The 115,343-nt window shown below is 33.4% G+C and carries 98 protein-coding genes, 4 tRNA genes and 1 other RNA gene (1 of these 103 running past the window's edge); 50 read left to right on the top strand and 53 right to left on the bottom strand.

Features of this window, described 5'->3' with window-relative positions:
• Positions 1 to 369: the 3' portion of an acyl-CoA thioesterase gene (locus NAT50_RS09105; protein WP_250592961.1), read on the top strand. 30 nt of this gene lie to the left of the window's left edge; 369 of the gene's 399 nt are visible here — the last part of the coding sequence; its start codon lies beyond the left edge, outside the window; its stop codon occupies positions 367 to 369.
• A gap of 97 nt (positions 370 to 466) precedes the next feature.
• On the opposite strand, the gene NAT50_RS09100 is transcribed toward NAT50_RS09105, so the two are convergent.
• Positions 467 to 1,729 (bottom strand): mechanosensitive ion channel family protein, encoded by a 1,263-nt coding sequence (locus NAT50_RS09100; RefSeq protein ID WP_250592960.1) that lies wholly within the window; start codon positions 1,727 to 1,729, stop codon positions 467 to 469.
• Entirely contained in the window at positions 1,722 to 2,006 is a 285-nt protein-coding gene (locus NAT50_RS09095; protein ID WP_250592959.1) for a DUF3817 domain-containing protein, read from the bottom strand. Before NAT50_RS09095 ends, NAT50_RS09100 begins: the two co-directional genes overlap by 8 nt.
• A 160-nt stretch (positions 2,007 to 2,166) precedes the next feature.
• Here NAT50_RS09095 and NAT50_RS09090 point away from each other — a divergent pair, with 160 nt between their 5' ends.
• The 3 genes from NAT50_RS09090 to NAT50_RS09080 all read left to right on the top strand — a co-directional run bounded on the left by NAT50_RS09090 (position 2,167) and on the right by NAT50_RS09080 (position 6,285).
• Complete coding sequence (locus NAT50_RS09090; RefSeq protein WP_250592958.1) at positions 2,167 to 3,705, top strand: DEAD/DEAH box helicase; 1,539 nt, start codon at positions 2,167 to 2,169, stop codon at positions 3,703 to 3,705.
• Between the two features lie 116 nt (positions 3,706 to 3,821).
• A complete protein-coding gene (locus NAT50_RS09085; RefSeq protein WP_250592957.1) occupies positions 3,822 to 5,720 on the top strand; it encodes a DUF294 nucleotidyltransferase-like domain-containing protein in 1,899 nt (632 codons plus the stop codon).
• Position 5,721: 1 nt separating this feature from the next.
• Complete coding sequence (locus tag NAT50_RS09080; RefSeq protein ID WP_250592956.1) at positions 5,722 to 6,285, top strand: 3'-5' exonuclease family protein; 564 nt, start codon at positions 5,722 to 5,724, stop codon at positions 6,283 to 6,285.
• A gap of 44 nt (positions 6,286 to 6,329) precedes the next feature.
• Here the strand turns inward: NAT50_RS09080 and acs are convergent, their stop codons facing one another.
• The 8 genes from acs to NAT50_RS09035 all read right to left on the bottom strand — a co-directional run bounded on the left by acs (position 6,330) and on the right by NAT50_RS09035 (position 17,223).
• The gene (gene acs, locus NAT50_RS09075; RefSeq protein ID WP_250592955.1) at positions 6,330 to 8,237 is read right to left on the bottom strand and encodes an acetate--CoA ligase; all 1,908 of its coding nucleotides are present in this window, start codon (positions 8,235 to 8,237) and stop codon (positions 6,330 to 6,332) included.
• A gap of 81 nt (positions 8,238 to 8,318) precedes the next feature.
• Positions 8,319 to 10,208, bottom strand: coding sequence for an acetate--CoA ligase (locus tag NAT50_RS09070; protein WP_250592954.1), 1,890 nt, complete (start codon positions 10,206 to 10,208; stop codon positions 8,319 to 8,321).
• 3 nt (positions 10,209 to 10,211) lie between these two features.
• Positions 10,212 to 10,577: a response regulator transcription factor gene (locus NAT50_RS09065; RefSeq protein ID WP_250592953.1), complete on the bottom strand. Its 366-nt coding sequence runs from the start codon at positions 10,575 to 10,577 to the stop codon at positions 10,212 to 10,214.
• A 5-nt stretch (positions 10,578 to 10,582) separates the two neighbouring features.
• On the bottom strand, positions 10,583 to 13,285 hold the full coding sequence (locus tag NAT50_RS09060; RefSeq protein WP_250592952.1) for an ATP-binding protein: 2,703 nt from the start codon (positions 13,283 to 13,285) through the stop codon (positions 10,583 to 10,585).
• Positions 13,286 to 13,546: 261 nt separating this feature from the next.
• Complete coding sequence (locus NAT50_RS09050) at positions 13,547 to 13,762, bottom strand: DUF6814 family protein (RefSeq protein ID WP_250592950.1); 216 nt, start codon at positions 13,760 to 13,762, stop codon at positions 13,547 to 13,549.
• An 11-nt stretch (positions 13,763 to 13,773) separates the two neighbouring features.
• On the bottom strand, positions 13,774 to 15,312 hold the full coding sequence (locus NAT50_RS09045) for an MFS transporter (protein WP_250592949.1): 1,539 nt from the start codon (positions 15,310 to 15,312) through the stop codon (positions 13,774 to 13,776).
• Positions 15,313 to 15,332: 20 nt separating this feature from the next.
• Complete coding sequence (locus tag NAT50_RS09040; RefSeq protein WP_250592948.1) at positions 15,333 to 16,712, bottom strand: porin; 1,380 nt, start codon at positions 16,710 to 16,712, stop codon at positions 15,333 to 15,335.
• Between the two features lie 91 nt (positions 16,713 to 16,803).
• Positions 16,804 to 17,223, bottom strand: a complete 420-nt coding sequence (locus tag NAT50_RS09035; RefSeq protein ID WP_250592947.1) for a transposase-like zinc-binding domain-containing protein — start codon at positions 17,221 to 17,223, stop codon at positions 16,804 to 16,806.
• 359 nt (positions 17,224 to 17,582) lie between these two features.
• Here NAT50_RS09035 and NAT50_RS09030 point away from each other — a divergent pair, with 359 nt between their 5' ends.
• Together NAT50_RS09030 and NAT50_RS09025 are read left to right on the top strand one after the other, a co-directional pair.
• Positions 17,583 to 18,428, top strand: coding sequence for a substrate-binding domain-containing protein (locus NAT50_RS09030; protein ID WP_250592946.1), 846 nt, complete (start codon positions 17,583 to 17,585; stop codon positions 18,426 to 18,428).
• 28 nt (positions 18,429 to 18,456) lie between these two features.
• Complete coding sequence (locus tag NAT50_RS09025) at positions 18,457 to 19,401, top strand: transglutaminase-like domain-containing protein (RefSeq protein WP_250592945.1); 945 nt, start codon at positions 18,457 to 18,459, stop codon at positions 19,399 to 19,401.
• Here the strand turns inward: NAT50_RS09025 and ung are convergent, their stop codons facing one another.
• Entirely contained in the window at positions 19,402 to 20,073 is a 672-nt protein-coding gene (gene ung / locus NAT50_RS09020) for a uracil-DNA glycosylase (RefSeq protein ID WP_250592944.1), read from the bottom strand.
• 81 nt (positions 20,074 to 20,154) lie between these two features.
• On the opposite strand from ung, the gene NAT50_RS09015 reads away from it, so the two are divergent.
• Together NAT50_RS09015 and NAT50_RS09010 are read left to right on the top strand one after the other, a co-directional pair.
• On the top strand, positions 20,155 to 22,323 hold the full coding sequence (locus tag NAT50_RS09015) for an endonuclease MutS2 (RefSeq protein ID WP_250592943.1): 2,169 nt from the start codon (positions 20,155 to 20,157) through the stop codon (positions 22,321 to 22,323).
• A gap of 1 nt (position 22,324) precedes the next feature.
• A complete protein-coding gene (locus NAT50_RS09010; RefSeq protein WP_250592942.1) occupies positions 22,325 to 22,741 on the top strand; it encodes a thiol-disulfide oxidoreductase DCC family protein in 417 nt (138 codons plus the stop codon).
• Positions 22,742 to 22,811: 70 nt separating this feature from the next.
• Here the strand turns inward: NAT50_RS09010 and NAT50_RS09005 are convergent, their stop codons facing one another.
• The 7 genes from NAT50_RS09005 to NAT50_RS08975 all read right to left on the bottom strand — a co-directional run bounded on the left by NAT50_RS09005 (position 22,812) and on the right by NAT50_RS08975 (position 32,460).
• Positions 22,812 to 24,938: a prolyl oligopeptidase family serine peptidase gene (locus NAT50_RS09005; protein WP_250592941.1), complete on the bottom strand. Its 2,127-nt coding sequence runs from the start codon at positions 24,936 to 24,938 to the stop codon at positions 22,812 to 22,814.
• Positions 24,939 to 25,069: 131 nt separating this feature from the next.
• On the bottom strand, positions 25,070 to 27,274 hold the full coding sequence (locus tag NAT50_RS09000; RefSeq protein WP_250592940.1) for a TonB-dependent receptor: 2,205 nt from the start codon (positions 27,272 to 27,274) through the stop codon (positions 25,070 to 25,072).
• Positions 27,275 to 27,402: 128 nt separating this feature from the next.
• Positions 27,403 to 27,753: a hypothetical protein gene (locus NAT50_RS08995; protein ID WP_250592939.1), complete on the bottom strand. Its 351-nt coding sequence runs from the start codon at positions 27,751 to 27,753 to the stop codon at positions 27,403 to 27,405.
• 69 nt (positions 27,754 to 27,822) lie between these two features.
• Complete coding sequence (locus NAT50_RS08990) at positions 27,823 to 28,812, bottom strand: aspartate-semialdehyde dehydrogenase (protein ID WP_250592938.1); 990 nt, start codon at positions 28,810 to 28,812, stop codon at positions 27,823 to 27,825.
• Between the two features lie 137 nt (positions 28,813 to 28,949).
• Positions 28,950 to 29,321 carry a large conductance mechanosensitive channel protein MscL gene (gene mscL / locus NAT50_RS08985; protein WP_250592937.1) on the bottom strand — a complete coding sequence of 124 codons (372 nt, stop codon included), beginning with the start codon at positions 29,319 to 29,321 and terminating at the stop codon, positions 28,950 to 28,952.
• Between the two features lie 59 nt (positions 29,322 to 29,380).
• Entirely contained in the window at positions 29,381 to 31,825 is a 2,445-nt protein-coding gene (locus NAT50_RS08980) for a bifunctional UDP-N-acetylmuramoyl-tripeptide:D-alanyl-D-alanine ligase/alanine racemase (RefSeq protein WP_250592936.1), read from the bottom strand.
• Between the two features lie 5 nt (positions 31,826 to 31,830).
• Positions 31,831 to 32,460 (bottom strand): thymidine kinase, encoded by a 630-nt coding sequence (locus NAT50_RS08975; RefSeq protein WP_250592935.1) that lies wholly within the window; start codon positions 32,458 to 32,460, stop codon positions 31,831 to 31,833.
• A 156-nt stretch (positions 32,461 to 32,616) separates the two neighbouring features.
• Here NAT50_RS08975 and NAT50_RS08970 point away from each other — a divergent pair, with 156 nt between their 5' ends.
• The 6 genes from NAT50_RS08970 (at position 32,617) to NAT50_RS08945 (ending at position 38,529) form a co-directional block, all read left to right on the top strand.
• The gene (locus tag NAT50_RS08970) at positions 32,617 to 33,513 is read left to right on the top strand and encodes a hypothetical protein (RefSeq protein WP_250592934.1); all 897 of its coding nucleotides are present in this window, start codon (positions 32,617 to 32,619) and stop codon (positions 33,511 to 33,513) included.
• Positions 33,514 to 34,185 (top strand): 16S rRNA (cytidine(1402)-2'-O)-methyltransferase, encoded by a 672-nt coding sequence (gene rsmI / locus NAT50_RS08965; protein WP_250592933.1) that lies wholly within the window; start codon positions 33,514 to 33,516, stop codon positions 34,183 to 34,185. It begins immediately after the preceding gene.
• Positions 34,186 to 34,247: 62 nt separating this feature from the next.
• Positions 34,248 to 35,132, top strand: a complete 885-nt coding sequence (locus NAT50_RS08960; protein ID WP_250592932.1) for a restriction endonuclease — start codon at positions 34,248 to 34,250, stop codon at positions 35,130 to 35,132.
• Positions 35,133 to 35,136: 4 nt separating this feature from the next.
• Positions 35,137 to 35,445 (top strand): HopJ type III effector protein, encoded by a 309-nt coding sequence (locus NAT50_RS08955; RefSeq protein ID WP_250592931.1) that lies wholly within the window; start codon positions 35,137 to 35,139, stop codon positions 35,443 to 35,445.
• Positions 35,446 to 35,557: 112 nt separating this feature from the next.
• Entirely contained in the window at positions 35,558 to 37,267 is a 1,710-nt protein-coding gene (recJ, locus tag NAT50_RS08950; RefSeq protein WP_250592930.1) for a single-stranded-DNA-specific exonuclease RecJ, read from the top strand.
• Positions 37,267 to 38,529, top strand: coding sequence for an MFS transporter (locus NAT50_RS08945; RefSeq protein WP_250592929.1), 1,263 nt, complete (start codon positions 37,267 to 37,269; stop codon positions 38,527 to 38,529). Before recJ ends, NAT50_RS08945 begins: the two co-directional genes overlap by 1 nt.
• Before the next feature lie 48 nt (positions 38,530 to 38,577).
• Here NAT50_RS08945 and NAT50_RS08940 read toward each other — a convergent pair.
• The 6 genes from NAT50_RS08940 to NAT50_RS08915 all read right to left on the bottom strand — a co-directional run bounded on the left by NAT50_RS08940 (position 38,578) and on the right by NAT50_RS08915 (position 42,231).
• Positions 38,578 to 38,652 (bottom strand) — tRNA-Val (locus tag NAT50_RS08940).
• A gap of 56 nt (positions 38,653 to 38,708) precedes the next feature.
• Positions 38,709 to 39,083 carry a DUF4258 domain-containing protein gene (locus NAT50_RS08935; RefSeq protein WP_250592928.1) on the bottom strand — a complete coding sequence of 125 codons (375 nt, stop codon included), beginning with the start codon at positions 39,081 to 39,083 and terminating at the stop codon, positions 38,709 to 38,711.
• 43 nt (positions 39,084 to 39,126) lie between these two features.
• Positions 39,127 to 39,639: a DinB family protein gene (locus tag NAT50_RS08930; RefSeq protein WP_250592927.1), complete on the bottom strand. Its 513-nt coding sequence runs from the start codon at positions 39,637 to 39,639 to the stop codon at positions 39,127 to 39,129.
• A gap of 47 nt (positions 39,640 to 39,686) precedes the next feature.
• A complete protein-coding gene (locus NAT50_RS08925) occupies positions 39,687 to 40,166 on the bottom strand; it encodes an Lrp/AsnC family transcriptional regulator (protein WP_073310450.1) in 480 nt (159 codons plus the stop codon).
• Between the two features lie 58 nt (positions 40,167 to 40,224).
• Positions 40,225 to 41,430 (bottom strand): M14 family metallopeptidase, encoded by a 1,206-nt coding sequence (locus tag NAT50_RS08920; RefSeq protein WP_317236679.1) that lies wholly within the window; start codon positions 41,428 to 41,430, stop codon positions 40,225 to 40,227.
• A 246-nt stretch (positions 41,431 to 41,676) separates the two neighbouring features.
• Positions 41,677 to 42,231 (bottom strand): 1-acyl-sn-glycerol-3-phosphate acyltransferase, encoded by a 555-nt coding sequence (locus tag NAT50_RS08915; RefSeq protein WP_250592926.1) that lies wholly within the window; start codon positions 42,229 to 42,231, stop codon positions 41,677 to 41,679.
• Between the two features lie 53 nt (positions 42,232 to 42,284).
• Here NAT50_RS08915 and NAT50_RS08910 point away from each other — a divergent pair, with 53 nt between their 5' ends.
• Positions 42,285 to 42,947 (top strand): spermidine synthase, encoded by a 663-nt coding sequence (locus NAT50_RS08910; protein WP_250592925.1) that lies wholly within the window; start codon positions 42,285 to 42,287, stop codon positions 42,945 to 42,947.
• The gene (locus NAT50_RS08905) at positions 42,938 to 43,657 is read left to right on the top strand and encodes a potassium channel family protein (protein ID WP_250592924.1); all 720 of its coding nucleotides are present in this window, start codon (positions 42,938 to 42,940) and stop codon (positions 43,655 to 43,657) included. The genes NAT50_RS08910 and NAT50_RS08905 overlap by 10 nt, the downstream gene beginning before the upstream one ends.
• Here the strand turns inward: NAT50_RS08905 and kdsB are convergent.
• The 3 genes from kdsB to NAT50_RS08890 are packed head-to-tail and all read right to left on the bottom strand — an operon-like array spanning position 43,652 to position 46,202.
• Positions 43,652 to 44,377 (bottom strand): 3-deoxy-manno-octulosonate cytidylyltransferase, encoded by a 726-nt coding sequence (gene kdsB / locus NAT50_RS08900; RefSeq protein WP_250592923.1) that lies wholly within the window; start codon positions 44,375 to 44,377, stop codon positions 43,652 to 43,654. The genes NAT50_RS08905 and kdsB overlap by 6 nt on opposite strands.
• Before the next feature lie 18 nt (positions 44,378 to 44,395).
• Positions 44,396 to 44,767, bottom strand: a complete 372-nt coding sequence (locus NAT50_RS08895; RefSeq protein WP_250592922.1) for a hypothetical protein — start codon at positions 44,765 to 44,767, stop codon at positions 44,396 to 44,398.
• Positions 44,768 to 44,777: 10 nt separating this feature from the next.
• Positions 44,778 to 46,202 carry an ATP-dependent DNA helicase gene (locus tag NAT50_RS08890; RefSeq protein WP_250592921.1) on the bottom strand — a complete coding sequence of 475 codons (1,425 nt, stop codon included), beginning with the start codon at positions 46,200 to 46,202 and terminating at the stop codon, positions 44,778 to 44,780.
• A gap of 150 nt (positions 46,203 to 46,352) precedes the next feature.
• Here NAT50_RS08890 and NAT50_RS08885 point away from each other — a divergent pair, with 150 nt between their 5' ends.
• Positions 46,353 to 47,177: a DUF3822 family protein gene (locus tag NAT50_RS08885; RefSeq protein WP_250592920.1), complete on the top strand. Its 825-nt coding sequence runs from the start codon at positions 46,353 to 46,355 to the stop codon at positions 47,175 to 47,177.
• Entirely contained in the window at positions 47,168 to 47,743 is a 576-nt protein-coding gene (gene rsmD / locus NAT50_RS08880; protein WP_250592919.1) for a 16S rRNA (guanine(966)-N(2))-methyltransferase RsmD, read from the top strand. The genes NAT50_RS08885 and rsmD overlap by 10 nt, the downstream gene beginning before the upstream one ends.
• A gap of 31 nt (positions 47,744 to 47,774) precedes the next feature.
• Here rsmD and NAT50_RS08875 read toward each other — a convergent pair whose 3' ends face one another.
• Together NAT50_RS08875 and rnpB are read right to left on the bottom strand one after the other, a co-directional pair.
• Positions 47,775 to 48,644, bottom strand: coding sequence for a cupin-like domain-containing protein (locus NAT50_RS08875; protein WP_250592918.1), 870 nt, complete (start codon positions 48,642 to 48,644; stop codon positions 47,775 to 47,777).
• Between the two features lie 30 nt (positions 48,645 to 48,674).
• An RNA gene (rnpB, locus tag NAT50_RS08870) (RNase P RNA component class A) lies at positions 48,675 to 48,986 on the bottom strand.
• A 225-nt stretch (positions 48,987 to 49,211) separates the two neighbouring features.
• Here rnpB and NAT50_RS08865 point away from each other — a divergent pair.
• A complete protein-coding gene (locus tag NAT50_RS08865) occupies positions 49,212 to 50,591 on the top strand; it encodes a S8 family peptidase (protein WP_250592917.1) in 1,380 nt (459 codons plus the stop codon).
• Between the two features lie 344 nt (positions 50,592 to 50,935).
• On the opposite strand, the gene NAT50_RS08860 is transcribed toward NAT50_RS08865, so the two are convergent.
• The 6 genes from NAT50_RS08860 to NAT50_RS08835 form a co-directional block, all read right to left on the bottom strand.
• On the bottom strand, positions 50,936 to 51,499 hold the full coding sequence (locus NAT50_RS08860) for a hypothetical protein (protein ID WP_250592916.1): 564 nt from the start codon (positions 51,497 to 51,499) through the stop codon (positions 50,936 to 50,938).
• Between the two features lie 79 nt (positions 51,500 to 51,578).
• Positions 51,579 to 51,947, bottom strand: coding sequence for a methylglyoxal synthase (locus NAT50_RS08855; protein ID WP_250592915.1), 369 nt, complete (start codon positions 51,945 to 51,947; stop codon positions 51,579 to 51,581).
• A gap of 2 nt (positions 51,948 to 51,949) precedes the next feature.
• Complete coding sequence (locus NAT50_RS08850; RefSeq protein WP_250592914.1) at positions 51,950 to 52,801, bottom strand: N-acetylglucosamine kinase; 852 nt, start codon at positions 52,799 to 52,801, stop codon at positions 51,950 to 51,952.
• 187 nt (positions 52,802 to 52,988) lie between these two features.
• A complete protein-coding gene (gene gap / locus NAT50_RS08845; protein WP_250592913.1) occupies positions 52,989 to 53,996 on the bottom strand; it encodes a type I glyceraldehyde-3-phosphate dehydrogenase in 1,008 nt (335 codons plus the stop codon).
• Positions 53,997 to 54,109: 113 nt separating this feature from the next.
• Positions 54,110 to 55,096 (bottom strand): 6-phosphofructokinase, encoded by a 987-nt coding sequence (gene pfkA, locus NAT50_RS08840; protein WP_250592912.1) that lies wholly within the window; start codon positions 55,094 to 55,096, stop codon positions 54,110 to 54,112.
• A 124-nt stretch (positions 55,097 to 55,220) separates the two neighbouring features.
• A complete protein-coding gene (locus NAT50_RS08835; protein WP_250592911.1) occupies positions 55,221 to 59,642 on the bottom strand; it encodes a translocation/assembly module TamB domain-containing protein in 4,422 nt (1,473 codons plus the stop codon).
• 235 nt (positions 59,643 to 59,877) lie between these two features.
• Between NAT50_RS08835 and tsaD the strand changes: the two genes are divergently transcribed.
• The 7 genes from tsaD to NAT50_RS08800 all read left to right on the top strand — a co-directional run bounded on the left by tsaD (position 59,878) and on the right by NAT50_RS08800 (position 66,971).
• Positions 59,878 to 60,897: a tRNA (adenosine(37)-N6)-threonylcarbamoyltransferase complex transferase subunit TsaD gene (gene tsaD / locus NAT50_RS08830; protein ID WP_250592910.1), complete on the top strand. Its 1,020-nt coding sequence runs from the start codon at positions 59,878 to 59,880 to the stop codon at positions 60,895 to 60,897.
• Between the two features lies 1 nt (position 60,898).
• Positions 60,899 to 61,603 (top strand): 16S rRNA (uracil(1498)-N(3))-methyltransferase, encoded by a 705-nt coding sequence (locus NAT50_RS08825; RefSeq protein ID WP_250592909.1) that lies wholly within the window; start codon positions 60,899 to 60,901, stop codon positions 61,601 to 61,603.
• 6 nt (positions 61,604 to 61,609) lie between these two features.
• On the top strand, positions 61,610 to 62,251 hold the full coding sequence (locus NAT50_RS08820) for a DUF4159 domain-containing protein (protein WP_408610665.1): 642 nt from the start codon (positions 61,610 to 61,612) through the stop codon (positions 62,249 to 62,251).
• A gap of 353 nt (positions 62,252 to 62,604) precedes the next feature.
• The gene (locus NAT50_RS08815; RefSeq protein ID WP_250592907.1) at positions 62,605 to 63,552 is read left to right on the top strand and encodes a zinc metalloprotease; all 948 of its coding nucleotides are present in this window, start codon (positions 62,605 to 62,607) and stop codon (positions 63,550 to 63,552) included.
• Between the two features lie 235 nt (positions 63,553 to 63,787).
• On the top strand, positions 63,788 to 64,738 hold the full coding sequence (locus tag NAT50_RS08810) for a zinc metalloprotease (protein ID WP_250592906.1): 951 nt from the start codon (positions 63,788 to 63,790) through the stop codon (positions 64,736 to 64,738).
• Positions 64,739 to 65,196: 458 nt separating this feature from the next.
• Entirely contained in the window at positions 65,197 to 66,387 is a 1,191-nt protein-coding gene (locus tag NAT50_RS08805) for a THUMP-like domain-containing protein (RefSeq protein WP_250592905.1), read from the top strand.
• Positions 66,384 to 66,971, top strand: coding sequence for a hypothetical protein (locus NAT50_RS08800; RefSeq protein WP_250592904.1), 588 nt, complete (start codon positions 66,384 to 66,386; stop codon positions 66,969 to 66,971). Before NAT50_RS08805 ends, NAT50_RS08800 begins: the two co-directional genes overlap by 4 nt.
• Here the strand turns inward: NAT50_RS08800 and NAT50_RS08795 are convergent.
• From NAT50_RS08795 to NAT50_RS08780, 4 genes are all read right to left on the bottom strand, one after another.
• Positions 66,949 to 67,563 (bottom strand): M15 family metallopeptidase, encoded by a 615-nt coding sequence (locus NAT50_RS08795; protein ID WP_250592903.1) that lies wholly within the window; start codon positions 67,561 to 67,563, stop codon positions 66,949 to 66,951. The genes NAT50_RS08800 and NAT50_RS08795 overlap by 23 nt on opposite strands.
• A gap of 65 nt (positions 67,564 to 67,628) precedes the next feature.
• A tRNA-Arg gene (locus NAT50_RS08790) sits at positions 67,629 to 67,702 on the bottom strand.
• A 29-nt stretch (positions 67,703 to 67,731) separates the two neighbouring features.
• Positions 67,732 to 67,806: transfer RNA gene (locus tag NAT50_RS08785), tRNA-Pro, on the bottom strand.
• A 13-nt stretch (positions 67,807 to 67,819) separates the two neighbouring features.
• A tRNA-Ser gene (locus tag NAT50_RS08780) sits at positions 67,820 to 67,903 on the bottom strand.
• Between the two features lie 229 nt (positions 67,904 to 68,132).
• On the opposite strand from NAT50_RS08780, the gene NAT50_RS08775 reads away from it, so the two are divergent.
• The 4 genes from NAT50_RS08775 to NAT50_RS08760 all read left to right on the top strand — a co-directional run bounded on the left by NAT50_RS08775 (position 68,133) and on the right by NAT50_RS08760 (position 73,901).
• Positions 68,133 to 69,308 (top strand): acetyl-CoA C-acyltransferase, encoded by a 1,176-nt coding sequence (locus NAT50_RS08775; protein ID WP_250592902.1) that lies wholly within the window; start codon positions 68,133 to 68,135, stop codon positions 69,306 to 69,308.
• Positions 69,309 to 69,391: 83 nt separating this feature from the next.
• A complete protein-coding gene (locus NAT50_RS08770; RefSeq protein ID WP_250592901.1) occupies positions 69,392 to 70,153 on the top strand; it encodes a C40 family peptidase in 762 nt (253 codons plus the stop codon).
• 64 nt (positions 70,154 to 70,217) lie between these two features.
• The gene (gene uvrA, locus NAT50_RS08765; protein WP_250592900.1) at positions 70,218 to 73,049 is read left to right on the top strand and encodes an excinuclease ABC subunit UvrA; all 2,832 of its coding nucleotides are present in this window, start codon (positions 70,218 to 70,220) and stop codon (positions 73,047 to 73,049) included.
• 126 nt (positions 73,050 to 73,175) lie between these two features.
• Positions 73,176 to 73,901: an LOG family protein gene (locus NAT50_RS08760; RefSeq protein ID WP_250592899.1), complete on the top strand. Its 726-nt coding sequence runs from the start codon at positions 73,176 to 73,178 to the stop codon at positions 73,899 to 73,901.
• A gap of 147 nt (positions 73,902 to 74,048) precedes the next feature.
• On the opposite strand, the gene sucD is transcribed toward NAT50_RS08760, so the two are convergent.
• The 7 genes from sucD to NAT50_RS08725 form a co-directional block, all read right to left on the bottom strand.
• A complete protein-coding gene (gene sucD, locus NAT50_RS08755; RefSeq protein ID WP_250592898.1) occupies positions 74,049 to 74,921 on the bottom strand; it encodes a succinate--CoA ligase subunit alpha in 873 nt (290 codons plus the stop codon).
• Positions 74,922 to 75,169: 248 nt separating this feature from the next.
• Positions 75,170 to 76,105 carry a UDP-3-O-(3-hydroxymyristoyl)glucosamine N-acyltransferase gene (locus tag NAT50_RS08750; RefSeq protein ID WP_250592897.1) on the bottom strand — a complete coding sequence of 312 codons (936 nt, stop codon included), beginning with the start codon at positions 76,103 to 76,105 and terminating at the stop codon, positions 75,170 to 75,172.
• 77 nt (positions 76,106 to 76,182) lie between these two features.
• Positions 76,183 to 76,743 carry an elongation factor P gene (gene efp, locus NAT50_RS08745; protein ID WP_250592896.1) on the bottom strand — a complete coding sequence of 187 codons (561 nt, stop codon included), beginning with the start codon at positions 76,741 to 76,743 and terminating at the stop codon, positions 76,183 to 76,185.
• A gap of 33 nt (positions 76,744 to 76,776) precedes the next feature.
• On the bottom strand, positions 76,777 to 77,559 hold the full coding sequence (gene lpxA, locus NAT50_RS08740; RefSeq protein ID WP_250592895.1) for an acyl-ACP--UDP-N-acetylglucosamine O-acyltransferase: 783 nt from the start codon (positions 77,557 to 77,559) through the stop codon (positions 76,777 to 76,779).
• A 4-nt stretch (positions 77,560 to 77,563) separates the two neighbouring features.
• Positions 77,564 to 78,952 carry a bifunctional UDP-3-O-[3-hydroxymyristoyl] N-acetylglucosamine deacetylase/3-hydroxyacyl-ACP dehydratase gene (locus NAT50_RS08735; RefSeq protein WP_250592894.1) on the bottom strand — a complete coding sequence of 463 codons (1,389 nt, stop codon included), beginning with the start codon at positions 78,950 to 78,952 and terminating at the stop codon, positions 77,564 to 77,566.
• 3 nt (positions 78,953 to 78,955) lie between these two features.
• Complete coding sequence (gene lpxD, locus NAT50_RS08730) at positions 78,956 to 79,975, bottom strand: UDP-3-O-(3-hydroxymyristoyl)glucosamine N-acyltransferase (RefSeq protein ID WP_250592893.1); 1,020 nt, start codon at positions 79,973 to 79,975, stop codon at positions 78,956 to 78,958.
• Positions 79,976 to 80,008: 33 nt separating this feature from the next.
• The gene (locus NAT50_RS08725; RefSeq protein WP_250592892.1) at positions 80,009 to 81,244 is read right to left on the bottom strand and encodes an HD domain-containing protein; all 1,236 of its coding nucleotides are present in this window, start codon (positions 81,242 to 81,244) and stop codon (positions 80,009 to 80,011) included.
• Between the two features lie 282 nt (positions 81,245 to 81,526).
• On the opposite strand from NAT50_RS08725, the gene porX reads away from it, so the two are divergent.
• The 3 genes from porX to NAT50_RS08710 all read left to right on the top strand — a co-directional run bounded on the left by porX (position 81,527) and on the right by NAT50_RS08710 (position 84,854).
• Complete coding sequence (gene porX, locus NAT50_RS08720) at positions 81,527 to 83,080, top strand: T9SS response regulator signal transducer PorX (RefSeq protein ID WP_250592991.1); 1,554 nt, start codon at positions 81,527 to 81,529, stop codon at positions 83,078 to 83,080.
• A gap of 131 nt (positions 83,081 to 83,211) precedes the next feature.
• The gene (gene tsaE, locus NAT50_RS08715) at positions 83,212 to 83,619 is read left to right on the top strand and encodes a tRNA (adenosine(37)-N6)-threonylcarbamoyltransferase complex ATPase subunit type 1 TsaE (RefSeq protein WP_250592990.1); all 408 of its coding nucleotides are present in this window, start codon (positions 83,212 to 83,214) and stop codon (positions 83,617 to 83,619) included.
• 41 nt (positions 83,620 to 83,660) lie between these two features.
• The gene (locus NAT50_RS08710) at positions 83,661 to 84,854 is read left to right on the top strand and encodes an alanine dehydrogenase (protein WP_250592891.1); all 1,194 of its coding nucleotides are present in this window, start codon (positions 83,661 to 83,663) and stop codon (positions 84,852 to 84,854) included.
• A 60-nt stretch (positions 84,855 to 84,914) separates the two neighbouring features.
• Here the strand turns inward: NAT50_RS08710 and NAT50_RS08705 are convergent, their stop codons facing one another.
• Positions 84,915 to 86,192, bottom strand: a complete 1,278-nt coding sequence (locus NAT50_RS08705; RefSeq protein ID WP_250592890.1) for a tetratricopeptide repeat protein — start codon at positions 86,190 to 86,192, stop codon at positions 84,915 to 84,917.
• 25 nt (positions 86,193 to 86,217) lie between these two features.
• Entirely contained in the window at positions 86,218 to 88,755 is a 2,538-nt protein-coding gene (gene gyrA / locus NAT50_RS08700) for a DNA gyrase subunit A (RefSeq protein ID WP_250592889.1), read from the bottom strand.
• Between the two features lie 259 nt (positions 88,756 to 89,014).
• On the opposite strand from gyrA, the gene NAT50_RS08695 reads away from it, so the two are divergent.
• The 3 genes from NAT50_RS08695 to NAT50_RS08685 are packed head-to-tail and all read left to right on the top strand — an operon-like array spanning position 89,015 to position 93,493.
• On the top strand, positions 89,015 to 91,561 hold the full coding sequence (locus tag NAT50_RS08695; RefSeq protein WP_250592888.1) for an ATP-dependent Clp protease ATP-binding subunit: 2,547 nt from the start codon (positions 89,015 to 89,017) through the stop codon (positions 91,559 to 91,561).
• 58 nt (positions 91,562 to 91,619) lie between these two features.
• Positions 91,620 to 92,990 (top strand): 30S ribosomal protein S6--L-glutamate ligase, encoded by a 1,371-nt coding sequence (gene rimK / locus NAT50_RS08690; RefSeq protein WP_250592887.1) that lies wholly within the window; start codon positions 91,620 to 91,622, stop codon positions 92,988 to 92,990.
• Positions 92,990 to 93,493, top strand: coding sequence for a DUF421 domain-containing protein (locus NAT50_RS08685; protein ID WP_250592886.1), 504 nt, complete (start codon positions 92,990 to 92,992; stop codon positions 93,491 to 93,493). Before rimK ends, NAT50_RS08685 begins: the two co-directional genes overlap by 1 nt.
• 122 nt (positions 93,494 to 93,615) lie before the next feature.
• On the opposite strand, the gene hutH is transcribed toward NAT50_RS08685, so the two are convergent.
• The gene (gene hutH, locus NAT50_RS08680) at positions 93,616 to 95,118 is read right to left on the bottom strand and encodes a histidine ammonia-lyase (protein ID WP_250592885.1); all 1,503 of its coding nucleotides are present in this window, start codon (positions 95,116 to 95,118) and stop codon (positions 93,616 to 93,618) included.
• Between the two features lie 127 nt (positions 95,119 to 95,245).
• Here hutH and NAT50_RS08675 point away from each other — a divergent pair, with 127 nt between their 5' ends.
• Positions 95,246 to 96,610: a TlpA family protein disulfide reductase gene (locus tag NAT50_RS08675; protein ID WP_250592884.1), complete on the top strand. Its 1,365-nt coding sequence runs from the start codon at positions 95,246 to 95,248 to the stop codon at positions 96,608 to 96,610.
• Positions 96,611 to 96,661: 51 nt separating this feature from the next.
• Here the strand turns inward: NAT50_RS08675 and NAT50_RS08670 are convergent, their stop codons facing one another.
• Positions 96,662 to 97,510 carry an NAD(P)H-hydrate dehydratase gene (locus NAT50_RS08670; protein WP_250592883.1) on the bottom strand — a complete coding sequence of 283 codons (849 nt, stop codon included), beginning with the start codon at positions 97,508 to 97,510 and terminating at the stop codon, positions 96,662 to 96,664.
• Between the two features lie 227 nt (positions 97,511 to 97,737).
• On the opposite strand from NAT50_RS08670, the gene gcvT reads away from it, so the two are divergent.
• Both gcvT and NAT50_RS08660 read left to right on the top strand, forming a co-directional pair.
• Complete coding sequence (gene gcvT, locus NAT50_RS08665) at positions 97,738 to 98,820, top strand: glycine cleavage system aminomethyltransferase GcvT (RefSeq protein ID WP_250592882.1); 1,083 nt, start codon at positions 97,738 to 97,740, stop codon at positions 98,818 to 98,820.
• 116 nt (positions 98,821 to 98,936) lie between these two features.
• On the top strand, positions 98,937 to 99,647 hold the full coding sequence (locus NAT50_RS08660) for a YebC/PmpR family DNA-binding transcriptional regulator (RefSeq protein ID WP_250592881.1): 711 nt from the start codon (positions 98,937 to 98,939) through the stop codon (positions 99,645 to 99,647).
• A gap of 87 nt (positions 99,648 to 99,734) precedes the next feature.
• Here the strand turns inward: NAT50_RS08660 and NAT50_RS08655 are convergent, their stop codons facing one another.
• Complete coding sequence (locus tag NAT50_RS08655) at positions 99,735 to 100,085, bottom strand: 4Fe-4S dicluster domain-containing protein (protein ID WP_250592880.1); 351 nt, start codon at positions 100,083 to 100,085, stop codon at positions 99,735 to 99,737.
• A 148-nt stretch (positions 100,086 to 100,233) separates the two neighbouring features.
• On the opposite strand from NAT50_RS08655, the gene NAT50_RS08650 reads away from it, so the two are divergent.
• From NAT50_RS08650 to NAT50_RS08625, 6 genes are all read left to right on the top strand, one after another.
• Positions 100,234 to 101,292: an acyl-CoA reductase gene (locus NAT50_RS08650; RefSeq protein WP_250592879.1), complete on the top strand. Its 1,059-nt coding sequence runs from the start codon at positions 100,234 to 100,236 to the stop codon at positions 101,290 to 101,292.
• Positions 101,293 to 101,407: 115 nt separating this feature from the next.
• On the top strand, positions 101,408 to 102,478 hold the full coding sequence (serC, locus tag NAT50_RS08645; RefSeq protein ID WP_250592878.1) for a 3-phosphoserine/phosphohydroxythreonine transaminase: 1,071 nt from the start codon (positions 101,408 to 101,410) through the stop codon (positions 102,476 to 102,478).
• Positions 102,479 to 102,574: 96 nt separating this feature from the next.
• On the top strand, positions 102,575 to 103,537 hold the full coding sequence (locus NAT50_RS08640; protein WP_250592877.1) for a D-2-hydroxyacid dehydrogenase: 963 nt from the start codon (positions 102,575 to 102,577) through the stop codon (positions 103,535 to 103,537).
• Between the two features lie 50 nt (positions 103,538 to 103,587).
• On the top strand, positions 103,588 to 104,214 hold the full coding sequence (locus NAT50_RS08635; RefSeq protein ID WP_250592876.1) for a DUF937 domain-containing protein: 627 nt from the start codon (positions 103,588 to 103,590) through the stop codon (positions 104,212 to 104,214).
• A 46-nt stretch (positions 104,215 to 104,260) separates the two neighbouring features.
• Positions 104,261 to 104,698, top strand: coding sequence for a DUF6146 family protein (locus tag NAT50_RS08630; protein ID WP_250592875.1), 438 nt, complete (start codon positions 104,261 to 104,263; stop codon positions 104,696 to 104,698).
• 17 nt (positions 104,699 to 104,715) lie between these two features.
• A complete protein-coding gene (locus tag NAT50_RS08625; RefSeq protein ID WP_250592874.1) occupies positions 104,716 to 105,021 on the top strand; it encodes a DUF6787 family protein in 306 nt (101 codons plus the stop codon).
• Between the two features lie 21 nt (positions 105,022 to 105,042).
• Here the strand turns inward: NAT50_RS08625 and NAT50_RS08620 are convergent, their stop codons facing one another.
• Both NAT50_RS08620 and msrA read right to left on the bottom strand, forming a co-directional pair.
• Complete coding sequence (locus NAT50_RS08620; RefSeq protein WP_250592873.1) at positions 105,043 to 105,354, bottom strand: hypothetical protein; 312 nt, start codon at positions 105,352 to 105,354, stop codon at positions 105,043 to 105,045.
• Positions 105,355 to 105,404: 50 nt separating this feature from the next.
• Positions 105,405 to 105,968 (bottom strand): peptide-methionine (S)-S-oxide reductase MsrA, encoded by a 564-nt coding sequence (gene msrA / locus NAT50_RS08615; RefSeq protein ID WP_250592989.1) that lies wholly within the window; start codon positions 105,966 to 105,968, stop codon positions 105,405 to 105,407.
• 217 nt (positions 105,969 to 106,185) lie between these two features.
• Between msrA and NAT50_RS08610 the strand changes: the two genes are divergently transcribed.
• The 5 genes from NAT50_RS08610 to NAT50_RS08590 all read left to right on the top strand — a co-directional run bounded on the left by NAT50_RS08610 (position 106,186) and on the right by NAT50_RS08590 (position 115,035).
• Positions 106,186 to 106,899, top strand: a complete 714-nt coding sequence (locus NAT50_RS08610) for an ABC transporter ATP-binding protein (RefSeq protein WP_250592872.1) — start codon at positions 106,186 to 106,188, stop codon at positions 106,897 to 106,899.
• Positions 106,900 to 107,658, top strand: a complete 759-nt coding sequence (locus tag NAT50_RS08605; RefSeq protein WP_250592871.1) for a TIGR02757 family protein — start codon at positions 106,900 to 106,902, stop codon at positions 107,656 to 107,658.
• A gap of 251 nt (positions 107,659 to 107,909) precedes the next feature.
• Positions 107,910 to 109,364 carry a tRNA uridine-5-carboxymethylaminomethyl(34) synthesis GTPase MnmE gene (gene mnmE, locus NAT50_RS08600; protein ID WP_250592870.1) on the top strand — a complete coding sequence of 485 codons (1,455 nt, stop codon included), beginning with the start codon at positions 107,910 to 107,912 and terminating at the stop codon, positions 109,362 to 109,364.
• Positions 109,365 to 110,613: 1,249 nt separating this feature from the next.
• Positions 110,614 to 111,246: a hypothetical protein gene (locus tag NAT50_RS08595; RefSeq protein ID WP_250592869.1), complete on the top strand. Its 633-nt coding sequence runs from the start codon at positions 110,614 to 110,616 to the stop codon at positions 111,244 to 111,246.
• A gap of 201 nt (positions 111,247 to 111,447) precedes the next feature.
• On the top strand, positions 111,448 to 115,035 hold the full coding sequence (locus NAT50_RS08590; protein ID WP_250592868.1) for a DUF7149 domain-containing protein: 3,588 nt from the start codon (positions 111,448 to 111,450) through the stop codon (positions 115,033 to 115,035).
• Positions 115,036 to 115,343: the final 308 nt, after the last annotated feature.

The following is a 115,343-nucleotide window of genomic DNA, read 5'->3' as shown; positions in this document are numbered from 1 at the left end:
CCAGAAGATTTAAATGCTAATCATTCCTTATTTGGAGGTCGATTATTAGCATGGATTGATGAAGAAGCGGCTTTGTATTCTATCGTGCAATTGGAAAATACCAGAGTGGTTACCAAGCACATGTCGGAAATTAATTTTATTAGTTCTGCCAAACAAGGAGACATTATTGAGATTGGGATAGAAGTGGTAAAATTCGGAAGTTCTTCATTGACCCTTCGATGTGAAGTTCGCAATATGATGACTCGCGAAACCATTATTACTATCGATTCTATTACGATGGTTAATCTTGACAAAGAAGGAAAACCGTTACCTCATGGAAAAACGGAGGTGGAGTATGTTAGAAACCGTATCAAAACTGCTGAAGATTAATTTCTTAAGTTGAAATATTAAAAAAAATAATCTTCAGTAGTTGATTTTTATTTCAAACTCCTGATTGGAAATTACGGTAAAGTCGAGATGATCGATATTAAGCTTCACTAATGGCGTTTTTACCCGAAGGCATTTCAAAAATTTCTAGATCGAAATAAACCACCGAAGCGAGAACATGATCAAATATATCGCTCATGATATATTCATAATTTTCAAATCGTTTATCGCTAGAAAAGGCATAAATTTCTAAAGGAATACCTTGCGCGGTAGGTTGCAAATGACGACACAAAAGAGTCATATCCTTATTTAATCCCGGATAATTTTCTAAATATCGAGTAAGATATTTTCGAAATAATCCAAAGTTTGTTAGGTTTCTACCATTAATAGACAATGTTTTATCAACTTGATGCAATTCATTATGTTTGCGGATATCAGCTTGCTTTTTTTCAATATACGATCTGATCAGTTGAATTTTTTTGAAATCTTCTAATTCTTCTTCGCGAACAAATCGAATGGAATTGGCTTTTATTAAAACATGTCTTTTGATACGTCTTCCGTTAGAATTAATCATTCCTCGCCAATTTCTAAAACTATCAGAAATTAAACTGTAGGTTGGAATTGTAGTTGTCGTGTTATCAAAATTTCTAACTTTTACAGTGGCTAAATTAATTTCTATTACATCACCATCGGCACCAAACTTGTCCATAGTAATCCAATCTCCAATGCGAATCATATCGTTAATAGAAACTTGAACACTGGCTACAAATCCTAAAATAGTATCTCTGAATATTAAGATGATTATAGCAGAAACGGCCCCTAGAGTTTTAACTAAAGTATCGGTACCAACATCTAAAATTTTAGCAACAATAGTAGTGACTCCCAATATCCAAAGCAAAATCATGAAAACCTGCACATAACTATCGATAGGCTTATCGCTGTATTCAGGCTTGTTTTTTAAATGATCTCTAAAAGCTTTTAATATGGATTGTATGATCCAAATAACCAATAAAACAATATATACGGCGACTAATCTTCCGAAGATAGTTTCCCAAGAAGTGAAGTCTTCTAAAATAATCGGAACCGACTTATAAATATATATAAGTGGAATCAAGTGAGAGATATATTTGGCCGTTTCATTAGAAACTAGCAAATCATCAAATTTGGTTCGTGATTTCTTCGCTACAACAGCCATCAGTGTTACCAAAACAAATCGAAACACTACATACATGATGTAGGCCAATACGCTTAGAATAAAAATATTAACAGCAAGACTTAAGTAAGACGCTAAAGTCTCATTAAAATCAAGCTTTTTTAATAGTTTGTAGCACCAACCAAATATATTCTCAGTGAATTTAAGCATTTTTCAAATATTTCTTTTCAATATAAAAAGTTCCAAATGGGATCAATGAAGCCACTAAAACAACAAATAAAGTTTGTAAACTCCATTTTAGAGGTTTAAAAAGTAAAAATGCAAGAACCACATAAGCAATAAATAATACTCCGTGAGACATTCCTACTGGGTATAATAATGTTTTGTATAAATCCATATTTGTAGGTTTTATAAAAAGCATATTTGCCATGATCACAATGTATGATACTCCCTCTAATAACGCAACGTTTCTAAAAAATTTAAGCATGATTTGAAATCTTTATAATAGTGCAAAGAAAAGAAATCTTTTATAAAGTCGGTAATACTTACAATCTTCAAATTAGTTAAAAAATGCATAATTAAAATTTTGTGCTAAAAAGAGTCTATTAACTGTTTTTTAAACGTACTTTTGCAAAAAATTTAAAAAAATGTCGCATCACGATTTGGAATCAAAAACTCAAGAAAGAAAGGAGCTTTACAGCTACCAAAAACGTGACATCAGCGCTATTTTTGACCGTATGGACGAAGTAGAACCTAATTATCACTTGTTGTATCAGTTACCAACAGGAGGGGGGAAGACCGTTATTTTTTCTGAAATCGTCCGTCGTTACTTAGAATACCATAACAAAAAAGTAATGGTATTAACGCACAGAATCGAATTGTGCAAACAAACTTCAAGAATGTTAGATGGTTTTGGAGTAAAAAACAAAATCATCAATTCAAAAATTAAAGATTTACCGGATCAAAACGAGTATTCTTGTTTTGTGGCCATGGTTGAAACTTTAAAAAATAGATTGAACGACGAAAAACTTGAAATAGAAAATATAGGCCTTGTAATCATTGACGAAGCCCATTATAACTCGTTCAGAAAGCTTTTTTCCTTTTTTAAAAATTCTTTTATTTTAGGTGTAACAGCTACTCCTTTGAGTTCTAACATAAAATTACCTATGTATGAAAATTACAAAGAACTCATTGTAGGTGATCCCATTAATAAATTAATTGAAAACGGTTATTTGGCAAAAGCCAATACGTATAGTTATGACGTTGGTTTACAGAGCTTAAAAGTTGGAATTAATGGCGATTACACGGTAAAATCTTCCGATGAATTGTATTCTCAATTGGACATGCAAAGTAAATTATTGCATGCCTACGAAGAGAAATCCAAAGGCAAGAAAACCTTGATCTTCAATAACGGTATACATACTTCTTTGTACGTTTTAGATACTTTTACAGAAGCAGGTTATACCATCCGACATCTTGATAATACAACGTCTCCGGAGGAACGAAAAGATATTTTAAGATGGTTTAAACACACTCCGGATGCAATTTTGACCTCTGTAGGTATCTTGACCACAGGTTTCGATGAGCCTACGGTAGAAACAATTATCATCAATAGAGCCACAAAATCATTGACATTATATTTTCAAATGATTGGTCGTGGTTCACGTTTACTTCCTAATAAAAAAGAATTTAGCATTATCGATTTGGGAAATAATGCAGCACGATTTGGACTTTGGGATGCACCGGTTGATTGGCAACATATTTTTAAATCACCAGAATATTATTTGGATAATTTACGTGAAGATGCTGAAATTGAAATGCATTTTAAATACGAATTGCCATTAGAAATTCGTGAGTTATTTAAAAATTCTTCGGTATTGGATTTTGATATTGAAGAAGCTTTTAAAATTGCCATTCGTAAAAATTTTCGTCCTAAAGTGGTTATTGAAGAATCTATAGATCAGCATGCCGTAATGTGTGTAGAAAATTCTGAAGATCTTAATGAAGCTAAAAAATTAGCTAAATATCTCGAAGATTCTGCTGCTTATCGTGTAAAAATATTTTGTCGCTGTTTATCGAATTCTACAAAAAATTATCGCGATTGGTTATTAGAGGAATACAAAAAAAATCTTCAAATAGCTATTGGTAAAAAGTTCCGCGAAAGATTGTTCAGTATGGCTGATTAAAAGTTTATACTATTGAACTATAATTTATATTATGTAAAATAGAAAATTTCAAAAACCATACATAACTTCCATTATTTGTCCTTACTTTTACAGTTAAGTTAACAAAATCACAATTCATGAAAGACTCTATTTCTGAAACTGTAGCCAATTTTTTAAAAGATTTTAAACCTTTTAGTTTTTTGAATTTTGAAGAACTGAAAGTTATAGCAAAAAAAATTCGTGTTATTCATCTTAATAAAAATGAATCATTATTTAAGATCAATGATTCTTTACACGATTATTTTTATGTGGTTAATTCCGGTGTTGTTCATTTAACTGTGATTTCTGATGCTGAAGAAACACTTTTGAATAAATGTTACATTGGCGATGTATTTGGTTTGCGTCCATTTTTTGCTAAAAATAACTATCAAATGACCGCTAAAGCCAACGAAGAAAGTATGTTGTATGCTGTTCCCATAGATGTTTTTAAGCCTTTTGTATCACAAAATTCGGAAGTTTTGAATTTTTTATTGCAAAGTTTTGCACAAAATTCAACCAATCCTACCGACAAAATAAATCAGGAATTAATCTCAGATTCTGTACAATTTATTGAATTTCAGAATGATTTATCCTTTTTTCAAACTTTAAATTACAATAGAAAACCGTTGATTGTAGAACACAATCAAACCATACGTGAAGTCGCTATTGCCATGTCTGACAATTTGTTAGATAATGCTTTTGTAAAAGAAACGGATACCGTTATTGGAATTGTTACTGATGCCGATTTTAGATTAAAAGTAGCTACGGGAAAACACGCCATTCACTCTCATATTGACAAAATAATGACCTATCCTGTAATTACGGTTACAGAAAATATCTCTTTAGCAGAAGCTCAGTTGGTAATGTTATCGCACAAAGTACATCACTTGTGTGTGACACTAGATGGTACGGCTCATACTGAAATTAAAGGAGTTATTACTCAGAATGATTTGGTTGAAGCTCAGGCCAATTCACCTGGTGTTTTGTTAAAAGAGATTAAACGTTCTGGAACGGCTCAACAATTAAAATCAATTCGTTATGCTTTAGCCGATATCATTCAGCAAGCCGTTACGAAAAATATTCCTCTACAACATATTTTTAATGTTTCGGGAGAAATTACGCTTTCAATAATTAGAAGAAGTATTGAAATAGCCATTTTGGAACTAGGCTCACCCCCTGTCCCATTTGCGTTTTTTAGTATTGGTAGTCAAGGACGAAAAGAGCAGTTACTCCTAACCGATTATGATAATTTTTTAGTGTATCATGACGTTGACATTCAAAAAAACAGAATTGTAAAAGATTATTTTAGTCAATTGACTAAGAGAATCAATGAAATTCTTGAAAAAATAGGATACAAACATTGTGAATATAACCATAACGCTCATAATTTACAGTGGTGTAAATCATTAAGTGAATGGATTAAGCAATACGAAAATTGGATCAATACTCCAGGAGAATATACCAATGAACACTGTTCGATATTCTTTGATTTTGAATTTGTCTATGGGGATCAAAACATTGAAAGTGAGATTACAGAAGCTATTTTCTCAATCAAAAACAAAACTCTCTTCTTTGATTATCTCGGAAATGATGCCTTACGAAAACCGGCGCCTTTGAACTTTTTCAAAAAATTTAATGAAGAGGATAACGGTACATTTAACATCAAAGCCAAAGCAATAGATCAATTGGTAGATATTGGTCGCTTGTTAGCTTTTCATCACGGTTTAAAAGGAGTCAACAATTCTTTTTACAGATATAAAGAATTAGCGATTAAAGATGCAGACAATGCCGAAATTTATTTAAATGCTGCTGATGTCTTTTTGCAAGTTTCTAGATTAAGAACTTTAGAAGGATTGAAAAATGATAATATTGGCATCTTTATTGATATTGAAAACTTATCAAAATCTGATAAAGAAAAGCTGAAAGAATCTTTACATGTTCTGAAAGATTTAGAAGAAATTGTAAAAGATACTTTTCAATTAACACAGTTCTCATAATATGCTCGATTGGTTAAAAAATATTGGAAAAGATTACCCCGATTTTTGGAAAGATTATGTTTTTAAATTTGAACATCCATCTCACCGAAAAGTAGCCTTATACCTTGAAACCACTGGAATTAATCCATCGAAAGACCGTATTATTTCTATAGGAGCCGTGGCTATTGAAAATGGTCAAATCCTTTTGGAAGACAGTCTTGAAATTGAATTGGATAAAAAAGAAATTTTAGAAAATAAGGATTTAACCTACTCGGAAATTAAAGCTATAGAATCGTTGATTAATTTCATTGGAAATGCTACTCTAATCGGGCATCGCATTCATTATGATATTGAAATTTTGAATGAATATTTGCATAAACTTCAAAGTGGTCGTATTAAAAACGATTTGCTAGATATTGAAGTGATGCACGGAAAAATAATTGATCAACTCAACAAACAATATCCATTTTTGGAAATATTAAATTCCTATAAAGTGGATGCACCTGATATCACAACTTCAGCCAATTATGCTTTTAGCATTGCTATGGTTTATTTGAAAATGAAAAATCGTTTAGGATTAAAATAAAAAAAGGTTCTGAAAAGAACCTTTTTTAAAACTATGAAGTAAAATTAAACTCTTTCGTTTTTAATTTGATCAATAATTTCAGGGTTTAATAACGTAGAAGTATCTCCAAAATTTGAAAAATCTCCTTCAGCTATTTTACGTAAAATACGACGCATAATTTTTCCTGAACGTGTTTTTGGCAAACCGCTTACAAATTGAATTTTATCTAGTTTAGCAATCGGACCAATTTGATCAGAAATTAACTGATTAATTTCTTTTGCCACATTTGCTCTGTCTCTACCCTCACCGATTTCTTTCAAAATGATAAAGCCATACAAAGCATTTCCTTTAATATCATGAGGGAAACCTACAATAGCACTTTCGGCAACAGCTGGATGTTCATTAATAGCATCTTCTATTGGAGCTGTACCAAGATTATGTCCTGAAACAATTACCACATCATCAACACGACCCGTTATTCTATAATAACCTACTTCGTCACGAAGAGCTCCGTCTCCGGTAAAATATTTTCCAGGGAAAGCCGTAAAATAAGTCTCTTTATAACGCTGATGATCTCCCCAGATTGTTCTGGCAATACTTGGCCAAGGGAATTTTATGCATAAACTTCCAGTTACTTGATTTCCTTCTATTTCGTTGCGTAACTCATCCATTAATACGGGTTGAATTCCTGGTAATGGCAACGAAGCATAAGTTGGTTTGGTTGGCGTTACAAAAGGAATTGGGGAAATCATGATTCCTCCGGTTTCTGTTTGCCACCAAGTATCTACCAATGGACAGCGTTTACCACCCACGTGATCGTTATACCAGTGCCAAGCTTCTTCATTGATTGGCTCACCTACAGATCCGATAACTTTTAAAGAACGTAATGGGAACTTCTGAACATATTCTAAACTTTCTTTAGATAAAGAACGAATTGCTGTTGGCGCGGTATAGAATTGAGTAACTTTATGTTTTTCTATTACTTCCCAAAAACGACTAAAATCTGGATAAGAAGGAACACCTTCAAACAAAACGGTAGTTGCTCCGTTTAATAAAGGTCCATATAAGATATACGAATGACCTGTAATCCATCCAATATCCGCAGTACACCAAAAAATATCCTCATCCTGATAATTGAAAACATTTTTAAAAGTATAAGCCGTATACACCATATAACCTCCTGTGGTATGTAACATTCCTTTAGGTTTACCCGTAGAACCAGAAGTATATAGGATAAACAAAGGATCTTCCGAATCCATTATTTCTGCAACGCTGTTATCCAACGCTTTGTCTAACAAGGGTTGTAACCAAAAATCCCTTCCTTCTTGCATCGGAACATCAGAATTGGTTCTCTTAGCCACTAATACTTTCTCTATAGAAGGACATTTTGGCATGGCTTCATCAACAATACCTTTTAAATTTATTGTTTTGTCACCACGATAACCACCATCAGACGTAATTACCATTTTTGCTCCACAATCATTTACCCTTGCCTCTAAAGCTCCTGCTGAAAATCCGGCAAAAACCACTGAGTGAATTGCTCCAATTCTTGCACAAGCTAAAACTGCAACTGCTAAATCAGGTATCATGGGCAAATAAATACAAACTCGGTCTCCTTTTTTAACACCTTGTTCGCGAAGTACATTAGCCATTTTTGAAACTCTCTTATAGAGTTCATTATATGAAATATGTTGCGCTTCTTCATCTGGATTATTAGGTTCGAAAATAATAGCTGTCTTCTCCCCTTTTCGTGCTAAATGACGATCAATACAGTTTTTGGTGATATTTACTTTGGCATCTACAAACCATTTGAATTTAGCTTCTTGCATATCGACATCAAAAACTTTTTCCCATTTTTGATACCAAACAAAGTTCTCATCGGCAATACGATCCCAAAATTTTCTTGGTTCGCGCACCGACTTTTTATACATCTTGAAATAATGTTCTAAATCGTTTATTGTGTAATAGCTCATGTCTTAAATAATTAACATTGTAAATATAATGAACAAAATGTTTGAAAAATTAAAAATATGCTAATTTAATATACATTTTGTTTATTTTATAATTCCATAATCAGTCAATGCAGTAACAATTTCTTCAATCACATTTTCGTCTTCAATAGTTGAAGGAATTTGATAGGTTTCTTTGTCCGCAATACTTCTCATTAATTTACGCAGAATTTTACCCGAACGCGTTTTTGGTAAGCGTTGTACTAAGATCACATTTCGTAAACTGGCCACAGCACCAATTTTTTCTCTAACCAATTGCACAATTTCGTGTTCTAACTGAAAACTTTCCATTGTTTCATTGGATTTCATCACGACGAGACCAATTGGAATTTGTCCTTTCAAATCGTCGTTAATTCCAATAACAGCACACTCAGCAACCACAGGATGAGACGCAACGATTTCTTCCATTTCTGCTGTCGAAAGTCTATGACCGGCCACGTTGATAACATCGTCAACCCTTCCAGTGATAAATAAATAATCATCTTCATCTTTAAAACCTCCATCGCCAGAAAAATAGTAGCCTGGGAACTTGTTGAGATAGCCCATTTTGAAACGTTCATTATCTTCCCATAAATCCATTAAAGTTCCCGGTGGTAAAGGCAATTTAATAACCACATAGCCTTCTTCGTTAGGTCCTAATTCTTGTCCATTTTCTCCTAAAATTCGGATATCATAACCACAAACTGCTTTACCGGCAGATCCAGGTTTTACAGGTAAATACTCAACTCCCATCATGTTGGCAATCATTGGCCAACCCGATTCTGTTTGCCACCAATGATCGATAGCAGGAACCGGAATATGTTGATTATACCATTCTAAAGTCGCCACATCACAACGTTCTCCAGCTAAAAACTGTGTTCTGAGCGAAGACAAATCGTATTGTTTAATGAATTCGCCATTAGGATCTTCTTTTTTTATGGCTCTTATCGCTGTAGGAGCAGTAAACATGGCACTTACTTTATGCTCTGCAATCATTCTCCAAAAAGTTGAAGCATCGGGCGTTTTTATGGGTTTTCCTTCGAAAACAATGGTAGTATTTCTGTTGATTAAAGGACCATAAACGATGAAACTATGCCCAACAACCCAACCTACATCGGAAGCAGCCCAGAAAACTTCTCCAGGATTTAATCCATAGATGTGTGTCATAGAAAATTTCAAGGCAGTGACATATCCACCTGTATCTCTCACAATTCCTTTTGGTTTTCCTGTAGTTCCGGAAGTATATAAAACATACAAAGGATGTGTAGATTTTACAGGTACACAATCGACCTCTTCTGAACCATAAACCAAGGCTCCATAATCTATATCGTATTTTTTAAAAGGAATTTTAGCTCCTAATTTTCGGTTTAAAATGATAACATTCTGAGGTTTATGTTCTGCTAATTCAATAGCTTCATCAACTAACGGTTTATAAGCAATTAATCGATCTACTTCGATTCCAGAAGAAGCTGTAATAACAATTCTAGGCTTACAATCATCAATACGTATTGCTAGTTCGTGAGGTGCAAATCCTCCAAAAACAACTGAATGTGTTACTCCTATTCGAGCGCAAGCCAACATGGCAAAAGTTGCTTGAGGAATCATTGGCATGTAGATAACTGCGGTATCTCCTTGAGTTAAACCTAAAGAGAGTAGACCACCAGCCAATCGTGCCACTTCTGTTTTAACTTCTTGAAAAGTATATTTTTTTATAGTTTGTGTAACAGGAGAATCGTAAATAATAGCGATATCATCGCCATATCCTTCTTCTATATGCTTGTCTAAAGCCAAATAACAAGCGTTTAATTCACCATCTTTAAACCACAAAGGATAATTGTTATCGTCTTTTGAAAGTATAGTAGAGGGATTTTTAAACCATTGGATTTGTTTCGCTTGCTCTTTCCAGAATAATTCCGGTGATTCGATGCTTTTGTTGTATATTTCTTGATAGTTCATAATTTATGTAGTTATAAGTTCTTCAATTTTTTCTACTAGTTTTTTGGTTGAAAAAGGTTTGGTCATATAGGCATTAGCACCCAAACTCATTCCTTTTTCAATATGTTCTTCTTTATTTTTTGCAGATAAAAAAAGTATTTTACAATGATTAAGTTTTTCATTCAATTTGATTTCAGCAATGGTAGCATATCCATCTACATTAGGCATCATAATATCTAAAATGATAGCGTCAGGAGTTTCATTTTGTAAAATATCTAAAGCTTCCTGACCATCTCTGGCAATAAAAACTTCGTAATTATTTTTTTTAAAAGTATATTCTAAAGCCATAATGATATTCGGTTCATCGTCTACTATTAATATTTTTTTCATTATTTTTAAATTGCATTTATTTGTTTGTTTTTAGGTAAAGTGAAATAAAAACAAGCGCCACTATTTTCAATATTTTCGACCCAAATTTTACCGCCGTGGTGTTCTATAATTTGCCTACAAATGGCTAAGCCTAACCCACTTCCTACTGGTTTTTTTATATTTTGATTAAAAGATTGGTAAAATTTATCAAAAATAGCTTCATTTTCATTTTTATTGATTCCCTTTCCGTTGTCTTCTACTGAAACTAAAATATAATCCTCTTTATCTTTTACTTTAATCGTAATTAGTCCTTCTTTTTCAGGACAAAATTTAATTGCATTGGATAGAAGATTTGTAATTACCTGTATAATACGGTCTTCATCATAGCAAGCATAAACACTTTTACTATTTTCTAAAAAAACCGTAATGTTTTTATTTTTTATGAGTTGTTGTAAAGGTTCTATCGTTTGATAAATTGTGGCAATGATATCATTTTTTACAAAATATAATTTTTGCTTTCCTGTTTCAAATTTTTCTAAATCTAAAATTTTATCAATCAATCTATTCAAACGATCGGATTCAGAAATAATATTTTGTAGAAACTGTTTGCGCAATTCGTTCGGGATGTCTTCATCGTCATATAAAATTTCACTAGCTGCCCTGATTGCGGTAATGGGAGTTCGTAATTCGTGAGTTACCGTGTCTAAAAATTCGTCTTTTTGTTTGTCTTTTACCACCAAAGTATCATTAGCTTCCTGTAATTTTTCGGTAATTTTTTTAAGTTCGTTTGAAGTTTCTGTCAGTTTTTTATTGATCAGGATATTTTCGTTTGATTCTTCCAAAATTTGTAAAACTTCGGTCAAAGAAATTTTTTCTTCTTTTACAACGCTAGAAATTAAAATTTTCGCTGAAGCAGTTCCAATGTGACCCGTAAGTAAATTTTCAGCAAATTTGATTAATCGGGCATCGGCCATGTCCGAAGTTTGATTTATGTTGTATTTTAAATTGAAGATTGATAAAGCTCTTCGGGTTCTTTCTTCACCTAAAAATTTGATTAATACTTTTTCGATATCACTAATATAGGCTGTTCCTCTCCATACAAAAGCATTTTCGTGATTGGTACTATATTTATCAATATCGATGAACATTTCTGCATAATTTCTTTCTCGATAATTTCCTTTAAAACTAACCGAAACTGCAAAATAAATTAATGTATTAAACAGTAAACTCCAGAAAAATGCATGCGGTACAGGTTGCAGATAATCTAAGCCAAACAATTGAAATGGTTTTAGCAACTCTAGCCCCCATAAGCCTTCAGTAATGAATGTATTAGAGGAGGAAGAAATTCCTAGGGCGTAGGGAAATAACAACGTATAAAAACAGAAAAACAAACCCACAAGGATTCCTGCAACTGCTCCTTTCAAAGATCCTCTTCTCCAAAATAAAGAACCGAAAAATGCAGGAGCTAATTGTGCTATAACCACAAAAGAAATTAATCCAATTGATACTAAACTGTAGTCTAAAACAAAATAGCGATAGATAAAATAGGCCGTGATAATTAAGATAAAAATACTCACTTTTCGGATGTTGATAATTCTTTTGTTATTATCAACTTGATTTTGAATCTTTAGTTTACCTAAGTAAGTGTAAGGTATTAATATATTGTTACTTAACATTGTAGATAATGCGATTGAAGAAACAACAATCATCGAAATCGCAGCTGAAAATCCTCCTAAAAAAACGATTACTGCTAAAAACTGATTATTAAAAAATTGTGGTATAATAATCGAATACATATCGGCATTTACCTCTTGACCTTTAAAAAGTACGTTCCCTCCCCATGCAATCGGATACACAAAAAAGTTAAACAACAACAAGTACAGTGGAAATACCCAAATAGCTGTTTTAAGATGGTGTTCTCTATTATTTTCTACGACTGAAACCTGAAATTGTCTAGGTAACAAAAAGATAGCAAACAAAGAAAGAACGATTAGAAAATACCAATTCATTCCTTGAGTTAAACCTCCTAAGGTATTTCTTTCTTCAAAGTAAGGCAATTTTGAAGCTTGAAGATATATATCATCAAATCCATCAAAAACAAAAAAAGTAACATAAACACCGATAAAAATAAAAAAAACCAGTTTAAGGATACTTTCTATTGCTACCGCGGTTATAACTCCTCTTCGTTTTTGAGAAGCATCTACATATCTAGAACCATAATACGACGCAAATATGGCTAAAGCAAAGGCAACGTAAGTTGTAGAATCTTGAAAAACATTATCGTTAGTTTCGGTTTGGCTTACAATGTGAAAAGTTTCGGAAATTGCTTTAAGTTGTAAGGAAATATAAGGAATTACTCCTATTAAACATACAACGGTTACTATAGCTCCCAAGAATCTACTATTCCCGTGACGTAATGAGATAAAATCAGCTAAGCTGGAGACATTATTTAATTTGGAAATTTTTATCACCTTTCGTAAAACAATAATCCAAGCCGGAATTGCAATAATAGGCCCTAAGTATATTGGTAAATAATTTAAACCTGAATTAGCTGCCATCCCAATACTTCCATAATAGGTCCAAGCAGTACAATAAACGGCCAAAGAAAGTGAATAAATATAAGGATTATTGCTCCATTTATGATTGGCTTTCTTCTCTGCCCAATGCGCTATAAAAAAAAGAAAACCTACATAAATCAATAAAATGATTATGAGTAAAAAGCTATTCATAATATCGTTTTAGGATTATAAATGAAACCATTACAGACAAAATCCAAATCCCAAAAATGTACACATAAATTAAAGGAAACCCAAAAACCGAAGTCATATTGCTAAACAATAACACTATTGGTATGTTTAAACCTATAAAAAGTAAAACGGACAATACAACGAGTTTTTGTTGGTGTCTTTTTTTCATCAAATTAAATATTTTTTTAAAATTTTAAAGCCCTTGAACACACAAGAGCTTTAAAATTACTATTTTATTTTGAATTAATCGTCATATTCGTTAGTCAAGGCGTAATAACCAAAAATAGCCAAACCTGTAACAATTAAAGGTAACAAAATAAAGAAAATGATGATTCCGAAAACTAAATCGTCTTGCTTTCCTGAAGTTAATTTACTACCGAAAATTCCAATGCTATAGTAGGCTACGGCTACTGCCAATAGAATCCATACTACTCCTAAATATTTTTTTAATGCGTTCATAATATCTTAATTTATTCGTGTAAAGTATTAATTTTTCTATCAATATAAATCATTCCGATGACGAAAGATACAGCAGCAATGATAATTGGATACCACAATCCTTCAAGGTAAAATTCTGGATTTCCAGCTTCTTTCGCATTGGTCACAAAATAGGTAGAAATAGCAGGCAATAGTCCTCCGAAGATTCCGTTCCCCACGTGATAAGGAAGAGACATCGAAGTATATCTGATTTTTACAGGGAACATTTCAACCAAGAAAGCAGCAATAGGACCATAAACCATAGTAACAAAAATTACCTGAACAAAAATTAAAAAGACTAACATAATAGTGTCGGCATTGTTAATTTTTTTGGATACTGCGGTTTCTATTTTTTCTTTTCCTTTATCATCCAATACTACTTTTCCGTTTTCTAAATGAACGGTTTTAACTTCTTCTGAAACTGTACCGTCTGTAAACTCTCTAGTAGTAGTATATACTGAATCCATTTTAGTTTCTGATATAACTTTCGCAGAAGCTACTACTTTTGTTTTTTCAGCTACTTCTGTTTTTAAAGTCAAATCGGTAGTTTCATACATTTTTTTGTAGATTGGTCTGTACAATACAATGGCAAATAACATACCGGCCATCATGATGTTTTTTCTACCAATTTTATCACTCAACCAACCGAATACAATAAAGAATGGCGTACCTAGCACTAAAGCAATTCCTAACAACATTTCAACTTGAGAAGCATCAATCATCTGAACCGTTTTCAAGAAGTTCATAGCATAAAATTGCCCTGTATACCATACCACACCTTGTCCCATAGTAGCTCCGAACAATGCTAACAAAACAAATTTTAGGTTGTATTTATTTCCAAAACTTTCTTTTAGTGGATTAGTAGCCGTTTTACCTTCAGCTTTTGCTTTTGCAAACTCTGGTGATTCATGCATATTTTTTCGAATCAATACAGATACATAAACCATTAAAATAGATACCCAGAACGGAACTCTCCATCCCCAAGCATCAAAATCTTCTTTACTCAATAATGATTTTGTTAATAATATAACCGCTAATGAAACAAATAATCCTACGGTTGCAGTGGTCTGAATCCAAGCAGTCCAATACCCTCTTTCTCCTTTGGGAGCATGTTCTGCTACATAAGTAGCGGCACCTCCATATTCTCCACCAAGTGCTAAACCTTGCAATAATCTAAGAATTAAAACCAAAACAGGTGCTAAAAAACCAATGGTTTCATAACTAGGTATACAACCTATTACAAAAGTTGCGCCTCCCATAAGCAGTAAAGTAACCATAAAAGTATACTTTCTTCCAATCAAATCTCCTAATCGTCCAAAGAAGAGAGCACCAAAAGGACGAACCACAAAACCAGCTGCGAAAGTTGCCAAGGTTGACAAAAATGCTGCGGTAGGATTATCTGAAGGGAAAAATTTAGTTGATAATACTACGGCTAAACTACCGAAGATGTAAAAATCATACCACTCGATCATGGTACCCATTGAGGAAGCTGAAATAACTTTCCAAATTCCTTTTTTTGATGAATTGCTCATATTGAATATAGTTTTTGGTTTTATAAATAAATTTGTAATTGCACTAAGAATTCTCCTTTAGAACCATCAATTTTGTCGGTTGCTGTGTAGATAGGTCTAGTAGAATACTGAGTAGTAATTTTGGCGTGATGCCCATCAAGGAAAAAGTTAGCTCCTAAATCAAATTGAGAACTTGCTTTGTCCAATGCTTCAAAATCTTTGTGAGTGTAAGATCCGTAAGGCTGTACTCTTAACTTTGGCTTTTCTGCTTTAGTAGGTAATAAAAAGCCAGCTTGTGTATACCAAATTGATCCTGTACCAATCATGGGTTGTGTATTTCCTACACCGGCCAAAGCACGATTCCCTGTGAATGAAGGATTAGCTATTCCTACATTCATAATTCCAATGTTTCTCAAATAGTTAGGACCGAAATCATAATTATAAAATACACTGTAAGCCGAAATAGCCATTTTTTTGGATACTTCGCCGATAGGAAGATCTAAAAACGCATCCGCAGCAAACAACTTCATATCGTGTTTATCTACAGTTCCATTCACTGAAGTTCTAGTAGCATCAGCGGCTGTATAAAAACCAGCTCCTAGATTAAATATTTTCTTGGTACCTAAATAAGTTCCTACTTTATAAGGCAATAAATTGGATTCTTGATCTAAGAATTGATATTCTAGGTAACCTGCTTTAGACCATTTTGTATTCCCGCTATTGTCTACGGCAACTGCATTGTTTGGGTCTGTAACATTTACAGGTGTTAAATTGGTAGCAAAAGGTTTATTCAAACTGAAACGATATTCTAACTTGCCGTATTTTCCTTTACTAAAAAGACCTATTTGACGTGCAAATTGATCGGCATTATCAATCAAAGGCCAGTTGAATATTGGGGCATCAATAGTTAAAAAATTTAAGGTAGAAGCCATCGTCATTCTTGATAACCCCATGTAATAGTGTAATCCACCTCCGATGCTCATACTGAATTTTTTATCTGCTTGAGGTAGTACTACAGCATATTCATTCCAAGCATCATGGAAAAACATTCCAGGTTTTTTTCCAGCGCCATAACCTCCAGTTCCAGAAGATCCATTAACACCACCATTTGAAAAAGTCTGGTTATTAATCCCAAAATGGGTGACAATCATGTAACGCTTAGAAATTTGAGCATAGGCTAAAAGACGAAGTCTTCGGTTAGCTATATCAGTATTAGTAGTTGCAGCTTCGTCTGCAATCATGGTTCCGGGGTTCATTTGGGAAGATCTAAACCAAATCTGGTTCCATGCAATAAAACGCATGTATTTTGAACCATCTTCATTCAGATTAAATTTTAAACCTGAACCATAATCTGTAGAACCCTGTGCCATTCCGCACAAAGAAAATAGTAAGGCGGAAACTGTTAATCGAATTCTTTTCATATTTAAGTATTTTGTTGTTTTTGTTGTTACAATATTCTTAAATAGAAATGAATTAGTATTTTTTTAATATATAGTTCTGTAAAGTATATAGTTAGTCTTTAAATCGTTCCCATTTTATCATCATAAACTTATCCCCTAGTTCTGTAATAATCATGCCGGCTCCAGATAATTTGTCTTTATTTTTAAGATACTCTAAAAGTTCTGTGTGGTTAAAAATTTTATAGGTGGGATGGTAATTTGGGTGAGGCGGTTTCTTTATTTTAAATTCTTTTACCCAGTTACTAATAGAAACATGTGAAACACCAATAATTCGCTCTATTTCTCTGTAACTAAGGCCTTCTAGATACAATTGTAATGCTTTAGTAACATAATAATCGTCTATTTTTTTTCCTATTTTGTTGACGGTAAAAAAATAATGACACGATTTACATAAATAACGTTGTCTTTCTTTGATAATACCGCTCTTTACAATATTTATACTTTGACATTTAGGGCATGCTGGAATTTCCATATATATAATTTTTGCATAAATATACTTATTTAGCAAATATATACATAAATAAAATATATTATATATAATTATACCATTATTTTTTTTCAATAAACATAATTATTATTTTAAAAATTTATATAAAACACAATAAAAGTGTTTTTGTTCAAAATTAAGACCTCTCGAACTTAGTTAAAATAAACCATAATTTTCATCTGAAAAATGATAACCAAACGAGAGTAATTCTTGATTATTAAATCGTAAAGATTCATTCCAGAAAATATTGAATCAATAGAAATGGTATAATTTTCGCTTTTGTAGCTTAATAATTTCGATAATGAATATCTCTTCTTATCTTAGCAAATAATTTATTTCTCCTCATGAAAACTGTAAAAATTGTTGGTGTTCCTGAACATTTTAATCTTCCTTGGCATTTGTGTATTGAAAATGGTGAATTTGATGAAGTTGGTATCGATTTACAGTGGACCGATGTTCCTGAAGGTACCGGTAAAATGTGTCAAATGCTGAAAGAAAATGAGGCCGATATTTCTATTCTTCTTACTGAAGGAGTTATCAAAGACATCGCTGCGGGTAATGATTGTAGTATTGTACAAGTTTTTGTAGAATCTCCTTTAATTTGGGGTATTCACGTAGATGCTAAATCAAATTTCAAACAACTTTCTGATTTAGAAGGTAAGAAAGCAGCAATATCGAGATTAGGTTCCGGCTCACACCTTATGAGTTTTATCAATGCTCAAAACCAAAATTGGGATACCAAGACGCTACCGTTTGAAGTAGTTAACAATATCGATGGTGCCGTTGAATCGCTTTCATCCGGTAAAGCCGATTACTTCATGTGGGAACGATTTACAACAAAACCGTTAGTAGATCAGGGAACATTCCGCAGAATAGCTGACTGCCCTACTCCTTGGCCTTGCTTTGTAATTGCTGTTCGTAATGAATTTTTATTGAATAACGAGTCAACTGTTGAACTAATTTTAGAAATCATCAATAATACAACCATAGAATTTAAAGAAATTCCTAGTATCGACAGAACATTGGCATCTCGATACAATCAAAAACTAGAAGATATTCAAGAATGGTTGAGATTAACTCGTTGGTCTCAGAAACAACTGGATAAAAACACCTTTAATTTGGTACAAAATAAATTGTTTGATTTAAATTTAATCGAAAATAAAATATCTTACGAAAAGGCAATAAAATAAGTCAATTGGTCTATCGTTTAAAGTAAAAATGACTACAATTTTCCAAAAAAATTATATTCACTATAAAGACAAGCTTTCTTTGCCAAAGCCTTGGGATACTGTGGTCATTTTTCTTTTGAATGTCTTATTGGCAATACCAACTTTTATAATCGCGCATCAAAATCTTAAAGAAACCGATTTTAAAATTCCTATTGACCGAATTTTACTTTTTATTTTCATACTAATAGTCTATCAGCTAATCTTACATAGCATCAAAAAATATCTTATTATTGGTATTTTTTGCTATTTCATCATTTTAATCTACGGGACTCTTTTTGGCACCTATAGCTTTTATAGGGTTTATGACGATTATAGATCGATGGTTTACACCATGGGGGATAATCCATATCCGCAAGATATTATCATTGGTAAACTACTGCCTTTCCCTAATAAATTCAAGGTTTTGAAGTCTATTGATTTTCAAAATCCAAAAGTGAGAAACTTTGCCCTATATGCCACCACCAAGCATTTTACAGATGTAAAAAGAATGAAAGGGTACAGAGAATATCGAACAATTATTCAGTGTTTTGCCGTATTTAAAGAAATAAAAACACACTGGAATTATGTCAACGATCCATTAGGTAATAACTATATCGCTTCTGCTTCAGAATCTTTACAACATTTTTCTGGTGATTGTGATGATCATGCCGTCCTTATGGCTGCTGGTATAAAAGCAGTTGGTGGTGTTCCGAGATTAATTCATACCGATGCTCATATTTACCCGGAAATGCTAATAGGAACCCAAAGGGATTTAGAAAATATAGTTTATCTTATTCGAAATGTACTTTTTAAAGAAGAAAGCAAAGGAAAAAAAATACATTACCATATTGATGAACACGGACAAATTTGGTTAAATCTAGATTACACCGCCTATTATCCTGGTGGACAATTCATGAGCGAAACTATTTTGGGACAACTAACCTTAAATAATTAATTACCATTCTATAGGCTTTCTACCATGAACCAATAAGTAATCGTTAGCACTATTAAAATGATTATTGCCAAACCATAATCCTCTATTAGCACTTAAAGGTGAAGGATGTCCAGTTTCTAAAACTAAGTGTTTATTTCGGTCAATTTTGGCTCCTTTTTTTTGTGCATAACTTCCCCACAGAAGAAAAACGGTATTTTCAGTATTTTCAGAAATAAACCGAATTGCATTATCAGTGAAAGTATTCCAATTTAAATGCTTATGACTATTGGCCTGATCCTTTCTAACGGTCAATGAAGCGTTAAGCAATAAAACGCCTTGTTTTGCCCAACGCTCTAAATTTCCTGAAGTAGGAAAGAAAACCCTATCGTATTCAAGGTTAATTTCAGTGAAAATATTTTTTAAAGAAGGTGGAATGGCTACACCATCGTTGACAGAAAAACACAATCCATTTGCCTCTCCTTCTCCGTGATAAGGGTCTTGACCAATGATGACAATTTTTAAATCATTCAACGGACAAATAACAAATGCATTAAAAATTAATTCTTTTGGAGGAAAGCAAATATCATGATTGTATTCATTTTCCACTTGAATCATCAACTTTTCAAAATATTCTTTATGCTGTTCGGTCTCAAAGAAAGATTTCCAAGAAGCATCTAAATTATAAGGTAACATTTGTTATTTTTTTGCAAATATAGTCAGATTGGACTATTGCTTCTCCTATTCTTTGTAACTTTGACATTTTAGTAATTAAAAATGATTTCAATAAATAATAAAACGCTACAAGATTTACAATTTCAAACGGTGTTGGAAACCATTTCGGAACGTTGTGTAACCGAATTGGGAGCCGAAAAAGTGCTCACCATTACACCTATAAAAAGTGAAGAGGAATTAATGCAATCGTTACTGCAAACCTCTGAGTACCGTTCCTCTTTCGATAATAATAATGCTTTGCCAAATCATGGTTTTGAGCCGATAACAAATGAAATAAAATTTCTTGGCATTGAAGATAGTTTCTTAGAACTAGCGAGTTTCAAAAAGATTCATTCTATTTCTGAAAATGCTAATACTTTACTATTATTTCTAAAGAAATTTGAAGATTATTATCCTTCGTTGTATTTAAAATCTAGTGCTATTGAAATCACCAAAGACATTACTAAAGCCATCGAAAGTGTTTTAGACAAATACGGTGAAATTAAAGATGATGCTTCTCCCGATCTCTTGAATATCAGGAGAGATATTAATGTGGTGAGAGGAAAAGTAAATCAGAGTTTTGGGATGGCATTAAGCCAATATAACGCTTTGGGTTATTTAGACGAAATTAGAGAGACAGTTGTTGAAAACAGACGTGTTTTAGCAGTTTTAGCGATGTATCGTCGTAAAGTAAAAGGTTCTATTTTAGGCAGTTCTAAGACTGGAAGTATCGCTTATATTGAGCCTGAAGCTACGTTAAGATACTCTCGAGAATTGGCCAATTTAGAATATGAAGAACGGGAAGAAATTATTAAGATTTTAAAATCATTAACCAATACGATTCGTCCCTATTTGCCTTTGTTAGTACAGTACCAAGATTTCTTAACGGATATTGATGTTATTGCTGCCAAAGCCAAATATGCCAGAAAAATTAATGGTATTTTACCTCGAATCACTCAAGAAAGAAGAGTTTATCTTCGAGAGGCCTACCACCCTATTCTGTATATAACTAATAAAGAAAAAGGGCAAACTACATATCCACAAACCTTTGAATTCAATCAAGAAAATAGAATTATTGTTATTTCGGGACCCAATGCGGGAGGAAAGACCATATCGATGAAAACTGTGGGGTTACTTCAATTAATGCTTCAATCAGGATTATTAATTCCTGTTCATGAACGTAGTGAAACTTGTCTTTTCGATCGAATTATGACCGATATCGGAGACAACCAATCTATTGAAAATCATTTGAGTACATACAGTTACCGATTGAAGAACATGAATTATTTCTTGAAGAAATGTAATTCTAAAACTTTGTTTTTAATCGATGAATTTGGTACTGGTTCTGATCCTGAATTAGGAGGAGCATTGGCCGAAGTTTTTTTAGAGGAATTTTATCACCGTGAAGCCTTCGGTATTATCACGACACATTATTCTAATTTGAAAATTCTTGCAAACGAACTTCCTTGTGCCACTAATGCGAATATGCTTTTTGATGAAAAAACATTAGAACCCATGTTTAAATTAGTTTTAGGACAAGCTGGTAGTTCGTTTACTTTTGAAGTAGCTCAAAAAAACGGCATTCCTTTTGGGTTAATTAATCGTGCTAAGAAAAAAATTGAAGGCGGCAAAGTTCGTTTTGACAAAACCATTGCTTCCTTGCAAAAGGAACGCTCTAAACTTGAAAAAACTTCTTTAAATTTAAAAGAAGAAGAAAACAAAGCCCGTGAAGAGAGCAAGAAAATGGAAACGATTAATGCTAAAATTCAGGAAAAATTAGAACGTTACCAGGAATTGTATGATGCTAATCAACGTCTGATTTATATGGGGCAAAAAATTGATGATATTTCCGAGAAATATTTCAATAACAAGAATAAAAAAGAATTGATTGGCGAATTCCTTAAAATGGTTGAAATTGAAAATTCTAAACGTAAAAAATTAACCGTAAAAGAAAAGAAAGTCAAGGAAACAATTGAAAAACAAATTGTTGCTGAAGTAAAAGAAAAAGTTGAAGAAATCCGAAAAGAAAAAAAGGAAAAGAAACTGAAAGCAAAAATAGAAGAAGAAAACAAACCTAAAGTAATACTTAAGGTAGGTGATCGTGTACGAATGATAGATGGCAAATCTATTGGTACTATTGATGCTATTGAAAAAAATAAAGCTACCGTAAACTACGGTATTTTTACATCAAAAGTGAGTTTAGATCAACTAGAATACATCCAACCTAAATAATATGGAAAGTTTACCAAAAGATAAAAAAATAATTTTGTTTGATGGATTATGTAATTTATGTAATTCTTCAGTGCAATACATTATAAAACACGATAAAAAAGATATTTTTCGTTTTGTACCGTTACAATCAAAACTTGGTCAAGATATTCTTAAATATTTAGGTATTTCAGATAAAAAAATAGACAGTATAGTATTGTATGAACCTGGTGTGGCTTATTATTACAAGTCTGGAGCAGTGTTACAAATTGCTAAACATTTAAGTAATTTCTTTAACTATACTCTCATTTTTAGAATTATCCCCAATGCACTACGAGATGTTTTATATGATTACATCGCAAAAAATCGTTATAAATGGTACGGAAAAAAGGAGTCGTGTTGGATTCCTACTCCTGAATTAAAAGCTAAATTTTTAGAATAATTAGTAAAAATTTAAAACCATAAAAAAAGACTAAGTAACAACTTAGTCTTTTTTTATTAATCTATTGGATTTACTTTTTAATAGGTAACGATGTAAAACCCATATTAAATAAGGTAAATGCTTGTATATCTACATTTTCTTGTATTGATGCGGCAACCGATTTTCCAGCTCCATGTCCAGCATTAATATCAATACGGATAAGAGTAGGATTTGCTCCAGTTTGCTTTTCTTGTAATTCGGCAGCAAATTTAAAACTATGTGCAGGTACCACACGATCATCATGATCCCCTGTAGTGACCATAGTGGCCGGATATTGCACTCCTTTTTTAACATTATGAACCGGTGAATATTTCTTAATATATTCAAACATTTCTTTTGATTGTTCAGCAGTTCCATAATCGTAAGCCCAACCTGCACCTGCTGTGAATGTATGGTAACGCAACATATCCAATACTCCAACAGCAGGTAAAGCTACTCTAAACAAATCAGGACGTTGGGTCATACACGCTCCAACTAACAAACCTCCGTTAGAACCACCTCTGATTGCTAAATATTGTTTTGAAGTATATTTATTAGCAATTAAATATTCTGCAGCTGCTATAAAATCATCAAAAACATTTTGTTTTTGCATTTGCGTACCCGCATTATGCCATTTTTTACCGTATTCTCCACCACCTCTCAAATTAGCAACGGCATAAATTCCTCCATTTTCTAACCATAATGCATTGGCAATACTAAAAGAAGGAGTCAAACTAACATTAAAGCCTCCATAACCATATAACATGGTAGGATTTTTTCCGTCTAATTTTGTTCCTTTTTTGTAAGTGATAATCATTGGGATTTTTGTTCCATCAGCAGAAGTATAAAAAATCTGTTTAGATTCATAATCTTCCGATTTGAAATCTACTTTAGGTTTTTGATATACAGCAGAAACTCCACTTTTCACGTTAAAGCTATAAATGCTACCTGGAGTAAAGTAATTTGAAAAAGAAAAATAAAGTACTTCTTCCGCTCTTTTTCCTACAAAACCTCCTGCAGTTCCTACACCCGGTAAATCGATTGTTCTAATTAAATTACCTTGATAATCAAATTGTTTTACCATAGAAACTGCATCTTTCATATAATTAGCAAAAATAGAACCACCACCCGTAGAAGGATTTAATACGTTTTCTGTTTCTTCGATGATGGTTTTCCAATTGGCAACAGCAGGATTTTTAGCATCAATCATCACAATTTTTTTGTTAGGCGCATTTAGGTTCGTAACAAAATATAATTGATCTCCCACATTATCTAAGAAATCTGTATCCGTATCAAAATTATCTAAAATAGTAACAATTGGACTGTTCTCTTGTGTCAAATCTTTGATATACAACTCTCCACCAGAAGTTGAATTTGCAGCAGAAATGATTAAATATTTATTATCCTCCGTTACTAGTCCACCCACATAACGACGTTTTTGATCCAATCCGAAAACAACTTTATCTTCTTTCTGCGAAGTACCTAATTTATGATAATACAATTTGTGTTGGTCTGTTTTCGCAGATAGTTCACTTCCTTGTGGTTTATCATAACTTGAGTAGTAGAAACCTTCGTTTTTATACCATGATACCCCACTAAATTTAACATCCACGATAGTGTCTTCCAAGATTTTTTTGGAAGCCGCTTCCATAATAATAAATTTTCTCCAATCAGAACCACCAACAGAGATTCCGTAAGCAACTTTAGATCCGTCTTCTGAAAAATTAATATTTCCTAACGAAGTAGTTCCATCTTTGGAAAAAGTATTAGGATCTAGGAAAACCTCTTCCTTACCCGCTTGATCTTTACGATACAAAACCGATTGATTTTGTAAACCATTATTTTTGTAATAATAGGTATAATTTCCTTCCGTAAAAGGAGAACCAATTTTTTCGTAGTTCCACATTTTCTCCAAACGTTCTTTCAAAGCTTTACGATAAGGAATTTGATCTAAATACCCGTATGTGATTTTGTTTTGTTCTTTCACCCAGGCTTCTGTTTCTGGAGATCGATCGTCCTCTAACCATCGGTAAGGATCTTCAATTTTTGTTCCGAAATACTCATCTGTCTGTACTACTTTCTTGGTCACAGGATACTTCATTCCTTTAATAGGTTTCTTAGACTGCGCCATTGCCGTTAATGAAATGGCGATAGCTAAAGTTGTTACTAATTGTTTCATTTTTGATTGGTTGACTATTTATTAAAAAACAATGAGCCATTTATAAAAATGACTCATTGATGCATATTTCATTTTTAACAAAAATAAACATTGAAATGTTAGTATTTCGTTAAAATAAAATAGTTTCTTAACTATAAATTGAATTTTAAACCAACTACAAAATTTCTTCCCATGTTTGAAATTCCATCCGCTTTTAAACGTGATAAATGAGATATATAATTTCGGTCTAAAACATTATTGGCACTCAAATTCAAAGAAAATTTAAACGTATTCCAACTAACAATTCCTCCAAAACCTAGGTTAAGTAAACTATATTCACTGGTTGAAGTTTCAAATTCACCAACATTATTTTGCGCAAAAAAGGTATCTAAGTTTAATGAGAAATAACCTTCTTTGAATCCGTTCCATTTCAGTTCTGTTTTTATGGTGTTACTCCATTTATTAGAAGGGATTAAAGGCAAGTATTCTCCACTTTCTCTCTTTCCAATCACACTTTCAAAGCTACTTGTTACGTGTAACCAATCCATTGGATGAGGGTGAAAATGCACTCCGGCTTCTCCTCCATATAAGTTAGCATTAGCCTGAACATAATCGTACACATCATTATCATCGATTACACTTCCGTTGGGAGAAATAAAAATATAATTATTGATTTTATTGTAAAATCCGTTTACAAAAAATTCAAAATGTTTGTTTCCGTATTCTACATTTAAATCTGCTTGAATATTTTGTTCGTTTTTTAAATTGGCATTACCAATCTCGTATCTGTTACTTCCTTCGTGTACACCATTAGAAGTCAATTCAGCCAAATTTGGAGCTCTGAATCCAGACGCTAAGTTTAATCGTACTGTTAATTTTTCTGAAATTGAAGTTTTATAACCTAATGACGCATTAAAACTATTAAAATTTCTATCGATTGCTTTGAAGTAGCCTTCTTCTCCTACAACACCATGAGTTTCGGTGCTGATATTTCTGTTATCAAAACGAACACCTAACTGAATTGTATTCTTTTTCCACTCATAATTAGAAGTAATTAATGCTCCTATATCATTAGTTTTAGCATTAGGAATCAAGATTTCTTCTCCAAAATTTTTATTGGTTTGTGACATCCCTTGTACTCCTACGATGGTTTCGATCTTTCCAATATGAGGCAAATAGTATTTTGCATCGAAATTAAAAGTCTGCAAATCCATATCTAAAATTGGTTGCAAAGAATCTTCAAATTCTTTACGATCATTACTAATGTATCCTAAATCTAAATCTAATTTAGAATTCTTGAAGTAGAATTTATTGTGTAAACTAGCAATTTGACTGAATACTCCTTGACGAGGAAAATCAGGATTTCTTACAGTAGTATTTACTCCTAGTTCTTCTGGTAACCCCAAATTCATCAAGTTGACGTTGTAACGGAAAGTACTTGAAAATGAACTATTCGAATAACTAATTCCTGTTTTAAAATCGGTTTCTTCAAAACGAGTATTGGTCACTCTATTGCCATCAGGTAACTTATAATCTGCGTGCGTATTATAACCACCTCTTACCAAAAATTTCCAATTTTCAGAAGACGTTTTCAATCCGAACTGTGTACTACTTCCCAATGTGTTACTAAAAAACTTTTGACTCAAATCGGCACTATATGAATTAGCATTGGCAAATTTTTCTGGGTTAAAATACAACACACCTCCCAAAGCATCCGAACCATACAATAAAGATGCAGGCCCTTTTATTACTTCTACACTTTCAATTCCAGAATCATTTAATCCTAATCCATGTTCTTCTCCAAACTGTTGGTTTTCAAGGCGAACACCTTGTGTGTATATTAAAACACGATTCCCGCTCAAACCACGAATTACGGGTTTACCAATCGAAGTACCAGTAGAAACATTAGATACACCAGGAATAGTAGCTAATCCTTCTACTAAGGAAGTAACTCCTTTTTGTTCAAAATCTTTAATCTTCTTATTTTCAACTTTCATCACATTTTGAGATTGCATTTTGTTGAAAACCGTAGAAATAATTACTTCATCAATATGATGAGTATGTGCCTCTGTTAATGTAATGTCAAGTGCAATTTCTGATTGATTCAATTTTACTGTTGAAGTATTCGAATCATAATCAGCATGTGTAAATATAACAGCAAAACTTCCTGAAGGAAGATTACTTAACTCATAAACTCCTTGAGCATTGGTCTTTGTTTCTTTGTGTAATTCTGGAATAGAAACGATAACATTTTCCAGTGTATTTTTATTTTCATCGGTAACTGTACCCGATAGTTTATTCTGAGCATTCGCAAAAATGCAAAGCCCTAAAAATAATGCGTAAAAAATTGATTTCATTGAATAGAATTCTTGCGTAAGTTAAAAGTTTACAAACGCAATCGAATGTTAACTTTAAACTTACAATTATTGTTTAAACAAAAGAATCGGGAGATCTATAAATAGAAATCCGATAGATAATATAAAAACTAAACAATAAAATGAGGTGGGCCACGTGAATTTAGAGAACTACCAGAGAAAAAAACTAATTTTTCACCGTAACCAAACAAACCGGTAGTATTGTAGACAGGAATTTTAAACTTGAAAGTAAAAAACTCTGTTTGAATGTAGTTACTAAAAGAATATTCGCAAACAAAACAATCGTCAAAATCATCATGCGCATGCGAAAATTCCGTTTTATCTTTATGGTATTTGTGATGGCAATGTTCCTTGGATAATTGCTCTACCAAATGTTCGAAGGAATGAATAGATTGAAATAGCACTCCGAAAAGGACTACTACAACCAGAGAAAAATTAAAAAGGGTAAATTTCTTATTCATTCGGTCGCAAATATATAATAAAAATAAATCCGTTTAATTTTTTTTATCAAACGGATTTGTTTTTTACTTTTAAACCAACTGGTTTGCTACTAAATATTCTGCAATTTGCACCGCATTAGTAGCAGCACCCTTACGCAAATTATCAGCGACAATCCACATATTTAAGGTATTAGGTTGACTTTCATCTCGGCGAATGCGACCTACAAAAACATCGTCTTTACCTTGTGCATACAAAGGCATCGGAAAAGTAAATGTATCTACATTATCCTGAACGGTAACTCCAGGCGTATAATGTAAAATTTTGCGTACGGTTGCAACGTCAAAATCTTTCTCAAATTCTACATTCACAGATTCACTATGACCTCCAACAACCGGTATTCTTACTGCGGTTGCTGTTACGGCTATACTTTTGTCATCTAATATTTTTTGAGTTTCTCGAACCAATTTCATTTCCTCTTTAGTATAATCGTTTTCCTCGAAAACATCACATTGAGGAATCGCATTACGATGAATTTGATATTTATAAGCCATTTCTCCTTGAATACCTTCGTACTCATTTTCTAGCTGACGAACCGCTTTAACGCCTGTTCCAGTAATTGACTGATAGGTAGAAACCACTACCCTTTTTATGCCGAACTCTTTATGCAATGGAGACAAGACCATTACCATTTGAATGGTTGAGCAATTTGGATTAGCGATGATTTTATCTTCTTTTGTTAAAACTGAAGCATTGATTTCCGGCACTACTAATTTTTTGGTTGGATCCATTCTCCAAGCAGATGAGTTATCAATAACCGTTGTACCTACTTCTGCAAATTTGGGAGCCCACTCTTTTGAAGTATCGCCACCAGCGGAAAATATTGCTATTTCAGGTTTCATATCAATAGCCGTTTGCATCCCCACCACTTTGTACTTACTTCCTTTGAATTCAATCTCGTTTCCTACAGATCTCTCAGAAGCAACTGGTATTAATTCTGTTACCGGAAAATTTCTCTCCGCTAATACCTGAAGCATTACTTCACCTACCATACCGGTAGCTCCAACAACGGCTACTTTCATCTTATTTTATCTATTTAAAATTTATAACAAAAATAGTTAATATTTGATATTTAAAAAGGACTTAACAAAATTTAACAAATTGTTATATAAATAAAAAAGCCCCGACTACATGGGGGCTTTTGAATATTCTGAGAAATTTATTTTTTTAGCAAATCTCTAATTTCAGTCAACAATTGCTCTTGTGTTGGACCTGCTGGTGCGGCTGGAGCTTCCGGTTTTTTAATTCTATTCATTCCTTTAATAATCAAGAATAAAATAAAAGCTACAATTACAAAATTGATTACCGAAGAAAGAAAAACTCCATATTTAACTCCGCCAAAAGCTGTCAATTCTTCTATTTTTGTTAAATGAGCAGCTTCCAATGCAGGTTTAAGTAACAAAGGAGTAATAACATCTTCTATTAATGAACTGACAATTTTTCCAAAAGCACCTCCAATAATCACCCCAATTGCTAAATCAACCACATTGCCTTTCATGGCAAAATCTTTAAATTCTGATAAAAATCCCATAATTTTAATTTTATTAGTTATTTAATGTAATGCTAAAATAAACTTTTTCTACTAATTTACTATTCTCTATAAAACATCCTTTTCACCCTCAAAGAAATACTAGTTAAAATTTCATAAGGAATAGTTTTAGTAGCATTAGCTATTGTAGTTACTGATGGATTTTTACCAAAAATAATTACTTCACTACCTTCCAAACAAGGAATATCTGTTACATCTGCCATAAGCATGTCCATACAAACACTTCCAATTATAGTTGCCGCTTTCCCATTGATTGTAACATATCCCACACCATTACCCCAATGTCTCGATATTCCATCGGCATATCCAATTGGAATTGTCGCTACTCTAGTTGTTTTCATCGCGACAAATCTTCGGGAATACCCAACACTTTCTCCTGCCTCTATAGTTCTTATTTGGGAAATTATAGATTTTAACGTTCCTACATTTTCTAACATTTGCTGTTCTTCCTCTTCGTTGGAAACTCCATACAAGCCAATACCCAAACGAACCATATCGTACTGTGCGTTAGGATAATTACTGATTCCAGAAGTATTGCAAATATGACGAATCGGATCTATAGAAAGTTCTTGGATTAAAAAAGATGAATCTCTCTCGAACGAAGCAATTTGTTGTAGCGTAAATTCATGGTGTGAAGGCACATCGCTAGACGCTAAATGCGACAAAATACTTTTGACTTTTACCCTTTGAGTATTTTTTAGAATTGAAACCAATTCAGGTAACATTTCTGGATCAAATCCCAAGCGATTCATTCCTGTATTAATTTTGATGTGAATTGGGTATTCATCCAATTGTTTTTCTTCCACCGCTTTTAAGAAAGCCTTCAACACTCGTATACTATATATCTCTGGCTCCAAATGGTATTGTAACATCAGTTGAAAACTCGTCATTTCAGGATTCATCACCATGATTGGCAAATCAATACCTTCTTTGCGCAAATCGATACCTTCATCGGCAAAAGCTACTCCTAAATAATCAACTTGATGATGCGCTAACAATTTCGCAATTTCAAAACTTCCACTTCCGTAACCAAACGCTTTCACCATTACCATTAACTTGGTTTCTGGTTTAAGTTTCGATTTAAAATAATTCAAGTTGTGACTGATTGCGTTTAGATTAATCTCTAAAACCGTTTCATGTGTTTTTTCCTCTAAAAGCGAAACGATATGCTCAAACTCAAACTGACGAGAACCTTTAATTAGAATAGTTTCATCTGAGAATTGTAAGTTTTCAAATGCTTTAATGAAATCCTCAGTACCAAGGAATGAAGTAGCGTTGATGAATTTATGTTTGAATCGAGAAACTGTTTCCCCAATACAAAAAACACGACTTATTTTATTGGAAATAATGAGTTGAGAAACTTTAGAATATAATTCTTCTTCGGCTAGTCCCGACTGAAAAATATCCGATAAAATCAACGTTCTTTTTTTATGTTTTTTTTGATTTTCTAAAAAATCTAAAGCTATTTTAAGTGATTGGAAATCTGAACTATAACTATCATCAATTAAAGTGCAATTATTAATTCCGTTTTTAACTTTCAAACGCATTTCAACCGGATACAACTCTTTAACTCTTGCAACAATAACTTCTGTTGAATATTCAAGATACAGCATCGTTAATACACAATGCAAACTGTTTTCTACGGATGCTTCATCAGTAAATGGAATATCTATGGTAAAACAAATATCTTTTCTTGAAATTCTAAGTTCTGAATAATCTTCAAAGGTTTTCTTCTGAATAAAAACATCCGCTTTTTTATCCTGAGTGCTCCATGTGAATGTTTTCACATTTGGTTTTAAAAAAGCTTCTATGGTCTTATTCTTATTCAAAATTAACACTTGAACATCGGTAAATAATGCCAGTTTTTCTTTTATTTTCTGTGAAATATTTAAAAAACCTTCGTCATGTGCCGATCCAATATTCGTTAAAATTCCAATGGTTGGTTTAATAATTCGTTGCAAACGTTCCATTTCTCCAACTTTAGAAATTCCTGCTTCGAAAATTCCAAAATTATGATTCTCATTGATTCCAATAACCGACAAAGGCACTCCTACTTGCGAATTATAGCTTTTAGGGCTTCTGATAATATTGTAATCAGGACTCAATAAGAAATTCAACCATTCCTTAACAATCGTTTTTCCGTTACTTCCAGTAATTCCTATCACTGGAAAAGAAAACAGATTACGATAATAAGCCGCAAAATCCTGAAGGGCTTTTAAAGTATCTTCAACTACTAAAAAAACCGCTTTAGAATCTAAATTTTCGGGTATATAATTAACAACAAAGAAGCGAACTCCTTTTGCTATCAAATCGTTGATGTAAGTATGCGCGTCATTATTTGGACCAACTAAGGCAAAAAAAAGTGTTTTGCTGTTATTTTGTAATGACCGGCTATCTATAGAGACATTATCAATTGTTTCTAAAGCTATTTTACCGTTGGGTTTAGCCTGGATACTTTGGATAATGTTTTGAAGCGTTATACTCATTGCCTCTAATTTTCGGGGTTATTGTTTTTTATTATTTCTTCGTCAATCACCTCCATATTGTTTCTCATGGCATTAAAATATGCCGCACGACTCAATGGCTCGTATTCTTCCGTTTCACCCAAAAGTACCAAACTGTCACTAGCCGATTTTCTGAAACTATAATGGGCTAAATTTCCTGTACGAGTGCAAACCGCATGAACTTTTGTAACGTATTCGGCTGTAGCCATTAAAGCCGGCATAGGACCAAAAGGATTGCCTTTAAAATCCATATCCAATCCAGCAACAATAACTCTTATTCCGCTATTGGCCAAATCATTGCAAACAGCCACTATTTCATCGTCAAAAAATTGTGCTTCATCAATTCCAATCACATCACATCCTTGGGCTAAAATTCTGATATTAGCCGCAGCAGGAACTGGAGTCGAACGAATTTCGTTTTTATTGTGTGAAACTACCATTTCATCATCGTAACGAGTATCTATAGAAGGCTTAAAGATTTCTACTTTTTGTTTGGCAAATTGAGCCCGCTTCAACCTACGGATTAATTCTTCGGTTTTGCCCGAAAACATTGATCCACAGATCACTTCAATCCATCCAAATTGTTCTTTATGATTTACTGTATTTTCAAGAAACATTTTTTAATTTTATGACGATAAAAAAGAATAGTTTTTATTACTTTGTAACAGAACAAAATTATCAAAAAAGTATTGCTATAAATAGTATATTTAAGAAAGTTATTAAAAAAAACATCATTTAAACATTCTTCAATAGAACTTAACAATTATTCCGAAATGAAAAAGAAACTTGAAGCCGAATTAATTAGTATTGCCCACCGAATCTTGAAACTAAAAAATAAAGATGATATTCATCAATTACATCATGAAACGCAAAAACTATACGAAAAACTTTCAGTTTTATTGTTTGTAGAAGAAAATTTTGGAGAAGTTAAACCTACTATTGGCATTCACGAAATTGAAGAAAAGCTAGAACGTGCCTTCGATTTTGATGAAAAAATCGTTGTTGCTGAACTTAAAAATGATGAAATTATTGAAGTTCAGCAACAAAATACAGCAGAAACCGTTCAAGAGACAACTACTACTCCTGAAGTAGCAGTACTCCCAGAAATTCAAACGGAGGAAACACCTTTATTCACTTTGGATACCGAAAAAGAAGACGATATTATTCCTGTTGTAGAAGCAGAAAAAGAATTGCCTAAAGCACCCAAAACGCAAATTACTCTCGATGACATTTTAGGGAATATTCAGGCAGAGCCAATATTTGAACGTGTTTCGGAAAGTACGACCGTTCCTCCCGAAAAAGCTAATACTAAAGAAGCTAGTGAAGAATATGAACAACCAAAAGCGAAAATAGAGCTTGATTTTTTTGCTCCACCGAAAGAAGTAATCTTCGAAAAAGCGATTGGAGAAAAACCATCTACCAATTTGAATGATGTTCTAAACAAAGGCATAAATATTACCTTAAACGATCGTATTGCTTTTGAAAAGAATCTTTTCGACGGCAGTACTGAAGATTTGAATCGTGTAATATCACAGTTATCAACTTTTGGTTCATTTCAAGACGCTAAAAACTTCATTGAAGAAATGGTGAAACCAGATTATAATAATTGGGAAGGAAAAGAAGAGTTTGAAGATCGTTTCATGGAGTTTGTAGAAAGTAAATTTATCTAAATGTCTAAATTATATATCGTTCCCACGCCCATAGGTAATTTAGAAGACATGACTTTTAGAGCTATTAAAGTTTTAAAAGAAGTGGATTGTATTCTAGCCGAAGATACTCGAAATAGCGGTAAATTGTTGAAACATTTTGAAATCGCTACCCCAATGCAAAGCCATCACATGCACAATGAACACAAAACGGTAGAATCGTTGGTGAAACGTATGCAGGCCGGAGAAACGATAGCCTTAATCTCAGATGCTGGAACACCGGCTATTTCCGATCCTGGTTTTTTATTAACGAGAGCTTGTGTTGAGAATGGTATTGCTGTAGAATGTTTACCCGGTGCTACTGCCTTTGTACCCGCATTAGTCAATAGTGGTTTACCGAATGATAAATTTGTTTTTGAAGGATTTTTACCCGATAAAAAAGGAAGACAAACGCGTTATTTGGCCTTAGCTGAAGAAACACGTACAATGATTTTATACGTTTCTCCACATAAATTAGTAAAAACACTTACTGAATTTATTCAATATTTTGGTGCAGACCGACCAATTTCAGTTTCTAGAGAGTTATCAAAATTACACGAAGAAACTGTAAGAGGAACCGCCGAAGAGGTATTGAAACACTTTGAAGCCAAACCACCTAAAGGAGAAATTGTGGTTTGTGTGGGTGGAAAAAAATAGTTTTAGTGTCTTTATTTTTGTAAGCAGTTTTTTAAAGTGCTCTTTTAACTTTAGAATTTTATATGTCAGATAAAAAGAAAAAAAATGGTCAAGCTGAATTCACAAAATGGTTTGGACCTTTACTGAATGCACTTAGAGAACTTGGAGGTTCAGGAAAACCTAAAGAGGTTGTTGAACAAATTGCTTTATCAGAGAAAATATCCGATTCACAGAGAGAAGAAGTTATGAAATCTGGAATTTTACGGTTTGACAACCAAGTTGCTTGGGCTAGACAATATCTAGTGTGGGAAGGATTACTTGACAATTCAAAAAAGGGGATTTGGACATTATCTCCAAAAGGTCAACAAACTTTCTTAAATCAAGATGAAGCAAGAATAATTTTTTTGAAATGGGTCGAAATACATCAAAAAGCAAAAAAAGATAAAACTTTAAAAGACAAAATTGTAGCTACGCAGGAGAATGAAGACCCTGAAGAATTAGAAAATGAAATTACTCCTAATCTTTTAGAAATTTTACAAAGTGTATCACCAATTGGTTTTGAACATTTATGCAAAAGACTTTTAAGAGAACATGGTTTTGAAAATGTCCATGTTACACAAGCTTCTCATGATGGAGGTATTGATGGTTACGGTACTTTAGAGTTAAATCCTTTTGTGAGTATGAAAGTTCTATTTCAATGCAAAAGATATAAAGGTACTGTTTCTAGGGCTCAGATTGGAGATTTCAGAAATGCTATGATTGGACGGGCAGATAAAGGAATAATTTTAACTACTGGTACTTTTTCTGAAGATGCAAAAAGAGAAGCATCAAGAGACGGTGCTCCACCTATAGAACTAATTGATGGTAAAAAGTTAGTTGAATTGTTTGAAAAAGCTGAATTAGGAGTAAAACCAAAAATCATCTATGAAGTAGATTATAATTTTTTTGAATCTTACATGAAAAATTAAAATTATGAATCAAAATTTTAAAAATTTCCAAGAAATCATCGCTCATATCGATGAAAATTATGAATTCACACCCACTGCTTTCAAAAACGGAAATCAATACAATCAAGCAGGAGAAAATAATGGCTCGTGTAAAGTATTCTCCTATGCAAAAATGCATAATCTAAGCAAAGAAGACACGTTACTATTGTTTGGTCAATACTATCAAGATGTATTAAACACACCGGAAGGAACGGATCATCAAAACATTAGAAACTTCATGGTTTATGGTTGGGAAGGAATCACTTTTGAAGGCGAAGCGTTAAAATCAAAATAAAAGTACGAAGAAGTTTCTAAACAAGTAATTTCTCAATCTTTTAATAAAAAAACAGATATATTTGCTAATCAATACTATAAGCCAAAAATTTTAATCGTAATTCCAAAAATATATGCGTTGGACTCTACAATCAAAGCCAGAATCACAAAAAGTACAAGCCTTACAACACGCCCTAAACGTAAACGAAATCATCGCTACTCTTCTACTACAAAGAGGAATTGAATCCTACGAACAAGCCAAACAATTTTTCAGACCTACTTTAGAGGACTTACACGATCCATTCTTAATGAAAGATATGGACAAAGCGGTTACACGTATCGAAAAAGCTATTGAAAATCAAGAAAATATTCTAATTTTTGGTGATTATGATGTAGATGGTACCACCGCAGTATCACTAGTGTCAAGTTATTTAAAAAGTTATTACCCAAAGGTAGCAACCTATATTCCTGATCGATATAAAGAAGGATATGGCGTTTCCTTTCAAGGTATTGACTTTGCCGATGATAACGAATTTACCTTAATTATTGCGCTGGATTGCGGAATCAAATCGATTGAGCATGTCAACTATGCCAAAGAAAAAGGAATAGACTTTATTATTTGTGACCATCATCGTCCTGGAGATGAAATTCCTAAAGCTGTAGCAGTTTTAGATCCAAAACAAGACGATTGTTCTTATCCTTACGATGAATTGTGTGGGTGCGGTGTGGGATTCAAATTAATACAAGCTTTATCTGTCAGACGTAATATCACCATAGTAGAATTACTCCCCTATTTAGATTTAGTTGCAACGGCCATCGCAGCAGATATTGTTCCTATCACAGGAGAAAATCGAGTATTGGCGAAATTCGGTTTAGAAGTCATTAATTCTAATCCAAGATCTGGAATTAAAGCGTTGTTGCAAAATGTAAAAAAGAAACAATTAACCATTTCCGATGTTGTATTTATTATCGCTCCAAGAATCAATGCTGCGGGAAGAATCAAACATGGTAATGAAGCTGTGGCTTTGTTAACCGAATACGATTTAGATCAAGCCGAAATTTTTGCTTCGGAAATTGAACAACATAATTCCGATAGAAAGGAGCTAGATCAACAAATCACTAAAGAAGCTTTATTGCAAATTCTAGAAAATAAGGAAGAAAATCGATTCTCAACAGTAGTTTATCAAGAAAATTGGCACAAAGGTGTCATTGGAATTGTGGCTTCTAGATTAGTTGAGAATTATTATCGCCCTACGATAGTTTTTACTAAAAGTGGTGATAAATTAGCGGCTTCGGCTCGTTCTGTAAAAGATTTTGATGTCTATAATGCGTTAGAAGCTTGTGCTGAACACCTTGAGCAATTTGGAGGACATATGTATGCCGCTGGAATGACTTTGAAAGAAGAGAATTTTATGCTTTTTAAGAACAAATTCGAAGAAGTCGTACAAAAAACCATTCATCCGAACTCACTTAAACCTGAAATCGCTATCGATTTAGAAATTCGATTAGAAGAAATCAATGAAAAATTAATCCGCATTTTGAAACAATTCGAACCTTTTGGTCCCGGAAATATGGCTCCTGTTTTCCTTTCCAAAGACCTTAACGATACCGGTTATGGACAAGCCATTGGTAAGGACGAAGAACATTTACGTTTATTTGTGAAACAACAAAACAGTCAAGGATTTGGTGCTGTTGGATTTGGACTTGCTAAAAAGAAAAATATCACCGAAAATCATAAAAAATTTGACGCCGTTTATTCTATTGAAGAAAATGAATGGAACGGAAAAACAACAATTCAGTTACGATTAAAAGATATTACAAATCATCAAAAAACATCCGAGTAGTGGCAACTAAGAAGAAAAGAGATCCGTTTTCATCATTAAAAATCAAAGAATTTCGATGGTTTTTACTCATGCGTTTAGGTATTGTATTGGCTTGGTCTATACAATTTGTATTAATCGAATGGGAAGTTTATCGTTTAACCAAAGATCCTTGGTCTTTAGGATTGATTGGTCTAATGGAAGTAATTCCGGCAATTGGTCTAGCATTGTTCGCAGGTCATGTTGTGGACCAAAACGAGAAAAAAGGGATGTTGCTTAAATGTTTTTCTGCTCTTGCCATCATAAGTATTGCGATGTGTTTGCTCGTGAAACCTGAAATCACGGAAACTTTATCAAAAGATTTTATCCTTAATTCTATTTACTGTTTGGTCTTTTTAGGAGGTATCGTCAGAGCATTTATAATTCCTTCTGTTTTTAGTTTACTCGGTCTCTTGGTGCCTAATCAAGAAAAACCAAATGCTGCGGCTTGGAGTAGTTCTACTTGGCAGTTTGCCGCCGTTTTTGGACCTGCTTTTGCTGGTTTTGCTATAAGTTGGATAGGTATTTATCAATCGATGTTAATAGTCGTTTTTTGTATCATTATCGGGATAATTGGATTATTACAAATTGAGAAAAAGCCTATTTTAAATCCAAAATTAGGAGAACCAATCTTAAAAAGTTTAACCGAAGGAATCAATTTTGTGTTTAACAACAAAACAATATTAAATGCGATTACTTTGGATATGTTTGCCGTTTTATTTGGAGGTGCGGTTGCATTGATCCCTGTTTTTGCACAAGATATATTAAAAGTCGGTTCTGAAGGTTTCGGTATTTTAAGAGCAGCTCCAGCAGTTGGTGGTTTACTTACAATGCTAATTGCAACTTATATTCCATTAAATAAAAATGCTGGAAAAAAATTACTCACAGCCGTATTCCTTTTTGGGGTTTGCATTATAGTTTTTGGCTTATCCAAAAGTTTTTGGATTTCTGTCATTGCTTTATTTTTAAGCGGAATCACCGATGGAATTTCGGTAGTAATTCGACAAACTATTCTGCATCTTTATACGCCAGATACTATGCGTGGACGTGTATCTTCTGTAAACTCTATTTTTGTGGGTTCCTCTAACGAGTTAGGCGCTTTCGAAAGTGGTTTGGCTTCTAGAATGTTGGGAGTCGTGAATGCCGTAGTATTTGGTGGAATCATAACAATGATGGTGGTTACCACTATGGGAGCTATTTCACCGGAATTTAGAAATTTGGATATTGACAAAGACTTAGAAGAATAATTAAGTCTTAAAATAAAAAAAGCAAGTTTTAAAACTTGCTTTTTTTTGTGGGCGATAAGGGATTCGAACCCCTGACCCCCTCGGTGTAAACGAGGTGCTCTGAACCAGCTGAGCTAATCGCCCTTTGCGGTTGCAAATATACAGCTACTTTTTATATTTACAACACTTTTTTATGTTTTTTATTTCTTTTTTATTTCCTTTAGAACGGCTCTGTTTTCATAATTCTCTACAACAATTTCAAGTGGTTGATTTTTAATTGTTTTACCAATAATTGTATACAATTTACCACCGTTGTATTTTATATTACTTCTATCAAAATCGACATCTCCGTATTGTAAAGTGTTCTTAATATCGATTGTGTCTACCCATTCTTCCGCAAGTACCGTTGATGCATTTTTAGAAAAATGAAAAGATTTTGTTCTGATATTGTTCAATACCCTATCATTTGGAAAATAACTGCAACGTGTATTTTTTTTGTTTAAAATGAATACCACTGCAAAAGAACTAATGGCAAAACCAATAAGGAAATAACTTAATTTATAACGTAATCTCATTTGAATTTATTTGCTGCAAAAATACACAGAAATTATGGTTTTACTACAAATACCTTTCCTTTATTATATTTAGATGATGGATGCAATGTCCTGTAATAATATAACCAATGGCTCTCACTGAAATAGGATTATTAGAAGCTATTCCTTTGTTTAACAACATTTCTTCTGAAAAACTTTCAAATAGGCGAATGGTCGCTTTTCTCACAGCAACAAATTCTTGAATTAAATCAATCATATTGCGATGATTTGCATTGGCCGCCGTAACATACTCATTTTCATCAAATCCAGGTAGTGGGGTTTTATCAAAACGAGAAATTCTTAGCGCTCTATATGAAAAAATACGCTCGGCATCAATCAGGTGTTGCACTATGTCTTTAATTGTCCATTTCTCCGATTCATAACGATACTCATGTTTTTCCTCGGGAACAATGTTTTCAATAAAATTATAGAAATCGTTTAAATTATCCTCTAAAGCATCAATGATAGCAAGAGATTTTACTTCATTGATGTATGGGATATAATATTCTGGATATTCGTTGGGTTGTAAATTTTTCATCTTATAAAGGTATAAAAAAAGACCTTTTCTAAAAGGCCTTTTAAATTTTACATTTCTCTAAAAATGGTATGCATCAAACGTTTTTTATCATTAATGCTTTCATCTAACGAAATCATAGTCTCTGTACGATATACACCATCGATGTCATCAATCATATAAATTACATCTTTAGCATGTTTTGTATCTCTTGCTCTTATTTTACAGAAAATATTAAATTTTCCTGTCGTTACGTGAGCAACAGTAACATATGGAATTTCATTAATTCTCTCTAAAACAAATTTAGTTTGTGATGTGTTATTCAAGAATACTCCAACATATGCGATGAATGAATACCCTAATTTTTCGTAGTCTAAAGTCAATGAAGAACCTTGTATGATCCCTGCATCTTCTAATTTTTTAACACGTACGTGAACCGTACCTGCTGATATCAAAAGTTTTTTAGCAATATCTGTAAAAGGAATTCTTGTATTGTCAATTAACATGTCTAAAATTTGGTGATCTACTTCATCTAATCGGAATTTACTCATAATTTATTCTCTTTTTATTTATTTATGTTTGTTATTACTTTTTTAAATTAATTCGAATTTAAGTTAATTTTCTAACACCATTTGTGAAAATTATGTTATTATTTAAATAAAAATCTGCTTTCTTTCCAATTTCAGGGATATTATTAGAATCATCTGTATAAATTCCACCTTCTCCATCGTACGCCAAATGACCTACAGCATTTAATTTTTCATTTATTTCAACAATAAACGATTCAAATTCAATTGTATTGTTCTTTAGAACCTCTTTGTATTGTGCCGCAAAATTAGTATTTATTTTCAAAGAATCAACAAAATAATTAACATTTCTGTAAACTATGTCGAAAAATTTAATGTTATTTTGCGGAATTGTTAAATAATCGTGAATTTTAGCATCCGTCAAATCATTTTTATCAATAAAAAACAAACTACTCAAAAGAGCTACAAACACAAATTTTCGAGTTTCTTCACGTTGGTAATCCTCCTGATAATGTCCAGCTTCAAATAAAATAGTTGGCACGCCTAAAGATTGGAACATATCCCCAATACAATTAATATTAAACGAATCATCAAAACGTCCTACTTGATTAGGGATGTATCTTTGAAGCACTTCATTCATCGCAACAATAACCCGAACCGCTTTCAATCTGTTGGCATTATATTCTCTCTTTTCATTGTATGCCGGAGCCAAAAACGATACCGTAGCGGGGTTTTTTGTATCTCCAGCAGCAAAAATTGTTCGCTGGTCGTGCAGGTTATAGCAAAAATCGGGCCGAAATGCTTCAAATGTTTTACGTAATAACTGACTTTCCGGCTGAGTAAGCGCCAAAGAATCTCTATTTAGGTCCACATCGTTAGCGTTAGCACGCGTGTAAGCCTCTGCTCCATCCGGATTTAAAATTGGAATTATATATAAGGTATAAGCTTCTGTGATTTGTTTCGCGTCTTCTTTATTGGACTTTAAAAAAGAAAATAAATCGAATACTGCTTTTGTAGTAGTTGATTCGTTACCGTGCATCTGAGACCACATCAAAATTTTAATTTTACCCATTCCTATTTCTACAGCATGTATAGGCTTTTGTTTTACGGATTTACCTATAACTGAAACTTTGAAATTTGGAGGAAGAGAATTTAATAATGGCTCAATATGTTGATTGTTAATGTATCTACCATAGAGAGCAGTTTCTTTTATTTCGGGATAAATATCTAGATAATTCATGGTATGATTTTCGTTATTACAAAGGTAAACAAACTTATTATTACTCATGTAAACTCAGTTGTCGTGATTACTATAGGCTAGAAATAGACGCGATAAATTTACAGTTGTATTGAAAGATTTATCAACTGTATTTTTAAAAAAAAAAATAATATATAAGAGGATTAGAGATTGGTTTGTGTTGCTTTACTATAAAGGAGAAATGTCTTAATTGAATTAAAATTTAAGTTACCTTGTTAAAAGCATCAATATCAAAAGCTTATCAAGTTAAATTTATTGAAAAAATTAATAAAATCATTATTCTTTAGTAAAACTATATTCTTTTACTTTTCCTTGAATTCCACTGAAATAATCCTTCAATATCTCGAAATCGGCATCTTTATTTCCAGTTGGATAAAACGCTGGAAAAATAATTACTTCTTTATTACCCCAATCAAAAGCAATAGGAATTATTGGAACTTGAGCCTTCAGAGCAATATAGTAAAATCCAGTTTTCCATTCATTGACTTTCTTACGAGTTCCTTCGGGTGAAATGGCTAGACGGAATACTTTTTTCTGTTCAAAAATTTTAGCAATAGCATCGACTTTGTTTTCATTTCGAAATCGATTTAAAGGTGCTCCTCCAACCCATTTGAAATATAATCCGAACGGAAAAGCAAATAATTCTTTCTTACCTACAAAATTTATTTCTAAATCTAGGATTCCTCTCGTTAGCAAACCAATATAGAAATCATGCCAACTGGTATGTGGCACAACGGGAATAACACATTTGGTGATGTTTTGGTCTAAAGTACCAACAATTTTCCATCCCATCAATTTGAAAAATATAAATTGGTAGAGTTTCTTTTTCATATACAACGTTTGCTCAAAAATAACATTATATTTACAATTAGAAAATTTGAATAATGAATTTAAAGCAGTTTTTAAGTTATTTATTTCCTATTACCATAAAAGAAGTTTCTTCCGAAATAAACAAGAATCTAGAAGTCACATGGTACAATGGAAATTTAGTTTTAGATTCTAAAAACACTAATTTTTCGTATGGAAACCTTCAAAAAGTAATGCAGTTTGGCTTGAAACAAATTGGTAAAGAAAAGGTTTCAAATGCTTCAAATGTTTTAATTCTTGGTGTAGCCGGTGGCAGCGTAATTAAAACGTTACGAAAGGATTTTCAAAACAAGGGTAAAATTACCGGTGTAGAGTTAGATGAACAGACCATAACAATTGCCAATGAATATTTCGGATTGAAAACTGTAGAAAATCTGGAGATTGTTATTACTGATGCGGAAGATTTTGTAAAAAAAACGCCTGAAAAATACGATTTGATAATTATTGATATCTTTCAGGATAATTACATGCCGGATTTCTTATTCACAGAAGAATTTCTTGAAGATGTTTTAAAAATTTCTCATCAAAACACCTCTGTTTTTTTCAATTCTATTGTAACTTTAAGTAGTGATTTTGAGAGAAATTATCAATTTGAAAAAATAGCCCGTAATTTATTTAGTTCTGTTTCTAAATTTTCCAAAATTGAAGGCGATAACGAAATTTTTATTCTATGCGTTTAAAAATAATTTTTCGAAAATTAATACTAGGTAAAAATTATTACAAGGACAAATCCTCATTTAGTCCTTTACAAAAACGCATTCAAAATATCCGATCGATTTGGAATAACGATCATCAGGATGATAGTGGTTTAGAAAAAGTGGTCCGTTTATTTCTATCGTCCTCTCAACTTTTTTTCCCAGGAATCTACATCAAACAAATAGCTTATAAAATCAATCATATTTATCTAGATGTAATTTTGGACTTATATGTTTTATTTAAAGTTTTTATTCCAATTATTATACTTAAAAATCAATGGCAGAATAATTTAGTTATTGATTTAATTGTTATTTATCTGCTTTTAGAAACAGTTTTGTACATCCCAACACTCATTTTTGCATCCGATTCCTTATCGCGACCAAGATCCTACAAACGTTCTATGTTATTACTGTTTCTGAATTACTTAGAAGTAGTGCTAGGATTTGCTGTGTTGTATTCCATAGGAAATCAGATGAATAAACCTTTTTCTCATTGGTTTGAAGCAATTTACTTTAGTACCGTTACTTCCAACTCTGTAGGATATGGAGATTATTATCCCGTAACCTTATTCGGAAAAATTTTGGTTAGCCTTCAATCGATGTTTTTTCTCTCTTTTGTGGTTCTTTTTCTTAACTTTTTTTCCAATAAAATTAAATCTAACGGATATTTTGATCACGAAAACGATTCACTATAGCATTTTTCTGGCTTTTTCAAGATCTTCAGGAGTATCTATACCAATACCGGCGTGAGTGGTTTCGATCATTTTAATTCGTTTCCCGTATTCTAAATAGCGTAACTGTTCTAACTTTTCTGAAGCTTCCAAAGACAACATTGGCAATCTGTAAAAATCCAATAACGCTTCTTTTCGAAAAGCATAAATACCAATATGTTTCATATAACGAACGCCTACATTTTCTTCTCTAGGATACGGAATTACAGAACGTGAAAAATACAATGCAAATCCTTGCTGATCCACAACCACTTTAACATTGTTAGGATTATCAATATCCGATTTATCTTTAATTTCAAACATCAATGAGGCTAGATCTACTTTTTTATCGATATCATTTATAAAAACTTCTATTACTTTTTCTAGAGGCTCTTTGTTTATAAATGGTTCATCACCTTGTACATTGATCACTACATCCACCTCCATATTTTCAACAGCTTCCGCAATACGGTCGCTACCACTTTCGTGAGATTTTATACTCATGATGGCTTTTCCGTTATGAGAGATAATTTCATTGTAAATCAAATCAGAATCGGTAACCACAAAGACATCATCAAACAATTGCGTTGCTACAGCAGCTTCGTAAGTTCTCAGGATTACTGTTTTTCCTCCCAAATCTTGCATTAATTTAGCGGGGAAACGAGTAGAAGCATAACGGGCAGGTATTACGGCAATTATTTTCATAGTTCTAATAGAATGGACTTATTTATTTTTAAAAATCAATTTTGTTGATTTTATTTCTTTTAATTTTTCGGCATCTTTAAGGGTAAAATTCACAAAGGTTTCCTCGGGTTCATACTGATAAACGACCACTGAATCTGTAACATAATCTGTTAAATGTGTGAGACATTTGTTTTGATTTATTAATAAAACGTCTCCGTATTTTACCAAAAAGCCAACCTCTTTATTATTCACCATGACAAAATAATAATTGTCAGAATCATATTGATGATACATTTTTGCAAACTCCCCGTATTTATAGTCAATATTGGCATTTATAATTGAAAAATACAAGAATGTTGATAACAAAACTATTACGGTTATTATTGAAAATAATATATATTTAAATTTCATATTTTTAACTTTATCCTTTAAAATAATCTTCTTTAAAACCAATCAGATATAATTTATCCTTGGCTCTAGTGATGGCTGTATACAACCATCTTACATAATCCACATCGATTCCGTTTGGTAAATAAGGCTGCTCGATAAAAACCGTATTCCATTGACCTCCTTGAGATTTATGACAAGTAATAGCATAAGAAAACTTTACTTGTAAGGCATTAAAAAACTCATTGTTTTTAACCTTTAACAATCTTTTGTAGGCAGCCGTTTCGTTTTCATAATCTTTCATAACTTCTTGATACAATCGGTTTGATTCTTCATAAGTTAATGATGGTGACTCACTGGTAATGGTATCTAACAATAGAATAGTATCGAAAGGGCGCTGATCCGGATAATCTATCATTCTAATTTTAACAACTGCAAATTTAAAACCATACAATTCTTTGATACTTCTGATTTCCAATACTTCAATGATATCGCCATTAGCTATAAAACCAGCTTCGTCGGATTCTTTTAACCAAAAGTAATTGTTTTTTACGACCATAAGCAAATCGCCTGCTGAAAGTTCACTTTCTTTTCCTAAAATTTTAGAACGGATTTGTTGATTGTACTGATTGGCTCTTTTATTAGAACGCACTATAAAAGTAGTATCTTCTATACTGTAATTACTGTAAGCCTGATTAATAGCGTCTTGAATATCATAGCCATCGGTTAAACGAATGATATCCTTAAAACCTTTGAGTTTAAATTGAAAATCGGTAATGAAACTATCTTTCAGTAATTCGCGTAATTCGGTAGCATTATACAATATTCCCGAATTTTCTTCTTGTCGCATGACTTCATCTAACTCAATAGAAATAATTTCTTTGTTATAATTCAGTCCTAAAGTATCAGTATTTAAAGCAGGAGAAATATCCAAATGTACAGGCGGCAACTGAGCGGTATCTCCAACAAGAATCATTTTACAATTGTCTCCGGAATACACATAAGAAATCAAATCGTCTAGCAACGAACCGTTTGCATACATTTTAGATTCTGAATCAATATCAGAAATCATAGAGGATTCATCAATAATGAATATCGTGTCCCGATGTTTATTGGGTTGTAAAGTAAAACTAACTCCCCCACCTTGACTTTTTTTAGGAAAATAAATTTTTTTATGAATGGTATAAGCAGGCTTATTGGAATAGTTTGAAATAACTTTTGCTGCTCGACCCGTGGGTGCCAAAAGAACGTATTTTTTTCGCACCTCTATCAGATTGTTAACAATAGTGGAAATCACCGTAGTTTTTCCTGTTCCAGCATAACCCTTAAGAACAAAAATTTCATTTTTATGCGGACTAGAGATAAATTCAGCAATTTTTAAGAAAAAAACATCTTGTTTTACAGTAGGTTGAAAAGGGAATTTTTTTCGTAAAACATTGTAAAACAATTGAGAACTCATTTTTTAACTTTGAAATTATAATTTTCAAATATAACTCATTTTACTCAACTTTTTCCTATTCTACTTCAGCTAAATCTTGTGTAAATACAAGCTATAATAAATATTGTAAAAAAAATTGTAGTTTTGTTCCGTAATGATTAAAAATCAATAATGCAGACGTCAAATTCTACTATTCTCGATAAAAAATACAGCAAATTAGTACTTCAAATTTCTTTATCAGAAGTATCGTTTTGTATTGTAGACACTTTGAACAATCATATTGAAATTTTCAGCAAACACCCTATCGACAAATCATTACAACTTAATGAAATAGAAAAGAGTATCGTTAGTTTCATTAAAAACACAACAGTACTTCAGAATAATTTTGATGACATCATTGTTTTGTACAATAACAACCTCAATACTTTTGTTCCTCAAGTTTTGTTTGATGAAAATTATCTAAGTAGCTATTTGCAATATACTATTAAGGTATTTGAAAATGATTTTATAACTTACGATGAAATTCCAAATTACGAGATGAATAATGTTTATATCCCGTATGCAAACATCAATAATGCGCTGATTGATATTTTTGGAAATTTTACGTATAGACATGCTGCTTCTATTTTAGTGAAAAAAATATTAGATGTGAGCAAAAACATTGAAGAACCTCAGGTTTTTGTGCATTGTCAAAAAAACGCTTTTCAAATAATCGCTGTAAAAAACCAACAATTATTGTTGTATAATTCATTTGAATATAAAACCAAAGAAGATTTTATCTATTATCTACTTTTTTGTACAGAACAATTGCAACTTAATCCTGAAACTTTTAGTTTAAAATTTTTAGGAAACATTTCAAAAGAAGACGATATCTATCAAATTACATATAAATACATTCGCAATGTTTCTTTATATGCCGATTACAATGAAATCGAGAGGAAATTTTCTCCAAACGATTATTTACAAAACTTTATACTAATTCACGGATGCGAATAATTTCAGGAAAATACAAAGGAAGACGTATTAATCCGCCTAAAAACTTACCCGTTCGGCCTACAACCGACATGTGTAAAGAAGCTTTGTTTAATGTTTTAAACAATTATTTTAATTTTACAGGACTACGAGTTTTAGATTTATTTGCTGGAACAGGAAGTATTAGTTACGAATTTGCCTCACGTGGCAGCGAAGCTATTACAAGTGTAGATGGTGATATGGGCTGTGTGAATTTTATCAAAAAAACAGCTAAAGAATTCGATTTAGATATTACTCCGATAAAAAGTGATGTTTTTAAATTTCTAGAAAAAAACAAAGGAACTTACGACGTTATTTTTGCAGATCCTCCCTACGACATGGAACAAAAGGATTTTGAAAAAATAATTGAACTTATCTTTGAAAATAATCTTTTGGATGATGAAGGAATTTTAATCGTAGAGCATTCAAAATATACAAAACTAGACCATATGAATCATTTTTCTTTCGAAAAAAGTTATGGTGGTTCAGTTTTTACTTTCTTTGAATTTGAGTTTGATGAAGAAGAAACAGAATCTTCAGAAGAAGAATAAAAAAAGAGGAGTTTATTTGACTCCTCTTTTTTTAATTAACATTCAATACTTTATGAGTGTTTTCTATGGCTTTTTCATTTTTATAATCAATCCAATCTTGTCCTTTCCACTTACGCATCAAAACATCAAAATGGCGCATAATGAAAACATTATAAGAGGCCTTAGCTAGATTCCCTAATTTTCTTGGAAAAGCTCTCAAACTCATAGAAAATCCTGGCGTAACATATTTCATATAATGCCAATATCCTTCAGGCATGTAAAGCATTTCGCCATGATTTAAATTACAAACGAAGCCTTCGGCATATTGCAAAGCTGGAAATTTATCAAAATCTGGATTATCAAAATCGATATCTTCGCGAGAAATTAAAGAATGAGGAACTTTATACAAGTACTTTGATTGTTCTGGAGCAAATAGAATACATTGTTTTTTTCCATGAAAGTGAAAATGCAAAATATTAGAATAATCAATATCAAAATGCATAAAAACTTTCGAATTTTCACCACCAAAAAACAACATTGGTAGTTGTTTAACCAATCTTAAACCTATATTTGGCCATTTAAAATCGTTTTGAAGAACCGGCACTTCTTTCATTAAATTGTATAGAAAAATACGATAGTTTGTAGGTTCTTTCAACATTAAATCAATGTAATCGCTCATTTTCATTTTGGCATGAGCTTCATTAAATCCATCTTTGTGCGATACAGGACGATCATCATATAAAGGTACCGTTTTATCGCCTGCTACCTCCTTAATATATTCTAATTTCCATTTTTCGTAAGCGGGCCAATCCTTGGTCAATTGTTCTATTACAACAGGACGCTGTTTTTTTACGTAGTTATTATAAAAATCTTCTTTAGAAATGCTTTTAACCCTCGGAATTTCAACTAAATTCAGTTTCATAAAACAATTTTAGACTTCTAATATACAAAAAAAAGCAGACCTGTAAGCCGGATTCTGTACCTCGCCGAAGCGGGCCCTTATCATTTATCTAGGTCATACATTACTGTAAGACTCAAGCTGCCTACCCCTCAGCAACGAACGAGTAATCCTTAACTGCTGATATACATGGCATTTCACCGCATAGAGTTTACCTGGTTTCACTACAGCATTACCTGTACATACTTTCTGTTGCACTTGTCCTCGCCTTTCGACGGACGGGTGTTACCCGCTATGCTACTCTGTGGTGTCCGGACTTTCCTCCCTCTTATTGAAAAACAATAAAACGACGATAAGGCGGTCTGCGATGCAAAAATACTAATTTCTTTTCAAGTGTGGCGCGTAAAATATAAACATAGAGATTCCTGGAGAATAAATCCTAAATCAACTAAAAAAAGCCTAATTTTTATCAAAAAAACAATTGTGATAAAAAAATATAATTCATTTTTTTTACACATAAATTGAATTATATGTTGTTTTATTTAGTTTTTATTGTATTTTTGTTGAAACTAACAAATAAAAACTAAAAAAATGAAAAAACAAACCATTAAGCTTTTTATGCTTTTAGCATTAGGGGTAACGCTTACAAATTGTACCTCTGAAACTGATTTTTCAAATTCAGAAAATGAAAAAACATCAAAAGTAGGTCAAAATGCAAACTACGAAGCCAATGAAGTATTAGTAAAATTTAAAGAAGGTACTTCAGAAAGCAAAAAATCTGAAATTCTATCATTAATCGGAGGTAAAGTTAATGAGAGAATTTTAACAAAAATGATGGAAAGAAAAGGGCAAAAAGAAGGAATCAATGTTGTGAGTGTTCCAATTAATGCTTTTGATGCTATAGCAAAAGCTAAAGGAATTACGGATATTGAATACATCGAGCCAAACTATATCTATCAACACAATGCTACCTCAAATGACACCTATTACACTAATGGTTCTCTTTGGGGAATGTATGGAAGTGCAACCTCTCCGGCAAATCAATACGGTACTAATGCAGCATCACAATGGGCAGCAGGAGCTACAGGATCTAACACTGTATACATAGGTATTATTGATGAAGGTTATATGTACAACCACGAAGACCTAGCGGCAAATGCAGGTAAAAATCCTGGAGAAGTTGCAGGAAACGGATTAGATGATGATGGTAACGGATTAGTTGATGATGTTTATGGCTGGGACTTTGCTGGAAACGATTCTCAAGTTTTCGATGGAGCTGGTGATGATCACGGAACACATTGTGCAGGTACAATTGGTGCTGTTGGAGGAAATGGAAAAGGAGTTGCAGGAGTAGTATGGAATGTAAAATTATTGAGCGGTAAATTTCTAGGTAGCCGTGGTGGTACTACTGCAAATGCTATCAAAGCTATCGATTATTTTACAGATCTTAAATTAAGACATGGAATTAATCTAGTAGCTACGAACAACTCTTGGGGTGGCGGAGGCTTCTCACAAGGATTACAGGATGCTATAGAAAGAGCTAATCAAGCTGGAATTTTGTTCATTGCTGCTGCAGGAAACAATTCAAGCAACAATGACGCTACTGCAAACTATCCTTCTAATTATCCTAACTCTAATATTATTGCAGTTGCTTCAATCACTAATACAGGTGGTTTATCTAGCTTTTCAAACTATGGTGCAACACAAGTAGATTTAGGTGCTCCAGGTTCTGGAATTTGGTCAACTGTACCAGTTAGTTCTAAAGGAAAAGTGATTTCTAGCTATGCAAGTTATAACGGAACATCAATGGCGACTCCGCATGTTACAGGTGCTGTAGCGTTATATGCTTCTAAAAATCCTGGTGCTAGTTTAACTACAATCAAAAATGCTATACTTTCTAATGTAACTCCAACTGCTTCTCTTTCTGGGAAAACAGTTACTGGAGGAAGATTGAATGTAACTAATTTCTAATATTATAAAATTTAGATTAGTAGGAAGCTGTCTCATTCTTGAGGCAGCTTTTTTTATAAAAATAACTGCTGAAAATAAAGTAAATCAGTCATAAATAAGTCAACGAATTATTTTATCTATAAATTCAGGTCTACTTCTTAAATCCTGATACGAGATGACTAAAGAAAATGATTCACAGATATAAACATAAATATTTAACCCTTTAAGCTTTATTAACTAATCAGGGTTAGTGCATTGAAAATTAAAAAGATTAAAACTAAATCTATAAGATAAATTATAATTCAAAAAAGGCGCAAGTTCAAAAATCAAACTTGCGCCTTTTTATTTTTTTGAGTCAAATATTTTTATTTTTTTACTTCATATCGAGATGATTTCTCGTTATACGCATACTTCGTTGATTTGTTCTTCATTTTTAGAAAAAATTCACCTGTAGGTAATAACTGAAACTCGTATCCTTCACTACGTTTTTTATATTGCGTTTCTGAAGCTGTTTTAAGTTTGTCTAGAAAAACAATTTCTTCAGTATCTATTGCTTTTTGAGTATTTCCGATCAGCAAAGTTTTAGTAGCCGGATTCCATATTTGATTTTCCGTAATAGCTATTTTATCTTTTTTTAATTTGGTTTCAGTCTTTACATTTTCATTCCAAGTAACGCAATAAAAAGTGTTAGCTTTAATTTTGACAGGAGTAATTTTGATATTTATAGGATTAAAATCAGAATTATTTTTAGCAAGTAGCATACTGTCTTTAGAAACCACCAAAAAAAGATCTTTTTTCTTATTGTAAACTACTTTTGCATCTCCAGATTTAGCAACAGCATTAGCCGATTTCGAAGATTTTTGTTTTTTCTTTTGACCGTAAGATAAACTTACTGACAGAATCATTAATAATAGGGCAATTTTTTTCATAGTTATGGTGTTTTTGGTTATGCCAATATATTAAAAATATCCGTTGAAAAAACAAAAATAAAATGAAGTAATTTTTATTTTATTCAGCAATGGCGTTAAGTAAAAGTTGAGCCGTTGCTTCATTGGTTGCTAAAGGCACATTATGAACATCGCAAATACGAATAAGCATATTAATATCGGGTTCATGAGGATGACTACTCATGGGATCTTTAAAAAAAAGTACCATTTTGCATTTTCCTACAGCTACTCGTGCAGCAATCTGGGCATCTCCCCCCATTGGCCCACTCAACATTTTTTTAACTTTAATACCTGCGGCTTCTGCTTTACTCCCGGTTGTTCCTGTAGCAATGATTTTGATATTCTCTTTATGTAAAATTTCCTTGTTTTTATTCAGAAACTGAACCATGTCAGCTTTCTTTCCATCGTGTGCAATAATGGCTATTTCCATAATTATTTGTTTAAAATATGATATTGAATCAATCCGTCTATCGGGCGACGCAATACATTACCCAATTTGATTCCTTCTTTATCTAAAACAGATTGCAATTCCTCTTTTAAATAAAAAGCAATAGACCCGATGAAGTGAACAGGAACTTCTTTATAATTTTCGTATTGTTTGATATAATTTTCTACAAAAGACTCTATCTCTTTAAAGATATAATAACGACAAAATTCGGTGTCTTTGTGTTTGATAAGAAACTTAGCAAACTTGGCTAAATAAGCATTAGGATTGGGTTGTTTGTAAAGATTGTGTTTTACCGGATCTGGTTCAACATTGAATTCCTTTTCAAACTCTTGTGCTAAATCCTTCGGCATCTTATTGAAATAATAAGCTCTTAACAAATGACGTCCGAATCGATTTCCTGAACAATCATCCATAACGATATATCCTAAGGATTGCACTTTTTGATGTAAAATCTGCCCATCATAATAACTGCAGTTGGAACCGGTTCCTAAAATACAAACAATGGCTTTTTGCTCTTTAGATGTGGTTGCAAAAACAGCAGCATAAGTATCCTCATGGACAGTTACTAAAGCATTTGGAAAATATTCCTGAAAAACCTGAGTCAAAAATATTTTCATTCTATCGGTACCACAACCAGCCCCGTAGAAAAACAAATGAGTCACTTGATTTTTATTGTGTGAAATATCGAAACGATCTTCTAATCGAATTATTATTTCGTCTTTTGATAAAACTTCGGGGTTTAATCCTAAGGTTTGTGTGGTAAACAACACTTTTCCTTCATCGTTTATGGCAATCCAATCGGCTTTTGTAGAACCACTATCTACGAGTAATTTCATTACTAATTATAAATTTTGAGTTAAGAGTTTTTAGCCCCGATAGTAGCGGTATCCTTTTTTCGTTATTGTTTATACTCTTTTTTGAAGTCATTAAACTATCGAAAAAAGATAAAGCGGATAGCGGGAAATAGCTCCGAATAAAAAAAATCCCGTTAATAAAAACTAACGGGAGATAAATATAGGAGAATTATTTTAAATCTGCTATGTGTACTGCTAAATCTATCAATTTGCTTGAGTATCCGTACTCGTTATCATACCAAGAAACAATTTTGAAAAATGTTTCGTTGAGACCAATTCCGGCTTTTGCATCAACAATAGAAGTGCAAGTTTCTCCAACAAAATCTTGTGAAACCACATCATCTTCAGTAAATCCTAAAATCCCTTTCATTGATGTTTGACTGGCGTTTTTCAATACCTGCATGATTTCATCATAAGTTGTTTCTTTGGCTAACTTCACGGTTAAATCTACTACAGAAACATCGGCTACTGGTACTCGCATAGACATTCCGGTTAATTTTCCGTTTAGACTTGGAATTACTTTCCCTACAGCTTTTGCTGCTCCTGTTTGTGAAGGAATTATGTTGAGAAGCGCCGCTCTTCCGCCACGGAAATCTTTACGTGAAGGTCCATCAACAGTTAATTGTGTAGCTGTTGTAGCGTGAATGGTAGTCATTAAACCTTCTACGATTCCGAAATTATCATTAATAACTTTAGCTAAAGGAGCTAAACAATTGGTTGTACAAGAAGCATTAGAAACAATCGTATCTGTAGCCTTAACTTCAAAATGATTTACTCCCATAACAAACATTGGAGCGTCAGCCGATGGAGCAGAAATAACTACTTTTTTAGCTCCTCCATCGATGTGAGCTTGTGCTGTTTCTAGAGTTGTAAAAATACCTGTACACTCTGCAACCACGTCTACATCTACATCTTGATCATCCCATTTAATTAATTTTGGATCTCTTTCTGCTGTAACTCTGATGTACTTATCATTTACGAATAATTTCCCTTCTTTTACTTCTACTTTGCCATTAAAGCGACCATGAACAGAATCGTATTTTAATAAATAAGCAAGATGTTCTACATCTAATAAATCGTTTATGGCAACTACTTCTACATTAGTTCTGTTTAGTGTTTCTCTGAACACAATTCTACCTATACGTCCGAAACCGTTAATTCCTAATCTTACTTTCATTTTGCTTTTTTTTGAATGTTTCGTTTTGACTTTGTGATTGTCACAATAGCTTGAAACGAGGTTGTTGAAATATAAATAAAGAGTTGTGTTGGTGTTGTTGTTAATTTAATCTGTTATGTCGTCATGATTTCTGACACGCGAAGTAATTCTTCGTCTATTCTAGAACTTCCTTTGATGGCTTGCTCTAATGGAGTTAAAACTACTCGATCCTGTTGTAATCCTACCATGTAATTAGATTTACCTTCGAGCAACGATTCAACGGCTTTGACTCCAAGTCTAGAAGCCAAAACACGATCAAAACAAGAAGGTGCACCTCCGCGCTGCATGTGACCTAATACAGAAACGCGCACATCGTATTCAGGTAGGTTTTCTTCAACATATTCTTTAAGTTCAAATACGTTTTTACCTATTTTATCTCCTTCCGAAACCACAACTATACTTGATGATTTTCCGGAAGCTTTACTTCTTTGAAGCGATTCCAAAAGGCGTTCTAATCCTAAATTTTCTTCAGGTATTAATATCTCTTCAGCACCTGCACCGATACCAGCATTTAACGCGATATGACCCGCATCTCGTCCCATTACTTCTACAAAAAATAATCGGTTATGTGAACTTGCCGTATCACGAATTTTATCGATCGCTTCTACAACAGTATTCAGGGCTGTATCGAAACCTAAAGTATGAGTAGTTCCAAAAATATCATTATCGATAGTACCTGGAATTCCCATTACAGGATATCCGAATTCATGATTAAAGATTTCCGCACCCGTAAAAGTTCCGTCACCACCGATAACAACCAAGGCATTTATGCCAGCATCGATTAAATTTTGATGTGCTTTTTGTCTTCCTTCAGGAGTTATGAAATCTTTAGAACGAGCCGATTTTAAGATAGTACCTCCTTTGTTTACGATATTATTTACCGAACGAGGTCCCATTTCTTTAAAATCTCCTTCTATCATTCCTTGATAACCGCGATAAATACCTACACACTCAATGTCATGATAGGCACAAGTACGCACCACGGAACGTATAGCAGCGTTCATTCCCGGGGCATCTCCACCGGATGTCAGTACTCCAATTTTTTTAATAATCTTTGTCATCTACAACTAATTATAAAGTAAAATTAGCAAAGATTTTGAGTTAAAAATAAATACAGAGTTAAAATAACGTAAGGGTTACGAAATTCAAACGTTTTCGTTAATAAGTTTTTTCTCAAAGGGATGTTTAGTCGTTTAAATCAGGGGCTTTATCTTCGTCTTCTTTGGGTTTTTCGGACGATTTTTTCTGGCGCTGTTCGGTAAACTGAATAAATTCTGGAGAATAATCAGAATCTGGAATCTGATCCTTAGACTCTTTCTCTTTTTTCACCTTTTTGCTTCTTAAAACTTTATTGATCAATTCCTTAAAGGTATTGAAATCGACTTCATAAGAAACTCCTAGTCCTTGAGTATACCCAATTCCTTCACCTATATAATTGATATCGTTTTCTCTATTAAAGAAACGTGCTTTTAAAGTTCCGTCTTCATTCAAACGTAATTGAATTTCGACATCACCCACTACAGCAGTTTCGGTAACTCCTCCTACGGGAACACCAAATTTACCGTTGATGGTAATTTTATCACTAATTTGTGTAGAATATGTTACTCCTACTCTACCTTCCGATTGAAAATCAGGATTTCTTCTATCTCCAGTTACTATATAGGGTGCAATTTTGAATTTATCATCACCACTAGAAAATAAATCTTCAAAAAGACTTCCAGCTCTTTCTAATAAATTGCCTGTGATGGCATTTTCTGCTACTCCTTTTTCGGTAAGGAAACTTCCAGTTGACAATAAATAAATTGCTTGTGTCTGACGCGTGTCCGCATCATTTAATTTGTATTCTAATTCCGATTTCAATACAGTACTAACTGTAGGAAAATCAATGGAAATATCCGGAGTAGGATTGGTTAATTGATCGGTTAACTTAATAACCACCTCCGTTGGTACTTTTCTGTTAAACGATGGATTATCTAGTAAAACCGCTGGATTAGCTTCTGTTTTGTAGACTGCCTCCATATTTAAAGTAGCATTCAGAGGGTCTCCGTCCCAAGAAATGTAACCTCCTTTTTTAACTTGGAATTTTTTATCAATAATTCCGCCATATTTAAAATTGTAGGTTCCTTCATACGCTTGGAAATCCCCCCACATGTTGAATTTACCCAACGTATTGATTTCTAACAATAAAGAACCTACCCCACGCCCTTTTAAGCCGTGACCGTTACTTTTGTTGATAATAACTTCAATTTCAGCTACAGGAGTTATATCCAACTCGAAATTTAACTCTAATCCATTATAAGTTCTGGTTTTTCTGGATTTAGCAATTTGATTAACTAAACTATTTTGCGAGGTAAACTTGATATAATCTTTCTCCGTAGTGGCTTCACTATCATTAATAGGTATTTTTATAGACGTTCCTTGCTCCGATTTAGCATTTACATTAATAACTAGCCCGTTAGTTGGACCTTTTATAGAGGCTTCTCCATCAATAAAAGCAATACCGTAATACACCGCTTCATCGGAATCTTTTGTATCCAAAACCAACATCCTATCAGAGTCAATGTTTAAATCTAAAAGCCAATCGGCAAATTTGTTATGGCGGATGGAGCCGTTCAAGCGACCTTGCGTATTGAATTTAGCATCCGTTAAACTGATGTTCCTAAAACTGAATTGATTTTCGGTGACATCTACAATTGAATTTTTACCAAAGTTATAATTGGTATTCAGATAAGGTATCCTAAGACCTGCTTTGTTTAAATACAATCGACCAGTAATATCGGGTTCATCAAAATCTCCAGTAAATTTAGCGGTTCCGGAAGCTAATCCTCTTATATCGGAGAGAATTTCGCCTCCTAAAGGACTAAAGATTCCAAGGTTAAAATCTTCCAATCGTAAATCTAAATCCAATTTCATGTCTTTGCCTTGAACAAATACATTACCATCTGCTGAAAAAGACTCTAAATCATCATTTCGGAGTACAGAATTCACATTGAATTTTGTAAAACTCTCATCTCCTTTAACATCAATATTTAACTTTCCTAACGCTAAATTATTAATATTTAAACTGTCTATTTCTAGAGAAGAAGTGGGTTCATAGATCGATTTTCGTTGCTTAAAGTCTACTATTCCGTTTACTTTTCCTTTAAAATTCAAACTATCAATAGACGGTGTTATTTTATCGAGCTGAACGTCTTTAAAGGAAAGCTGAACATCTTTATATGTAGAATCTTTGAGTTTTCCCATTAATTCGATCATCTGATTGTCGTGTGACAACGAAATCTTTTCAATAGAAAAATCTGTCAACTTTTTATTGAAAACAATTTTATTGTCTTTTTCTTCATGTTCGTTAATAAACCAAAGGAAATTTTTAAAATTCACTTCAGATTTTTTAATCCCTACAACACTATTATTATCTTCATTAATAGTATGATATAAGTTTAAGTTGTAGTAATCTTTTCCTTTTTTACCACCTTTAAATTCTGTTCTAAAAAATAATGTATCGTTTGCTGTTACATTAATCAAGCTCAAATCTGCTACTTTATAGTATTTTGTTTTAATGCTATCCATTTCAATGTAGGCATTATAGAGCGGGTTTTTATTATCGATGTCAATATTGATGTTATCAAATTGATTTCCATAGGCAGTAATTGATGGAGATTTAAAATTGAATTTAAACATTCCATCATTAGAGTCTATTTCTCCTTTCATAAAAGTATTTTCACCTAAAGAAATTTCGGGATAAAAAACCTCTATCAATTTACTGTACACATTGAAGTCAAATTTCACAAATTGACCTTTGCTGACTTTGTTTGGAGAATAGTTAGCATACAAACTTCCTAAAGAATTTTCAATTAAGTCGCCTATTTGATCAAATTTAAATTTACCCACTACTTGACCTTCAACAATATCCGGAGAATTGATTGTTATGGTTCGTACTCGATTTTCATCAAAACTGGAATTTATCTGGAAATCATCAAAGAAATAAGTGTCTTTATTATTTTCGTATGAAGTTTCATTGATATAAATATTCCCATACAAATTATCAATAGAATTCCCTTGCAAATCCATTAGCACATCGCCACGAAATACAGCCACATCATCTTTGGTGTAAATTTTTAATTTTTTAAGATTCGCATATTCAACCTTGGTATGAAATTTATATTTGTTTTCTTTGTTACTTAAATCTAAATTTCCATCAAACTCCATAATCAAGTTAGGATCATTGGCTACGATATTTCCATTGAAAATCGTTTTCTGCATAATTCCATCCACTTCGATATTTTGATAGTTATAGCCATTAAAAAAGAAACTTCTAACATTCCCTTTTATTTTTGTATCGAGATATTTTTCTTTAAAACCTTTCCCGTCTGCATCAAAATCAAGCGTAACAACACCAATGTCATTTCTTCCTAGGAATTTACCCAAATTAAAGTTATCAAATTGAACATTTCCTTTATACGTAGCATTATCGATATGATCTATGTTTGTCATATCTAAATTAGAATAAACATTACCTAAAGCTGTGAAAATTTTTAGATCAGCTTTAATAGTTTTTACGGTCAATTCCGTTGTTCCAGATAGCGTGAAACGTCCTAATTTTTTGAAAGTAGTGGGTAAGTTATCCCCTAAAACTCTGGGCAAAATACTATTTAGATCATCATACGTTGAAGAAACTTCAGAAAAAACACCTTTCATGTAGAAGTCTCCCTTATTTTTTGTAAAAAGGTTTTTAAAATCAAAATCTCCTCTAATTTGAGAATTATTTTCATCAACCAGATACAATTTTCGGGTTTTAAAATTATTCAGACTTCCATATAGTTTACCGTTGATATCAAAAACATGATCTTTACCAAATTCACCATAGAATAAATTCAAATCATTGGTTGAAACCAAGGCTTGATCAATCTTGATATCAAAAATTACTTTATTATTAAAATCTGAAAAATCTTCACGTTTGTAACGAAGTTCAACTTCTCCTTTAAGTATGGAACTAGGTGTTTCCACATCAAGACCTGCTAAACGGATATTTTTTTTGGTATACGTGAAATCAGAACTTAGATTATTAATTACTAATTTTCTATTGTCTACAAAAGACATCTCATGAATCTTCATGGTCACATCGGGACCTAGAATTTGAAAATTAGAAGTATGTGCATTCAGTTTCTTAGCTTCATATACCATCTGATCTTTGGCGTTATCATCAAGAAACCTAAAATGGCTATTCGTTAAATGCATTTCTTTCGCCGTTAGCAAAAATTTCTTTTTACTCGTACTAGGCTTACCATCATCAAAAAGAGCAACAAACTTGTCTAAGTTAGTATCTTTTTCTCCTTTATAATTATGAATATGAAATTCCAACCCGTCCAAACGAACTTCTCCAAAATGAAGATCACCGCCATCCATCAATTTTTTAAGGTCGTATAAATTGGTTTTTAAAACATTAATATGAAAAAGTGTATCCTTTTTATAATCTTTAATAAGGACTCTTTTAAGTTTTACTCCTCCAAAAACAGTGAAGTTTGCTTCTTGAACAGTAATATCGGTACCAAAATCTTTATTTAACTGTTCTGTAGCATACTGTCCCAATTTGGTTTGCACTGAAGGCATGTTTAAAATTATAGCAAGCAGTAACAAGAATATTACTAATCCTAAAAGGATATATAAAACTCTTTTAAAGAAATTCGTAAGACCTGTATTTTTTTTAGTTTCTTCCAATAATTATCAAACAAAAGGTAATTGAAGTACACAACAGAATTGATAAAAAATCTGTATTTTTGGGCTTCGATGTAAAATTATATATTTTAAGTCGTTTTTTCAAATATAACTCAAATTCTATGCCTTTATGTCTACTCCTATATATATATTAGCTATTGAAAGCTCTTGCGATGATACCGCAGCAGCTGTACTGGAAAATAACAGAGTCTTATCTAATGTCGTAGCAAGGCAATCGATACATGAAGAATATGGAGGTGTAGTACCTGAATTGGCTTCTCGTGCCCATCAACAGAATATTGTTCCTGTTATTGATGTTGCCTTGAAAAAAGCCGGAATTTCTAAAGAACAACTTTCAGCTATAGCATTTACCCAAGGTCCAGGATTAATGGGTTCTTTATTGGTAGGTAGTTCATTTGCGAAGTCTATGGCTTTAGCGCTAAACATTCCGTTAATAGCTGTCAATCATATGCATGCCCATATTTTGGCTCATTTTATTGAGGAAGAAGGATACGATAAGCCTGAATTTCCTTTTTTGGCTTTAACAATTTCCGGAGGACACACCCAAATTGTTAAAGTGAATAGTTTTTTTGATATGGAAATTATTGGCGAAACCACAGATGATGCAGTTGGAGAAGCATTTGATAAAACTGCCAAAATCCTAGGACTTCCCTATCCTGGTGGACCTTTAATTGATAAATTTGCTCAGGAAGGAAATCCTCGAGCCTATTCTTTTACTAAACCTAAAGTGGATGGACTAAATTTCAGTTTTAGTGGATTGAAAACGCAGATCCTATATTTTATTCAAAAAAACAGCAAAGAAAATCCTAATTTTATTGAGGAAAACAAAAATAATATTTGTGCTTCTATCCAAAACATTATTATTCAGATCCTAATGGATAAAATTAAAATGGCTGTTCAAGAAACCGGAATAAAACAAATTGCTATTGGCGGAGGTGTTTCTGCTAACAGCGGAATTCGAAAAACATTAAAAGAAACAGAAAATCAATACGGTTGGAAAACTTTTATTCCTAAATTTGAATACACGACAGACAATGCTGCCATGATTGGCATTGTAGGATACCATAAATATTTAGAAAATCACTTTAGTAATGCCGCTACAGTTGCAAAAGCAAGAATAGAATTTTAATATGCAGTTATTTTACAATCCAGATATAACTAATGAATCGGTACAATTTTCTTTCGATAAAGAAGAAAGCAAACATATTATTAAAGTATTACGAAAGAAAGAGTCTGATATTTTACATGTAACCAACGGATTAGGCTATTTATTTACAACTGAAATTATTTTGGCTTCAGAAAAAAAATGTACCGTAAAAATAAATTCTTTCGAACAACAAAAAGCCACCGATTTTTACATACATCTGGCAGTAGCACCAACCAAGATGAACGATCGATACGAATGGTTTTTGGAAAAAGCCACTGAAATAGGTATTCATGAAATTACTCCCATTATCTGTGATCATTCTGAAAGAACTATTATCAAAACAGAGCGTTTCGACAAAATTGTGCAATCTGCCATGAAACAGTCCAACCAATTTTTTTTACCAAAACTAAACGAAGCGGTTTCTTTTCGTCAATTTATAAATCAAAATCATGAAGGTTGTTTGTATATCGCGCATTGCGAAGAGACCGAAAAGAAACTTTTAAAAAACGAAATCCAACCCAAACAACATTACACTTTATTAATTGGTCCTGAAGGTGATTTTTCATCCAAAGAAATTTCCTTAGCTTTAGAAAAGAAATACACCGCTGTATCGTTAGGAAATACTCGTTTAAGAACCGAAACAGCCGCTGTAGTTGCTTGTCACAGTTTTGTCTATTCAAATGAATAAATGATTATGAAGTTAAATTTAATCTTTTGGAGTTTTTTTCTTTGCAATCTTGGTTTTTCTCAAGAAATTGCTTTATTGAAATATAATGGCGGAGGCGATTGGTATGCCAATCCTACATCATTACCCAATTTAATTAAATTTAGCAATCAAAATAGCGGCACTCGAATTAAGGCTAAACCGGCAACAGTATCACCCGGAAGTCCTGATATTTTTTCTTATCCATTTATCCACATGACAGGCCACGGAAACGTAGTTTTTAATTCACAGGAAGCCGAAAATCTTAGAAATTATCTTCTGGCAGGAGGTTTTCTGCACATTGACGACAATTATGGGATGGATCAATATATACGTAAAGAAATAAAAAAAATATTTCCTGATAATCCCTTAATCGAAATCCCAGCAACACATATTATCTTCCAGAAGCCATTCGTTTTTGCTAATGGATTACCAAAAATTCACGAACATGAAGGCAAAAAACCTCAGGCTTATGGAATCTTTGTAAATAACAAATTAGTACTACTATATACCTTTGAATCAGATTTAGGAGATGGTTGGGAAGATTATGAAGTGCATAACGACCCTAAAGAAGTACGAGAAAAAGCCTTAAAAATGGGAACTAATCTATTGAATTTTGTTTTCAATAATTAATTTTTTTAAGAAAGCACAAACCCTCTCTCTTATCAACTCATTTAAAATCTATCCTTTGCAGTTTCTTATTCTTTTTGAGAAGGCTAATTCTTGTGTCGAGTTTTCTTCTTTTCTTCCAAAAAACGAATTAAATACTATTTGAATAATAACCAATAAATAAGAAATAAACAATTTGTTAAATTATATATAATTTATTGAGATAAATTCAATATTAACCTCTAATTGATATGAAAAAAATGTTATTTAAAAGTAAATTTTAATGAAATAATTTTTTTTTATTTAAAATATAATTTATAGTATTGCAATATAATTTATTAAAAACTAAATAATTTTAACCAAACCAAACAAATTTTATGAAAAAATTATTATTGTCTGCAGCTGCAGCTTTATTATTGTTTTCTTGTCAAAAAGACAATGCTACTGAAGAACAAACAGCTAGTTTAGCTGCTCACAGAGGATGTGCTTCTCATGAAGTATTAGAGCGTCAATTAAAAGAGAATCCGGCTTTAGCTTCAAGAATGGCTGAAATTGAAAAATTCACTAATGATGCAGTAAAAAATGGTCGTTTAGTAAACGGTAAAATTGAAATTCCTGTAGTAGTAAATGTATTATACAGAACTGCTGCTGAAAATATTTCTTTAACTCAAATTCAATCTCAAATTGATGTATTAAACAAAGATTTCAATGCATTAAATTCAGATTTCAACCAAGTTCCAACTTTATTCTCTGGTGTTAAAGCTAACGTTGGTATTTCTTTTGTATTAGATCAAGTGATCAGAAAATCTACAACTAAAACATCTTGGGGAACTAGAGATGCTATGAAGAAATCTAAACAAGGTGGTATTGATCCAACTTCTCCAACTACTAAATTAAACATCTGGTCATGTACAATTGGTGGTGGAATCTTAGGTTATGCTCAATTTCCTGGTGGATCTTCAGCTACTGATGGTGTTGTTATCGATGCTAAATATTTTGGTTTAGCTGGTTCAGCTGCTGCTCCTTATAACTTAGGTAGAACTGCTACTCATGAAGTAGGTCACTGGATGAACTTACGTCACATCTGGGGAGATGCAACTTGTGGAAACGATTTCGTAGCAGATACTCCTTTACACAATACTGCTAACTACGGTGTTCCTGCATATCCTCACTACAGTACTTGTGCAGGTACTCCAGTTGAAATGACTATGAACTATATGGATTACACTGATGATGCTGGAATGTACATGTTCTCTGCAGGTCAAAAAGCAAGAATCGATGCCATTTTCGTTTCTGGTGGCGCAAGATATTCTTTCGCTCAATAAGAAGAATAAAAATTAATTTTTTTAAAACTCGCTCTAGCAGCGAGTTTTTTTGTTAACATTTTTGTAAGAAAAAAAACTAGTATTTTCAATGTGTTTCAAAGTTATTAACAACAATTAAAAGGGAATTAATTTTAATATTTAATACTTTTTTAAACAATTATTTTAATTATTCTTAAATAATAACTAATATTGCTTCGCATTAAGCAAAAACAAATACTAACCAAACTAAAAAATTATGAAAAAATTATTATTGACAGCTTCTGCTGCTTTATTAATGTTCTCTTGTCAAAAAGACGAGGCAAATCAAACAACTACTACTGTAGATGCTTCAGCTCATAGAGGTTGTGCATCATACGAAGTATTAGAAAGACAAATGCAAGAGGATCCTGCATTAGCTTCAAGAATGGCTGAAATTGAAAAACTTACTGACGAAGCCATCAAAAACGGAAGATTAGTAAACGGAGTTATGGAAATTCCAGTAGTATTCAACGTATTGTACAGAACTTCTGCTGAAAATATCTCTTTAGCGCAATTACAATCTCAGATTGATGTTTTAAACAAAGACTTCTCTGCAACTAACACTGATTACAATACTTCAAACAATCCTTATGCTTCTGTACGTAGTGGTAACACAAATATTCGATTTGTATTAGATCAAGTAATCCGTAAATCAACTACTAAAACATCTTGGGGTACTAATGATGCTATGAAAAAATCTACTCAAGGTGGTATCAACCCTACTTCTCCTACAACTAAATTGAACTACTGGGTATGTACAATTGGTGGTGGAATCTTAGGTTATGCACAATTCCCTGGTGGTTCTTCTGCTACAGATGGTGTAGTAATTGATTCTAGATATACTGGTAACACTGGTACTGCAACATATCCATTCAACTTAGGTAGAACAGCTACTCACGAAGTAGGTCACTGGTTAAACTTACGCCACATTTGGGGTGATGCTACTTGTGGATCAGATTTAGTTTCTGACACTCCAGTTCACAATGCTCCTAACTCAGGTGTTCCTGCTGTAGGTCATAGATCAACTTGTTCAGGTACTCCACTTGAAATGTACATGAACTATATGGATTATACAGATGACAGAGGAATGTATATGTTCTCTGTTGGACAAAAAACAAGAATGAATGCTGTTTTTGCAGTTGGTGCTGCTAGAGCTTCATTTAGATAATAAGTTTTGTAGACAAAAAGCCGCTCAATGAGCGGCTTTTTTTGTTTAAATACTTGATAAAAAATAAAATAAATATAATTTCGTTGTTCTTCTGATAAAATGTATTAAAGAACTAATTCCTTTTTTAAATACTGACTTTTCTGCTATAAATTCTGATTACAACACAGCTAACAATCATTACTCCTTCGTACGAAGTACAACATGAATATCCGTTTTGTTTTTAGACCAAGTAATTCGTAAATTAATTACTAAAACTTCTTGAAAAACCAGAGATGCTATAAAAAAATTCAAAAAAGGTGGTATTAATCCAACTTCTCCAACTACTAAATTAAATATCTGGTCATGTACTATACTCTTTCGTTCAATTATGAATAAAAATTAAATTTTGAAACTCACTACTAGAGCAAGTTTTTTTTGTTAAAAATAATCGTAATTTTATTTTTTAAAATTTAATTCATTTGGAAAATAATAAACTTCTAGCTGCTAATGTTCAATCTTTCATTCAAGATTCTTTAAATCTAAATTTTTCAAAATTAGCTTTACAAAAAAATCCTTTTCCTGATTTAACTTGGAATGAAATATTAACTCAAATTGCTTCTAAAACAAAAGCAAAAGAAAAACTACCTACTTGGTTTCAAACTAAAGACATTTTATATCCAAGTAAGCTATCTATTGAACAGACTTCATCTGAAGTAACGGCAAACTACAAAGCTTCCATTATCAAGGGAGAACAAATTATTGATTTGACAGGAGGCTTTGGTGTAGACGATTATTTTTTTTCAAAATCATTTAAAAAAGTAGTTCATTGTGAATTAAAAGAGGAATTACATCAAATTGTAAAAAATAACTACAATAGTTTACAAGTAAACAACATTGAATGCTACCAAGGAGACAGTACTACTATTCTGAAAGAATTAAACACTTCTTTCGATTGGATCTATATTGATCCTTCGAGAAGGAATGACGCGAAAGGCAAAGTGTTTATGCTAAAGGATTGTTTACCAAATGTCCCTGAAAATTTGACTTTCTATTTTCAACATGCGTCAAATATTTTAATCAAAACAGCTCCCATCCTTGATATAACTGCTGGAATTAACGAACTAGATTTCGTTAAAGAAATTCATATCGTTGCAGTAAATGGAGAAGTGAAAGAATTACTTTGGATGTTGCAAAAAAATTATGCCGGAACAATACAAATCAGAACCATAAATTTCAATAAAGAATCTGAAGAAAAATTTGATTTTATTTTAGATGAAAACCCTATTCATTCAAGTTACAGTCTTCCAAAGAAGTATATTTATGAACCCAATGCCGCTATTTTAAAATCTGGAGCTTTTGACCTTGTTGCTACAAAATACTACATACAGAAATTACACCAACATTCGCATTTATATACCTCTGATGATTTAATAACATTTCCCGGTAGAAAGTTTGAAGTAATTAACGTTTTTCCTTACAATAAGACTAACATGAAAGAATTTATGTTCGATAAAAAGATAAACATTACCACCAGAAACTTTCCTGAATCGGTTGAAAACATTAGAAAAAAATGGAAAATACGAGACGGTGGTCATTTGTATTCTTTTTTCACTATCAATAAAGAAAATGATAAAATTGTCTTAATTTGCAATAAAATTGAAACCCAATGAAATTTAAAGTTCTAACTGTATTTTTATTCTTTTTTTCTTTCGCATTTGCTCAAAAACCATGTAAATTGGCATTAGATGTTAAAGATTCTATAGGTGTCTTCAAGGAAACCAAAAACTGTTTAGTCTATGAAAAAGTTTTTGGAAATTCGGCACAATTAATTTTCCTAACGTTGGCCTCAGATAACGATGTACCGTATATAAAACTTCAAATAATACAAAAGAGTAAAGATTTTATTACCCCTAAGTGTTTAGAAACCAATTCAAAACTATTTTTTCAATTATCTAATGGTAAAATTTACACGCTAATCAATGCCAACGAAGGCAGTTGTGATAAATTTATTTACAATGAATTAGACAAGGAAAACAATCGTTTTTTAGAAGCAAATTATCTGTTTTTGAAAAATGATTTTGAAGATTTGAAAAAATATTCAATCTCACTAATGAAAATCCATTTTTCTTCTGGAGAGGTTGACTATGTACTCCCAAAAGAAATTGTTTCTGAAAAAGTAGAAACCACTTCTAGACCGGAAGATTTTTTCAGAGAAAATTTTAATTGCATCTTTACTCCTGACATTGCCAAGTAAAATTTGAAACACTATCTTTTTTAGAACCTTCTAAGTTATAATGCCACCATTCAGAATCAAATGCTTCGAAACCTTTTCGAAGCATAATTTTTTTTAATAGTTTTCGATTTTCTAAAATTTTCTCCTCTAAATTTTCATAATCATGTGCAGATTCGGGTCCAAAATGATCAAATTTTGTTCCCATCTCTAGTTCAACTCCATTTTCATCAACCAAAGTAAGATCAACGGCTCCTCCTCTATTGTGTATTGAACCTTTCGCTGGATCCGCTACATAATTAGGATTAGGCACTAAAACCCACATTTTTTTTTGAACATCAAGAGGACGATAACAATCAAATAATTTAATTCTATATCCTTTTTTTATAAAAGATTTATTCGCCTTAACCAAGGCTTTAACTGTTTTTAAGCGTAAATAACATTCGCCACAATCGTATACTTTTGATTTTAAAAAGTTATCATTCGTTGCATATTTCATGTCGAAAACAAACTCATCGCTGTAATCTTTAATATTGACAAAAGTTGTGTCGGAAATTTCTTGTGCATTAATTTGAGAAATAAAAAAGAAGAAAATCAGTAGAAGAGAATTTTTCATCGTTTTTTTATTGAAAATTACTAAAAAAATAGCAACAAAAAAAGCCTCACGATTGTGAGGCTTTGTGATCCAGTCAGGATTCGAACCTGAGACCTACTGCTTAGAAGGCAGTTGCTCTATCCAGCTGAGCTACTGGACCCTATTTTAGAAAACTAAAATAAAATGTAGTCGGGGTGGCAGGATTCGAACCTGCGACCTCCTGGTCCCAAACCAGGCGCGATGACCGGGCTACGCTACACCCCGAGGACAAAAAAAGCGGAGAGACAGGGATTCGAACCCTGGCATCGGTTACCCGATGACAGATTAGCAATCTGCTCCGTTACCACTCCGGCACCTCTCCTAATTGCAAAGAACTAAACCTTTTTTGCGGTTGCAAATATAGCACAAGAAAGTGTTATTACCAAGTTTTAAGACCTCTTTTTTTGCATTTTTTTTACAAATATTGTTTTATAACTAATAATCAACACAATAACTTTTTATTTTTTTTTGAAAAGTAAATAAAATACGGCTTAAAATTTCAAATTCCATTAAAATTACTAAATTCGCACTACTAATTTGAAAACACAAAAATGAAAAAAGTTGTTATCGTTTCGGCTGCTCGTACTCCAATAGGTAGTTTTATGGGAGCTTTGTCAAGTGTATCTGCTCCTCAATTAGGTGCTGCTGCCATCAAAGGAGCTTTAAATAAAATAAATTTAGACCCAACTTTAGTTAATGAAGTATATATGGGTAATGTAGTTCAGGCTGGCGTAGGACAAGCTCCTGCTAGACAAGCTGCTTTATATGCTGGATTGTCAAACGAAGTGGCTTGTACAGCTATTAATAAGGTTTGTGCCTCTGGTATGAAAGCTGTAATGATGGGAGCTCAAGCCATTATGTGCGGTGATGCTGAAATCGTTGTTGCTGGAGGAATGGAAAATATGAGTTTAATCCCTCACTATGTTCACATGAGAAATGGGGTTAAATTTGGTCCAACATCTTTAGAAGATGGTATGCAAAGAGACGGATTAGTAGATGTTTATGACAAACAAGCTATGGGTGTTTTTGCTGATTTGTGTGCTACAGAATACAATATTTCAAGAGAAGAGCAAGATGCTTTTGCTATTCAATCTTATGAAAGATCAGCTAAAGCTTGGGAAGCTGGTAAATTCGACAACGAAATTGTACCTGTTACAATTCCTCAAAGAAAAGGTGAACCAATTGTTTTCAGTAAAGATGAAGAGTTCACTAATGTTCGCTTAGATAAAATACCTACTCTAAATGCTGTATTTACAAAAGAAGGAACAGTAACTGCTGCTAATGCTTCTACTATTAATGATGGTGCTGCTGCATTAATCTTAATGAGTGAAGAAAAAGCAAATGAACTTGGATTAAAACCACTAGCTTACATTAAAGGCTATGCTGATGCAGCTCAAGAACCAAAATGGTTTACTACCGCTCCTGCAAAAGCTTTACCAAAAGCATTAGATAAAGCAGGAATCACTCAAGACGAAGTTGATTTCTTCGAATTTAACGAAGCTTTTTCTGTGGTTGGACTAGCTAATGCTAAAATATTAGGTTTAGACAATAATAAAATAAATGTAAATGGTGGCGCTGTTTCATTAGGTCACCCTCTAGGTTGTTCAGGAGCTAGAATCATCGTTACTTTAATTAATGTTTTAGAACAAAATAATGCTAAAATTGGTGCAGCTGCTATTTGTAATGGTGGTGGTGGTGCTTCAGCAATTATTATTGAAAGAGCTTAATTAAATTTTATAAATTTGTAATTATGAGTTATAGGTGATTGCTTATAACTCATAATTTTTAATTCACAACTCAATTTTTTTCAATGTTTGGTATTTGTAATCTAGCCAATATTCCTTTACGATTCGAACCTAGCGATAAAAGCGAATTAGTTTCTCAAGTATTATTCGGTGAGCACTTTGTAATTTTAGAACAAAATCCAAAATGGTCTAAAATTAAACTTGCTTACGATGACTATGAAGGCTGGATTGACAATAAACAATTTCAATTGATTACTGAAGAGCAATACGAACAATTATCTAAAGACAATATTATTCTTAATGCTGATCTAATTGAATATGTCACTTCTCCAAACAATCTCTTAATGCCTATTCCTTTGGGAGCATCTCTTTCTTTTTTGAATTACGATACTATTAATAAAGAAGAGTTGTCTTTTGAAGGCATAAAAACCAGCGGTATAAAATCGAAATCAAATATCATTGATACTGCTTTTATGTATCTGAATGCTCCTTATCTGTGGGGAGGAAAAACACCTTTCGGAATCGATTGTTCCGGTTTTACCCAAATGGTATATAAGTTAAACGGATACAAACTCTTACGTGATGCTTCCCAGCAAGCTACTCAAGGTGAGGCCTTAAGTTTTATAGAGGAAAGTGAACCTGGAGATTTAGCTTTCTTTGATAATGAAGAAGGTAACATTATTCATGTGGGTATTATTATGGAAAATAATTATATCATTCATGCCAGTGGAAAAGTACGCATTGATCGTTTAGACCATTTAGGGATCTACAATGCCGAAACGAACAGACACACTCACAAATTAAGAGTCATTAAAAAGATTATCTAAACAAAGTCGTAGATTCTTTATTTTCCAGTCAGGAACCCTTATCTTTGTATTTTGCCACAAAACTATGCACAATACAAATGAAACTATAGAAATTATTGGCGCTCGTGCGCACAATCTCAAAAATATTGATGTTAGTATTCCTAGAGAAAAACTTGTTGTTATTACAGGTCTTTCCGGTTCTGGTAAGTCATCGTTGGCATTTGACACCATATATGCTGAAGGTCAGCGTCGTTATATTGAAACTTTTTCGGCATACGCACGTCAATTTTTGGGAGGTTTGGAACGTCCGGATGTTGATAAAATTGATGGACTTTCTCCCGTTATTGCCATCGAGCAAAAAACCACTAGTAAAAGTCCACGTTCTACTGTTGGTACCATAACAGAAATATACGATTTCCTCAGATTATTATTTGCCCGAGCTGCTGATGCCTACAGTTACAATACCAATGAAAAAATGGTATCGTACTCGGATGAACAAATCAAAGAACTCATCACAAAGGATTTTAAAGATCAACGTATTAATATTCTTGCCCCCGTAATTCGTGCTCGTAAAGGTCATTATGCCGAATTATTTCAACAAATTGCTAAACAAGGATTTTTGAAAGTACGTGTTGATGGTGAAGTAAAAGATATAGTTTCCGGAATGAAATTGGATCGTTACAAAAACCATGACATCGAAATTGTAATAGATCGCTTAATCATAGATGATTCCGTAGACAATGAAAAACGTTTAGCTGAAAGTATCAAAACAGCCATGCATCATGGTGAAAATGTTTTGATTATTTTAAATCAAGATACCAATGAAGTTCGTTATTTCAGTAGAAATTTAATGTGTCCTTCTACCGGAATATCATATCAAAATCCTGAACCCAATCTTTTTTCCTTTAACTCTCCTAAAGGAGCTTGTGAACATTGTAATGGTTTAGGAACTGTAAATGAAATCAACCTAAAAAAAATCATCCCGAATCCTAAACTTTCCATAAAAAATGGAGGGATTGCACCAATTGGAGAATATAAATCGTCCTGGATTTTTAAGCAATTGGAAACCATCGGTGAGAAATTTGGTTTTAAATTAACCGATTCTATAGAATCTATTTCTCCTGAAGCCATGGAGATGATTTTAAATGGTGGAAATGAAAAATTTTCAATAAAATCTAAAACGGCTGGCGTAACAAAAGAATATAAAATTGAATTTGAAGGAATTGCCAATTTCATAAAATCACAACATGACGATTCTGAGTCTAGCTCTATAAAACGCTGGGCAAAAGAATTCATGGATGAAATTGATTGTCCTGAATGTCAAGGAGCACGTTTGAAAAAGGAAGCACTTTACTTTAAAATCAACGATAAGAATATTCACGAATTATCAAGTATGGATATTTCAGACCTAAGCTTGTGGTTCCAAAATCTTGATCAGAATTTATCCAAAAGACAAAAAACAATAGCAACTGAAATTTTAAAAGAAATACGTTCGCGCTTGCAATTTTTATTGGATGTGGGTTTAAATTATTTATCATTAAACCGAAATTCTAAATCGTTATCCGGTGGTGAAGCGCAACGCATCAGATTGGCAACTCAAATTGGTTCTCAACTCGTTGGGGTTTTATATATTTTGGACGAACCAAGTATTGGATTGCATCAAAGAGATAACGAAAAATTAATTCATTCACTAGAACAATTAAGAGATTTAGGAAATTCAGTCATTGTTGTGGAGCATGATAAAGACATGATTGAACGAGCTGATTATGTTATTGATATTGGTCCGAAAGCTGGGAAATTTGGTGGTCAAATAATTAGCCAAGGTACTCCGAAACAATTATTAAAAGAGAAAACCATCACGGCACAATTCATTAACGGCAAGATGAAGATTGAAGTCCCTAAAGAAAGAAGAAAAGGGAACGGAAAATCGTTGAAACTAATTGGAGCAACAGGAAATAATCTAAAAAATGTTTCGATTGATTTACCTCTAGGGACACTAATCTGCGTTACCGGTGTTTCGGGTTCTGGAAAATCAACTTTGATTAATGAAACCCTCTACCCTATTTTGAACGAACATTTTTTCAATGCGGTAAAAAAACCACAACCTTATAAAAAAATTGAAGGTTTAGAACACATTGATAAGGTTATTGCTATCGATCAAAGTCCAATTGGTAGATCTCCTCGTTCTAACCCAGCGACTTACACAGAAGTATTTACAGAAATACGTAGTTTGTTCACGCAAACCCCTGAAGCTATGATCAGAGGTTACAAAGCCGGACGTTTCAGTTTTAATGTTTCTGGTGGTCGATGTGAAACCTGTGAAGGTAGCGGAGTAAGAACAATCGAAATGAGTTTTTTACCTGATGTTTATGTTGAATGTGAAACGTGTCAAGGAAAACGCTTCAACAGAGAAACACTGGAAATACGCTATAAAGGAAAATCTATATCGGATGTTCTTAACATGACCATAGACGAAGCCGTTCCATTTTTTGAAAATATTCCTAAAATTTACAGAAAAATTAAAACGATTCAGGATGTAGGATTGGGATATATCTCATTGGGACAGCAAAGCACAACACTTTCAGGTGGTGAAGCGCAACGCATAAAATTAGCAACTGAATTATCTAAAAAAGATACCGGGAACACCTTTTATATCATGGATGAACCTACAACAGGACTTCATTTTGAGGATATTAGAGTGTTAATGGAAGTGATTCAACAATTGGTCAACAAAGGAAACACCGTATTAATTATTGAACACAATATGGATGTCATCAAATTAGCCGATTATATTATCGACATTGGTTATGAAGGTGGAAAAGGAGGTGGCGAAGTTGTTGCTGTTGGAACTCCTGAAGAAATCATAAAAAATAAAAAGAGCTACACGTCTCAATTTCTAAAAAAAGAATTAATTTAGGAGGCTGATTTTTTTGATACTTACTCATTAATCTGAAGTAATACCACAAAGTACACTTTCAAGATTATTCAATCAGTTGTGTCAAAAATTCAAAAACTAATATTTTAATCAAGAACGAATTAAATCATGATGAAAGAAGATTTTTTAAATGAAGATGAAAAAATCCAAGATAAATTAAAGCAAAAAACTTGGAACGAAATACGAACAAATGATTCTTGGGCAATATTCAAAATAATGTCTGAATTTGTAAATGGATACGAGTCCATGGCAAGAATAGGTCCTTGTGTTTCTATTTTTGGTTCCGCTAGAACTAAACCAGAAGATAAATATTACCAATTAGCAGAACGAATTGCCTACAAAATTAGTAAAGCCGGTTATGGTGTAATTACGGGCGGTGGTCCTGGTATAATGGAAGCCGGTAACAAAGGAGCTCATCGTGGAGAAGGTACTTCGGTAGGACTGAACATTGAATTACCTTTCGAACAACACTTTAATCCTTACATCGACAAGGATAAAAATTTAAACTTTGATTATTTCTTTGTAAGAAAAGTAATGTTTGTAAAATATTCTCAAGGATTTGTTGTAATGCCGGGTGGTTTTGGAACTTTGGATGAATTATTTGAAGCCGTTACTTTAATTCAAACTAAAAAAATTGGAAAATTCCCAATTATTCTTGTAGGTTCTGAATTTTGGTCTGGTTTACTGGATTGGGTCAAAACGGTGATGATTGACAAACAAAAGAATGCCAATCCGGAAGACATGAATCTGATTAAAGTAGTTGATAATGAAGATGAAGTAGTTGAAGTTTTGGATAATTTCTACAAAAAATACAATTTAACTCCAAATTTCTAAAAGAAGTACAAATTAAATTCATACAAGTCTTTTTCTTAAATGTTTTGAAAATTACATCAATTTAAAGACTTAACTTTTGAAAATTTACAGTTATAAAAAAAGCGAAACAATAATGTTTCGCTTTTTTGTATTTCATTTTTAGATTAATTAACCTAAAACTTCTTTTACTTTTTTACCAATTTCCGCTGGAGAGTCAACAACATGAATACCATTTTCTCTCATGATACGTTTCTTAGCTTCAGCAGTATCATCTGCACCACCAACGATTGCACCTGCGTGACCCATAGTACGACCTTTTGGAGCAGTTTCACCAGCAATAAATCCTACAACTGGTTTACGGTTACCATCAGCTTTGATCCATTTAGCAGCATCTGCTTCTAACTGACCTCCGATTTCACCGATCATGATGATACATTCTGTTTCAGGGTCATTCATTAACAACTCTACTGCTTCTTTTGTAGTAGTTCCAATAATTGGATCTCCTCCAATACCAATAGCCGTTGTAATACCATAACCTTGACGAACTACTTGATCAGCAGCTTCATATGTTAAAGTTCCAGATTTAGAAACAATACCAACATTACCTTTTTTGAAAACAAAACCTGGCATGATACCTACTTTTGCCTCTCCTGGAGTAATAACTCCCGGACAGTTAGGTCCAACCAATCGGCAATCTTTTCCTTTAATATAGTTATATGCAGTAATCATATCAGCTACAGGAATACCTTCAGTAATACAGATAATCACTTTGATTCCGGCATCAGCAGCTTCCATGATAGCATCAGCAGCAAATGCAGGTGGAACGAAAATAATAGATGTATCAGCTCCAGCTTGATCTACAGCATCTTTTACAGTATTAAATACTGGTCTATCAAGATGAGTTGTTCCTCCTTTACCTGGAGTTACACCACCTACAACATTAGTACCGTATTCAATCATTTGAGAAGCATGGAATGTACCTTCACTTCCTGTGAATCCCTGAACGATTATTTTTGAATCTTTATTTACTAAAACACTCATGATATTCTTTGTTATGTTTAAAACTTGTGTTGCAAAAGTATTAAAAAGTATTTAGTTTTTGATTAGTTATCTTATTAATTTTAAACAAAAAAACATTACAAAAAACTTTCTATTTGATGACAATAATGGTAATTACGTTTGATTCGGATAAATTCAACATTGGGTATATCAATGGAATTTTAAAATCTGAGGTTTTTCATCTTTCTTCACGAATCTAATTTTGTAAATCCAATATCTACTCCTCATTATTATTTTTTATTCAATTTATCCAGCATCTCTGGAATTTTCTTCAAATTAGCCAATTGCTTTAATTTTTCACGAGACTCTTGTACTGGAGTGCCGAAATAAGTTTTTCCGCCTTCAATAGATTTAGTGACTCCTGTTTGTCCCATTACCACAGCTTTAGAACCAATTTTGATTCCACTTGTAGTACCTACCTGCCCCCATAATGTTACTTCATCTTCTATAATCACACAACCTGCAATTCCTGTTTGAGAAGCAATTAAACATTTTTCACCAATGATAGTATCATGACCAACATGAACTTGGTTGTCTATTTTGGTACCTGCACCAATTGTAGTATCACCTGTCACTCCTTTGTCGATAGTACACAAGGCTCCAATGCCCACATTATCTTTAATAACAACTCTTCCTCCAGATAGTAATTGATCAAAACCTTCAGGACGTTTTTTGTAATAAAATGCATCCGCACCTAACACCGTACCGGAATGAATTATTACATTATTACCAATTACCGTATTGTCATAAATAGTAACATTGGGATGTATAAGACAGTTTTTACCTATAATCACATTATTTCCTATAAAGCAATTGGGCTGAATAATAGTACCTTCACCTATAATTGCAGAAGCAGCAATTGCAGAATTAGAAGATTCAAAAGGTCTAAAATGTTTGGTTAATTTGTTAAAATCTCTGAATGGATCATCAGAAATCAACAATGCTTTACCCCGAGGACATTCTACTTTTTTATTGATTAAAACGATAGTAGCAGCAGATTGTAATGCTTTGTCATAGTATTTGGGATGATCAACAAACACGATATCTCCGGGTTCTACAACATGTATTTCATTCATTCCCAAAACGGGAAAATTTTGATCACCAACAAAATCACAACCTATAATATTTGCGATTTCTTGGAGAGTATGTGTTTGGGGAAACTTCATAAGTCTTTGTGTAAAAATTCTATAAAAGCAAAAAGTGATCAACTTTTGATGGTTAATCACTCTTTAAGCTATGCTATTTATACTCTCTCCATGTACTTTCCGGTAGCAGTATCAATTTTGATCTTGTCACCTTCATTAATGAATAATGGTACGTTTACGGTAGCTCCGGTTTCAACAGTAGCCGGTTTAGTAGCGTTTGTAGCTGTATTCCCTTTTACACCAGGCTCAGCATAAGTAACTTCAAGGATTATTGAAGCAGGCATATCAACCGATAAAGGCAAATCAGTCTCTGTATTAATTTGCACCATCACGTTTGTTCCTTCTTTTAATAATTCAGGAGCATCCAATACATTTTTATTTAATGTTATTTGTTCAAAGGTTTCAGTATTCATAAAGTGAAAATCATCTCCTTCTGCATATAAAAATTGGAATGTATGGGTTTCCACACGAACAACATCTATCTTATGACCTGCTGAAAAGGTATTATCTAAAACTTTTCCTGAAGTCAAACTTTTCAATTTTGTTCTTACGAAAGCAGGTCCTTTACCTGGTTTTACGTGAAGAAATTCTATAATTTTATAGATATCATGATTAAACTTAATACATAATCCGTTTCTAATGTCTGCCGTACTTGCCATTTTTAGTATTTGATTTATTAATTTTTAAAAATATTAAACCCCAGTGTAACCTTTCATGATACCTCTCGATGAATTTTTGATAAAATCTAAAATCTCATCACGTTCCGGAGTTGCTTCCATCTCAGCTTCTATTTTTGCAAGAGCTTGAGTTGTGTTAAAATTCTTTTGATATAAAATTCTATAAATATCTTGTATCTCTCTGATTTTTTCAGTAGTAAAACCTCTTCTTCTCAATCCGACCGAATTAATTCCGATGAAAGAAAGCGGTTCTTTTGCAGCTTTAGTATAGGGAGGTACATCTTTACGAACCAATGACCCCCCGGAAATCATTGCGTGATCTCCTATCGAGATGAACTGATGTACAGCTGCTAAACCACCGATAATCGCGAAATTTCCAACCGTTACATGACCTGCTAAAGCAACACCATTTACAACAATGGCATTGTCTCCAATATGACAATCATGCGCGATATGTGCAGTAGCCATGATTAAACAATTGTTTCCTATTTTAGTTTGACCCGATGCAATTGTACCTCTGTTAATAGTTACGCATTCTCGGATAGTAGTATTATCACCTATCACCGCTAGAGATTCTTCTCCACCAAATTTTAAATCTTGAGGCACTGCTGAAATGACTGCACCCGGGAAAATGTTACAATTTTTTCCTATGCGAGCGCCTTCCATAATTGTTACATTAGAGCCAATCCAAGTACCTTCACCTATAACTACATTATTATGAATAGTAGTAAACGGTTCAATCACTACATTTTTGGCTATTTTAGCGCCAGGATGTACATATGCTAATGGTTGATTCATTTGTCTATTGTTTTTTAGTGATTTGAGCCATCAATTCCGCCTCTGCAACTAGTTTCCCGTTAGCAAAAGCATATCCTTGCATGTGACAAATCCCTCTGCGAATTGGTGAAAGCAAATCTAATTTAAAAATCAAGGTATCTCCCGGTAATACTTTATGTTTAAATTTAACATTATCAATTTTCATAAAATATGTCAAATAATTTTCCGGGTCAGGAACTGTACTTAAAATCAATATCCCTCCTGTTTGCGCCATAGCTTCTACGATAAGTACTCCTGGCATTACTGGAGCTCCTGGGAAATGCCCAACGAAGAAATCTTCGTTCATAGTTACATTTTTTAAACCAACCACATGAGTATCCGACATTTCTAATATTCTATCTACTAATAAAAATGGTGGTCTGTGAGGCAACATGGACATTATTTTGTGAATATCCATTAATGGTTCTTGATATAAATCATAAACCGGAACATTATTACGTTGTTCATTTTTTATGATTTTAGCCATTTTCTTTGCAAATTGAGTATTTACAAAATGTCCGGGTTTGTTAGCAATAACTTTACCTTTTATTTTGGTGCCAATTAACGATAAATCCCCAACAACATCTAATAATTTATGACGAGCGGCTTCATTAGGATAATGCAGCGTCAAATTATCCAAAACACCATTAGGCGTTACAGAAATCTGATCTTTTCCAAAAGCAACTTTTAACTTATCCATAGTTTCTGGTGACAGTTCTTTGTCTACATAAACAATAGCATTGTTTAAATCACCTCCTTTAATAAGTCCGTTTTCTAATAACATTTCTAATTCATGAAGAAAACTGAAAGTACGACAATCGGCAATTTCTGTTTTGAACTCCGCTATGCTTTTCATGCTTGCATTTTGAGTACCTAATACTTTAGTCCCAAAATCTACCATAGCCGTTACACAATACTCATCAGCAGGAATTACTGTTATTTCGCTCCCTGTAGCTTCGTCAGTATAAGAAATAACTTCTTTTACAACATATACAAAACGCTCCGCATCTTGCTCAACCACTCCCGCTTTTTCGATAGCTTCTACGAAGTATTTTGAAGAACCATCCATAATAGGTAGTTCAGAAGCATCTAATTCGATAATCACATTATCCAGATCACTTCCCACTAAAGCCGCTAAAACATGCTCAGGAGTCTGAATCATCACGCCCAACTTTTCTAGATTTGTTCCTCTTTGTGTGTTAACAACATAAGATGCATCGGCTTCAATAACGGGTTGACCTTCTAAATCAACACGAACAAAAGTGTATCCATTGTTAATTGGAGCAGGCTTAAAAGTCATAGTAACTTCTTTTCCTGTGTGTAATCCTACACCTTTAAGTGTAATTTCTGACTGGATGGTTTTTTGCTTAACCATGATTTAATTATTTTTCTTTTTTAGTTCTTCTAATTCTGATACAATTTTTGGAAGTTTCTTGAAATAAACATACGATTTATTAAAATCGTTGTAGGCAAGAGCTGGACTTCCCTGTAAAACTTCATTATTTTTGATATTTCGAGCAATTCCTGTTTGTGCTTGAACTTTTACACCATCTCCAATACTAAGATGTCCTGCTATTCCTACTTGCCCCCCAATAATACAATTTTTTCCAATCTTAGTTGATCCGGCAACACCTGTTTGAGCAGCAATAACAGTGTTCTCTCCTATTTCTACGTTGTGAGCAATTTGAATCTGATTATCCAATTTTACTCCTTTTCTAATAATTGTAGAACCTAAAGTTGCTCTGTCTATAGTGGTACAAGCACCTATGTCTACATTATCTTCAATAATTACATTACCAATTTGAGGTACTTTGCTGTATTCTCCGTTTTCGTTGGGCGCAAATCCAAAACCATCAGCTCCTACAATCACACCAGAATGAATGGTACAGTTTTTACCGATAATGGTTTCTGAATAAATTTTAGCTCCCGCAAAAATAACTGTATTATCACCAATAACAACATTATCCCCTACAAACGAATTAGGATAAATTTTTACGTTATCGCCTATCACAACATTTTCACCAATGTAACTAAAACTACCTAAATAAAAATTAGCACCGTGTTTAGAGGATTCTGATAAAACACAAGGCACTTCAATTCCTACTTTATTGAGTTTAATTTGATTATAAAACTCTAATAATTTTGAAAACGATTTATAAGCATCTTCCACTTTAATCAGGGTGGTAGAAATTTCGCTTTCCGGTACAAAAGTATGATTTACAATAGTAATGGTCGCTTTTGTTTCGTATATGTAATTAATATATTTTGGGTTGGCTAAAAAAGTTAAAGACCCCTCTGTGCCCTCTTCTATTTTAGATAATTTAAATACTTCAGCCTTAGGATTTCCTACTACTTCACCATCTAAAATTCCCGCTATTTGTTCTGCCGTAAATTTCATAATCTTGCAAAAGTATAAATTTTTAATGAAATTTTAACTTTTATTGAGTTGTTTTGGAAAACACAAAAAATACTTTGTTACATGCTTTGATAATGCTTTCAACGATAATTGATCGGATAAAATTGCAACATCTTCTAATTCACCATCTTTTTGTAAAATTCGAATGGGTTCTGCAATCTTGCTATAAGCCTGATTTTTAATTTTACCTTTGAAAACAAAATATTTTGATTCGTTTAAACCTATTTTATATTTATCAGCGTGTTCTTCTACTAATTTAGAGACTTCTTCTACAGAAAATTTCTCATCACTCATTTTAATTTTCAATAAATCTCTATTGATAATCATTCGACTTAATTCAGATAATGTGTAATCCTTATGAAATTGCCAATTCTTAATAGCCCCCAACACATCCGTATCATCCAATTGAGCAAACTTGTCTAGCGTTACATCATCAAAATCCTGTAAAGCTATTTTATTTTCAATGAAAAAATATAATGGTTTACTACAGTCTATGGCTACGCCTTTCTGAAATAATTCTTTAGCTCTTTTCAAAATTCTTGTTAGAATTTCTTCCGCCACAAGACTTGTTTTATGCAAATAAACCTGCCAATACATTAGTCTTCTGGCCATTAAAAATTTTTCAACCGAATAAATTCCTTTTTCTTCTATGACCAAAACATCGTCAACTACATTCATCATCTGAATCAATCGATCTGAATTAATCTTTCCTTCTTCCACACCTGAATAAAAACTATCTCGCTTAAGATAATCCATTCTATCCATATCTAATTGACTGGAAACCAATTGTAACATAAATTTTCGATGGTATTCTCCTTTAAAAATCTTAATAGCTAAGGTTAATTTTCCATCAAATTCACGGTTTAGTTTGTGCATGAATAATAAGGAAATTTCCTCATGATGTACATCTTCTACTATACTGTGTTCCATGGCATGCGAAAAAGGTCCATGTCCGATGTCATGCAATAAAATGGCAATGTATAAGGCGTTTTCCTCTTCTTCTGAAATGGAGACATTTTTAAATCTTAGCACTCCAACCGCTTTCTGCATGATATGCAAACACCCTAAAGCATGATGAAAACGCGTATGATTGGCACCGGGATATACCAAGGACGATAATCCCATTTGAGAAATCCTGCGTAAACGCTGAAAATAGGGATGCTGTATTAAATCGTAAATAAAAGGATTTGGAATGGTTATAAAACCATATATAGGATCATTGAAAATCTTCAGTTTGTTTGTATCACTCACAAAATTGAATTTAGGCTAACAAAGATAAAAAAACCTGTCAGTTTTAACTCTACCTCTTTGTTTTTTTTCATCTTAACTGAAAATTGCAAAATACAAAGTATCTTGGTCTTATTCCTTAAGTATTATAAAATGTAAGAAGAACAAATAGGCTATTAGAACTGATTTTACATGGATTTATCGATCATCCTTTTAATTTTTAACTTTTAAAAAATCACCTGAATTTATAATAATTTTATGAATGTGATGTTTAATAAATAGTAAATTGCAGCAGTAATTAAAACTATTATGAGTATTAAAATTCTTTGGGTCGATGACGAAATCGATTTATTAAAGCCACATATATTATTTCTTGAAAAGAAAAACTATCATGTTACAACATGTAATAACGGACGTGATGCAGTAGATTTATTTCAGGAACAAAATTTCGATATTGTTTTTCTTGATGAAAATATGCCGGGGATGTCTGGATTAGAAACTTTAGCAGAAATCAAAGAAAAAAAGTCTTCCGTACCGGTTATCATGATTACCAAAAGTGAAGAAGAGTATATCATGGAGGAAGCCATTGGTTCAAAAATTGCAGATTATTTGATTAAACCTGTGAATCCGAATCAGATTTTATTGAGTTTAAAGAAAAATTTAGACCATTCACGGTTAATTTCAGAAAAAACGACTTTAGATTACCAAAAAGAATTCAGAAAAATTGCCATGGATATGTCGATGGTGAATTCGCACGAAGAATGGATTGAATTTTATAAGCGTTTGTTATTCTGGGAGCTGGAATTAGAGAACATTGACGATCAAAATATGTTCCAAATTTTAGAATCACAAAAAACAGAAGCCAATTCACAATTTGGAAAATTTATTGAGAAAAATTATGAAGATTGGTTCGAATCTAATGCCGAAAAACCAATTCAATCTCATGAAGTCTTCAAAAAACTAGTTGTTCCGGAATTACGCAAAGAAGAAAACGTCTTATTTGTGGTCATTGATAATCTTCGCTATGATCAATGGAAGGCCTTTGAAAGTGTTTTGAGTAATCATTACAAATTAGAATCGGAAACACCATACTACGCTATTTTACCCACAGCAACACAATATGCTAGAAACGCTTTATTTTCTGGACTTCTACCGCTTGAAATGGAAAAACAGCATCCCGAATACTGGAAAAACGATGTAGATGAAGGAGGAAAAAATTTATACGAAGCCGAATTCCTATCGGCACAATTAAAAAGACTTCGTTTAGACATTCCTCACGAATATTTCAAGATTACTAATTTTGCCAATGGAAAAAAACTAGCCGAAAATTTTAAAATTCTAAAAGAAAAAAAATTAGTGGCAGTTGTCTACAATTTCGTAGATATGCTTTCCCACGCTAAAACGGATATGGATGTGGTTAAAGAACTTGCTTCCGATGACAAAGCATACCGTTCCCTTACGTTAAGCTGGTTTAAAAACTCTCCTTTGTTGGAAATTATTCAACAGGCACAAAAATTAGGTTTTAAATTAATTTTAACCACTGATCACGGTACAATTAATGTTAAAAACCCATCTCAGGTGATTGGCGACAAGAACACTAGTTTGAATTTACGTTATAAAACCGGAAGAAGTCTTACTTTCGAACAAAAAGATGTCTATGCTGTGAAAGACCCCAAAAAAATAGGTCTTCCCATAGTCAATATGACCAGTTCTTATATTTTTGCTAAAAATGATCATTTTCTTGCCTACATTAATAATTATAATCATTACGCAAGTTATTACAGAAACACCTATCAACATGGTGGAATATCTTTGGAAGAAATGATCATTCCTTTTTTAGTTTTCACTCCAAAAAAATAATTACACAATAGATTTAAGGATAATTTATCACAAACCTATAAGCTTGCTAAGAGTGATTTTTCTAAAATCATTTCTTCTATTTTTTATTAAATTTGTTTGCGATTTATTATCCTTTACAACCAAAACTATACATGAAAGTAGAATATTCTCTTGATCAAATCAATCAGGTAGCCAAAGAAATTATTGAATCTAATCCGGAAAAAGTCATTTTGTTCCATGGTGAAATGGGAACTGGCAAGACTACTTTAATAAAGGCCTTATGCCGTAACTTAGGAGTTGAAAATCCGACCAGCAGTCCTACTTTTAGTTTAGTTAATGAATATAAAAGCACTGACAATCAAATTATTTATCATTTTGATGTTTATCGGTTAAAAAATCAAACAGAAGCCCTTGATATAGGCTTCGATGAATATTTGTACTCAGGGCATTGGTGTTTTATTGAATGGGCAGAAAAAATACCGGATCTAATCCCTGAAAATCATTCAGTCATTACTATTACTCTTTTAGAGAACGGAAATAGATTGTTAGAGTTGGTCTAATTGTATATTTTTCGTAATTTGTCCAAAATATAACCTGTCGTATGGCCATTACTCCTTTCAGCAAACAAGAATTACTTCCGCAAGAGGAAAAATTAGAAATCGCGAAACACAAAAGTGAGCTCTTTATTGGCATTCCCAAAGAAACCTCTTATCAGGAAAAAAGAATCTGTTTGACTCCAGACGCTGTAAATTCTCTTGTTGCCCATGGTCACAGAGTACTTATAGAATCAAATGCAGGAATTAATGCTAGTTATTCCGACAAAGATTATAATGATGCTGGTGCTGAAATTACCAACGATACGCAAAAAGTCTTCAATTGTCCAATCATTTTAAAGGTTGAACCACCAACGTTAGCTGAAATTGAAATGATTAAACCTGAAACGATTATCATTTCTGCTTTGCAAATTAAAACTAGAAAGAAAGAATATTTTGAAGCTTTAAAAAAGAAAAAATTAACTGCTCTAGCTTTTGAATACATTCAAGATGACGATAATTCGTTCCCAGCAGTAAAATCATTAAGTGAAATTGCTGGAACTGCTTCTGTTTTAATTGCTTCTGAATTAATGACTTGTGAAAAAGGAGGAAACGGATTGTTATTTGGAAACATAACTGGTGTTCGTCCTACAGAAGTAGTTATCTTAGGAGCTGGAACCGTTGCAGAATATGCTGTGAGAACGGCTTTAGGTCTTGGAGCTTCTGTGAAAGTCTTTGATAATTCAATTACTAAGTTACGTCGTTTACAAAATAACTTAAAGCAACCGATCTTCACTTCTACAGTACAACAAAAAACGTTAATGAAATCTCTTCGCCGTTGTGATGTTGCTATTGGTGCTATGAGAGGAAAACACAGAACTCCAATTGTGGTTACCGAAACAATGGTGGAAAACATGAAAAAGGGAGCCGTGATTGTAGATGTTAGCATAGACACGGGCGGTTGTTTTGAAACTTCCGAAGTCACTACGCATGAAAATCCAACGTATATCAAGCATGGAGTGATTCATTATTGTGTTCCAAACATTCCTTCCCGATACTCAAAAACCGCTTCTCTATCCATTAGTAATATTATCACTCCTTATTTACTACAAATTGCTGATGATGGTGGGATTGAAAGAGCCATTCGTTGTGATGCTGGATTAAAAAATGGAGTGTATTTTTATCACGGTATTTTAACCAACAAAACCATTGGCGAATGGTTTGATTTGACTCACAGTGACATTAACTTAATAGTGTTCTAAATAAAAAAACCTCCAATATTAATTGGAGGTTTTTTTGTTTGTAGAAATTCGAATTTCTATTTAGTTTTTCGCTTTTAATGCTTTTGCTTTATCACTCATATCTAAAGCATAATACATATTTAATAAAGTTTGTTTAATGTCTTTATCACCAGCAAATAAATCATACGCTTTTTCTAAATAAGGAATAGCCGCTTTATACATAGCTGTTCTTTTTGCTTTCAACGCTTCGTATTTTTTGTTATCAGCGTCTGAAGTTCCTAATTTATTCATAGCATCGATGATTTCTTTCTCTCCATCAAGTTTTAAAACTGCTAAATTCATATAAGCATTTTTATATTGAGGATCAATTTGAATGGCTTTTAAGTAATAACCTTCTGCATCGATTTTAGCTTGCTTGTCTCCAGACTGTGAACTGATTACACCTAAATTATAATACAAGTCAGCATTATTAGGATCTTTAATCAAAACCTCAGATACTAGTTTTTTATACATTTCATAATCTTTAGTTTTAAGATATAAATCCGCTTCAGAAAGGATTAATGAAATATCTTCTGGGTTTGCTTTTCTTGCTTCAGCCACAGCTTTTTTAGCTGCCGGAACATCTCCTTTTTCAATTAAAATTAAAGAAATATTCTTAGCGATTTCTCCTCTTTTTGACGGCACTTGCTCTACTCTTGGGCTTTCGTGAGTACCTAATTTCACTGATAAATCACGTTCCTTTGCAGAAGCAAAAGTTTCTTCTTGCCCACTCGCTTTATTTTTAGCCATGTAGTTAGTTGCTTTACCAGAATAATTTATAGCTTTTAATTTTTGATAATAATTCAAAGCTAAATCATAATCTTGAGCATTGATAGCATTTGAAGCCGCATAATATAACATGATAGTATCTTTTTTATCGATGTTATACACTTCATGCAATTTTAATGCACTCTCTTTAAATTTCTTTGCATTGTTATCAGCCACAGCACTGTTAGTTAGCAAACCTTTAACTTCTTTTAATGATGTTTCAGCTTGAGCAGTGTATTTAGCTTTACCAATATTATTTTCGATTTCTATCGATTTAAGATAAGCATTGGCTGCATTTGATAAATTTTTATCTTCTTCTGTTTTCTTTTTAGCCAATTCTAGATTAGCACTTCCTAAAATAAAATAATACTGCGCTTTTTGAGTTTCTTCAGCATTAACAATCATATTTTCGATCCCTGTCAAAATTTCTTTAGCTTCAGCTGGATTACCAGATTTTAAAGATTTTTCGGCAGCTTTTAACTGATCTTTTTGAGCAAATGATGCCACAGAAGCCATTAAAGCGGTAGCAATTGCTAAATTTTTAATTTTCATTTTTCAATTTTTAAATTATATAATTCTAGTTATCAGATTCTATTGATGTTTCACCTTCAATAGAATCTGTTAAGTTTTCATCATTTTCTTCAGATTCTTCTTCACGCATTACTTTAGCAACAGCGGCAATAGAATCTTTTCCTTTGATATTAATTAGACGAACTCCTTGAGTAGCACGTCCCATCACACGTAAATCAGAGACTTTCATTCTAATAGTCAATCCTGATTTATTGATAATCATCAAATCATCTTCATCGGTTACATTATTGATAGCAATAAGTGAGCCAGTTTTTTCTGTGATGTTTAAAGTTTTAACTCCCTTTCCTCCTCTATTAGTAATGCGGTAAACATCTTCACCATCATCATCAACTAATTTGGTACGCTTACCATAACCGTTTTCGGTCACTACTAAGATTTGAGAATCATTAATATCCTTTGCATCTACAGAAACCATACCAATTACTTCATCGTTTTCATCTGCTAATGTAATTCCGCGAACTCCGGAAGCTGTACGTCCCATTGGGCGAGTTTTACCTTCTTCGAATCGTACTAATTTACCTGATTTCACCGCAATCAACACATGGCTTTCTCCGGTCGTTAATTTGGCTTCTAATAACTCATCACCTTCTTTTATCGTAATGGCAGCAACACCATTGGTTCTTGGTCGAGAATACTGCTCTAAAGATGTCTTTTTAACTTGACCTTCTTTAGTTACCATCATCACGTAATGATTGTTAATATATTCTTGATCTTTAAGATCTTGAGTACATATAAATGCTTTTACCTTATCATCTTGCTCTATATTAATAAGGTTTTGAATTGCACGACCTTTGGCGGTTTTGCTTCCTTCTGGAATTTCATAAACGCGCATCCAGAAACATTTTCCTTTTTGTGTAAAGAACAACATATATTGGTGGTTAGTTGCCACATACATATGCTCTAAGAAATCTTGATCACGAGTTCCAGCCGATTTTTGTCCTACTCCTCCTCTATTCTGTGTTTTGTATTCTGAAAGTGGAGTACGTTTAATATAACCCGCATGAGAAATCGTAATAACCACTTGTTCGTCGGCAATTAAATCTTCAATGCTCACATCGCCACCTGAATATTCTATTTGAGAACGACGCTCATCACCGTACTTCTCTTTTATTTCGTTCAACTCTTCTTTAATTACATCCATACGCATTTCTTTGCTGGCAAGTAATTCTTTTAAATAGTTGATCGTTTTCATGATTTCTTCGTATTCAGCACGTAGTTTATCTTGTTCTAGACCCGTTAACTGACGTAAACGCATCTCAACAATAGCACGTGCTTGAATTTCAGACAAATTAAAACGCTCTATTAATTTAGCTCTGGCTTCCTCTCCATCTTTCGAAGCACGGATTAAAGCAATCACTTCATCAATATTGTCTGATGCTATGATCAAACCTTCTAAAATATGTGCTCTTTCTTCCGCTTTACGCAAGTCGAATTGAGCACGACGTGTCACCACTTCATGACGGTGTTCTACGAAATGATGAATCAAATCTTTCAGATTCAACATTTGTGGTCTTCCTTTAACTAGCGCAATATTATTAACACTGAAAGAAGACTGAAGTTGTGTAAATTTATAAAGTGTATTTAAAACAACGTTAGGAACAGCATCACGTTTTAATATGTAAACGATACGCATACCGTTTCTATCGGACTCGTCACGAATTGTTGAAATTCCTTCAATTCTCTTTTCATTTACCAAGTCTGCTGTTTTTTTAATCATTTCAGCTTTATTAACTTGGTAAGGAATTTCTGTTACAATAATTGCTTCTCTTCCATCAACTTCTTCAAAACCAACTTTTGCACGAATAACTACTCGCCCACGACCTGTTTTAAAAGCCTCACGAACACCATCCATTCCATAGATCACACCACCGGTTGGAAAATCAGGCGCTTTAATATGAGTGATTAACTCATCTATTTCGATATCATTATTATCGATGTAAGCTAAAGTTCCATCAACTACTTCCGAAAGGTTATGTGGCGCCATGTTTGTTGCCATACCTACCGCAATACCAGAAGCTCCGTTTACTAATAAGTTAGGAACTTTAGTAGGCATTACTTTTGGCTCTTCCAAAGTATCATCAAAATTCAACTGAAAGTCAACTGTTTCTTTTTCGATATCAGCCAACATTTCTTCAGAGAATTTTTTCATTCTCGCTTCAGTATAACGCATCGCCGCTGGGCTATCACCATCTACTGATCCAAAGTTACCCTGTCCATCTACCATCAAATAACGCAAACTCCAATCTTGAGCCATACGTACCATAGCATCGTATACAGAAGAATCTCCATGAGGGTGATATTTACCTAGAACCTCCCCTACGATTCTGGCAGATTTTTTATGAGCTCTGTTAGAATAAACCCCTAATTCGTGCATACCAAACAATACTCTACGGTGTACTGGTTTCAAACCATCTCTCACATCAGGTAACGCACGCGATACAATAACCGACATCGAATAATCGATGTAAGCTGATTTCATTTCGTCTTCAATGTTAATTGGAATTAACTTTTCTCCTTCAGACATACGTATTTATGTTATTTATTTATTTTATTCGTAAAACGCGCTAATATACATATTTCTGATTGTTTAGCTAACATTAAAAGCATCTTATTTCAACTTTTTATTAACAATAAAAACCACTTTTTTTTAATAAATTCAAGGGGAAGACGTTTGGTTTTAAAATTATTTTTTGTCAATTAGCTGTCAGTACAAGCACGAAAGGAATAATTTTTGCAATTCCCTTCATAAATCATTAAATTTACATTCAAATCCTTTTTAAGTTATGGATGATAATTTTTCACCAAGAGTTAGAGATGTTATTAGTTACAGTAAAGAAGAAGCCTTGCGTTTAGGCCACGATTTTATTGGTACAGAACATCTTATGCTCGGAATTTTACGAGACGGAAACGGAACTGCCATCAATATACTCAACAATTTAGCCGTTGATTTAGATCATTTACGCCGAAAAGTAGAGATTTTGAGCCCCGCAAACCCTAATCCTTTAGCTGGAAACGATAAAAAAAACCTACATCTTACCCGCCAAGCCGAACGTGCTTTAAAGACCACTTTTTTAGAAGCAAAAGTCTTTCAAAGCAACACTATCAGTACAGGCCATTTGTTATTGTGTATTTTACGTAACGAAAATGACCCTACAACAAAATTATTAAACAAGCTAAAGATCGATTACGATACGGCTAAAGAACAATATTTGACTATGATGCCAAACGAAGAAGATTTTCAAGACAATTTTCCTAAAAACGAGTCGTCTTACGGAGACGATTCAGGACAAGATGACAGTTTCAGAGAAGGGAATTTCAGTAATCCTGCCAACAAATCCAATAAAAAATCAAAAACTCCAGTTCTAGATAATTTTGGTCGTGACTTGACCGAAATGGCAGAAGAAGGTAAATTAGACCCTGTAGTAGGTCGAGAAAAAGAAATTGAACGTGTTTCTCAGATTTTAAGCCGAAGAAAGAAAAACAATCCATTGCTCATTGGTGAGCCTGGTGTGGGTAAATCTGCCATTGCAGAAGGACTTGCTCTACGAATTATTCAGAAAAAAGTATCGCGAATTTTATACAATAAACGTGTAGTAACGCTTGATTTAGCTTCATTGGTAGCGGGTACAAAATACCGCGGTCAATTTGAAGAACGTATGAAAGCGGTGATGAACGAATTAGAAAAAAATGATGACATTATTCTTTTCATAGATGAAATTCATACTATTGTTGGCGCTGGAGGAGCAACAGGATCTTTGGATGCGTCTAATATGTTTAAACCTGCATTAGCTAGAGGTGAAATCCAATGTATTGGTGCCACGACTTTAGATGAGTACCGCCAATATATAGAGAAAGACGGAGCTTTAGAGCGTCGTTTCCAAAAAGTAATTGTTGACCCAACTTCAATTGAAGAAACGATTACAATATTGAATAATATCAAAGGAAAATACGAAGACCATCACAATGTTATATATACTCCAGAAGCTGTAGAAGCCTGTGTTCGCTTAACGGAAAGATACATGTCAGAACGCTTTTTACCAGATAAAGCTATCGATGCTATGGATGAAGCTGGTTCTCGTGTACACATTACCAATATTGATGTGCCTAAGCAAATTCTTGATCTAGAACGTCAATTAGAAGAAGTACGCGAATTAAAAAATTCAGTTGTTAAACGACAAAAATACGAGGAAGCAGCTAAACTTCGTGACGATGAAAAACGACTAGAAAAAGAGTTAGCAATCGCACAAGAGCAATGGGAAGAAGATTCTAAAAATAATCGTATTCAAGTAACTGAAGATAATGTTGCCGATGTGGTTTCTATGATGACTGGAATACCAGTAAATCGTATTGCACAAACTGAAAGTAACAAATTAGCTCATTTACCTGAACTACTTGAAAAAAAGGTAATTGGACAAAAAGACGCTGTTCAAAAAATAGCTCGCGCGATACAACGTAACCGTGCAGGATTAAAAGATCCTAACAAACCAATCGGTTCATTTATATTTCTGGGATCAACGGGTGTTGGTAAAACTCAATTAGCCAAGGTACTTGCAAAAGAATTATTTGATTCTGAAGATGCTTTAGTACGAATCGACATGAGTGAATACATGGAAAAATTCTCTATCTCTCGATTAGTAGGTGCGCCTCCAGGATATGTAGGATACGAAGAAGGAGGTCAATTAACCGAAAAAGTACGTCGCAAACCTTATTGTGTGGTATTGTTAGACGAAATTGAGAAAGCACATCCGGATGTTTTCAACATGATGCTTCAAGTTTTAGATGACGGTTATTTAACAGATAGTTTGGGACGTAAAATTGATTTTAGAAACACAATCATTATTATGACCTCTAACGTAGGTGCTCGTCAGTTGAAAGACTTTGGTCAAGGTGTTGGTTTTGGAACCTCTGCAAAACAAGCTCAAGCAGATGAACACGCTAAAGGTGTAATTGAAAATGCCTTAAAGAAAACATTTGCCCCAGAGTTCTTAAACAGAATTGATGATGTAATTGTTTTCAACGCATTAGAAAAAGAAGATATTAATGCTATTATTGAAATCGAATTACAGAAATTGTATGCTCGCATTAAAGATTTAGGCTATACCTTAGAATTATCAGAAGAAGCCAAAGCTTTTATTGCAGAGAAAGGTTTCGACAAACAATTTGGTGCACGTCCACTAAAAAGAGCCATCCAAAAATATATTGAAGATGCTTTAGCTGAAGAAATCATTACTTCAAAAATACATGAAGGAGACGTCATAGAAATGGATTTAAACACTGAAAGTCAAGAACTTAAAGTAACCATAAAAAAATCTGAAAAGCCTGCTAATTAGCAGGCTTTTTTTATTCAGAATTTTACTTACCTTAGTTTTTTGAAATAATCACAAATCTATGTCACAAAACAAGGTAATCATTGGTAGCGAAGAATGGTGTTCGTTTCCAGATCTAGGAATTCCTTACGTAAAAGCTAGAATTGATTCTGGAGCTAAAACTTCTGCAATACACGCTAGTAACATTGTCCCTTTCACAAAAAACAATGAAAACTGGGTAAAATTTGATGTTCATCCACTTCAAAACAATACCAAACTAACCAAACATTGTGAAGCCAAATTGGTAGACAAGCGCATTGTAAAAAGCTCAAGTGGTTATCGTGAGCAAAGATTTGTCATCCAAACGGAGGTCAATATTGGAAAAAGTAATTGGAAAATAGAATTAACTCTTGCCAATCGTGACTCCATGGGCTTCAGGATGCTTTTGGGACGCGAAGCCATGATTGGAAAACTCGTTGTAGATCCCGAAGAAAAATACTTGTTGGGACAACCTACCTTTGATGAAATAAAATCTAGTTATCAAGTTATCAAAGAAGCTAAAACCGGACTGAGAATCGCAGTTTTAGCGAGTAATCCTGAACTTTACAGTAACCGAAGAATAATGGAAGCCGGCGAAGCTCGTGGTCACGAAATGGAATTTCTAAACATTAAAGAATGTTACATGAAATTAGATGCTACAAAGCCTGAAATTCATTATCGCGGTGGACGAGTTTTAGACAATTTTGATGCGGTAATCCCAAGAATTCGCCCAAGTATGACTTTTTATGGTTGTGCTTTAACCCGACAATTCGAATCGATGAAAGTTTTTGCTTTAAATTCAGCCGCTGCTATTACTCAATCGAGAGATAAACTTTTTTCATTACAACTTTTACTTCAAAACGGCGTAGATATCCCAACAACAGGATTCGCCAATTCACCCTTAGATACCAACGATTTGATTCAAATGGTAGGCGGTACTCCATTGATTGTTAAACTATTAGAGGGAACACAAGGTAAAGGAGTGGTTTTAGCCGAAACCAAAAAGGCTGCCGAATCGGTAATCAATGCCTTTAAGAGTTTAAATGCTAATATTTTAGTACAAGAATTTATAAAAGAAGCTAACGGAAAGGACTTACGTTTATTCGTGGTAGATGGAAAAGTAGTAGCTGCAATGCAACGTGAAGCCGCTCCAGGTGAATTTAGAGCCAATATTCACATGGGAGGCACCGCTTCTGTAGTTAGAGTAACTGCCGAAGAAAAGAGAATCGCTATTAAAGCCGCTAAAGCGATGGATTTGAAAGTAGCTGGTGTGGATATCATTCGTTCTTCAAAAGGTCCTTTACTTTTAGAAGTTAATTCATCCCCGGGATTGGAAGGAATCGAAGGAGCCACACACAAAGATATCGCTGGTGAAATGATTAAAGCTATTGAGAAAAATTTTAAAATAAAATAATGAATCAATACCTAGACATTGTTGTACGAAGTGTAGCCGTTTATTTTTTCATGATAATCGCCTTGCGAATATTTGGCAAAAAAGAACTGTCGCAATTAAATACGGCAGATGTCATTTTAATTTTACTCATTAGTAATTCGGTACAAAATGCCATGGTGGGAACTAATTCTACCTTAATGGGAGGTTTGATTGCTGCGCTGGCTTTGTTTGTTATTAATTTTATTTTCAAGAAGAGTATTCTAAAATCGACATTAGTTAAAGAATTGATTTTAGACAAACCTGAAATTTTAATTCATAACGGAAAAATTGAATACAAAACTTTAGAACGTCTTGGGATTACAGAGGAAGAATTAGAAGAAGCAATGCGCGAACATGGTGTGATTCATTACAAAGAAGTAAAACTCGCCATGTTGGAAATCGATGGAAATATTAGTATTATTTCAGGACATGACAATCTGAAACATTCCAAACACAAGAGACGAATTCACAAATCGATGCGATAAATTATTCATCCAAAAGAATATTCTAATTTATTAAAATATTAAGTTTTTCATCAATAAAAAATTGTAACATACTTAATAAAAAAAGGCTGGTTCGATATTGGAACCAGCCTTTTTTTATATAATTACTCTAATTCTTCTATTTGAAAACTATTCAAAAAAGCAATTGATTTTTCGATATCGTAATGCAAAATTCTATCTTCATTAACTAGAGGCACTTCTTCTCGGTACGATTTTAAAAACATTTCAATAAAATCACTAGAACGCAAAGGTCTTCTAAATTCTATAGCTTGAGAGGCATTCATCAATTCTATAGCCAAAATACGTTCCAAATTTTCCATAATCTTCAAACACTTGGTCGCTGCATTTGCTCCCATCGACACATGATCCTCTTGACCATTACTCGACACGATACTATCAATACTGGCCGGTGTTGCCAACTGCTTGTTTTGGCTAACAATGCTCGCAGCAGTATATTGAGGAATCATAAATCCTGAATTCAAACCTGGATCACTCACCAAAAAGGCTGGTAATTCACGTAGACCAGATATTAATTGATAAGTTCTTCTTTCGGAAATACTTCCTAATTCAGCTAAAGCCAATCCTAAAAAGTCTAAAACTAATGCCAACGGTTGTCCGTGAAAATTTCCTCCGGAAAGAATCAAGTCATCTTCGTGAAAAATATTAGGATTATCTGTCACAGAATTGATTTCTGTCTTAAATACTTTCTTTACATAATCAATCGTATCTTTCGATGCACCATGCACTTGTGGAATACAACGGAAAGAATATGGATCTTGAACATGCTTTTTAGATTGTTCAATAATTTGACTACCTTCTAACAATTCTTGAAAACGTTGAGCGGTTACAATTTGCCCCTTGTGCGGACGAACCATGTGAATTAGATCATTAAAAGGCTCTATTCTACCATCAAAAGCTTCTAAGGAAATAGCACCAATGACATCAGCCAAATAAGAATATTTCATTGCTTTTAATAAAGTGTAACAACCATACGCACTCATAAATTGCGTACCGTTTAATAGTGCTAATCCTTCTTTTGATTGTAGTGAGATTGGATTCCAATTTCTTTTTTCTAGGACTTTAGCTGCAGGTTGACGAAAATCATCAACATACACTTCCCCCTCACCTATTAAAGGAAGACACAAATGAGCAAGCGGAGCTAAATCCCCTGAAGCGCCCAAAGAACCTTGCGTATAAACTACCGGTAAGATATCGTTATTATAAAAATCAATCAGACGTTCTACCGTTTGTAATTGCACGCCCGAATGACCAAAACTCAACGATTTAATCTTTAGCAACAACATGATTTTCACAACCTCATGAGGAACTTCTTCACCCGTTCCACAAGCGTGAGACTTCATAAGATTCTCTTGAAGTTTAGAAAGATTTTCGTTGGAAATTTTAACATTACACAAAGACCCAAATCCCGTATTTATTCCGTATATAGGCTCATTTTGTGAAGCCATTTTTTTGTCGAGGTATGATCGGCATTTATCAATATTAACCCGAGCTTCTTCGGATAATTGTAAAGTATAGTTCTGAGAGATGATTTCGTGTAAGAGTTCTAACGAAAAAACATCAGAACTTATATAGTGTACTGTATCCATTTTATATCTTTAATAGGTTGCCAAAATTCAACAAAATGAACTTAAATTGCAAGTTATTTAATTAGTATTTCTTTTAGAATATATTCCGATGGTATTCCTTATATTTGGAATTCTTAATACATTTCACATGAAAAACTACATTTCAATTTGGGTATTCCTTTTAGTAAGTTCATTAGCGTTTTCTAAAGAAAACATCACGCTTTCAGGAAAAATATCCAACGCTAGCGGTAATAAAATTACTCTAAAAGGGGAATCTTTTGACAAAGAAATTATCTTAAAAGAAGATGGTTCTTTCAACGAAACCTTTTCTATTGATTATGAAGGAGCTTACATTTTCGGTTCTAAAAACAATCGTATTGCCTTATATTTAGGAAAAGGCACAAAACTAAGCATTACTGCAGATGAAAAAGACTTTGCCAAAACAATAAAATTCACCGGTAACGGTAGTCTTGAAAATTCTTATTGGAAGGAAAAAAATGAAATTTTAAATGCTGGAATTGGAAATATTCAAGAATTTTATTCATTAGAAGAACCACTTTATATTGAAAAAGTTAAAGCCTTAAAATCAAATGTTTTAGAGTTATTCAAAAAAACGAAATTCACCAATAAATTTTTCAAAGATTCAGAAACTAAATCTATCGATTATTTTGAGCAAATGCATTGGTTGATTTATGAACGATACCACGAACATTATGCTAAAAAAGAAGGATTTAAAACTTCGGAGTCATTTCCTAAAACCAATCCTTCCATTGATTTTGACAACGAAATAGATTTTTTATTTTCCAATCATTACAAGCAGTTGGTTATCAATCAATACAATCAAATGATTGCCAATCAACTAAACAAAAATGATGAGTATACCTATAAAATAGCTTTGCCTGCCATTAAGCAAATCAAAAGCCCTTCAATAAAAAACGTTTTTATACAAAATTTAGCATACGAAGTAATCGCTGGAAATCCAGATGCTGAAATGCTTTACAACGAAATCATGTCGTTATCAGACAATCAAAAATTGAAAGAAGTGTTAACGGCAAAATTCAATAAAATAAAAACACTTACACCGGGAAAACCATCGCCTACTTTTGATTATGAAAATTATAAAGGCGGAACTACTTCGCTAGAAAGTTTAAGAGGAAAATATGTTTATATTGATGTTTGGGCAACGTGGTGTGGTCCTTGTCGTCGCGAAATTCCTAGTCTTCAGAAAATCGAACAAGAATACCATGGCAAAAACATTGAATTTGTGAGTCTTTCTATTGACGCGAAAAAAGATTATGAGAAATGGAGAAAATTTGTAGACGAGAAAAAATTAGGAGGTATTCAATTATTTGCTGACCAAGATTGGAATTCCACATTTGTAAAAGATTATGCCATCGAAGGTATTCCTAGATTCATATTAGTAGACCCTAATGGCAATATTGTAACCTCTGACGCTCCACGCCCATCAGACCCAAAACTGATCGAAAAATTCAAGGAATTGGGCATCAAATAATGAGACAAAATAAAAAAGAGGTTTTTAATTAACCTCTTTTTTGTTTCTCATTTAAGCTTGTAAACTTAAAAACGCTTTCCCTAAGCCCTTTATGATATCTGAGGCTATAAAAGAATTAAATCCAGTTTCTTCCACCGCTTGATTGGCTGTCAAACCATGAAGATAAACTCCTACCAAAGCAGCATCAAAGGGAGCATGATACTGCGCCAACAAACCGGTTATGATTCCGGTAAGTACATCACCACTTCCTGCCGTGGCTAAAGCCTGATTTCCTGTAGTATTCTGATACACTTGCTCTTTGTAGACAATCAACGTTGGCGCACCTTTTATCACAAAAATGATATCATGCGCATTGGATAATTCTTGAACTTTTGCAATCATTTCTTCTTCTGATTGCCACGCACCTATTAATCGTTCCAATTCTTTTTTATGTGGCGTCAAAACGGTTTGTTTGGGCAACAACTCCAACCATTCTCTATTTAATGACAAGATATTTAATGCATCCGCATCAATAACCAACGGTACAGTATTCATATTCAAAAAAAGAAACAAGGCCTGATGAGTTTCCTGTTGGGTTCCCATTCCCATTCCTAAACCAATGGCCTGTAAATTCAAATCATGATCTACAGACGTTATAAAATCTTGATAATCATCAGTGATAACCATAACCTCTGGCACGGCGGTCTGTATAATCGTATAGCCACATTTCGGAATATAAGCCGTAACCAATCCGGCTCCTGATTTCAGACAAGCCTTTGCCGAAAGACATACGGACCCTATTTTACCATAACTCCCTCCAATAATTAATGCATGTCCTTGACTGCCTTTATGAGCAAATTTTTCAATCGGTCTAAAATGCCTAAGTGCTATTTCTTTGTCTATTTGAATAAAATTTCCCATATTTTTAATTTTCTCTACTTTAAATTTACAAATAATTCTTTTGTTTCGAAAGGCTAATACTTAAACTTTAAATTTAGCATTAAAGAATAGCTTAATTGTCTCTCAATTCCATATAAAGAATTCACTCTTTATAAATATAACAAAAAGGGGGATTTATGTTGTTGCAATTCCTTCAAAAATTAAAAAAAATAAGTTAATTTAGCGGTCGAAATTAACACAATAAACAGATGAAAAATACAGCATTAACGCACATTCACGAAAGTTTAGGAGCAAAAATGGTTCCTTTTGCAGGATTTAATATGCCCGTTCAATATGAAGGCGTTAACATTGAGCATGAAACGGTTCGTAATGGTGTGGGAGTTTTTGACGTTTCACACATGGGTGAATTTATGCTGAAAGGTGAAAATGCTTTAGCTTTAATTCAAAAGGTAACTTCAAACGATGCTTCAAAACTGGTAGACGGTAAAGCGCAATATTCTTGCTTACCAAATAATGAAGGTGGAATTGTAGACGACTTAATCATTTACAAAATTGCTGATAACCATTATATGTTGGTAGTAAACGCTTCTAACATAGAAAAAGATTGGAACTGGATTTCTGCTCACAATGATTTAGGTGTAGAAATGGAAAATCTTTCTGATGCTTATTCTTTATTAGCGATTCAAGGACCAAAAGCTGCAGAAGCGATGCAATCTTTGACTACTGTTGATTTAAGTAACATGGGATACTATACCTTCCAAATTGGAGAATTTGCGGGAGTACAAGACGTTATTATTTCGGCAACAGGATATACCGGATCAGGTGGTTTTGAAATTTATTTCAAAAATGAAAACGCTACCACTATTTGGGCTAAAGTGTTTGAAGCTGGAGCAGCCTTCGGAATCAAACCTATTGGATTAGCAGCTCGTGATACCTTACGTTTAGAAATGGGATTCTGTTTATACGGTAACGATATTAACGACACTACTTCGCCTCTTGAAGCTGGTTTAGGATGGATTACCAAATTTGATAAAGAATTTACCAATTCAGAAAATTTAAAGAAACAAAAAGAAGAAGGCGTTTCTCGCAAATTAGTAGGTTTCGAACTAACAGAAAGAGGAATCCCTCGTCATGATTACGAAATTGTAGATGCTAATGGAAACATTATAGGAATAGTAACCTCTGGTACACAATCCCCTTCACTTGGAAAAGGAATCGGATTAGGTTATGTGCCTACAGCTTATGCAGCGGTTGATTCTGAAATCTTCATCCGAATCAGAAATAAAGACGTTGCTGCTAAAGTGGTAAAACTACCTTTTTATAAAAAGTAATACGTTATACAATCAAAAAAGAGCTTCTTAGCTCTTTTTTTTGTTGAAATGCATTATAATTTTAATTTTGCATTCGATTAATACTTAATATTTCGTTTAAAAATATACTCACAGAAATGGGAAGAGCGTTTGAATTTAGAAAAGCACGAAAAATGAAACGTTGGTCAGCAATGGCAAAAACGTTCACAAAAATTGGTAAGGACATTGTAATGGCGGTTAAAGAAGGTGGTCCAAATCCGGAAACCAATTCTCGTCTGAGAGCAGTGATACAAAATGCTAAGGCAGCTAACATGCCTAAAGACAACGTAGAACGTGCAATCAAAAAAGCTACAGATAAAGATACGGCTAACTATAAAGAAGTCTTATTTGAAGGTTATGCACCTCACGGAATTGCGATTCTTATTGAAACGGCTACCGATAACAATAATAGAACCGTTGCCAACATTAGAAGTTACTTCAATAAATGTAACGGAACTTTAGGTACTCAAGGTTCTGTAGAATTCATGTTTGATCATACTTGTAATTTCCGTATTCCTGCAGAAGGACAAGATGTAGAAGAACTAGAATTAGAAATGATTGATTTTGGTGTAGAAGAAATTTTCGCTGATGAAGACGGTATCGTTATGTACGCCCCTTTTGAAAGTTTTGGAGCTATTCAAAAAGAATTAGAATCAAGAGGTATAGAAGTTCTTTCTTCAGGATTCGAAAGAATTCCTCAAATCACCAAAGAACTTACCCCTGAACAAGTAGCAGACGTCGAAAAATTATTGGAAAAAATTGAAGAAGACGATGATGTGATGAATGTGTTCCACACCATGCAAGAATAGTGAACAATAAATATTCAACAAAAAAAGATTGCCATAGGCAATCTTTTTTCTTTTATACAAATTAGTAAAAGTGTCTTTTCTAATTGTTTATTCGTTGTGTAAGAAAGCTTGTCTATTTAACAATGTTTCTTCGCTTTCTACGTGATTATCATCAGGTACACAACAATCGACAGGACAAACGGCAGCACATTGAGGTTCTTCATGAAAACCTTTACACTCCGTACATTTCCCAGGAACAATATAATAAATATCATCAGAAATAGGAGTCTGAGCCGCTTCTGCATCTACCTCAGTTCCGTCAGGTAAAATTACTTTTCCGGACAATTTAGTTCCGTCTTTCCAACGCCAATCATCTGCGCCTTCATATATTGCAGTATTTGGACATTCAGGCTCACAAGCCCCACAGTTAATACATTCGTCTGTTATAATAATAGCCATGAAACGTTTTATTTTTGCTTTTAGACATCAAAGTCCAAGCAGTTAAAAATCTATTTGAAAAGCTTATTCTATATTGCATACGCCTTTATATGAAAAAGCTTATTTTTGTGCAAAATTACAACGTAAACCATACATAAACAAGAAACCAATGTCACAAAAAGAAATAATTAATGCTTTTATAGAATTGGGGCAATTTTTACAACAGTTTTCACTGCAAAATACTACCGAAAATTCGAAAGTAAAAAATAACGATGCGTTTTTTAACGACTTCGTACAACTCATCGATTTATCGCAATCGCATAACGGATGGTTTACCCCCGAGCAGGTATACTTTGCCATTGAATCTTGGGCAGAAGCTTTAACGGAGGAAAATTTAAACCAGTGGTTAACTCCTTATACTTATACGGAACGAGAACCCAAGACAGTTGGTCTTATTCTAGCGGGTAATATCCCTTTGGTTGGATTTCATGATTTTTTATCTGTCTTGGTTTCCGGACATAAAGCACTGATAAAACTATCCTCAAACGATCAGAAATTATTACCTTTTTTAGCTAAATATCTCATCGCCGTAGCTCCAAAATTATCCGACCGTATCACATTTACAGAAGAAAAACTACAAAACTTCGATGCTGTCATCGCTACAGGAAGTAACAATACGGCTCGTTATTTTGAATATTACTTTAAAAATAAACCGAGTATCATCCGTAAAAACAGAAACTCTGTCGCGGTATTGAATGGAAAAGAAACCCAAGAAGAATTAACACAGTTGGGTGAAGATATTTTCAGATATTTTGGTTTGGGTTGCCGTAATGTATCTAAGTTATTTGTTCCTAAAGGTTACGATTTTAAAAACTTTTTTGAAGCTATATTTGCCTATAAGGATTATATCCATTACGAAAAATATGCAAACAACTACGATTACAATAAAGCGGTATACTTGATGAGTATGTTTCAATTGTTAGACAATGGTTTCCTTACAATTAAAGAAGATCAAAGCTATGCCTCTCCTATTTCATCGGTTTTTTACGAATATTACGAGGATCTAGACCAAGTAGCGCAGCGATTGGAAAACGATCAAGAAAAAATCCAATGTATCGTATCTAATAACCTGATTTATAATAGTATAAATTTTGGTCAAACACAAAAACCAAAACTTTGGGATTATGCAGACCACATAAATACATTAGATTTTTTACAAACAATCTAATTAGTACGTTGTATTTTTAGCAATAATTCAGCCCAATTACTTCAAATAATTGGGCTTTTTTATTTCTATTTTACCGAAATTTGTTATATAATTAACACACAACATTTTTTTACTAATGAAAAAACACAATTATAGTGCTGGACCTTGTATTTTACCACAAGAAGTTTTCGAAAAATCGGCACAAGCTATTTTGAATTTTAACGGAATGGATTTGTCAATTCTGGAAATTTCCCATCGTAGCAAAGAATTCGTTGCCGTAATGGAGGAAGCCCGTGCTCTTGTTTTAGAACTTTTGGGATTACAAGACAAAGGATACCAAGCATTGTTTTTACATGGAGGGGCTAGTTTAGAATTTTTGATGGTTCCCTATAATTTAATGAAGGAAAATGGAAAAGCAGCCTATTTAGATACAGGAACTTGGGCTAGTGGAGCTATCAAGGAAGCCAAACATTTCGGAGAAACGGTGTTGGTTGCCTCTTCAAAATCCGATAATTACAATCACATTCCGAAGCAATATGTCGTTCCAACGGATGCCGATTATTTTCATTGTACCAGCAACAATACCATTTTCGGAACTCAAATGAAAGAATTTCCAGAAATTGGTATTCCTTTGGTTTGCGATATGAGTTCTGATATTTTCTCTAGAAAACTAGATTTTTCCAAATTTGATTTGATTTATGCCGGAGCACAGAAAAACATGGGACCTGCCGGTGCAACTTTAGTCGTTGTTAAAGAATCTATTTTAGGTAAAACAGGAAGACACATTCCAGCTATGCTAGATTATCAGCAACATATAGCCAAAGAAAGCATGTACAATACACCACCGGTATTCCCTATCTATGCCTCTTTATTAACCTTACAATGGCTCAAAAAAATGGGTGGAATTGAAGCTATTGAAAAATTAAATGATGCTAAAGCGCAATTATTATATGACGAAATAGACCGTAATCCACTTTTTAAAGGAACAGCCGCTATTGAAGATAGAAGTAAAATGAATGCCACCTTTGTTTTAAATAACGAAGTCCATACCGAAACTTTTGACAAACTATGGAAGGCTGCTGGAATATCTGGTTTAACTGGCCATCGCTCTGTGGGAGGCTACCGCGCTTCTATGTATAACGCCTTACCAATAGAAAGCGTACAAGTTTTAGTGGATGTCATGAAAGAATTAGAACATAAAATATAAATAACCCCAAAACTGTTATAATAACTAGGTAGTATTTGATTATAAAATCAAAAGTGCTTCACTAGTTAAGAATAGCTGAAAAATACAATATTAAAAATGAAAATATTAGCCAACGACGGTATTTCAAAAAGTGGTATTGCTCTTTTAGAAAATGCCGGATTTGAAGTCATCACTACCAAAGTAGCACAAGAACAAGTTGCCAATTTCATAAACAATAATCAAATAGCAGTTTTATTAGTACGAAGCGCTACTAAAGTTAGAAAAGAACTTATCGATGCTTGTCCTAGCCTAAAAATTATAGGTCGTGGAGGCGTAGGTATGGATAATATCGATGTAGATTATGCTATTTCCAAAGATATTCAGGTGATTAATACACCGGCCTCTTCATCTAACTCTGTGGCCGAATTAGTTTTTGCTCACTTATTCTCAGGAGTTCGTTTTTTGAATGATTCCAATCGAAATATGCCTTTGGAAGGCGATACCAAATTCGATCAATTAAAAAAAGCATATGCCAACGGAATCGAACTCAGAGGCAAAACCCTTGGAATTATTGGATTTGGACGTATCGGTCAAGCAGTAGCTAAAATGGCTTTAGGATTAGGCATGAAAGTAATTGCTTCAGATACTTTTGTAGGTAAAGCTACCATCACTTTAGAATTCTATAACCACCAATCGATAGTCTTGGAAATCGAGACAGAGCCTATGGAAGATTTATTAAAACATTCCGATTTTATCACCTTACATGTACCTGCTCAAAAAGAAGGATATGTGATAGGGAAAAATGAATTTGATGTAATGAAAGACGGTGTTGGAATTGTTAACTGTTCACGTGGTGGAGTTATCGATGAAGTTGCCTTGATTGAAGCCCTAGACCGTAAAAAAGTATTCTTTGCTGGATTAGATGTTTTTGAGAACGAGCCTACCCCAGCCGTGCAAGTTCTAATGCATCCACAAGTAAGTTTGAGCCCGCACATCGGTGCTGCTACGGTAGAAGCACAAGATCGTATAGGAACCGAATTGGCTGAGCAGATTATCAGTTTATTACAACACGAGATTTAAAAAAATTGCTTATATTTATTGTTCATTTTAAATCAAATAAACAATAAATAATGACAGGAATTACAGATTTAATCCATGGTGATTTAGGAAAGGAGATTATCTCCGGTATAGGCAATCAGGTAGGAACCTCTGAAAATGAAACCACTGCTGTTTTGTCTTCGGCATTACCTTCTTTAATAAATGCTATGCAAAATAATGCCTCTTCAGAACAAGGTGCTCAAGGGCTACTAGGCGCCTTGCTTGGAGGTCAACATGAGAGTTTGCTCGATAATTTAGGAGGATTATTACAATCCGGAAATCTAGACACCAACGATGGTGGGAACATTTTAAATCACGTATTAGGAGAAAACCAATCGGATTTAGAAAACAAAATCAGTCAAACTACTGGTGTAAGTAGTGATAAAATAGCCCAAATTCTAAAATTAGCTGCCCCTGTACTAATGGCATTTTTAGCCAACAAAGCAAAAAGTGGCGAGGTTCAAAGTGGTAACGATTTAGGGAATTGGCTTGGTGGACTATTAGGAAACCAAGGAAATCTTTCGGGAAATGGTTCTCTGTTGACTTCGGTATTGGATCAAGATGGAGATGGTCAATTAGGAATTAATGATGCTGTAACTGCCGTATCAAAAAAAGGCGGACTCGGAGGATTATTAGGAAGCTTATTCGGAAAAAAATAACGATACAACCACGCCATTGCGCGTGGTTTTTTAATACACAAGACTCATGAAAACTATAATTGCAATTGTATTTGTTGTAGCATTGGCTATATCTTGTAAAACAAAACCTCTAACCGATGATTCCCATCAGCAGGCGAATGCTAAAGTTATTAAAGGCGACACGGTAACCATCAGCAATGAAGAAACCGAATATGAAGTGATTATTATCGATCCTGGATTTACTAGTTGGTTATATAGCAATGCGTTACCAAGAGGTTTTTATTCCCTTGAATATCTAGAAAATAAAAATCAATGGTATGTGCAAGAATGGAACCGAAGAGTAATGCAACCCCAACGCTATGATCCTAAACTGTACGAAATGACTATAGATTACGATTCGAATACTCGCTATGGATACGAAGTAAATTACCTTATATACAACTACATGGTGTACTTTCAGAACAAATACAAACAACAGTTACACGGCTTTGTACCCGCCCGGTAATTTAGTATATTTGTGGCATGAAAAAATTGAAAGAACGCTGGGGTGTACAAAGTAATACTCAGTTAGTTATTATTTTTATTGTTTTTGCTATTACTGGATCTACTTCGGTATTGTTTTCTAAACCTATTTTAGACTTCTTAGGAATCAGTAGCGACAGTATGCCTTATTTTTTCTATTTGATTCTTAAAATCATTATCGTTCTTCCGGTTTATCAGGTATTGCTGGTTGGCTACGGCTTTTTGTTTGGTCAATTCCGTTTTTTCTGGGAGTTCGAGAAAAAAATGTTGCGTAGTATGGGCTTAGGATTCCTACTTAAAAAATAAAAACATTACAGTAAGAGCCTATTACTTACTATGTTTTCGATCCTGAAAATATTCATACATCCAAGTAATAGTAAACGTTGGAATAAAATCCAATCCTGGAATCAATTCTTCTATAAAAGCAATAACTCCGCTTACTTTACCTACGGTACCTTTGTATAGGATAGACATTACAATTCCCGCTACAGGTGCCCAAACTATGTCTAGTGTCTCTCCCAATAATGGAATAGCATAAGTAAGCATCCCAATTGCATCAAACAATAATCCCAATAGTAACTTACCCGTTGTTGCCTGCGGTTGATACTTCAAAGAATCGACATGGGTTTCTTTTGCCATTTATTTGTGTATTTTGATAATTATTAAATAGCAAAAGAAATGCCAAATTACTATTTCAATTTGTCTTTGAATTCTTTTCTTACTTTGTCAATCTTTGGTGTAATGACATAATGACAATAAGATTTTTCTTTGTTTTGGTTGTAGTAATTTTTGTGGTAATCTTCCGCTACATAAAAAGTACTCGCTTTCGATACTTGTGTTACAACCTTTTTACCAAAAGCCTCTTCTTTATTCAACAGATTAATGTATGCTGAGGCTTTTTCTTTTTGAGTTTCATTGGTGTAAAAAATTTCACTGCGGTATTGTGTACCCACATCTGCTCCTTGTCGGTTTAGTGTAGTAGGATCGTGAGTAGCGAAAAAAACTTCCAATAATTCTTCATAACTAATTTGATCAGGATTAAAAACAATCTTCACCGCCTCGGCATGACCTGTAGTTCCGGTACATACTTCCTCATACGTAGGATTCGCATTCTTTCCGCCTATATAACCGGGTTGAATACTTTTGACTCCTTTTAACTCTAGAAATACCGCTTCAGTACACCAAAAACAACCACCGGCAAAAATAGCCGTTTCTGTTCCTTTGGTAGACTCTGTTATTGTTTTATCCTCCATGTTTTCAACTGGTTTTGTTTTCGATTCGCAACTCATTGTGAGTAATGAGCCTAGAAATAGCAATAGTGTTTTCATAACTCAACTTTCAATCAAAATTAAAAAATTAGTACCGACACTCTAAATTCTTAACGAAACTTTATCAATAGTTTCGCAAATTGGCGCGACTTGAATTTTTCAAAACCCAAAAATCTTTGTTTCTTTGTACAAATTCATTCGGATGATAAAAGCTACAAACATTCAGAAATATTACGACCAACTTCAGGTATTAAAAGGAGTTAACCTGCATATTCAAAAAGGAGAAGTGGTTTCCATTGTGGGTGCTTCCGGAGCCGGTAAAACGACTTTATTACAAATACTAGGAACGTTAGACAAACCTTCTATGGCAAAAGGAACGTCCTTAGAAATTAATGGAGAGGATATTTTAAAAATGAACGATAAAGCCTTATCAAAATTCAGAAATCTGAACTTAGGTTTTATTTTTCAATTTCATCAGTTGTTACCCGAATTTACTGCTCTAGAAAATGTTTGTATTCCTGCTTTCATTGCCAAAAAAAACAAGCAGGAAACCGAAACCGAAGCCAAACGATTGTTAGAGTATTTAGGTTTATCCCACCGCATCCATCACAAACCCAATGAAATGTCCGGAGGGGAACAGCAACGTGTGGCGGTTGCGCGTGCATTAATTAATAAACCGGCAGTTATTTTTGCCGATGAGCCTTCAGGTAATTTAGATACTCATTCGGCCGAAAACCTACACCAGTTATTTTTCAAACTACGCGACGAGTTTGGTCAAACCTTTGTTATTGTAACTCATAATGAAGAATTAGCCGACATGGCCGACCGAAAACTCGTGATGATTGATGGAGACATCCGACGAGAAATTGCCAATCCAATAGTTGAAGAACCCGAGACTCAAACCGACCAAATATAAGTGGACCTAAACGAATTGAAAGAATTTCTGGATGAAAAGGTAGCTCAATACAACCATCCTGATTTTATAGAAAGTGATCCTATTCAGATTCCGCATTCCTTTTCGGTAAAAGAAGATATTGAAATCGCGGGTTTTTTGGCGGCAACTATTGCTTGGGGAAACCGCAAGATGATTATCGGTAATGCTCAGAAAATGATGAATTTGATGGGAAACTCGCCTTATGACTTTGTTATGTCGCATTCCGAGGCACAATTAGAATCCCTAAAAAACTTTGTCCATCGAACGTTTAATGGTCAAGACTTCATCACGTTCATCAAAGGACTGAAACATATTTATCAGAATCATAACGGATTAGAGACCATTTTTTCGAGAGAAACACCCAATCTACAACAGACGATTTCCGAATTTAAGCAATTGTTTTTTGAAATTCCCCACGCCCCGCGAACAGAAAAACACCTTTCCGATCCATTGAATGGTTCCGCAGCAAAAAGAATCAACATGTATTTGAGATGGATGGTCCGAAACGACAACAAAGGCGTTGATTTAGGAATTTGGAACAGCCTCTCCCCTGCACAACTTTCTTGTCCGCTGGATGTCCATAGCGGGAATGTCGCTCGAAAACTTGGCTTGTTAACCCGAAAACAAAACGATGCCAAAGCTTTAGCCGAATTGGATCATAACCTCAGACTACTTGACCCCAACGATCCCGTAAAATACGATTTTGCTTTATTTGGTTTGGGTGTTTTTGAAGGGTTTTAAACATTTGACAGGGTAAGTTCAAATCATCTTCTGACAGGATGTTTTTACATCTGAAATCTATTAAAGTTTTACTTTCAATAAAAAAGACTTAACACCAATATTTAAGTTAGTTACTATTTATTACTAGGTTGCTTTTTTATTAAACAATCAGCCTTTAGAAACGATGTAGTTGAATGCTTCACTTACCTCTAAGAATTGAGGTTTCCAATACTGCTTCATATTTTCTATCTTTGCCCTATTAAATCTAGAACATGATTCCACAAGAAACCATAGTTGCTTTGGCTACACCTTCTGGTGCGGGCGCGATTGCTGTAATTCGATTATCAGGAAAAGATGCAATTGCTATTGCCAGTCAGGTATTTCAATCGGTTTCCGGTAAGGATATAAGCCAACAAAAAAGCCACACGATTCATTTAGGTCATATTGTAGAGCCTTCAACAAGCTCAGGACAAGCTGGAAAAGTGTACGACCAAGTATTGCTTTCTATTTTCAAAGGTCCAAATTCGTATACTGGTGAAAATGTGGTCGAAATTTCATGTCATGGATCTACTTTTATTCAACAACAAATTATACAATTACTCCTTCGCAAAGGGGCTAGAATGGCTCAAGCCGGGGAATTTACCCTCCGCTCTTTCTTGAATGGTAAAATGGATTTATCGCAAGCAGAAGCGGTGGCCGATTTGATTGCATCCGATAATGAAGCGGCACACCAAATTGCCATGCAGCAAATGCGCGGTGGTTTTAGTAATGAGATTGCCAAATTGCGAGAAGAGTTACTGAATTTCGCTTCTTTAATCGAATTGGAATTGGACTTTGCCGAAGAAGATGTCGAATTTGCCGACAGAACACAATTTCATGATTTACTGGAACGAATTGAATTTGTTTTAAAACGTTTGATTGATTCCTTTGCCGTAGGAAATGTGATTAAAAACGGTATTCCAGTAGCCATTGTCGGCGAGCCTAATGTGGGGAAATCGACCTTATTGAATGCTTTATTGAATGAAGAACGTGCCATTGTTTCCGATATTGCCGGGACCACACGAGATACCATTGAAGACGAATTGGTTATTCATGGTGTTGGCTTCCGATTCATTGATACTGCGGGTATCCGTGAAACGAAAGATGTGGTAGAGAGTATCGGAATTCAGAAGACGTTTGAGAAGATTGAACAAGCGCAGGTAGTTTTGTATTTAGTGGACGGTTTACAGCTAACCGCGAACGGTCAACTGGATTCTTTTATCAATGAAATTGGAAAAATACAAAATCAATATCCTCAAAAATCATTGATTGTTATTATCAATAAAAAGGATTTAATCCCAGCAGAAACCTTACAAGCTATAAATAATAGACTTTCCACTTTCGAAGAAGAACTGGCAACCGCAAACCGTAAACTGTTTACTATTTTTATTTCTGCCAAACAAAAAACGGGTATAGAGGAATTGAAAAACATGTTGCTTTCTTTTGTAAACACTGGAGCACTAAGAAACAATGAAACCATAGTCACCAACACCCGTCATTACGATTCGTTATTGAAAGCATTAGAAGAGATTCAGAAAGTGAAATGGGGCTTAGATTCAGGGCTGCCTTCGGATTTAATGGCCATTGATATACGCTCTGCCCTACACTACTTCGGAGAGATCACCGGTGAAGTAACTAACGATGAACTTTTGGGCAATATCTTTGCCAACTTCTGTATCGGGAAATAAATTACGATTGTAACCTTACTCGAGCGATTTCAACGTTATTTTTTTAGGTTTTATTATCTTAACACGAATACAATAACCTTTGATTACATGATTATAGGTATAGTTGTTTTATTTCTCTCTCTTGAGTGTAGGAGTATTATGAATGACACACCGATGTGACGTTATTCAAGAGAATTTCTATTGGGATGAATGAGTATTAAAGATATTTAAATACTTTGTACCTCTTTTATCTGGAAAGGTTTTGGGGTTTCGCTTTAAGCTATTGATTTTGGGGTAAGGAACGGCTTAGGACGCTTTTCTGTAACTGAGTGGCATACGAAAAGGCTCAAGCTCTTCTAGGGGAATGCCTGTGTAGGTTGCGTATTCACTGAACGTTATTTTGCACCTTTTTTCTGTTTTGTTAAAAAATACGCGCATATCGCTTAATTTTTGAGAAGCGGTACGTTGCGAACATTCTTCTATTTCTATAATGTCTTTAGTCGTGATGCAAATTCTTAAATTTCGTTTTAACATGGCTCATAAACTTTTTCTTATCCCTATAATTCTTCATATTTCTCATTTTTTTCATGTTTTTATTTGGTTATGGTTACAAAATTAATAATAATTTAACACGTTGTTTCCTTAACTTTTCAACAACAGGAACGAGTTATTCACAATGCAGCAAAATCAATAGTTTTGAGAGGGTAATTGCCATAAAAGTTGCTCTTTTTTGAACATTTGAGGTGTTTTTTAGCATTTATCGATGAATGACACAGTTGTTTTTTCACTATCAATTCATGGTTGTACTATCGCTAAAATATCTTTGCTATACCGCTACTATACCGCTACCATACTTCTGGCATACACTATGCATACTCTATTAATACACTCTTCATACACTAGGCATACACTCGACCTCCATTATCCTTTGCTTTTACCCTATTCTTAGTTGTTTTTAATTGTTTAATTATCAGTTTATTAGCTTCTTTTTTGTGCAGAAATGGCAATTGTTTCGATTTTTGGCAGTTTTTGCGTGTATTGTATCATTTTATGAAAAAGAAGGCAATAGTTTTCCTGAATGGCAGTATTTACAAGGGCTCCCTGAAAACGCAAATACCTTTGTGTCATTATTAATTTATAATCCATTTACATTATGGCAAAATTGAAAAGCTTAATTAAATTAGAAGGTACGATGGAAGATCTTACTTTCTACAAAGGTGCCGAGGGGTACTTTGTGCGCACCAAAGGTGGTGTGAGTAGAAACCGAATTTTGAACGACCCTGCGTTTGCTCGAACCCGAGAGAACGGAGCTGAGTTTGGCAGTATTGCTGCTTCGGGTAAATTATTGCGTACGGCATTGGGGCCAATGGTATTTCGAGCGAAAGACAGTAAACTGACGAGTAGGCTTGTGAAGGTTATGGGACAAATTAAGAATTTGGACAGTGTGAGCGCTCGTGGGGCGAGAAATGTGGCAGAAGGATTGAACAGCACCTCCTCTACTACTATTTTGGAAGGATTTGATTTTAATGCCCGTGCTACCTTGGGCAGTGTACTGAACTCGATTGTTTCGGTGGATACGGCTACTGGAGCAGCCAGTATTGCAGCGTTTAACCCCTTGGAGCAAATGCGTAGTCCTGAAGGCGCCACGCATTTTAGTTTGCAGGTTGGTTTTTTACGTATTGATTTTGCCACAGGCGCTTATGAATTGGCACAGAGTGACAAGGAGGTCTTTGCCTTAGCTCATGGCATGATTTCCCCTGTATTAACTCCTGCTACTGTACCTACGACAACGGGTACCGGAATGCATTTTATCTTGATTGAGTTTTTTCAGGAGGTTAATGGTGTACCCTACCTATTGAACAATGGTATTTTTAATGTACTTAATTTGCTGAAAATTAGTTAGTATGAAGTAGTGTTCAAAAAGCTGACAAAAAACACACCCTGCCAATACTGGTGGGGTGTTTTTTTGTTTAAGGATACGTTTTGTTATTTGTTGGGTCACCTTTTCTGTGGATATTTTGAGTTTTAAATTCGCTGATTATTAAAGTTGTAAGAATGTTCTTTTTTCCTTATGTTTGAAAAGATACAATAAGCCTTACAGAAAATGTTAATTGAACCACGCAAAGCCTTAAATAAAGCTTTTTTAAAAATAAAACCTAATCGCACTGGGATTGAATTATTTAAACAAAACTTAATTCTACTTTTAGACAGCATCAAAGAAAAAGAATCGGAGGAGTTTCACAAGAATTTGATTTCAGATTTCTTGAAGAATACCTATTACTCTCCTAATCATTTCATCAATACCAAAGGGCGAAACGATTTAGTGATTCATACGGGTAAAGAAGCGAAAAGTAATGTTGGGGTAATTATTGAAGCGAAAAGCCCGAGTAACAAAGTGGAAATGCTTTCGCAAAAGAATCTGAACAGTAAGGCATTGCAAGAATTGGTATTGTATTTCTTGCGTGAGCGTATTTCCCATAAAAATTTAGAAGTAAAAAATGTAGTAGCTACCAACGTAAACGAATGGTATATTTTTGATGCGCAATTGTTTGATAAACTCTTCGCTCAAAACAAAAGCTTGGTAAAACAATTTCAAGACTTTGAAGAAGGCAAACTTTCGGGAACGAATACCGACTTTTTCTATAAAGAAATTGCCAAACCATACATCGAAACTATTTTAGATAAATTAGAATACACGTATTTTGATTTAGCTACTTACGATAAAATTCTTCGCAATAGCGACAAGCAAGACGACACGAAATTGATTGTCTTGTACAAATTATTGTCGCCAGAGCATTTGTTGAAATTGTCGTTTGCCAATGACAGCAATTCCTTAGATAAAAACTTTTACAACGAGTTATTGCACTTAATTGGTTTAACCGAAACCAAAGAAGGCGGCAAGAAGCTCATCGAACGCCCAAAAGCAGGACAACGCCAGGCGGGTTCGTTATTGGAAAACGTGATTAACCAATTGGATAGTTTAGATAAATTATCCCGTTTGCCGAACGTAAAACAATATGGCGACACACACGAAGAACGTTTGTTTACCGTTGGTTTGGAATTGTGTATTACGTGGGTGAATCGTATTTTGTTTTTGAAATTATTGGAAGCGCAATTGATTAGCTACCATAAAGGCGATAAAAGTTATGCCTTTTTGCACAAAGACTTGTTACACGATTATGACAATTTGAATGCGTTGTTTTTCACGGTTTTGGCTAAGAAACCCGAAGAACGCAACGACCGTGTGAAAACCTTGTTTGCTAAAGTACCTTATTTGAACAGTTCGTTGTTTGAACCTACTGAGTTGGAACATCAAACCTTGTTTATTTCGGGATTAGAAGACGATATACAGCTGCCCTTTTTAAGCGGAACGGTTATCAAAGATGCCAATGGTAAAAAGTTAACAGGCACACACAAAGCGATTGACTATTTCTTCGACTTTTTAGACGCTTATGATTTTGCCAGTGAAGGAAGCGAAGACATACAAGAAGACAATAAAACCTTGATTAATGCCTCGGTATTGGGCTTAATCTTTGAAAAAATAAACGGCTACAAAGACGGTTCGTTTTATACGCCAAGTTTTATTACCATGTATATGTGTAAGGAAACCATTAGACGTGCTGTGGTGCAAAAGTTTAATGAAACCAAAGGTTGGAACTGCGAAGACTTTGAGGCGTTATACAATAAAATTGAAGACACCAAAGAAGCCAATGCCATTATTAACAGCGTAAAAATATGCGACCCAGCGGTTGGTTCTGGACACTTTTTGGTTTCGGCGTTGAATGAAATGATTGCGATTAAACATGATTTAAAAGTGTTAACCGACCGCGATGGCAAACGTTTAAAAGAATACCAAGTTGACATTGTAAACGATGAATTAATTATAACCGATGAAGATGGAATACCGTTTACGTATAACCCAAAAAGCAAAGAAAGCCAACGCTTACAAGAAACCCTGTTCCATGAAAAACAGACCATTATTGAAAACTGTTTGTTTGGGGTAGATATTAACCCGAACTCCGTAAAAATATGTCGTTTGCGTTTGTGGATTGAGTTATTGAAAAATGCGTATTACAAAACGGATGTCACATCGAGCGGAGTCGAGATGCTGGAAACCTTACCTAATATCGATATTAATATTAAATGCGGTAACTCGTTGATTTCTCGTTTTGGATTGGATGCCGATTTGAAAGAAGCGTTGAAGAAAAGCAAGTTAAAAATTGACGATTACAAACGTGCTGTGGACCAATACCGTAATGCCGAAAGTAAAGAGCAAAAGCGCGATATGGAAACCCTAATTTCAGAAATAAAGACCAATTTTAGAACTGAAATTAACCAAAACGGCAAAGAAATTAAAGAGTTACAAAAACTGAAATACGAGTTTAATGTAAAGTTTGAAAGCGCGCAACTTTTTGAAACCAAGCTAACCAAAGCCGAGCAAAAGGTTAAAAAAGATTTAGCGGATAAAATAGATAAAATTGAAACCCAACTTGAAGAAATAAAAAGCAACAAAATTTATGAAAATGCTTTTGAATGGCGCTTTGAGTTTCCTGAAGTATTAAACGACGAAGGCGATTTTGTAGGTTTTGATGTGGTGATTGGGAATCCGCCTTACATAAGCGTAAAGGACATTAATAAAATTGAAAAAGATTATTTCTTAAATAATTTTAGTTCTATTACAGGACAATTTGATTTATATCAAATATTCACAGAAAAATCATTTAATTTATTAAAGACCCAAGGTTCTTTTTCAATGATTACTTCAAACACCTTTATCTCTAATAAGGATGGAAAAAACTTTAGGAAATATTTAATTGAAAAAACAATTATTAATGAAATAATTAATTTAGATGAATCAGTATTTACCGATGCAAAGCTGGATGTCGCGGTATTTTCTTTTTCAAAATTAAATTCTAATAATTATTATTTAAAAATTGCAAATAATTTAAATGATTTTATAAATAATGCTTTTTTGGTCAAAGAAATAAAGTCAATAACCAATGAAAATTATGATTTGATAATTAGTTTTAGTGATTCTGATTTAGAGTTATTTAAAAAAATTGAGCTATTTGAGAAATTAGAAAATATTGTTCACATAAATAGAGGAATTGAATTTGGAGGAAATAATCCTGACTTAATTGATTCGCCAGCAATAAATTATTATCCAATTATTGTAGGAGGTGATATAGCAAAATACCAAATTAAAAGAATTAACAAATACTCTAAATTTGATTTTAATAATAAATCAGTTTATAAAGACTTTGGGTTATATCAAAATCCAAAAATTTATATTCAAAGAATAAGGAATCTTTCTTTAAAAGATAGAATAGTTGCTACAAGTTCTAATGAAACTATTCTTTGTACTAATACCCTTAGAATATTATCCTTAAAAAAGGACTATAATATATCTGCCCTTCTGGGGATTTTAAACTCTAAATTGATTAACTATTTTTTTAGAAAGAAATTTAATAACAAAGATATATACGGTTATCAATTAGCACAAATACCAGTAAATATAGAAAATGTGTTTTCAACTAAAATTTCAATGATAGTCGACCAAATCCTTTCTCTCAAAAAAGACAACCCAGAAGCTGATACCACTGCCTTAGAGCGTGAAATCGATACTTTAGTTTATCAATTATACAATCTAACAGACGAGGAAATTGCCATAGTAGAAGAAGCATCAAAATAAAAAGTATCGATTCGTGAATACCTAAAAAAAACAATAAAAATGAATGAACAAATTGATTTTATGGTGTATGAGTTGTATGGGTTAAGTGAGGAGGAGATAGGGATAGTAGAGGGAAGTTAGATGCTGAAACGAGATGCTGAAACTAGTTCAGCATGACAAAGATGGAAGAGATGCTGAAACAAGTTCAGCATGAACTGTGTTTATTTCCAAATTTATTTTAGTTAATTTTCACTGAATAATATTCTTTTTTTGTTGCAATCGCAAAAGCTTGTTTTAATAATTTGTTTACAACTGCAATTAATGCAAGC

The organism is Flavobacterium luminosum, assembly GCF_023635005.1.
GTDB lineage: Bacteria > Bacteroidota > Bacteroidia > Flavobacteriales > Flavobacteriaceae > Flavobacterium > Flavobacterium luminosum.
This window is presented reverse-complemented; position numbering and strand designations above follow the sequence as displayed.

What these genes read in the sequence shown, in the direction of transcription:
- NAT50_RS09100 (WP_250592960.1), bottom strand. Translation starts at nt 1,729, where the DNA reads ATGCTTAAATTCACTGAGAATATATTTGGTTGGTGCTACAAACTATTA.
- NAT50_RS09095 (WP_250592959.1), bottom strand. Translation starts at nt 2,006, where the DNA reads ATGCTTAAATTTTTTAGAAACGTTGCGTTATTAGAGGGAGTATCATAC.
- NAT50_RS09090 (WP_250592958.1), top strand. Translation starts at nt 2,167, where the DNA reads ATGTCGCATCACGATTTGGAATCAAAAACTCAAGAAAGAAAGGAGCTT.
- NAT50_RS09085 (WP_250592957.1), top strand. Translation starts at nt 3,822, where the DNA reads ATGAAAGACTCTATTTCTGAAACTGTAGCCAATTTTTTAAAAGATTTT.
- NAT50_RS09080 (WP_250592956.1), top strand. Translation starts at nt 5,722, where the DNA reads ATGCTCGATTGGTTAAAAAATATTGGAAAAGATTACCCCGATTTTTGG.
- acs (WP_250592955.1), bottom strand. Translation starts at nt 8,237, where the DNA reads ATGAGCTATTACACAATAAACGATTTAGAACATTATTTCAAGATGTAT.
- NAT50_RS09070 (WP_250592954.1), bottom strand. Translation starts at nt 10,208, where the DNA reads ATGAACTATCAAGAAATATACAACAAAAGCATCGAATCACCGGAATTA.
- NAT50_RS09065 (WP_250592953.1), bottom strand. Translation starts at nt 10,577, where the DNA reads ATGAAAAAAATATTAATAGTAGACGATGAACCGAATATCATTATGGCT.
- NAT50_RS09060 (WP_250592952.1), bottom strand. Translation starts at nt 13,285, where the DNA reads ATGAATAGCTTTTTACTCATAATCATTTTATTGATTTATGTAGGTTTT.
- NAT50_RS09050 (WP_250592950.1), bottom strand. Translation starts at nt 13,762, where the DNA reads ATGAACGCATTAAAAAAATATTTAGGAGTAGTATGGATTCTATTGGCA.
- NAT50_RS09045 (WP_250592949.1), bottom strand. Translation starts at nt 15,312, where the DNA reads ATGAGCAATTCATCAAAAAAAGGAATTTGGAAAGTTATTTCAGCTTCC.
- NAT50_RS09040 (WP_250592948.1), bottom strand. Translation starts at nt 16,712, where the DNA reads ATGAAAAGAATTCGATTAACAGTTTCCGCCTTACTATTTTCTTTGTGC.
- NAT50_RS09035 (WP_250592947.1), bottom strand. Translation starts at nt 17,223, where the DNA reads ATGGAAATTCCAGCATGCCCTAAATGTCAAAGTATAAATATTGTAAAG.
- NAT50_RS09030 (WP_250592946.1), top strand. Translation starts at nt 17,583, where the DNA reads ATGAAAACTGTAAAAATTGTTGGTGTTCCTGAACATTTTAATCTTCCT.
- NAT50_RS09025 (WP_250592945.1), top strand. Translation starts at nt 18,457, where the DNA reads ATGACTACAATTTTCCAAAAAAATTATATTCACTATAAAGACAAGCTT.
- ung (WP_250592944.1), bottom strand. Translation starts at nt 20,073, where the DNA reads ATGTTACCTTATAATTTAGATGCTTCTTGGAAATCTTTCTTTGAGACC.
- NAT50_RS09015 (WP_250592943.1), top strand. Translation starts at nt 20,155, where the DNA reads ATGATTTCAATAAATAATAAAACGCTACAAGATTTACAATTTCAAACG.
- NAT50_RS09010 (WP_250592942.1), top strand. Translation starts at nt 22,325, where the DNA reads ATGGAAAGTTTACCAAAAGATAAAAAAATAATTTTGTTTGATGGATTA.
- NAT50_RS09005 (WP_250592941.1), bottom strand. Translation starts at nt 24,938, where the DNA reads ATGAAACAATTAGTAACAACTTTAGCTATCGCCATTTCATTAACGGCA.
- NAT50_RS09000 (WP_250592940.1), bottom strand. Translation starts at nt 27,274, where the DNA reads ATGAAATCAATTTTTTACGCATTATTTTTAGGGCTTTGCATTTTTGCG.
- NAT50_RS08995 (WP_250592939.1), bottom strand. Translation starts at nt 27,753, where the DNA reads ATGAATAAGAAATTTACCCTTTTTAATTTTTCTCTGGTTGTAGTAGTC.
- NAT50_RS08990 (WP_250592938.1), bottom strand. Translation starts at nt 28,812, where the DNA reads ATGAAAGTAGCCGTTGTTGGAGCTACCGGTATGGTAGGTGAAGTAATG.
- mscL (WP_250592937.1), bottom strand. Translation starts at nt 29,321, where the DNA reads ATGGGATTTTTATCAGAATTTAAAGATTTTGCCATGAAAGGCAATGTG.
- NAT50_RS08980 (WP_250592936.1), bottom strand. Translation starts at nt 31,825, where the DNA reads ATGAGTATAACGCTTCAAAACATTATCCAAAGTATCCAGGCTAAACCC.
- NAT50_RS08975 (WP_250592935.1), bottom strand. Translation starts at nt 32,460, where the DNA reads ATGTTTCTTGAAAATACAGTAAATCATAAAGAACAATTTGGATGGATT.
- NAT50_RS08970 (WP_250592934.1), top strand. Translation starts at nt 32,617, where the DNA reads ATGAAAAAGAAACTTGAAGCCGAATTAATTAGTATTGCCCACCGAATC.
- rsmI (WP_250592933.1), top strand. Translation starts at nt 33,514, where the DNA reads ATGTCTAAATTATATATCGTTCCCACGCCCATAGGTAATTTAGAAGAC.
- NAT50_RS08960 (WP_250592932.1), top strand. Translation starts at nt 34,248, where the DNA reads ATGTCAGATAAAAAGAAAAAAAATGGTCAAGCTGAATTCACAAAATGG.
- NAT50_RS08955 (WP_250592931.1), top strand. Translation starts at nt 35,137, where the DNA reads ATGAATCAAAATTTTAAAAATTTCCAAGAAATCATCGCTCATATCGAT.
- recJ (WP_250592930.1), top strand. Translation starts at nt 35,558, where the DNA reads ATGCGTTGGACTCTACAATCAAAGCCAGAATCACAAAAAGTACAAGCC.
- NAT50_RS08935 (WP_250592928.1), bottom strand. Translation starts at nt 39,083, where the DNA reads ATGAGATTACGTTATAAATTAAGTTATTTCCTTATTGGTTTTGCCATT.
- NAT50_RS08930 (WP_250592927.1), bottom strand. Translation starts at nt 39,639, where the DNA reads ATGAAAAATTTACAACCCAACGAATATCCAGAATATTATATCCCATAC.
- NAT50_RS08925 (WP_073310450.1), bottom strand. Translation starts at nt 40,166, where the DNA reads ATGAGTAAATTCCGATTAGATGAAGTAGATCACCAAATTTTAGACATG.
- NAT50_RS08920 (WP_317236679.1), bottom strand. Translation starts at nt 41,430, where the DNA reads ATGAGTAATAATAAGTTTGTTTACCTTTGTAATAACGAAAATCATACC.
- NAT50_RS08915 (WP_250592926.1), bottom strand. Translation starts at nt 42,231, where the DNA reads ATGAAAAAGAAACTCTACCAATTTATATTTTTCAAATTGATGGGATGG.
- NAT50_RS08910 (WP_250592925.1), top strand. Translation starts at nt 42,285, where the DNA reads ATGAATTTAAAGCAGTTTTTAAGTTATTTATTTCCTATTACCATAAAA.
- NAT50_RS08905 (WP_250592924.1), top strand. Translation starts at nt 42,938, where the DNA reads ATGCGTTTAAAAATAATTTTTCGAAAATTAATACTAGGTAAAAATTAT.
- kdsB (WP_250592923.1), bottom strand. Translation starts at nt 44,377, where the DNA reads ATGAAAATAATTGCCGTAATACCTGCCCGTTATGCTTCTACTCGTTTC.
- NAT50_RS08895 (WP_250592922.1), bottom strand. Translation starts at nt 44,767, where the DNA reads ATGAAATTTAAATATATATTATTTTCAATAATAACCGTAATAGTTTTG.
- NAT50_RS08890 (WP_250592921.1), bottom strand. Translation starts at nt 46,202, where the DNA reads ATGAGTTCTCAATTGTTTTACAATGTTTTACGAAAAAAATTCCCTTTT.
- NAT50_RS08885 (WP_250592920.1), top strand. Translation starts at nt 46,353, where the DNA reads ATGCAGACGTCAAATTCTACTATTCTCGATAAAAAATACAGCAAATTA.
- rsmD (WP_250592919.1), top strand. Translation starts at nt 47,168, where the DNA reads ATGCGAATAATTTCAGGAAAATACAAAGGAAGACGTATTAATCCGCCT.
- NAT50_RS08875 (WP_250592918.1), bottom strand. Translation starts at nt 48,644, where the DNA reads ATGAAACTGAATTTAGTTGAAATTCCGAGGGTTAAAAGCATTTCTAAA.
- NAT50_RS08865 (WP_250592917.1), top strand. Translation starts at nt 49,212, where the DNA reads ATGAAAAAACAAACCATTAAGCTTTTTATGCTTTTAGCATTAGGGGTA.
- NAT50_RS08860 (WP_250592916.1), bottom strand. Translation starts at nt 51,499, where the DNA reads ATGAAAAAAATTGCCCTATTATTAATGATTCTGTCAGTAAGTTTATCT.
- NAT50_RS08855 (WP_250592915.1), bottom strand. Translation starts at nt 51,947, where the DNA reads ATGGAAATAGCCATTATTGCACACGATGGAAAGAAAGCTGACATGGTT.
- NAT50_RS08850 (WP_250592914.1), bottom strand. Translation starts at nt 52,801, where the DNA reads ATGAAATTACTCGTAGATAGTGGTTCTACAAAAGCCGATTGGATTGCC.
- gap (WP_250592913.1), bottom strand. Translation starts at nt 53,996, where the DNA reads ATGAAAGTAAGATTAGGAATTAACGGTTTCGGACGTATAGGTAGAATT.
- pfkA (WP_250592912.1), bottom strand. Translation starts at nt 55,096, where the DNA reads ATGACAAAGATTATTAAAAAAATTGGAGTACTGACATCCGGTGGAGAT.
- NAT50_RS08835 (WP_250592911.1), bottom strand. Translation starts at nt 59,642, where the DNA reads ATGCCTTCAGTGCAAACCAAATTGGGACAGTATGCTACAGAACAGTTA.
- tsaD (WP_250592910.1), top strand. Translation starts at nt 59,878, where the DNA reads ATGTCTACTCCTATATATATATTAGCTATTGAAAGCTCTTGCGATGAT.
- NAT50_RS08825 (WP_250592909.1), top strand. Translation starts at nt 60,899, where the DNA reads ATGCAGTTATTTTACAATCCAGATATAACTAATGAATCGGTACAATTT.
- NAT50_RS08820 (WP_408610665.1), top strand. Translation starts at nt 61,610, where the DNA reads ATGAAGTTAAATTTAATCTTTTGGAGTTTTTTTCTTTGCAATCTTGGT.
- NAT50_RS08815 (WP_250592907.1), top strand. Translation starts at nt 62,605, where the DNA reads ATGAAAAAATTATTATTGTCTGCAGCTGCAGCTTTATTATTGTTTTCT.
- NAT50_RS08810 (WP_250592906.1), top strand. Translation starts at nt 63,788, where the DNA reads ATGAAAAAATTATTATTGACAGCTTCTGCTGCTTTATTAATGTTCTCT.
- NAT50_RS08800 (WP_250592904.1), top strand. Translation starts at nt 66,384, where the DNA reads ATGAAATTTAAAGTTCTAACTGTATTTTTATTCTTTTTTTCTTTCGCA.
- NAT50_RS08795 (WP_250592903.1), bottom strand. Translation starts at nt 67,563, where the DNA reads ATGAAAAATTCTCTTCTACTGATTTTCTTCTTTTTTATTTCTCAAATT.
- NAT50_RS08775 (WP_250592902.1), top strand. Translation starts at nt 68,133, where the DNA reads ATGAAAAAAGTTGTTATCGTTTCGGCTGCTCGTACTCCAATAGGTAGT.
- NAT50_RS08770 (WP_250592901.1), top strand. Translation starts at nt 69,392, where the DNA reads ATGTTTGGTATTTGTAATCTAGCCAATATTCCTTTACGATTCGAACCT.
- uvrA (WP_250592900.1), top strand. Translation starts at nt 70,218, where the DNA reads ATGCACAATACAAATGAAACTATAGAAATTATTGGCGCTCGTGCGCAC.
- NAT50_RS08760 (WP_250592899.1), top strand. Translation starts at nt 73,176, where the DNA reads ATGATGAAAGAAGATTTTTTAAATGAAGATGAAAAAATCCAAGATAAA.
- sucD (WP_250592898.1), bottom strand. Translation starts at nt 74,921, where the DNA reads ATGAGTGTTTTAGTAAATAAAGATTCAAAAATAATCGTTCAGGGATTC.
- NAT50_RS08750 (WP_250592897.1), bottom strand. Translation starts at nt 76,105, where the DNA reads ATGAAGTTTCCCCAAACACATACTCTCCAAGAAATCGCAAATATTATA.
- efp (WP_250592896.1), bottom strand. Translation starts at nt 76,743, where the DNA reads ATGGCAAGTACGGCAGACATTAGAAACGGATTATGTATTAAGTTTAAT.
- lpxA (WP_250592895.1), bottom strand. Translation starts at nt 77,559, where the DNA reads ATGAATCAACCATTAGCATATGTACATCCTGGCGCTAAAATAGCCAAA.
- NAT50_RS08735 (WP_250592894.1), bottom strand. Translation starts at nt 78,952, where the DNA reads ATGGTTAAGCAAAAAACCATCCAGTCAGAAATTACACTTAAAGGTGTA.
- lpxD (WP_250592893.1), bottom strand. Translation starts at nt 79,975, where the DNA reads ATGAAATTTACGGCAGAACAAATAGCGGGAATTTTAGATGGTGAAGTA.
- tsaE (WP_250592990.1), top strand. Translation starts at nt 83,212, where the DNA reads ATGAAAGTAGAATATTCTCTTGATCAAATCAATCAGGTAGCCAAAGAA.
- NAT50_RS08710 (WP_250592891.1), top strand. Translation starts at nt 83,661, where the DNA reads ATGGCCATTACTCCTTTCAGCAAACAAGAATTACTTCCGCAAGAGGAA.
- NAT50_RS08705 (WP_250592890.1), bottom strand. Translation starts at nt 86,192, where the DNA reads ATGAAAATTAAAAATTTAGCAATTGCTACCGCTTTAATGGCTTCTGTG.
- gyrA (WP_250592889.1), bottom strand. Translation starts at nt 88,755, where the DNA reads ATGTCTGAAGGAGAAAAGTTAATTCCAATTAACATTGAAGACGAAATG.
- NAT50_RS08695 (WP_250592888.1), top strand. Translation starts at nt 89,015, where the DNA reads ATGGATGATAATTTTTCACCAAGAGTTAGAGATGTTATTAGTTACAGT.
- rimK (WP_250592887.1), top strand. Translation starts at nt 91,620, where the DNA reads ATGTCACAAAACAAGGTAATCATTGGTAGCGAAGAATGGTGTTCGTTT.
- NAT50_RS08685 (WP_250592886.1), top strand. Translation starts at nt 92,990, where the DNA reads ATGAATCAATACCTAGACATTGTTGTACGAAGTGTAGCCGTTTATTTT.
- hutH (WP_250592885.1), bottom strand. Translation starts at nt 95,118, where the DNA reads ATGGATACAGTACACTATATAAGTTCTGATGTTTTTTCGTTAGAACTC.
- NAT50_RS08675 (WP_250592884.1), top strand. Translation starts at nt 95,246, where the DNA reads ATGAAAAACTACATTTCAATTTGGGTATTCCTTTTAGTAAGTTCATTA.
- NAT50_RS08670 (WP_250592883.1), bottom strand. Translation starts at nt 97,510, where the DNA reads ATGGGAAATTTTATTCAAATAGACAAAGAAATAGCACTTAGGCATTTT.
- gcvT (WP_250592882.1), top strand. Translation starts at nt 97,738, where the DNA reads ATGAAAAATACAGCATTAACGCACATTCACGAAAGTTTAGGAGCAAAA.
- NAT50_RS08660 (WP_250592881.1), top strand. Translation starts at nt 98,937, where the DNA reads ATGGGAAGAGCGTTTGAATTTAGAAAAGCACGAAAAATGAAACGTTGG.
- NAT50_RS08655 (WP_250592880.1), bottom strand. Translation starts at nt 100,085, where the DNA reads ATGGCTATTATTATAACAGACGAATGTATTAACTGTGGGGCTTGTGAG.
- NAT50_RS08650 (WP_250592879.1), top strand. Translation starts at nt 100,234, where the DNA reads ATGTCACAAAAAGAAATAATTAATGCTTTTATAGAATTGGGGCAATTT.
- serC (WP_250592878.1), top strand. Translation starts at nt 101,408, where the DNA reads ATGAAAAAACACAATTATAGTGCTGGACCTTGTATTTTACCACAAGAA.
- NAT50_RS08640 (WP_250592877.1), top strand. Translation starts at nt 102,575, where the DNA reads ATGAAAATATTAGCCAACGACGGTATTTCAAAAAGTGGTATTGCTCTT.
- NAT50_RS08635 (WP_250592876.1), top strand. Translation starts at nt 103,588, where the DNA reads ATGACAGGAATTACAGATTTAATCCATGGTGATTTAGGAAAGGAGATT.
- NAT50_RS08630 (WP_250592875.1), top strand. Translation starts at nt 104,261, where the DNA reads ATGAAAACTATAATTGCAATTGTATTTGTTGTAGCATTGGCTATATCT.
- NAT50_RS08625 (WP_250592874.1), top strand. Translation starts at nt 104,716, where the DNA reads ATGAAAAAATTGAAAGAACGCTGGGGTGTACAAAGTAATACTCAGTTA.
- NAT50_RS08620 (WP_250592873.1), bottom strand. Translation starts at nt 105,354, where the DNA reads ATGGCAAAAGAAACCCATGTCGATTCTTTGAAGTATCAACCGCAGGCA.
- msrA (WP_250592989.1), bottom strand. Translation starts at nt 105,968, where the DNA reads ATGGAGGATAAAACAATAACAGAGTCTACCAAAGGAACAGAAACGGCT.
- NAT50_RS08610 (WP_250592872.1), top strand. Translation starts at nt 106,186, where the DNA reads ATGATAAAAGCTACAAACATTCAGAAATATTACGACCAACTTCAGGTA.
- mnmE (WP_250592870.1), top strand. Translation starts at nt 107,910, where the DNA reads ATGATTCCACAAGAAACCATAGTTGCTTTGGCTACACCTTCTGGTGCG.
- NAT50_RS08590 (WP_250592868.1), top strand. Translation starts at nt 111,448, where the DNA reads ATGTTAATTGAACCACGCAAAGCCTTAAATAAAGCTTTTTTAAAAATA.